Raw genomic sequence first — 114,034 nt, forward strand, 5'->3', positions numbered from 1 at the left:
CCGCCGACTACGCCCTCGGGCACCTCGAGGCCGACCTGCGCTGGCTGCAGACCACGCTGGCGCGGGTGGCCGACCTGCAGAAGGAAGTGACCAGTTGAGCGCACTGCTGAGCGGCACCGGCCTGGTCCGCAACTACGGCGCCACCCCGGCGCTGCGCGGGATCGACCTCCAGGTCGGCGAAGGCGAGATCGTCGCGGTCACCGGCCCGAGCGGCTGCGGGAAGTCCACGCTGCTGCACTGCCTGGCCGGCATCATCCGGGTGGACGCGGGCACCGTCAGCTACCGCGAGCAGGACATCGGGCTGTGGTCCGAGGCGGCCCGGTCGAGGCTGCGCCGCACCGAGTACGGGGTGCTGTTCCAGTTCGGGCAGCTGGTCCCCGAGCTCACCGCGGTGGAGAACGTCGCGCTGCCGCTGCTTCTCGCCGGCACGGGGCGGCGGGAGGCGCGGCAGACGGCGCTCGACTGGCTCGAGCGGCTCGGCGTGGCCGAGTTCGCCGAGCAGCGGCCCGGCACGATGTCCGGCGGCCAGCAACAGCGCTGTGCCACCGCCCGGGCGCTGATCACCGAGCCGCGGGTGCTGTTCGCCGACGAGCCGACCGGCGCGCTCGACGTGCTCACCGGCGAGCAGGTGCTCGGCCAGATCGTCCGGGTGGCGCGCGAGCAGGGCACGGCGGTCGTGCTGGTCACCCACGAGGCGAGCGTCGCGGCGTACGCGGACCGCGAGGTCGCCCTGCGCGACGGCGCCGTCGACCCGACGGGGCTGGGCCTGGGTGTGGGCCGGTGACCGCCTCCACGCTGGCTCGCCTCGCGGTGGCCGGCAACCGTACCGACGTGCTGCGGACCGCGCTGACCGCGGTGAGCGCCCTGCTCGCCACGATCGCGATGCTCTGCGCGGCGACCGTCCTGTCCATCGACGGCTGGGCCGACCGGTACTCCGCCGAGCTGCTGGTCGAGCCCGGCCTGCGGCCCGGTGTGGCGGCGACGCTGATCCTGGTCTCGCTGCCGGTGCTGGCGCTGGCCGGGCAGTGCATCCGGCTCGGCGCGCCGGCTCGCGACCGGCGGCTGGCCGCGATCCGGCTGGCCGGCGCGACACCGGGGGAGGCGGTGCTGATCGCCACCGCGGAGACGGCCGTGGCCAGCCTGCTCGGCTCGCTCACCGGGCTGGTGGCGTACCTCGTCGCCCGGGCCGCGATCGGCGACCAGCGCACCCTGCCCACCGACGTCCTGCCGCCGGCGCCGGTCATCGGCGTGCTGGTGCTGCTGGTGCCGGTGCTGGCGGCGGCGATCGGCGCGCTGCTGATGCGCCGGGTCATCGTCACCCCGCTCGGGGTGGTGCGGCGGGTTCGTGAGCGCGGGCCGCGGCCGTGGCCGGGCCTGCTCATCGCGGCGGGGCTGGTGCTCTTCGCGATTCCGTTGCAGGACGACCTGCGGTTGCACCTCGGCAAGCACACGCTCGTCATGCCGGCCTCGAAGTACGCGGCCTACGTCTGCCTCGGCGGCGGGGTGGTGCTGACCATGGCGGGCGTGGTGCTCGGCGTGGGGTGGATCTCCTACACCGCCGGGCGGCTGCTGCGCCGGTACGGCCGAGGCCGGCCACCCTGCTCGCCGGCCAGCGACTGATCACCGACCCGTGGAACGGCAGCCGCACGATGGCCGCCCTGCTCGCGGCCGTGATCGCCGGGTCGGTGGCGCTCGGGTACAAGGCGCTGCTGGCCACGACCTTCCGCTTCTACGACCTTTCCAACCAGGTCCAAGGCTTCACGAACGGCGAAGGGATCGGGGCCGGGGCCGAGCCGAGCTTCTACTTCAACGCCATCCGGCTGGTCATGGTGGCGGTCGGGCTGAGCGCGGCGGTCGCGGCGGCCGGGCTGCTGATCGCGCTGGTCGAGAGCATCGTGGCGCGGCGGCGGGCGTACGCGTCGCTGACGGCCACGGGCGTGCCTCGGCGTACCCTCTCCGCGGCGATCCTCTGGCAGACGGTGACGCCGCTGATCCCCGCCCTGCTGCTGGCGCTGGCGGTGGGCGACGCGCTGGTCCGGCTGTTTCCCACGAACTTCGACCTCGGCAACGCGTACCAGGAGTGTCTCGCCGACCACAACCCGGAGGCGCATTGCACGACGCTCGCCGCGGTGCACGCGCCGGCGGTCCTCACGGTGCCGATTCCGTGGGGTGACCTGGGATGGCTCGGCGGCAGCACGCTGCTGGCGGTGCTGGTCGCGGTCGGCGCCGGGTTGCTGGTGTTGCGCTCCAGCACCGACCTCGACGAGCTGCGGGCCGGCTGATCCTTGCGGGCCGGGCCCACCCGGCGGCCGGACGCGGAGCTGTTGTTGCAGCTAGCGGCCCTGGCACGCCGGGGACTCAGCCAACGCTCGTACGGTAAAGGCGGCGGAAGGGGAACGCCCGGGTCTTGGGCGGCGGACGCGCTAGGCGGCGCCCATCACGTCCAAGGCCCAGGCAAGGACGAAGGCCTCTTCCTTCCAGGCGTCGTACCGGCCGCTCGGGCCGCTGTGGCCGGCCTCCATCTCGGTCTTCAGCAGGTATGTGCCCTCCGGCGCGGTGGCCCGCAGCCGGGCGATCCACTTGGCCGGCTCGTGGTAGAGCACGCGGGTGTCGTTGAAGCTGGTCACCGCGAGGATCTTGGGGTAGCTCAGCTTCGTGACGTTCTCGTAGGGGCTGTACGCCTTCATGTAGGCGTACACGTCGGCCGACTCGATCGGGTTGCCCCACTCCTCCCACTCGGTCACGGTGAGTGGCAGTGACGGGTCGAGGATCGAGGTCAGCGGGTCGACGAAGGGCACCTGCGCCACGATGCCGGCGAAGTCCTCCGGGGCGAGGTTGGCGATCGCGCCCATCAGCAGGCCGCCGGCCGAGCCGCCCCGGGCCACCAGCCGGGCCGCCGACGTCCAGCGCTGGCTGACCAGCGCCCGGGCGCAGGCCACGAAGTCGGTGAAGGTGTTCCTCTTGGTCAGCATCTTGCCGTCCTCGTACCACCGGCGGCCCATCTCGCCGCCGCCGCGCACGTGCGCGATGGCGAAGACGACGCCGCGGTCGAGCAGCGACAGGCGGGCGATCGAGAAGTACGGGTCGATGCTGACCTCGTACGAGCCGTAGCCGTAGAGCAGCGCCGGGGCCGAGCCGTCCCGTGCGACGTCCTTACGGGCCACGATCGAGATCGGCACCCGGGTGCCGTCGCCGGCCAGGGCCCACTCCCGGTACTGCTCGTAGTCGTCCGGGTCGTAGCCGCCGAGCACCGGCTTCCGCTTGCGCAGCACCATCTGCCGGGTCACCAGGTCGACGTCGTAGATCGACTCGGGGGTGACCATCGAGGTGTAGCTGATCCGGACCACGGCGGTGTCGTACTCCGGGTTTCCGGTCAGGCCCACGTGGTAGAGCGGCTCGGGGAACGGCATGTCGTACGAGTCGGTGCTGCCGTCGCCCATCACCCGCAGGCCGGTCAGGCCGTCCCGGCGCTGCGAGATCACGATGTGCCGGGCGAACGCGTCGACCGACTCCAGCCGGGTGCCCGGCTCGTGCGGGATCAGCTCCACCCAGTCGCCGGGGTTGTCTGCCGACGTATACGCCAGCGCGAAGTCTTCCGCGTTCTTGTTGTGCAGGATCAGGAAGCGGTGGCCGTGGTGCGCGATCGAGTACTCCACGCCCTGCTCACGCGGCGCGATCACGAACGGCTCGGCCGTCGGCGTCTCGGCCGGGATGACCCGGATCTCCGAGGTGAGCTTGCTCTGCGTGTCGATGACCACGAATTTCTCACTCCGGGTCAGCTCGACGCTGACCCAGAAGCGCTCGTCCGGCTCCTCGAAGACCACCACGTCGTCGCTCGCCGGCCGGCCGACGGTGTGCCGCCAGACCCGGAACGGCCGCCAGGCCTCGTCGACCGTGATGTAGAACAGCGCGCTGCCGTCGGCCGACCAGGCCGTCCCGTACGACGTGTCGGGCACCTCGTCGGCCAGCACCTCGCCGGTGCGCAGGTCTTTCACCCGCAGCGTGAAGCGCTCGTCGCCGTCGAAGTCGGTGGAGTAGGCCAGCCAGTTGCCGTCGGGGCTGGTGTCGAACGTGCCCAGGGCGAAGAACTCCTTGCCCTCGGCCAGCGCGTTGCCGTCGAGCAGCACCTCCTCGCCGGGCCGGTCGTCGGACATCGGCGGGTCGACCTCGCCCGGCCCGACCGCGACCCGGCAGTGGATGCCGTACTGCTTGCCCTCGACTGTCCGCGTGTAGTACCAGTACTTGCCCTTGCGGCTGGGCACCGAGAGATCGGTCTCCTGGGTGCGGTCCTTGATCTCCTGGAAGATGGTGCCGCGCAAGCCGGCCAGGTGCGCCGTCGCCGCGTCTGTCCACGAATTTTCGGCCGTCAGATAGGCGACGGTCTCCGGAAGCTCCTTGTCGGCGAGCCAGGAGAACTCATCCGTCACGGTGTCGCCGTGGAAGGTGCGCTCGGTCGGGACCGGGCGGGCGGTGGGCGGCGTCGCGGGCGTATCGGCTGTCACGGGAGCCACGTTACCGGGTGCTCCCGACGCTTTTTCGGCTTCCATTGACCGCGCGCGTTCGAACACCTGTACTATATGCCAGAGTGGACGGTCGATCTTGATGACGATCTTGTAACGAGCACGGGCAGGGACATGTCACGACTTCTCGATGCGCTTGTGGACATCTGCGGGCCCGACTACGCGCGGGTCGGTCGCTCGGTGGATGTCGTGGGTGGCCGCCGTGCCGAGTTCGTCGCGGTTCCCTCGACCACCCCGGCGGTCTCCGGCGTGCTGCGACTCGCGGCCGACGAGGGGCTCAGCGTGGTGCCGCGCGGCTCCGGCAGCAAAATCGATTGGGGTACGCCGTCGTCCGGCGCCGACCTGATCCTCGACACCGGACGGCTGAACGGCCTCTGGGACCACGACGTGAAAGCCGCGACGGTCGAGGTCGCCGCCGGCACACCCGTGCGCTCGGTGCAGGCCGCCCTGGCCCTGCGCGGCCAGCGCCTGCCGGTCGACCCGCCGTCCCGCACGGCCACGGTCGGCGGCATGCTCGTGGTCAACGAGTCCGGCCCGCTGCGCTATGGCTTCCGCACCCCCGCCGAGCACGTCGACCGAGTGCAGTACGTAGATCTCGCCGGCGTCGCGGCCGACTCCGACGGCGAGGGTGACAACCCCGGGCTCGCCGAGATCTCCGGCGTGATCACCTCGGCGGTCGTCCGCCTGGAGCCGCTGCCCCGGTCGCGGCGCTGGGTGGTGGCGCCCGCCCCGACCCCGCTCAAGGCCGCCCGGCTCGCCGCCGAGGCCGCCGAGCACGAGGTCAGCGCGATCGAGACCGACCTGCCCGGCGCCGCCGCGGGCGAGGTGGCGGCGCTCTTCGAAGACTCGGATCCCTATCCGCTGGCCACCGCATGGAAGGCGACGGTCTCGCCGACCGCGCCGCCGTGGTGGGGGGTGTATCCGTTCGGCCGCGACGACGTGGCGCTGCATCTCTCCGTCGCTCCCGCCGACCTGGCCGCCACGGTCTACGCGGTGGCCGACGCGGCCGGCGGCGCGGTGCCGGTGCGCGGCTCGGCCGGCCTGGGCGTGGTGCACGCGGTGCTGCCCGGCACGCTCGCGCCGGACAGGGTGGAGCGCATCGTCGAATCCACCCGGCACGTCCTGCTGGCTCGCCGCGGCCGGGTCGCCGTGATCGCGGCCCCGATCGCGCTGGCCACCCGGATCGAGATGGCCCCGCCGCACGAGCTGTTCTGACGGCGGTCGAGGGCGGCTCCTGCCGGTGAGCGGTGACGGCAGCTGACTCCTGGCGGCGCGCGGCGGTAGACGGCGTCGCGCCCGCCGCGATGCTCGGTCGTCTGCCCGGACGCTGGATGCGTGCGCTGCGGCTACCGGCCTTCCACGTGCCGGTGACCTACATCATCAAGTTGGAAATGTTTCAACGATCACGCCATGACAGCGGTGAGAGCGTGATGGCCGCTTCGGCGATCCGGCGGCTTGTTTCGAGGTACAGGTCCTTGCGTGCCGAGTCGATCCAGCCGCCGGTACGCGTGACGCCGGCATCGCGGTACTCGACGGCTTGGAGGAGCATGTCCAGCTTGTCCGCGTCCTTGGCGCATCGAGCTTCGAGGGTCTCGCGCGTCTCGTATTCGTCCACGGCCTCGCGGATCAGCTCTCGCGATCGTTCGGGAAGCTTCTTCGTCTGGTCGGCAGTGATCTGGCGTGGATCGGGCTTGGTCAGGTAGGCGGTGGCGGTGTGCGGGAGGTCGCCGGTGCGCGTCTCCTGGCTGTCGTGCCACAGCGCAAGGAAGGCGGCTCGGGCCGGATCAGCCCCTTCTTCGGCCGCGATAAGCGCGGCTAGCTGCGCCGCGCGCATCGTGTGCTCGGCGACCGACTCCGGGTTCTGCACACCCGCGTGCCACCAGCCGGAGCGCCGGACGCGCTTCAACAACCCCAGTTCGTATCCGAACCCGGCGAGCCCCTCTGCGTCCTCTGGCACGGTCGATCCCCTCTACCGGTCGGCGATGCGGATTGCGTACTGGAGCCCCGCGAGTTGCTCGCGCTCGGTCCGGACCAGGGCGCCGCTGGAGCCGAGCCTATCGAGCACCTCGGCCGAGGCAGTACGAGTAGCGGGCCGGCCGCTGAGCAGCGATGGGCGTGAGGGCACGAGTGCATGCGTGCGGCGGGCAGGGGCGCGCGGCCGCGGTCAGCGGCGGGGCGGCTGTTGGCGGCTCGTGGCGGCGGTCAGCGGCGGGCGGGCTCGTGGCGGCGGATGGTGGCGGCCGGGTGGCGCTCGGGGAGTGGGGTGGTGCCCACGGCGTACGTCAGGTAGGCGAACCGGCCCACCTGGGCGGCGCCGGTCAGGATCAGCTCGCGGGCGCTCAGATGCCGCGGGAGCAGCGGCGCGCCCTGGCCGAGCACGACCGGCGCGATGCCCAGGATGATCTCGTCGAGCAGGCCGCGGTCGACGAACTGGCCGACCAGGTCGCCGCCGCCCACCAGCCAGACGTTGCGGTCCTTCGCCGCCACCAGCATGGCCTCGTGCACGCGCTGCACGTCGCCGCTGACCATCAGGATGTTGGCGTCGGGCACCAGCGGCAGCTCGCGGTTCGCGAAGACCCAGCAGGGCGCGTCGCCGTACATGTCGTGCCAGTTCTGCGGCTGGTCCAGCATGTTGTCGTTGGCGAGCACCCACTCGTACGTGTTGGCGCCCATGGCGAAGGCGCCGATCCCGGCGAAGAAGCCGCCGAACGGGTTGTCGGCCCCGCCGTCGACGTCGAACAGCCAGTCGAGCGAGTTGTTCTCGTCGGCGATGTAGCCGTCGATGCTCGTCGCCGTGTAGTACTGGGTTTTCGCCATGAGACCCACCATGCCACGACCAAGCAGGCGAAATGGGCGAAACGGATGGGCTCTGAGGAGCACCGGTTCCCGGGCCGGAAAGCGCCCTTATGCGTCATTTCGGAGGACGAGGATCGCGATGTCGTCGCGGGGCTCCTCGACCGAGAAGTTGATCGTGATCGAGCGCAGCCGGGCGGCCATCACGTCGGCCGGGTAGCCGGCGAGCGGAGCGGCCGCCTCACGCAGGCGCCCGGTGCCGAACAACTCCCGGCCGCGGCGCCGCTCGGTGACCCCGTCCGTGTAGAAGATCAGCGAGTCGCCGGGGGTAAGCCGCACCTCGGCGTCCGGAGAGGAGATCGTCTCCAGCAAACCGAGCGCCGTGCCGCCCTCGCCGACGAACGAGGTCTTGCCGTCACCGCGGACCAGCACGGCCCGGTCGTGCCCGGCCAGGTGCAGGCAGACCGCCAGGGTCCCGTCCCGCTCGCGGTGCACCGACGCCATCGCCAGCGTGCAGTACCGGCCGCCGCCGCGCTGCACCAGCGTCCGGTTCACCCGGCAGAGGATCTCGGTCATCGGCTTGCCCTCGTCGACCAGGATCCGGATCACGTCGCGGACCAGGCCGGTCACCGTGGCCGCCTGGACGCCCTTGCCGGAGACGTCGCCGACCACGACCAGCCACCGGTCGTCGCCGGACGGCACCACGTCGTAGAAGTCGCCGCCCACCTCGGAGCCGGTCGGCACGTACTCGGCGGCGAAGCCCACCCCTTCCACGTGCGGCAGGGCCGGCGGGAGCAGCGACTCCTGCAGGGTGCGGGCCACCTTGCGGCGCTCGTCGTGGATGCGGGCGTTGTCGATGGCCAGCGCCGCCCGGCGCGCCACGTCCTCGAGCACCGCCACCTCGTCGGCGTCGTGCCGATGCTTGGCGTGCTTGCCGACCGCGAGCGTCCCGAGCCGGGCGCCGCGGGCCACCAGCGGGACGGCGAAACCCTCGTTCGGGGTGCCGAACATGACCTGGGTGCCCAGCCGGGACGCCTCCTCGAGCCGGGCGAGGATCGAGTCGGGGCCGGTCTCGGCGAGCGCCTCGTGCAGGTCGGCCACGGCGACCTCGTCGGCGTGCGTGGCCGCGGCGAGCTGCAACCGGCCCCACGCGTCGGTGGTGTGCACCGCGCACCACTGGCCGAGCCGGGGCACCACCAGCTGCGGGATCAGGGCCATGGTGAGGTTCACGTCGAGCGACTGGGCGAGCAGCTCGCTGGCCTCGGCCAGGAACGTCAGCCAGGTCTGCCGGCGCAGGTCGGCGCGGCGGAGACGGTCGTTCTCCAGGTGCAGCGAGAATCGCTCGGCGACGATCGTGGCCAGCGGCTGGGCGTACCCGGTGGGCGCGGCGTCCAGCTCCAGCTCGCCGGAGTACGGCCGGTGCACGGACAGCGGCACCCGGATGGTGTCGGCGTCGTCGCGCGGTTGCCGGCCGTGCCGGGCCAGCAGCTGCCGCCCGGTGCCGTCGCCGCGGTCGAGCCGCACCACCCCGCCGGCCGCGCCGGTCAGCCGGGACAGCCGGGACAGCAGGTCGGCGGCGAAATCGGCGAGCGCCTCGTCGGTCTGCCGCTCCGGGTTGATCTGCAGCAGCGCGGTCAGGGCGCCGACGCTCGGGGTGCCCGCCTCCAGCACGTTCGCCGCCGGCACCAGCCCGCCGGTGGAATCAGCCACCAGTGCGCGTTCCAGGCGGAACCACACGCCCTTGCCGGTGCCCTCGTGCACCGTGCCCCAGCGGCTCGCGAAGTGGTCGACCAGCAGCAGGCCGCGGCCGCGCTCGGCGACCTCGCCGATGTCCACGCTCTCGTTGCGGGGGCCGACCGCGAGCTGCTCGACCGGGCCGGGCGCGAAGTCGGTGACCGTCACGGTCAGCCCGGCCTGGTCGGCGCTGACCTCGATGTCCAGCTCGGTGTTGGCGTGCACCACCGCGTTCGTGGACAGCTCGGTGGTCAGCAGCAGCGCCTCGTTGAGCAGTGCGTCGAGCCCGGCCTCCTCGAGCACCGAGCGAACGAGCGCCCGCGCCGCCGCCGGCGTACGCCGATCGTTGGGCAGCCGGACCCGCCGGACGAGCCCGTCCGCCGGGATATCCGAAGCCGACACGCAAGCATCCTCTCCTGTCGGGTGGGGGATGTACAAAGTCCTCTCTCGCACTGACCCGGTCGGGCGAGAGAGGATAAGGAGCCCACCGGCCGTCTGTAGGAAAGTCTTCAGTCCGGTTATGGGTGGTGGCGGGGCGGTTGGATGGGAAATGAGGAACGCCATGACTGCGGCAAAAGAAGTCCACGACGAGACCGCCGTTCTGGGCGAGCTCGCCGAGGCGCTGCGCCGGGTGCGCCGGGGCGATCTCAAGGTCCGGCTCCCGCGCCGCGGTGGCGCCGCCGGCGAGGTGGCCGACGCGTTCAACGAGGTCGTCTCCCTGCAGGAACGGCAGAACCTCGATCTGCGGCGGATCAGCCGGATCGTCGGCCGCGACGGCCGGCTTACCGAGCGGCTGGACGACGAGGGCCTGGACGGCTCGTGGGCGGACAGCGTCCGCTCGGTCAACTCGTTGATCGACGACCTGGGCCGGCCGACCACCGAGATCTCCCGGGTCATCGTGGCGGTCGCGGAGGGCGATCTGTCCCAGCACATGGCGCTGGAGATGGACGGCCGACCTCTGCGGGGTGAATTCCTGCGCATCGGCCGCACGGTGAACACGATGGTGGATCAGCTGTCGTCGTTCGCCGACGAGGTGACCCGGGTGGCTCGCGAGGTGGGCACGGAGGGCGAGCTGGGTGGTCAGGCCGACGTGCGCGGCGTGGCCGGCACCTGGAAGGACCTGACCGACTCGGTGAACCTGATGGCGTCGAACCTGACCCACCAGGTGCGCTCGATCTCGCAGGTCGCGACGGCGGTGGCCCGCGGCGACCTGTCGCAGAAGATCACCGTGTCGGCCCGCGGCGAGGTGGCGGAACTGGCCGACACGATGAACGGCCTCACCGACACCCTGCGCCTGTTCGCCGAGCAGGTGACCCGGGTGGCCCGCGAGGTGGGCACCGAGGGCAAGCTGGGCGGCCAGGCCGACGTGCCGAACGTGGCCGGCACCTGGAAGGACCTCACCGACTCGGTGAACTCGATGGCGTCCAACCTGACGAGCCAGGTGCGGAACATCGCCCAGGTCTCCACCGCGGTGGCCAAGGGCGACCTGTCGCAGAAGATCACGGTGGCCGCGCAGGGCGAGATCCTCGAGCTCAAGGACACCGTGAACACGATGGTGGATCAGCTGTCGTCGTTCGCCGACGAGGTGACCCGGGTGGCCCGCGAGGTGGGCACCGAGGGCAAGCTCGGCGGCCAGGCGCAGGTCCGCGGCGTCTCCGGCACGTGGCGGGACCTCACCGAGAACGTGAACCAGCTCGCGAACAACCTCACCGACCAGGTCCGCAACATCGCCCAGGTCTCCACCGCGGTGGCGAAGGGCGACCTGTCGCAGAAGATCACGGTCGATGCCCGCGGCGAGATCCTGGAGCTGAAGAACACCGTGAACACGATGGTGGATCAGCTGTCGTCGTTCGCCGACGAGGTGACCCGGGTGGCCCGCGAGGTGGGCTCGGAGGGCAAGCTCGGCGGTCAGGCCCAGGTGAAGGGCGTGCTGGGCACGTGGCGCGACCTGACCGACAACGTGAACTACATGGCCTCCAACCTGACCAGCCAGGTGCGGAACATCTCCTCGGTCACCACCGCGGTGGCGAAGGGCGACCTGTCGCAGAAGATCACGGTCGATGCCCGCGGCGAGATCCTGGAGCTGAAGACCACGGTCAACACGATGGTGGATCAGCTGTCGTCGTTCGCCGACGAGGTGACCCGGGTGGCCCGCGAGGTGGGCACCGAGGGCAAGCTCGGCGGTCAGGCGCAGGTGCGTGGCGTGGCCGGCACCTGGCGCGACCTGACCGACAACGTCAACTCGATGGCGTCCAACCTGACCGCCCAGGTGCGGAACATCGCCCAGGTCTCTACCGCGGTGGCCAAGGGTGACCTGTCGCAGAAGATCACGGTGGCCGCGCAGGGCGAGATCCTGGAGCTGAAGAACACCGTGAACACGATGGTGGATCAGCTGTCGTCATTCGCCGACGAGGTCACGCGGGTGGCCCGCGAGGTGGGTTCCGAGGGCAAGCTCGGCGGTCAGGCGCAGGTGCGTGGGGTGGCCGGCACCTGGCGCGACCTGACCGACAACGTGAACTACATGGCGTCCAACCTGACCGCCCAGGTGCGGAACATCGCCTCGGTCACCACGGCGGTGGCGAAGGGCGACCTGTCGCAGAAGATCACGGTCGACGCCCGCGGCGAGATCCTGGAGCTCAAGGACACCGTGAACACGATGGTGGATCAGCTGTCGTCGTTCGCCACCGAGGTCACCCGGGTCGGCCGGGAGGTCGGCGTGGAGGGCAAGCTCGGCGGTCAGGCGCAGGTCAAGGGCGTTTCCGGTACGTGGCAGGACCTCACCGACAACGTGAACCAGCTCGCCTCGACGCTCACCATCCAGCTCCGCGCGATCGCCGAGGTCTCCACCGCCGTGACCCGCGGCGATCTGACCCAGAGCATCGCGGTCGAGGCGCAGGGCGAGGTGGCCGAGCTCAAGGACAACATCAACCAGATGATCGTGACCCTGCGCGAGACCACCAAGGCGAACGCCGAGCAGGGCTGGCTGGACTCCAACCTGGCCCGGATCGGCGGCCTGCTGCAGGGCCAGCGCGACCTCGGCGAGGTCTGCCGCATGATCATGACCGAGGTGACGCCGCTGGTGGACGCGCAGCTGGGCGCGTTCTTCCTGGTCGACAACGAGCAGGCGGTCATGCGCCTGCGGCTGGCCGCCTCGTACGGCTATGTGGCCCGCAACCACGAGGTGACCTTCGGGCCCGGCGAGGGGCTGGTCGGGCAGGCCGCGGTGTCCCGCCGGACGATCCGGGTGCGGGCCACCCACGACGGCATCCTCACCATGCGCTCCGGTCTCATGTCGATGCCGCCGAACGACCTGGTCGTGCTGCCGGTGCTGTTCGAGGGCGAGATGCTCGGCGTGATCGAGTTCGCGTCCGTCGCCGCCTTCTCCGGGCTGCATCTGACCTTCCTCGAGCGGCTGGTGGCGACGATCGGCGTCGCGCTCAACACCATCCAGGCCAACCGGCGTACGGAGGAGCTGCTGTCCCAGTCGCAGCGGCTGGCCCGGGAGATGCAGGACCAGTCGGCCGAACTGCAGCGCACCAACGCCGAGCTGGAGGACAAGGCCAAGCTGCTGAGCGAGCAGAAGGCGAACATCGAGACCAAGAACCGGGAGATCGAGCAGGCCCGGCGCGGTCTCGAGGAGAAGGCGCAGCAGCTGTCCCGGGCGAGCGCGTACAAGTCGGAGTTCCTGGCCAACATGAGCCACGAGCTGCGTACGCCGCTCAACTCCCTGCTGCTGCTGGCCCGCCTGCTCGCCGACAACACCGAGCTGAACCTCACCGAGAAGCAGATCGAGTTCGCCCGCACCATCCACAGTGCCGGCTCCGACCTGCTCTCGCTGATCGACGACATCCTCGACCTCTCCAAGATCGAGGCGGGCCGGATGGACGTCGAGGTCGACCAGATCGACTTCGACGGCGTCCGGGCGTACGTCGAACAGGCGTTCCTCCCGCAGGCCGACGTCAAGAACCTCGACTTCCGGGTCGAGGTGGCGCCCGATCTGCCCGCCTCGATCGTCACCGACGGTCAGCGGCTCCAGCAGATCCTGCGCAACCTGCTCTCCAACGCGGTCAAGTTCACCGACTCCGGCTCGGTGACCCTGAGCATCTTCGCGGCGCCGCCGAGCACCGACTTCGACATCCCGGCGCTGACCGCGGCCCGGCAGGTGGTGGCGTTCGCCGTCTCGGACACCGGCATCGGCATCTCGGACGAGAAACTGGCGATCATCTTCGAGCCGTTCCAGCAGGCCGACGGCACCACCACCCGCAAGTACGGCGGCACCGGCCTGGGCCTGTCGATCAGCCGTGAGTTCGCGGCGCTGCTCGGCGGCACGATCGTGGTGTCGTCGATGCCCGGCGAGGGCTCGACCTTCACGCTGTACGTGCCGGACGCGCTGACCCCCGAGTCGGCGCCGGTCCTCGCACTGCCGTCCGAGCCGTCGACGACCGTGGTGGTGCGCCCGGCCCAGTCGGTCGACATCCCGCTGCTCGACCTCCCGGTGATCAGCCACCGGGAGGCCGACGGGCACATCAGCGCGGCCGGCCGGCAACTCGACGGCGCGACCGTGCTGATCGTCGACGACGACGTCCGGAACGTGTTCGCCCTGACCAGCGCCCTCGAGATGCACGGGCTGAACGTGCTCTACTCGGACAACGGGGTGGACGGCGTCCGCCTGCTGGCCGAGCACCCCGAGGTGGACATCGTGTTGATGGACGCGATGATGCCCGATCAGGACGGCTACGAGACCACCCGCGGCATCCGGCGCAACCAGCGTTTCCGCGATCTCCCGGTAGTCTTCCTTACCGCGAAGGCGATGCCCGGCGACCGGGAATCGGCCCTCGCGGCCGGCGCGAGCGACTACATCACCAAGCCGGTCGACCTGGACGAGCTGATCGAGCTGATGGCCCGCTGGGTGAACGCCGATGCGAGCACCGAGCCGGAGCGCGGCTGACAGAGCTGGAAGGGATGAGGTAGTGGGCGAGCGCGCCAAAGCCCTGCTGGTCGACGACCGGAAAGACAACCTGCTCGCGCTGGAGGCCATCCTCCAGGGTCTGCCGGTGACCCCGGTGGCCGTGGAGAGCGGCGAGGCGGCCCTGAAACAGTTGCTCACCGACGATTTCGCGGTCATCCTGCTGGACGCGCAGATGCCCAACATGGACGGTTTCGAGACGGCGAGCCACATCAAGCGCCGCGAGCGCACCCGGCACGTGCCGATCCTGTTCCTGACCGCGGCCGACCGCGACGCGCAGTTGGCGCTGCGGGGGTACGCGGTCGGCGCGGTCGACTACCTCACGAAGCCGTTCGACCCGTGGGTGCTGCGTGCCAAGGTGAGCATCTTCGTCGACCTGTGGACGAAGACTCAGCAGCTCAAGGCCAATGCGGAGGCGGCACGCGAGCGGGATGCGCAGTGGCAGCGGCTGACCGAGACGGTCGACGAGGCGGCCCGGGTGCTGCGGGCCAACGGCGACGAGGCGGCGTCCGAGGCGCTGGCCCTGCTGGAGAAGGCCCGCTGGGGAACGCCTAACGATTGACGTACGGCTGGAGGGCGCCGGCCAGCGCCGACCGTAGGACCGACTTGGGCCGGAAGCCCACCAGCGACGTCGTCACCACCCCGCCGGTGAAGAACAGCAGCGTGGGCATCGCCATGACCCGGTAGGCGCGGGTCGTTTCCGGGTTCTCGTCGGCGTTGAGCTTGCGAGGTTCCGAGCCTGGCGGCTCGGATCCAACACATGGTTGCGCTAGACCTGCGCCATCGGGCGGCAGGGCGGGCACCACTCGGCCCAGAAATCGAGGACGAACGGAAGCTCGGCCTTCAACACGAGCGAGTCGAGGGTGGCGTCGGTGACGGTGACGAGCATGGGGTCTCCCGATGGGCGAGGGCCTGGGTCAGCTGGGTGTGCAGGCGTAGCCGAACGTCGGCGAGCTCCGCGAGCAGGCCGTCCACCTCGGCCAGCTTGCGGCGCAGCACCGCGACCGAGTCGGGGCAGACGTGACCGGAACCGGTGGCGCGCAGGCATTCGACGAACGGCTTGATGTCGTCCATGCCGAAGCCGACCGCGAGCAGCGACCGGATCTCGTGGACGACCTTCAGCTCCGCCTCGTCGTACTGCCGGTAACCGTGGGTGTCCCGTTGCGGGCGGACCAGGCCCTGCTCCTCGTAGTAGCGCAGGGTCCGGGCGCTCGTCCCGGCCAGTTCGGCCAGCTCACCGATCAGCATGACCTCGACGCTAGGCCTTCACACCGGCGTCAAGGCAACACCATCCAACCACCCCGCCCACCACCCAAAAGCGGACTGAAGGCAATCCCTTCTACGTCACCGAGCTGATCATCAGGGCGCTGCGCAGGCCGGTGATGTCGAGAACGCGCATGAGGAAGTCACCGACGTTGGTCAGGGCGAGCACCGTGCGCGCATGCTGGGCCTTGCGGCTGAGGACGACCAGGGTGCCGAGCCCCTGCGAGTCGCAGAATGTGACACCGGCCATGTCCAGCACGATTCGGGCGGGCGGATCGGTCAGCGTGTCATTGACGATGGTCGAAAGGTTGGTGACCGTGAGCACGTCGATCTCCCCGGCGAGGCGGAGGACAACCTCGTCGGGAGTGCGCTCAACCGCGATGTTCAGCTCCGGTCGCTCCACAGCCAGAGCCTATCGTCCAGGGTGTGGATCTGCCCGCTGGGCACGTTGGCAACCGGGCGTACCGGACATGCTGGTGTGACCCACGAGCGACGTGAAGAACCCTCTTGGGACGGCACGACGGGGCCGCTGACAGAATGGGAGCCGCTGTGACCACCTCATACCCTGCCGAGGGCCTCCCGTACCCGGAGGACGCCCCGGTCTCTCAGGCCCTGTTCGACCGCGCCTCGGCCATCGTGCCCGGCGGGGTCAATTCACCCGTGCGTGCGTTCCGAGCGGTCGGCGGCACGCCCCGATTCATGTCGCAGGGCAACGGTCCGTGGCTCACCGACGCGGACGGCCGGCGCTACGTCGACCTGGTCTGCTCGTGGGGACCGCTGATCCACGGTCACGCGCACCCGGAGATCGTCGCCGCGGTGCAGGCGGCGGCCGCCCTCGGCACCAGCTTCGGCACCCCAACGGCCGGCGAGGTCGACCTGGCCGAGGAGATCGTCCGGCGGACCGCGGTGGACGAGGTCCGCCTGGTCAACTCGGGCACCGAGGCCACGATGACGGCGATCCGGCTGGCCCGTGGATTCACCGGCCGGTCGAAGGTCGTCAAGTTCGCCGGCTGCTACCACGGGCACGTGGACGCGCTGCTCGCCGCGGCCGGCTCGGGCGTGGCCACCCTCGGCCTGCCCGACTCGCCCGGCGTGACCGGCGCCGCGACCGCCGAGACGATCGTGCTGCCGTACAACGACGCCGCCGCGGTCGAGGCCGCGTTCGCGGCGGAGGGCGACGAGATCGCCGCGGTCATCACCGAGGCGGCGGCCGGAAACATGGGCGTGGTCGCCCCCCGCGACGGCTTCAACCAGCGGCTGGCCGAGATCGCCCACCGGCACGGCGCGCTGCTGATCGTCGACGAGGTGATGACCGGCTTCCGGGTCTCGGCCGGGGGCTGGGCCGGGCTCGAGCCGGTCGACGCCGACCTGTTCACGTTCGGCAAGGTGATGGGCGGGGGACTGCCCGCGGCCGCGTTCGGCGGGCGGCGCGAGATCATGTCGCGGCTCGCCCCGGCCGGCCCGGTCTACCAGGCCGGCACGCTCTCCGGTAACCCGCTGGCCTGCGCGGCCGGGCTCGCCTCGCTGCGGCTCGCCGACGACGCGGTCTACAAGCGGCTCGACGAGCTCTCCGCCACCGTCGGCGCGCTGGCCTCCGAGGCGCTGACCGCGGCCGGGGTGGCGCACCGCCTCTCGTACGCCGGAAACATGTTCTCGATCTTTTTCACCGAGACCGACGTGGTCGACTACGACACCGCGAAGACGCAGAACGCCGCCCAGTTCAAGGCCTTCTTCCACACCATGCTCAGCCGCGGCGTCTACCTGCCGCCCAGCGCGTTCGAGTCGTGGTTCGTGTCGACGGCGCTGGACGACGCGGCGCTGGAGCAGATCGCCGCGGCGCTGCCGCACGCGGCCGGCGCGGCGGGGAGGGCCTCTTGAGCAACCTGACCAGGACCACGGTGCACGTGCTGCGGCACGGCGAGGTCTTCAACCCCAACAAGATCCTGTACGGGCGGCTGCCCGACTTCCACCTGTCCGAGCTGGGCGTCCAGATGGCGAAGGCGGCCGCCGAGGCGCTGGCCGCGCGGGACATCACGTACGTGGTGGCCAGTCCGCTCGACCGCGCGCAGGAGACGGCCGCCCCGATCGCCGCCGCGTTCAAGCTGGAGGTCGCCGCCGACATCCGGCTGATCGAGAGCGCGAACTACTTCGAGGGCAAGCGGGTCTCGGTCGGCGACGGCGCGCTCAGCAACCCCCGGCACTGGTGGGTGCTGCGCGACCCGATCACCCCGTCCTGGGGCGAGCCGTACCTGCAGATCGCGCAGCGGATGTTCGCCGCCGTCCAGGCCGCCCGGGTCGCCGCCGAGGGCCACGAGGCCGTCTGCGTCTCGCACCAGCTGCCGATCTGGACGCTGCGCCGGTACGTGGAGAAGAAGCGGCTGTGGCACGACCCGCGCCGCCGCGAGTGCGGCCTGGCCAGCCTCACCTCGTTCCGCTTCGAGGGCTCGAAGGTCGTCGGCATCGACTACTCCGAGCCGGCCGCCCACCTGGTCGCCCTCTCCGCCTCCGCCAAGACCGCCAAGGGAGCCTGACCATGCGCCGCATCGCCGGAGTCCTGGCCGTCGCCGCCGCGGCGGCGGTCGTCCTGACCGGCTGCGGCGGGGAGAACTGGGCCAAGAAGTGCACCACCACCGGCAGCGTGGTGGAGTGCGCGCCGGACCAGCGTCCGCAGATCAAGGACGTGACCGGCGAGCTGCTCGACGGCGGCAGCTACGACGTCAGCCAGGACCGCGGCAAGGTCGTGGTGGTCAACTTCTGGGGCTCGTGGTGCTCGCCGTGCCGGGCCGAGGCGGACGACCTCGAGCAGACCTACCAGGCCACCAAGGCCGAGGGGGTCAGTTTCGTCGGGGTCAACTCGCGCGACGACCGGGACTCGGCGAAGGCGTTCGAGCGCGGCCGGGTCACGTACCCGAGCATCTATGACTTCGAGGGCAAGGTGGCGTTGAAGTTCGACGTCACCCAGACCAGCACCCCGCAGACGCTGATCCTCGACCGGCAGGGCCGGATCGCGGTGGCGCTGCGGTCGGCCACCACGCACAGCCAGCTGCAACCGTTGGTGGAGAAGATCGCCGCCGAGGGTAGCGGCTGATGGGTGACCACTTCGCCTCGATCGCCGGCACCGGCCCGCTGCTGCTGGCCGTCGTCGTCGCGGCGCTCGCGGGCCTGGTCAGCATCCTCTCGCCGTGCGTGCTTCCGCTGGTGCCGGGCTATCTCTCGTACGTGACCGGGCTGGCCGGCTCCGACCTGGACGCCGCCGAGGGCACGGTGAAGACCCGGGTCCACGGCCGGGTGCTGGCCGGCACCAGCCTGTTCGTGCTCGGCTTCTCGGTCGTCTTCACGCTCCTGCTGACCCTGGTCGCCAACATCGGTTTCGCCCTCAAAGCACACCAGGACATGCTCGACGTGATCCTGGGCGTCCTGGTGATCCTGCTCGGCCTCGGCTACCTCGGCTGGATCCCGGGCCTGCAGCGAGAGGCGCGGATCAGCAAGCTGCCGATGGCGGGGCTGGTCGGCGCGCCGGTCTTCGGGGCGATCTTCGCGCTGTCCTGGCTGCCCTGCACGGGCCCCACGCTGGCCATGGTCGCGTCGCTGGCGACGACCAGCGGACAGACCGACCGGGCGGTGACCCTCGCTCTCGCGTACAGCCTGGGGTTGGGTATTCCGTTCGTGCTCTTCGGTCTGTTCTTCCGCCGGATGCTCGGGGTCTTCCGGGCGGTCCGGCGCAACAGCCGGTGGGTGACCCGGGTCGGCGGGGTGCTGCTGATCCTGGTCGGGGTCGCGCTGGTCACCGGCGGCTGGAACCACTTCCTGGTCTGGCTGCTGACCACCTTCAACTTCGGTGGGGGGACCCTGCTGTGACCGTGGTCGAGGAACGTCCGGCGCCGTCGGCCGCACCGCCGCCGCGACCGGCCCATCGGCTGTGGGCGCTGCTGCGCAACTCGTGGCGGCAGCTGACCAGCATGCGTACGGCATTGGTGCTGTTGTTCCTGCTGGCCGTTGCCGCGATCCCGGGCTCGATCTTCCCGCAGCGCGCGGTCGACGCGCAGAAGGTCACCCAGTACTACCAGGCCCACCCCGCGCTGGCGCCGTGGCTCGAACGACTCGGCGGCTTCGAGGTCTACGGCTCGCCCTGGTTCGCCTCGATCTACCTGCTGCTGTTCGTCTCGTTGATCGGGTGTGTGCTGCCCCGGCTGCGTGATCACGCGAGGGCCCTGCGTCAGGCGCCGCCGGATGCGCCCCGGCGCCTCGATCGGCTGCCGGAAAATTCCGACCTCGCGGTAAAAGCCGCTCCAAAAGACGCGGCGCAGGACGTCGCGCGGCTTCTGCGCCGTCGCCGCTTCCGGACAAAAGTGCGCGAGCAGGAAGACGGCGGCTGGACCGTCTCCGCCGAGAAGGGCTACCTCAAGGAGACCGGCAACCTGCTCTTCCACCTTTCGCTGCTGGCGGTGCTGATCGGGGTGGGCTTCGGGCACTGGTACGGCTGGCACGGCGACCGCGTCCTGGTGGCCGGCGCCGACCAGGGCTTCTGCGACTCGCTCGCGCAGTACGACGACTCCACGCTCGGCCCCCGGGTCGACGCCGCCGACCTGCCGGACTTCTGCCTCCGGCTGACCGACTTCCACGCCGCGTACCTGACCACCGGCCAGCCGAAGAACTTCTCGGCCACGGTCGCGGTGACCGAGGGCGACGGGCCGGCCAGGAGCCGCACGTTCACGGTGAACGACCCGCTGCGCCTGCACGGGGCGAACGTGCACCTGATCGGCCACGGCTACGCGGTCAGCCTGCGCTACACCGACCGGTACGGCGTCTCGCAGACCAAGGTCGTGCCGTTCCTGCCGGTCGACGGCATGTTCACCAGCGAGGGCGTGGCCCAGTTCCCGGACGTGAACATCGACCCGAAGACCAACAAGCGGGACTCCACCCTGCAGGTCGGCTTCGAGGGCCGGTACCTGCCGACGGTCGGCAGCGACGGCGGCGCCACCTCGTCGTTCCCGGCCGAGAACGCGCCCGCGCTGTTCCTCACCGCGTACCGCGGCGACCTAGGGCTCGACGTCGGCACGCCCGGCTCGGTATACGCGCTCGACCAGGGCCAGATCGCCAGCGGCGACCTCAAGAACGTCAGCGGCGCCCGCCCGCACAAGCTCGCGATCGGCGACAGCTGGACCCTGGACGACGGCACCAGGCTGGAGTTCCTCGGCACCCGGCCGTACGCGACGCTGGCCATCCGCTACGACCCGACGCAGACGCTGGTGCTGGCCGGCGCGGCGCTCGGCCTGCTCGGGCTGATGCTCTCCCTGGGCGGGCACCGGCGCCGGGTGTGGTTCCGAGCCCTGCCCGCCTCGCCGGACGGCGACGGCGGTACGTTGTTGACGGCCGGTGGCCTCCCGCGCACCGACTATCCCGGTTTCGCCGACGAGTTCGCGCAGTTGGTGAAGGCCGCCGAGGAAGGGACACCCTGATGGCGGAGTTGTCGAATCAGCTGATGGCGGTCGCGGTCCTGACCTACCTGGCCGCGATGGTCTGCTACGCGGCCGAGTACGCCTTCGGGTCCTCCAGCCGGGTCGGCCGGGCGGCCGTGCGTCCCGCCCGCGAGCTGGTCGGAGCGGGTGCGCCGGTCTCCGATGTCCCCGACGACCAGCCGGTCGCCGAGGCTGCGAAACCGGGCAAATCGGGCGAGATCGTGGGGCGGATCGCGGTCGGCCTCAACATCGTGGCGCTGCTGCTGCACCTGGGCGCGCTGATCACCCGAGGCATCGCGGCCGACCGCATGCCCTGGGGCAACATGTACGAGTACATCCTCTCCGCGACCTTCGTCGGGTCGGCGGTCTGGGTGGTCGTGCTGCTGCGGCGCCCCGCCATCCGGCACATCGGCCTGTTCGTGACGCTCGCGCTGGTGCTGCTCCTCGGCGCGGACGGCATGATCGCGTACACCCCGGTGGGTCCGCTGGTGCCGGCCCTGCACTCGTACTGGTTCGTCATCCACGTCTCGACGATCATCCTGGCCACCGGCATCTTCCTGATCGGCGCGGTGCCGGCCACGATGTTCCTGATCCGCGACGGCTACGACAGGGGCAAGCGCCGCTTCCCGTACTCGCTCGGCCGCAACATCCCCGACGCGGCCGTCCTCGAGCGGCTCACCTTCCGGCTGCACGCCTTCGCGTTCCCGCTGTTCACCTTCGGCGCGCTGATCGCCGGGCCGATCTGGGCCGAGGCGTCCTGGGGACGCTACTGGGGCTGGGACCCCAAGGAGGTCTGGGCGTTCATCTCCTGGATCGTCTACGCGGGCTACCTGCACGCCCGGGCCACGCCGAGCGTCAAGCGGACGGTCGCCACGTGGATCGCGCTGCTGGGTTTCGCGACGATGCTGATGAACCTCTTCGGCGTCAATCTGTTCTTCGGCGGCTTCCACTCCTACGCCAACGCCGGCGGGATGTAGCTCCCGGTCAAGGGCTTGGGGCGAGCGGGGTGATCGCCGGGTCGGGGTCGCAGTCGCCGGCCGTCCACGTGTCGTAGCGGTTCACCCAGTTCAGGCAGAAGCCGCCGGTGCGCTGCGCCTGCCCCGGCCCGTACCCGGTCAGCGTCGGCACGTCGTCCCGCCAGTAGCGGGACGCGCTTCCGTCCGGCGGGCGCAACTGGACGTTGTCCACGGTCACCGATGGCACCTCGATCCGGGCCGGGCGGCCGTCGGCGACGTGCACCTCGACATACTGCTCGACGTACGCGCTCTGGCCGATCGGCAGGCGCTGCGCGGTCAGCAGGTTCCACCGGTTGTTCCACCACAGCCACGCGCCCCACACCCCGTTCGCGTCGCTGTGCAGGTCGACCCAGACCCGGTCGCCCGGCTTCAGCGCGTACTGGTCGTAGAACTGCCAGGTGCGCGTGTTGGTGTTGAAGGTGTAGATGTGCTGCCGCAGCGGCCCGGCCCAGCCGGTCTGCGCCCAGCCCGCCTCCAGCCAGGCGATGTTGCCGGCGCCCATGTCCCGCTTGACCATGAACCGCGCGGCCACGAAGTCGTAGCTCCCGGGCCGGATCGAACCGTCCACCACGGAGATTCGCCCGGAGACGCCGCTCCACGCGCCGGCCGAGTTGGCGCCCAGGTGGTGATAGCCGGTCGGGGTGAAGCCGGTCTCCTCGGGCCGGGTCAGCCGGACGGCCGACTCGACGATCCGCCCCGCCGCGCGGCACGCGCCGGGGGAGTCTCGCCCGGCCGGCGTGCTGGGCGGGCGGGTCGAGGCCGGCCCGGGCGGGCAAGCGGGCAGTCCGCGGGCCGCCGACACGGCCGGGGCCCCCAGGGCCAGCAGCGCGGTGACCGCACCGAACGCACACCATCGCGCGATGTTCCGAACGTTCACTGTCACCTCGCCGCGTCCGAGCCGATGGGAACAATTGCCCAGTTCAACGCGAACCGGACATCCCGAGTGACGATGATCGCCCCGGTGCGGATCTGTCGCCGGGGTGGTGAACACTGGGTTGCATGGCGCCTCGTGGGTTTCCGTATGACGATCTGCAGAGCTTCCTGTCGGCTCTCGAGGGCGCCGGTGAACTGCACCGGGTCACCGTCCCGGTGGATCCGACGCTGGAGATCAGCGAGGTGGTCACGCGCACCGTCCGGGCCGGCGGGCCGGCCCTGCTCTTCGAACGCCCGACCCGCGGCGAGATGCCGGTGGCGATCAACCTGTTCGCCACCGAGAAGCGGATGGCCATGGCCCTCGGCGTCGACTCGCTCGACGAGGTCGGCGACCGGATCGGCGCGCTGATCAAACCGGAGCTCCCGGTCGGCTGGTCCGGCATCCGCGAGGGCATCGGCAAGGCGCTGCAGCTCAAGTCGCTCCCGCCGAAGAAGGTGAAGACCGCGCCCTGCCAAGAGGTGGTGCTCAAGGGCGACGAGGTCGACCTCGGCCTGCTTCCCGGCCTGCAGGTCTGGCCCGGCGACGGCGGCATCTTCCACAACTTCGGGCTGACCCACACCAAGCACCCCGAGACCGGCAAGCGCAACCTGGGCCTCTACCGCCTCCAGCAGCACTCGAGGAACACGCTGGGCATGCACTGGCAGATCCACAAGGACTCGACGGCGCACCACGCCGTCGCCGAGCGCCGCGGCGAGCGTCTGCCGGTGGCCGTGGCGATCGGCTGCGACCCGGTGGTCTGCTACGCCGCGAGCGCCCCGCTGCCGTCCGACATCGACGAATACCTCTTCGCCGGGTTCCTGCGCGGCGAGCGGGTCGAGATGGTCGACTGCCTGTCCGTCCCGCTGCAGGTTCCGGCGCACGCCCAGGTGGTGCTCGAGGGCTATCTCGAGCCCGGCGAGCGGCAGCCCGAGGGCCCGTTCGGCGACCACACCGGCTTCTACACCCCGGTCGAACCGTTCCCGGTGCTGCACATCGAGACGATGACCATGCGAAAGAAGCCGATCTATCACTCGATCATCACGTCCAAGCCGCCGCAGGAGGACCACGGCCTCGGCAAGGCGACCGAGCGCATCTTCCTGCCGCTGCTGCGCATGCTGATCCCGGACATCGTCGACTACGACATGCCGGCCGCCGGCGTCTTCCACAACTGCGTGATCGTCTCGATCCGGAAGCGCTATCCGAAGCACGCACAGAAGATCATGAACGCGATCTGGGGCGCCCACCTGATGTCGCTGACCAAGCTGATCGTGGTCGTCGACGAGGACTGCGACGTGCACGACTACGCCGAGGTCGCGTTCCGCGCGTTCGGCAACGTCGACTACGACCGCGACCTGCTGCTCGTCCAGGGTCCGGTCGATCACCTCGACCACGCGTCGTACCAGCAGTTCTGGGGCGGAAAGGCGGGCATCGACGCCACCCGTAAGCTGCCGTCCGAGGGCTACACCCGAGGCTGGCCGGCAGAGATGCTCATGTCGAGCGAGGTGGTCGCGCTCGTGGACAAGCGCTGGAAGGAATACGGCATATGACGGCGGTGGCCGCGGTACCGGAGAAGCCGGGCAAGATCAAATCCTTCCTCCAGCTGGTCAAGATCGAGCACTCGATCTTCGCGCTGCCGTTCGCCTATCTCTCCGCGCTGGTTGCGCTCGACCGGCTGGACACCGGCGTCCACTGGCTCGACCTGCTGCTGATCACGATCGCGATGGTCGCGGGCCGCACCTTCGCGATGGCCGCCAACCGCATCCTCGACCGCAAGATCGATGCGCTCAACCCGCGTACCCAGAACCGGGAGCTGGTCACCGGTGCGGTCAGCCTGCGGACCGCCTGGTCCGGCGCGATCGTCTCGCTGGTCGTCATGGCGGTCGCGGCCGGACTGCTGAACCGGCTGTGCCTGGTGCTGTTCCCGCTGGCGGTCATCCCGCTGGTGATCTACCCGTACGCGAAGAGGTTCACGAACTACCCGCACTACGTCCTGGCGCTGGCCCAGGCGGTCGCCCCGGTCGGCGCCTGGCTGGGCATCACCGGCACGTTCGCGGGCTCGGGACCGGCGTGGCTGCTGGGCGTCGCGGTCGGGCTCTGGATCGGCGGGTTCGACATCATCTACGCCTGCCAGGACGTCGAGATCGACCGGCAGATCGGCGTGCACTCGACGCCGGCGCGCTGGGGCGTGCGCACCGCCCTGCACATCTCGACCGTCACGCATGTGGTGACCTTCGCGCTGTTCGTCTGGTTCGGCCAGGTGGTCGGGCTGTCCTGGCTGTGGTGGATCGGCCTGGCGCTGACCGCGGTGGCGTTCGCCTACCAGCACATCGTGGTCACCCCGAACGACCTGTCCAAGGTCAACCGTGCCTTCTTCACCGCGAACGGCTTCGTCGGCATCGCCCTGTTCCTGTTCGCCGTCCTCGACCTCGCGTTCCTCTGAGGCCCGGGCGGTGGTAACCCCGCGGCCATCGTCGTCCGTCCAACTCGGGTGAGCGATAGATCGGGCGGTGGTAACCCCGCGGCCATCGTCGTCCGTCTAACTCGCGTGAGCGATAGAGAGGCCGAGTACCGCGAGTTCGTCGCCGCGCGGATGGAGTCGCTGCGGGGACTGGCGTACCTCACCTGCGGCGACTGGCAGGTGGCCGAGGACGCCGTCTTGGGCGCGCTGGCGAAGATGTACGTGCGGTGGCAGCGGGTCGACAACCCGGATGCCTACGCCCGGACCGCCGTGGTGCGCGCCGCCATCGACGAGACCCGGCGTCCGTGGTGGCGGCGCGAGCAGTCGCACAGCCACGCCGCCATGCCCGATCGCATCGCCCCCGACGAGACGACCGGCGTGGACGAGCGGCTTCGCCTGCGCGCGGCGCTCGGCCGGCTGCCGGTGAAGCAGCGGGCCGTGGTCGTGCTGCGCTTCCTCGAAGGGCTGGGCGTGGAGCAGACCGCCGCCGCGCTGAGCATGCCCGAAGGCACCGTCAAGGCGTACACGGCGCGTGGCCTCACCGCGCTCCGACTGATCCTGGATGAGCGAGCGGAGGGCCGTCATGCGAACCGAACTGTCTGACCTGCTGCACGAGGCGGCCCAGGATCCGCCGCCGCCGCGCTACGGCGTGGACGACGCGGTGCGGGCCGGCAAGCGCCGCCTGCGCCGCCGCCGGGCGGGCTGGATGGCCGGCGCCGCGCTGGCCGTGGCCGTCGCGGTGACCGTGCCACAGCTCGTGACCCGGCCGGCACGGCACGCGCCCACGCCCGCCGCGTCCACCCCGTCGCCCAGCAAGACAGCCGAGATCAACTTTACGTTCAGTGGCTACCCAGCGGGCAGGTTCACCGTCTCCGGCCCGTTCCGCTGGACGCTGGCCGGGATGTCCGCGCCGGTTTGGAAGAACGGCGGCGACCCTGCCTCGCCCGAGGGCATTCTGACCGTCTACCACCCCGGGGTCGCCGATCCGCTCGTCGCCGCGAAGGGCGTCAAACGCACCGCCACCGCCGCGATCGGCGGCCGGCCCGCCTACCTCGCCACCGATCCGGACGCCCCGATGCTGGTCTGGCAGTACGCCGACGACGCGTACGCGATCGTCGCCGCCGCCGCGACCGACTCCGGCGGCTACGCGATGACCAAGGCCGAGATGCGCCAGGTCGCCGTGGCCTTCCAGCTCGGCTCGGTGAGCCCGGTGCGCGTGCCGTTCCGCACCGCGGTCGCGCCGGCGGGCTATCGGCTGGTCGAAACCCAGTGGGACTACGCCAACGACGGTCCGTCCGCCATGGTCCGCCTGCTGCCGGCGAGCGTCGCCACCCCGCAGATCTCCGACGTCGACCACGGCCCGGAGCCGGACCCGCGGAGCCCGTACGCCGATCAACTCCGGATCGAGGTGGTCACTCCGACCGCGGGGGAGTTCGGCGGCAAATCCTCGGGCGGCACCCACTGCCCCGACGACGGCCGGTGCTACCGCTGGCTGCCCGGCGGCAAGTACGTGGTGGAGGCCATCTGCCGGGCCGTCGGCAAGGACTACCTGACCCGGCTGGTCGACGACCTCGAGATCGCCGATCCCGGCGACCGGGCGACGTGGTTCACGGCGAACCGGGCCTTCCCCGCGTCGGCTCTGGTCCGCGGGGAGTAACACTGGGAGGCATGCGTGAACCGTGGGTCGTCGGCGTCTCGGGAGCATCCGGAACGCCGTACGCGAAAGCCGTGCTGACCGCCCTGCTGGACGCCAGTGAATCGGTCGACCTGGTCATCTCCCGCGCCGCCCGGCTCACCCTGCTCGACGAGACCGGCGCCACGGTCCGCGACGGGCACTGGAAGGACGACGTGGCCGCCTGGCTCGGCCGTGACCTGGGCGATCTGGCCTACTGGCCGGCGGGCGACCTGGCGGCCGGGCCGAGCAGCGGCTCCTACCCGGCGAAGGGGATGGTGGTCGTGCCGGCCAGCACCGCCGCGTGCGCGGGCATCGCCATCGGGCTCTCCAAGGACCTGCTGCAACGGGCCGCCGAGGTCAACCTCAAGGAGCGCCGGCGCACGGTGATCGTGCCACGGGAGACCCCGGTCACCCGCAGCCACCTGGAGCACCTGATCGCGTTGCACGACGCCGGGGCGGTGGTGCTGCCGGCCAGCCCCGGCTTCTACGGCTCGGGGGCCGAGGCGACCGCCCAGCAACTCGTCGACTTCGTGGCGGGCAAGGCGCTGGACGCGCTCGGCGTACCGCACACGTTGCTGGCCCGATGGACGGGCCGGCTGAAGGCTCAGCGCAACCCGTTGGGCGGGCCGTAACCCATGCCGGGGTTCGCCGGCCCGGCATTGCGGGGGCGGTTCGCGGCATCGTCCTCGCGCATTTCCTCGACGACGCCGTCGCCCTCGAGCAGGGCGCGCACCTCCGACTCGCGGAACCGGCGGTGGCCACCCGGAGTCCTTATGCTGCCGATACGCCCGGCGGCGGCCCATCGCGTGACCGTCTTGGGGTCGACGCGGAACAGCGCGGCCACCTCGCCCGGTGTCAGCAGACGATCTCCAGTGTCCACAACCCCCTCCTCGCGTCGGTCTTCTGGAGCGGCCGTGATCACGGTGAGTGTCGGCGTGCTCGATCGGGACGTAAAGCCATTAGAGCATTGCCCCGGAACCGAGTCCCTGGAATGCGGAAAAAGCCCTAATTGCGACAGTGATCGTTATCCTGCCGCCGATTCGTCGCTACCGGGCGTGAGTAGCTATCCGGCACCCGATTAGGGTCTGACTCATGGACTCCATCGACCTCCGGCTGATCGACCTGCTACGGGAGAATGCGCGCTCGTCGTACGCCGAGCTGGCCCGTAAGGTCGGACTCTCCGCGCCGGCCGTGCACGAGCGGGTCGGCAAGCTCGAAGCGGCGGGCACCATCCGCGGCTACCGCGCCGACGTCGACCACGAGGCGCTCGGGCTGGGCGTCACCGCGCTCATCGGCATCATCGAGGACTCCGGGGCCGACACCGACGACGTCCTCGCCGCGGTGCGGGCCATGCCCGAGGTGGAGAGCTGCTACTTCATGGCCGGCGTGGAGTCCTACCAGCTGATCGTCCGGGTCGGCACGATCGCCGAGCTCGAGCAGCTGATCGTCCGGATCAACCGCACGCCGGGGGTGGCATCGACGCGTACGGCGATCGCCCTCTCCACGAAATGGGAGAACCGGCCGCAACCCGGCCTGGGGTGAGATTTACTGGATCAGATGGGCCAGCCCCGGATAGTCGACCACGAAACCCTCGTCGTCGACCGTCAGGTCGGCACTGAACGTCTCGCTGGCGTACCGGATTCGGTTGTCGCCGAGCGGGGTGTAGATCTGATCCGCCTGGATCACCTCCAGGCTGGGCACCAGCACCCAGGCGGTGCTGATCCGATGCGCCACGCCCGGCTCCGCCTTGAGCAGGCCGAGCCGCCGGATCGGGAGCGTGTTGGTCAGCGGTGAGCCGCCGAGGTCGACGTCGAACGCCCCGTACAGCAGATCGGGGTCCTCGATGCCGGGGAAACCGGCCCGCGCATGCCCGGCGGCCGCCAGCACCGCGTCGAGGTCGCCCTGCTCGGCGGTCGTGGCGCGCCAGCGCCCGGCGGCCAGCTCGAGTCGCACGCTGCGCCGCCAGCCGGCCCCCTCGGCACTGACGTCCAGGTGGGCCGTCGTCCAGCCGGGCTCGGTCTGCAACTCGTACCGACAGGTGAAGGCGATCGGGTCGACGGCGAGGACGGTACCGCGGGCGTGGAGGCCGGTGCGGGCGTCGACGAGGGCGTGCTCGGCCCCGGTGGTGTCGCGTCGTTCCCAGAACAGCGATGCTGGCGTCGTCGGCGGCATGGCTCTAGCTGTACCCGCAACGAGGCCCCAGCACCAGGTGCTGGGGCCTCGTTTTGCGGTACTTCGTGGCTTCGGGGGAAAGACGATCAGAAGGTACGGGCGGGGCGGGCCCCGAACCGGCCCGACGAGCCGTCGCGGCGGTCGCTCCGCTGGTTGTCCCGGCGGAAACCACCGGTGCGCTCGCCGTTGCGGCCCGAGAAGCCCCGGTCGCTGCGCTGCGGCCGGTCCTCGAACGGGCGCTGCGGCCGGTCACCGAAGGAACGGTCACCGAACGAGCGGTCACCGTCGGTGCGCTCCCCGCGAGGCCGGTCGCCGTAGCCGCTGCGCTGCGGCCGGTCGCCGTAGCTGCTGCGCTGCGGCCGGTCGCCGTAGCTGCTGCGCTGCGGCCGGTCCCCGTACGAACGCTGCGGCCGGTCGCCGAAACGACCCCGCGGCCGCTCGCGACGCGGCTCCGGCTCGTCCACCACCGGGACGCCGGACGGCTCGCGCGCGCCGGTGATCTCGGTCAGCTTCGGGTCGCCCAGGCGCACCCGCACCTCGGCGGGAGCCACCCCGGCCTTGCCCATCATGGCCTGGGTGCTGCGCCGCTGCTTGGGCAGCACCAGCGTCACCACCGCGCCGGACTCGCCGGCCCGCGCCGTACGACCGGCCCGGTGGAGGTAGTCCTTCGGGTCCTTCGGCGGGTCCACATGCACGACCAGCGAGATGCCGTCGACGTGGATGCCGCGGGCCGCGACGTCGGTCGCCACCAGAACGTTGGTGCGACCCTCCTTGAACTCGGCCAGCGTGCGCGTGCGCACCCGCTGGGTCTTGCCGCCGTGCAGCGCGCCGGCCCGGACACCGACCTGGCGAAGCTGCTCGACCAGCCGGTCCACGCCCATCTGCGTACGGGCGAAGACGATCGTCTTGCCGTCGCGGTTGGCGATCGCCGCGGTGATCGGGAACTTCTCCTGCGGCGGGATCAGCAGCGTGTGGTGGTCCATCGTGGACACGCTCGCCTCGGCGGGCGCGGTCGAGTGGGTCACCGGGTCGTGCATGAAGCGCTTGACCAGGGTGTCGACGTCACCGTCGAGAGTGGCGGAGAACAGCAGGCGCTGCGCCTTCTCCGGCGTCTTCGCCAGCAGTTCGGTGACCTCGGGCAGGAAGCCCATGTCGGCCATCTGGTCGGCCTCGTCGAGCACGGTGATCTCGACGTCGGCCAGGTTGCAGGCGCCGCGCTCGATCAGGTCGCCGAGCCGGCCGGGCGTGGCCACGATCACCTCGACGCCGCGCCGCAGCGCGTCCATCTGCCGGTCGTACGGAACGCCGCCGACGGCGGTCTTCAGGAAGACGCCGACCGCGCGGCCGAGCGGCTGCAGCGCGTCGGCCACCTGCATGGCCAGCTCGCGAGTCGGCACCAGGATCAGCGCCTTGGGGTGGTGCGGCCGGGCCCGGCCGCCCTCCGCCACCCGGGCGAGCAGCGGCAGGCCGAAGGCCAGCGTCTTGCCCGAGCCGGTCTGGCCACGGCCGAGAACGTCCCGGCCGGCCAGTGCGTCGGGCATGGTCGCGGCCTGGATCTCGAACGGCGTGGTGATGCCCTCGCGGGTCAGCACGCGCACGATCTCGGACGGCAGACCGAGGTCGGCGAAGCTCTTGGTCGCGACCTCGACGACCTGCTCAGTCTCGGTTTGCTCAGTCGCGGTGGTCTGCTCAGTCGCGGTGGTCTGCTCAGTAGCGGGAGTTTGCTCAGTAGCGGGGGTTTCGAAAACGGACGGGAACGTGCTGGGGTCAGCGAAAGTGGTCAAGAGAACCTCTCTACGGGGGCGCACGCTCGCGAATGGCCCGCCGCGGCTATCGAGAACCCGCCGCTGTAATGCCCGCAAGAACGCCCGTGGCGTGCTCCGTGAAGGCACGCCGCGTGAACAACTGTCATAAGTGTACGGCTCAACGTTTGGGACGCCGACCGCATTCCGCACCCGCAGTGGGCAGGCTCACCCCCCGGCGCAAACCTCGCAAGGATAGGCGGCGCCGGGCAGCTGCGACAACTCAGCCAAAGAACTTCGAAATCGTGTCCGTAAACGCGCTACCGGCCGTGAGCAGGAACACCACACACACCGTCACCAGGAGCCCCAACACCACCGCCATGGCGATAATCACCTTGAGGTTGCTGCGGCGCCGGTCGACGATCTCGTCACGCCAGCCCTGAGCCAGGATGTGGCCGGTCAGCGACCCGGAGTTCTCGACCGGGTTGATCGAGACCGGCATCGTCGCGTCGATCGACGGATAGTCATCGGCGCCGTAAACCGTGCCGCCCAGACCGCGCTGCTGCGGCACGGCCGAGGTGGCCGCCGGATCGAACCCCGGCGGGTAGGCGGGCGGCTGGCTGACCTGGGTCGCCGGCAGCGAAGTCGCACCGAACGGCTGGGTCGCCGAAGCCGGTCCGCCGACCCCGAACGGGTTCGGCGGCGGGCTTGCCGCCGGGTGGGTGGGTGTCGAGGGCGGCATCGTGTACGCCGGGAAGCCGCTCCCGGCCTGCCCAGTGCCGGCCGACGACGGCGCCGCCGGTCCGCCCGCGCCAGTTCCGGGTGCGCTCGGCCCGCCGGTCGGCCATCCGCCGCCACCCGGTCCGCTCGCGCCTGCCGGGTTGCGTGGGCCGGTCGGGCTGCCGGCGCTTGCTCCGCCGGGTGCCGACCCGCCAGGCGTCCAGCCGCCCGCGGTCGATCCACCGGCGTTTGGTCCGGCGGCGCTCGTTCCGGCCGTGCTCGTTCCGGCCGTGCTCGTTCCGGCCGTGCTCGTTCCGGCCGTGCTCGTTCCGGCCGTGCTCGGTCCGGCCGTGCTCGGTCCGGCCGTGCTTGGTTTGCTGAACGCCCATCCGCCGGCGTCCGGTCGGTCGGCGGTCGGTCGTCCGCTGCCCCCGATGCTGGGCGGCGGGAAGATCGGCTGCGGCGGGCCGGGCACGGGGCTCGGGCCGGGGCCGGGCGGCACCGGGCTCGGACCCGGGCCTGGGGGCACCGGGCTGGGACCCGGGCCGGGCGGCACCGGGCTCGGACCGGGCCCGGGCGGCACCGGCGACGGGCCGGGGGGCGTCGGGCTCGGCGCGGGCGACGGCCCTGGCGTCGGGAACGGCCCGGGCTGCGGCGACGGGAACGGCGCCGGCGGCTCGAACGGCTTTGTCGGGTCGGGCCTCGACGGCTCGGGCCGCACCGGTGGAACCGGCACCGGGCGCGGCGGCTCCGGATGCGGGGCAGGCTCCGGCTCGCCCGGCTTGGGCTCACCGGGCTTGGGCTCGCTCGGGCGCGGGTCGCTGGGTTTCGGGTCGCTGGGACGCGGTTCGCCTGGCTTCGAGGGCTCGGGCTCGCCGGGCTCGGGCCGGGCTGGGTCGGGCTCGCCGGGCTTCGGGTCGCTGGGCTTCGGGTCGCTGGGACCCGGGTCGCTCGGCTTTGGGTCGGTGGGGTTGGGGTCGCTCGGCTTTGGGTCGGTGGGGTTGGGGTCGCTCGGCTCGGGACTGTTCGTCGCCGGGCGGGGCGGGACCGTGGCGGAGCCGATCGAGGTCGAGGAGACGACCGGCCGGTCACTCGCGGGCGACTCGGCGGGGCGGGCACCGTAGACGCCGCTCGGCCAGGTGCTGGCCCGGACCGCGCCGGGGTCGGGGTTGATCGAGCCGGGCACGGTTGCCCGGGCAGCGCCGGCGCCCGGTTTGACCGGGATCTCCCGGGAGGAGCCGTCGACCAGCTCGGGGACCAGGCTCTCGGCGGACGGGCTGACCGGCCGCGCGGACCCGGTCACCCGGCCTGGGCCGGAGACGGGTGCGGAGGCGCTGACCGAGCCCGTGGTGCGACCGAGGCCAGAAACCGGGAAGGAGGCGCTGACCGAGCCCGGCGCGCGGCCGGAGGCGCTGGCCGATCCGGGGGTGCTGTCCGGGTTGGAGGTGGGCACGGAGGCGCTGGCCGAGCCCGGCGTGCGGCCGGAGACGCTGGCCGATCCGGGGGTGCGGTCCGGGTTGGAGGTGGGCACGGAGGCGCTGGCCGAGCCCGGCGTGCGGCCGGAGACGCTGGCCGATCCGGGGGTGCGGCCGGGGCCGGAGACGGGGGCGGAGCCGCTGACCGAGCCGGGAGCGCGAGCGGTGCCGGAGGCGGGCACGGATCTGCTCACCGAGCCGGGGCTGCGGTCGGAACCGGGGGCCGGCACCGAGGCCCGGCCACTGACTCCGCTCACCGGAGCGTTGGCGGGCCGGTCGGCCCAGAGCGCGCCGGGGGCGGGCGGTGGCGGCGGAGCGTAGGCCTCGTGGTCGTCACCGGCGGCCGGCTTGGTGCCGTCGTCGTCCGGTGTCGCCTGCCGCTCGTCCATGAATCCTCCCGACCGCGTTCCGACTGTCCGGGACGTCGGGCGCTCCCTTTAACCGTGCCATATCTGCGCGCGTCAGCGCACCCGGCACCAACCCGGCCACTCGCATAGCCGGTGCGTTACCACCGGAAAGGCGATCTTTTACCGCCCTCGCGGACGATAGCCGGGCGGATCAACCCGCGCTGGATGACGACGAAGCGCTGGACGTCGATGCCCTGGACGCCGATGAGCTGGACGTCGATGCGTTCGACGACGATGCGCTGGACGTCGATGCTTTGGACGCCGATGAGCTGGACGCCGATGAGCTGGACGCCGACGAGCTGGCGTGCTCGGTGGCGGTCGCCGAGCTGGTCGACGCGGTCGACGGCGCGGCCGCGCTGGACGTCGTGTCGCCGGCCGGCGCGGCGGCGCTCGTGGTCGTGGTGGGGTCGCTGGCCGGCGCCGATGAGGTCGGCTGGGAGGAGGAGGGCGTGCTGGCCGGCGCCGACGAGGTGGGCGGGGTGGTGGTCGGCTTGCTCGTCGGCGGCGTGGTCGGCTTGCTGGTCGGCTTGCTCGTTGCCGGCGTGGTCGGCTTCGTCGTCGGCTTGGTGGTCGGGGTCGTCGTCGGGCTCGTCGTCGGGTCGGGGTCGGGCGAGCCGAGATCGGGGCCCTCGGTGATGCCGGGGACCGAGCCGAAGACCCGGGTGGCCTGGAACAGCTGCGACCAGCGGACCGGGGTGAGCCGGACGTTGAGGCCGGTGCGCGGGGCCTCGACCATCATGCCGTCGCCGGCGTACATCGCGACGTGATGGATGCCGCGCCAGCTGTTGGAGTAGCTGAAGAAGAGCAGGTCGCCGGGGAGCAGCGAATAGCGGTCGACCACCTTGAGGTGGGTCTGCCAGTACTGGTCGCGGGAGACCCGCTCGAGCGGGAAGCCGACCGAGTGGTACGCCGCGTACATCAGGCCGGAGCAGTCGTACTTGTCGGGGCCCTCCTCGGACCACTCGTACGGGTCGCCGCGCTGCGCCAGCGCGAACTCCAGGGCCTGCACCGCGCGCGAGTCGGCGCCGCGACCCGCCTCGGCGCCCGCCAGGTATTGCTGGCCGAGCGCGTTGTCGACCGCGCTCTCGCTGGCCTCGGCCGCGTTCAGCTCGGCGCGATGCTTGTTTTCGAAGGCCCCCTGCGTGGCCTCCTTCTTGTGGAGCTTGGTGTTCAGCGCGTTGTACTGCTTGGTCAGGTCGTCGACCTTCTGCTTGGCCAGCGCGTTCGCGTCCAGGGCCAGCTGGACGGCGGTCTCCGCGTTATCCAGCTGGACGGCGGCGACCTGGGAGCTGTCGGCGTCGCCGCGCTGCAGGCGGGCGAAGTTGTCGAGGTCGGTGAGGTTGGGGTCGTAGGCACCCGGCGGCATGGCGGCGGCCTGGATCATCGCGCGGGCCGCGGCGGCCGCGGCGTCGGAACGCGCCTGCAGCATCTCGTCGACGGACTTCTGGTACTGCTGCTCGGCGGTGGTCTGCTGGGTGGTGGCCAGGGTGCGGTCGTCGTTGATCTTGATCAGCTGATCGCCCATCGTGGCGATCTCTTCGCGGCCCTTTTCGATCTGCTGCAGGACCGGGCTGGACGCGGCACCCGGGATCGTGTGCCGGACGACCGACTGCGTGTTGGTCTGGCCGGGGAGTTGGAGGGTGCCGAGCGCCATCGGCCGGGAGCCGGGGTCGGGCACCGCGACCGGCGCGACGGGCGCCTGGGCCTGCGCCGCCGTGCCGGGATCGGCCAACGCCGGAACCGGCGTGAACAGGGCTGCGATCGCGGCCGTCGCGGCAGCCGAGAAGCCCGCGGGGCGCCAGGGGTGCGCCATGCGGGTCCGTCGGTCTGCGTGTCGCGATGTGGCCATGAAGCTCCCAGTCCGTGGCCGTGGGTCCGATTTGGTGATCCACTGCCGCTTGGTGTTCCCCTAATTGCTTACCGCATGGCTCACGGGCCTGTCGATTGATCGAAGGTGAAAGAAGGCTGGGAATCACGAGAACGCCGGCCCGACCCGGCCCCGACAGGTGGTGTCACAGGCAAGCCGTAGGCTCATCGCCAGGATCAGGAAAGGGGCCGTACATGGACGCCGGGTTGAAGCGTGAGCTCGAGGCGAAGGTGTATGCAGGCGAGCGGCTGACCCGCGAGGACGGCATCGCGCTGTACGAGTCCGACGACCTCGCCTGGCTCGGCCGCCTCGCCCACCACAGGCGCACCGAGCTGAACGGTGACCGGGTGATGTTCAACGTCAACCGGCACCTCAACCTCACCAACGTTTGCTCGGCAAGCTGCGCCTATTGTTCCTTTCAGCGCAAACCTGGCGAAAAAGATGCATACACCATGCGCATCGACGAGGCGGTGCGCAAGGCCAAGGAGATGGAGGACGAGCAGCTGACCGAGCTGCACATCGTCAACGGCCTGCATCCGACCCTGCCCTGGCGCTACTACCCCAACGTGCTGCGCGAGCTGAAGGCGGCACTGCCCGACGTCAAGCTCAAGTGCTTCACCGCCACCGAGGTCCAGTGGTTCGAGAAGATCAGCGGACTGCCCGCCTCGGAGATCCTCGACGAGCTGATGGCGGCCGGGCTCGAGTCGCTGACCGGCGGCGGCGCCGAGATCTTCGATTGGGAGGTCCGGCAGCACATCGTCGACCACGAGTGCCACTGGGAGGACTGGTCGCGCATCCACCGGCTCGCCCATGAGAAGGGGATGAAGACCCCGGCGACCATGCTCTACGGGCACATCGAGGAGCCGCGGCATCGCGTCGATCACGTGCTGCGGCTGCGCGAGCTGCAGGACGAGACCGGCGGCTTCGCCGTCTTCATCCCGCTGCGCTACCAGCACGACTTCGTCGACTCGCAAGACGGCAAGATCCGTAATCGCCTTCAGTCGCGGACCACGATGGCCGCACCGGCCGAGTCGTTGAAGACGTTCGCGGTCTCCCGCCTGCTGTTCGACAACGTGCCGCACGTGAAGTGCTTCTGGGTCATGCACGGGCTCTCGGTGGCGCAGCTCTCGCTGAACTTCGGCGCCGACGACCTCGACGGCTCGGTGGTCGAGTACAAGATCACACACGACGCCGACGCGTACGGCACGCCGCACACCCTGCACCGCGAGGACCTGCTCGAACTCATCTGGGACGCCGGTTTCCAGCCGGTCGAACGCAACACGCGCTACGAAGTGGTCCGTGAATATGACGAGGCCCCGAGCCTGGCCGATCGACGGAGCGAACCTCAACAGGTCTGGGCGTAAGAGGACACTTCGGCACGGCGTACCCTCGGTTTGTCATGACCGAGACAAAGAGTGAGCGGCGCCCTCGCCGCGACCCCAGCGGACGCCTGGCCACCATCGGCGATCTGCTGGGCACCGCGCTGGCCGGGCTTGTGATCGGTGCTGTTCTGCTGCTGGCCTTCGAGGCGATCCTGGCGCTGACCAGGGTCGCCGACTTCGGCCACACCAGCGGCTGGCTGGCCCTGATCCTCCCGCTGTGGCTGTTCACCGAGGAGTTCCGCGCCGCCCACGAGGCCGGGCCGTACCGTGTCGTGGTGGCCGTGCTGGCCGGTGGCTTCGGCGTGGCCGCCGGCCTCAGTCTCGCGAGCCTCACCGCGCCGGTCTTCCCGGCACTGGCCAGCGGCCTGGCCGCGGCGGGCACGTGCACGGTCGTCTATTGCCTGGTCTGGTTCTACGGCCTCCGGTGGCTGAGCCACCGCGTGGGTTAGGGAGAGAAGAATGAGTCCCGCCGTCAAGTACACGCTCGGCCGTCTGGGCCTGTTCGTGCTGATTTTCGTGCTGCTCCTGCCGCTCCCGCTCAACATCCTGGTCAAGGCGATGATTGCCCTGGCCGTCTCCGCGGTCGCTTCCTACTTCCTGCTCGCCGACTGGCGCAACAAGATGGGCGAGCAGCTGGCCGGCGCCGCCTCCCGCCGCACCGCGGAAAAGCAGCGCCTGCGCGCCGCCCTGGCCGGCGACGAGGAGGCCGCCGCGGCCGGTGACCGGGTGGCCCTGGCCGGCGACGACGAGGCTGTCGCGGATGGTGACCGGGTGGCCCTGGCCGGCGACGAGGATGGCGGCTCCAAGGCTCCGCGCGCCAGCTGACGAAAGGCCGAGCCCTCGGGGCAGGTGACGACGAGCGCGCTCGACTCGGCTCCATCGGCGGCGCGCGCAGCGTCCGGCAGAGATGCAGGTCGCGATGATCGAGGTCGAGCGGAAACCGCCGGTGGGGTGGGGTAGCGTGCCGGGGACCGCGTCGCAGCGAAGCCGGTGAGAAACCGGCGCTGTCCCGCAACTGTGATGCCTCTTTGAGGTCTAGCCAGGTCGCCTGGGCGTCGGTCGCGAAGTAGCGCTCTCGGGGAGGGGCGCCTCGCGGGCGGGCCGGGCGATCCGGGTTCCTGTCGGCGAAGCAGCACCGCTTGCCCGGCCGACCGGAGGACCTTATGAAACGTGTACTCACCGCCGTCGTGACGACGGCCGCCCTGCTCCTGGTGGGCGGCTGCGGCTCGGGCGACGACAAGTCGGCGACGACCGGAGGATCGTCGGCGCCCAGCGCCGCCGCGTCGTACCCGGTCACCGTCGGCAGCCTGACGCTGGACGCGCAGCCGAAGCGGATCGTCTCGCTCAGCCCGACCGCCACCGAGATGCTGTTCGCGATCGGGGCCGGGCCGCAGGTGGTGGCCGTCGACGACCAGTCCGACTACCCGGCCGGCGTGCCGAAGACCGATCTGTCCAGCTTCAAGCCGAACGCCGAGGCGATCGCCGCCAAGAACCCCGACCTCGTCGTGCTCTCCAACGACATCGACAAGATCGTCGACCAGCTGGGCAAACTCAAGATCCCCGTCTTCCTCGCCCCCGCCGCGACCAGCATGGATGACACGTACCGGGAAATCGGGGAACTTGGCGGTCTGACCGGTCACCAGGCCGAGGCCGAGGCGCTGCACCAGCAGATGACCAGCCAGATCGACAAGATCGTGAAGGGCGTGCCGGCCCGCAGCAAGCCGCTCAGCTACTACTACGAGCTCGACCCGTCGCTCTACTCGGTCACGTCGAAGACCTTCATCGGGTCGATCTTCACGATGTTCGGCATGACCAACGTCGCCGACCCCGCCGACCCGACCGGCGCGAAGGGCGGATATCCGCAGCTCGCCGCGGAGGCGCTGATCAAGTCCAATCCGGACACGATCTTCCTGGCCGACAGCAAGTGCTGCAAACAGTCGGCGCAGACCGTGGCGGCGCGCCCGGGCTGGAACACGGTCACCGCGGTCAAAGCCGGTCAGATCTTCCCGCTCGACGACGACATCGCGTCGCGCTGGGGCCCGCGTACGGTCGATCTGGTCCAGTCCGTCGCCGACGCGGTGGCCAAGGTCCCGGCATGACCGCCTGCACCGAGCGGCACCCGGCCGGGCCGGCGCGGCACTCGGCCGGGCCGGCGCGGCACCCAGCCGGGCCGGAGCGGCACCCAGTCCCACCTGCGAATGGCGTCGCGGGCGAGGGCCGGAAGGGCGTGCCTGAGGTGGGCGCAGCATGACCTCCGGCCTGCGCGAAGCGCGGCCGAGCCCGCGCGTGGTGCGGCCCGCCGGCCTTCGTCCGGCCTGGTTGGTGGGCGGCATTATCGCGGTGCTGGTCGCGCTGATCGCGGGCCTCTCCTTCGGCTCGGTCTCGCTGCCTCCGGCGGGCGTCGCGCTGGAGTTGCTCGATCTCGTTCCGGGCGTACACCTGCACAGCGGCCTCTCGGATCGCGAGGTGGCGATCCTGCTCGAGCTGCGCCTGCCGCGTGTGGTGCTAGGCCTGCTGGTCGGCGGCATGCTGGCCCTGGCCGGCGCGGCGTATCAGGGCGTCTTTCGCAACCCGCTGGCCGACCCGCACCTGCTCGGCGTGGCCGCGGGCGCCGGGCTCGGCGTGACCGCGGTGATCGCCTTTCGCTCGACCAGCGGCGAGGTCGCGGCCGAGCTGCCGATCGGCGTGCCGATGGTGGCGTTCGTCGGCGCGCTGATCGCGGTCGCGCTCACCTGGGTGCTCGGCGCGGCCGGTGGCCGCGACCGGTCGCCGGCCACCCTGATCCTGGCGGGGGTCGCGGTCTCGGCGTTTCTCGCGGCGTGCCAGACGTACGTGTTGCAGCACCACGTGGAGACGCTGCGTGAGGTGTACACGTGGCTCTTGGGCCGGCTGTCCACCGCCGGCTGGCACGATGTGCTGCTCGTCCTGCCCTACGCGGCGGTGACCGGCGCGATCGTCCTCAGCCAGCGCCGCGAGCTCGACGTTCTTTCCGTCGGCGACGAGGAGGCGACCGGCCTCGGCCTGCACCCGCAGCGCAGCCGCTACCTGCTGATCATCGCGGCCTCGCTGGGCACCGCGGCGGCGGTCTCGGTCTCCGGCCTGATCGGCTTCGTCGGCATCATCGTCCCGCACACGATGCGCCTGCTGGCCGGCCCGAGTTACCGCTCGATCCTGCCGCTGTCGGTGCTCTTCGGCGGCGCGTTCCTGACCCTGGCCGACCTGCTGGCCCGCACCGCCGGCGGCCAGGCGGAGATCCCGATCGGGGTGGTGACCGCCTTCTTCGGGGCGCCGTTCTTCATCGTGGTGCTGCGCACGAGTAGGACGGCCGCGCCATGACCGACCGCGCCGCCGACGATCGTGGCGCCGTGCCAGGCGCGGCGCAGCCGCGCGACGTGCCCGGTGGGGTGCGGCCGGGCGCGGTGCCGGGTGCCGCGGGCGGCGTGCCGGGCGCGGCGCGGCCGGGCGACGTGCCGGGTGCCGCGGGCGGCGTGCCGGGCGCGGCGCGGGCGGGCGACGTGCCGGGTGCCGCGTCGGCGATCGTCGTGGCCGGGCTGCGGGTGCGGCTCGAGAAGGCACTCATCGTCGACGGGGTCGATCTCGAGGTCGGCGCCGGCGAATGGGTGACGATCATCGGGCCGAACGGGGCCGGCAAGTCGACGGCGCTGCGAGCCATCGGCGGGCTGCTGCCGTTCGAGGGCAGGGTCGAACTCAACGGCGGTCCCGTCGACCAGCTGCATCGGCGGGAGCGGGCCAAGACGATCGCCACCGTCGCGCAGTCGCCGGTCGTGCCGCCGGCCATGCGGGTCTTCGATTACGTGCTGCTCGGGCGTACCCCCTATGTCCCGCCGCTCGGCCGGGAGTCCGCCGCCGACCTCGCCATGGTCGACGAGGTGCTGGGCGAGCTCGACCTCGGCCGGTTCGCCGCGCGGCGGCTCGACACCCTCAGCGGGGGCGAGCGCCAGCGGGTGTTCCTGGCGCGGGCGCTCGCCCAGGGGGCCCGCATCCTGTTGCTCGACGAGCCGACCAGCGCGCTCGACATCGGCCACCAGCAGGAGGTGCTGGAACTGGTCGACCGGCTGCGGGCGGAGCGCGACCTGACCGTGCTGGCGACCATGCACGACCTGACGACGGCGGGGGAGTACGCCGACCGGATCGTGCTGCTCGCGGGCGGGCGGGTGGTGGCGGCCGGCCCGCCGCGCGAGGTGCTGACCGAGGCCAACCTGGCAAAGCACTACCGGGTGCGGGTCCGGGTCATCGAGGGCGAGCACGGCCCGCTGGTGGTGCCGGTCCGGGTTACTTGACTACTTGAGATAGGCGGCCAGCGGGATGTTCTGGCTGCGGAGGGCCCCCGCCACCAGACCGGCGATCTGCTGCGCCCCGTACGTCTCGAAGTGGGTGTGGTCGTTGCAGAAGAACGCGCCCAGCGCGCCGGTCGTGTAGTCGCCGTTGTTCGGGCAGAAGTGCAGGCTGTTGTAGCGGTTCACGCTCAGCGTCTGCAGGTCGATCACCGGCGAGCCGGTCGCCGACCCGGCCGCGGTCGTCTGCGTGACGAAGCCCCGGTTCTTCACCGCCGTGCTGCCCGAGCAGGTGATCGCGGCGACCGCGGTGAGCAGGATCGGGTGCGCGCCGCGGGCCAGGGCCGCCTGCGCCATCATGGTCATCAGCTGCTGGTATCGGGCGGTCCCGACGTGCCGCGGGCAGTTGGTGTCGCCGTCGTTGATGCCGAACTGCACGACCAGGTAGTCACCCGATTTCATCCCGCTGAGCATCTCCTGCCAGCGCGTCGAGTACGTGGTGGAGCTGAGCACGCACTCGCCGTTGGAGCCCTTGGTGCTGGTCACGTTGCCCTCGTAGAGCCACGTCTGGATGCTGCGCCCGGCCACGGCCCGGTTGTTGACCGTCACCCCGGACTGGAACAGCGCCCCGAACTGGCTGCCCCACCCGACCGGGCAGGTGGCGCTCGGATTGGCCATCGTCGAGTCACCGGCAAGCCAGACGGTCGGCCCGGCGGCCGCCACGGCCCCGGTCGAGCCGGCGGTGCCAGACGCAGCGCACGCCGGGTCGGCGGCGGCGGCCGATGCCCCCACCAGCAACGGAACCAGAAGCATGGTCGCAGCGAGCCACCGAATCATGATCGTCTCCCCAAGAGGCCGAGCAGCCGCGGGGAGACGACATGGATAGTCGTCAATGTACCCGGAAAGCGCTTACCGAGTCGAGGCGAGCAGCGCGAACATCCCACCCCGCGGGTCGGACACCACCGCGTACCGTCCGATCGGCAGGTCCGCCGGCGGGAACAGCACCTGGCCGCCCAGCGCCACCACATGCCCCGCCGCCCGATCGCAATCCTGGACGGCGAAGTACACCATCCAATGTGGCGAGATGTCGGCCGGCCACTGCGACGCGCTCATCGGTTGGATCCCGCAGATGGCCGTGTCCTGCAGCTTGGCCACCAGGTACGGCGCCTCACCGAGCGTGCTGTGCCGAAACTGCCACCCGAACACCGCACCGTAGAAGGCGTGCGCCCCCTCGAGATCGCGCGTGTTCAGCTCGTTCCAGGTCAGCGCGCCCGGCACGTCGAAGACGGCCGCGCCGGGCACCGTCCCCGCCTGCCACACGCTGAACGGCGCGCCGCCCGGGTCCAGGAACGCCGCCATCCGCCCCTGGTCGTGCACGTCGAACGGCGGAACCAGCACCTTGCCCCCGTTGGCGGTGACCCGTGCCGCCACCCCGTCGGCGTCGTTCGTGGCGAGGTACGTGCTCCAGGCCGTCGGCTGCCCTTCGCCGAGCAGTGGGCCGGCGCCGGCCACCGGCTGCCCGTTCAGCAGGAACGTCGTGTACGACCCGTCGTCGGAGAAGCTCCAGCCGAACAACTCTGAGTAAAAGTGCCTTGCCTCGTCGAGGTCGGCCGTTCCCAGGTCCACCCAGGTAGGAAAGCCAGGCGTCGATGCGGTCATGGCGGGCATCGTCGCACTGCGTGCCTTTGGTTGGGGTTAAGTGTCGACTTCTAGCGGTACCTGCGACCTTCGTCACGTCGATATGCCCACAGCGCCACCCCGCCGAGCCCGACAATCCACACGATCAACGACAACACCGACCCGACGTGCAGGGGATAGTCGCCGACCGCGGCCCACATCAGGCGTACCGAGGCGCCGGTCGGCAGGTACGGCGCGAGCTGCTCGACGAAGCCGGGCGCACTGCCCGGCGCCGTCATCAGGCCGCCGCCGAACGCGAGCGGGAAGAACAGCACCTGCGCGACCACGACCGCGGCCTTCGGCGGCATCGAGTAGCCGATCGCGAGTCCCATCAGGATGAACGGCACCGCGATCACCGCGGTCGCCCCGGCGGCGGTCAGGAAGGCGAGCGGGGTCAGCGTCGCGGCGGTCAGGAACGTGGCGATCAGCACGACCGGGAGCAGCGAGAACGCCATCAGCGCCAAACCGGAGAGCAGCCGGCCGGCGAAGCGGGGAGGTGCGCCGGCCGGGAGGGTACGCACGTACGGCTCCCAGGGCTGCACCCGATCGTCGGCGACGCCCACGCCGTACTGGAAAAGGTTGGTGCTCATCACGGCGAACGTCACCATCGACGCGGTCGCGTAGGTCGCCGCCGCCGGATCGTCGCCGACGAACGGCACCACGAAGGCGAGCATCGACGCCGCCGGCCAGAACGCGCTGCCGATCACCGCGATCGGCGTGCGTGCCGTCTCGATCAGCTGGAAGCGGGCGTGGGTCAGGACGAGAGCAGCCATGAGTTCTCAGTCCGTTCAAGGGTGGTGGCGGGGTGGTTGGACGGGGGTTTCTCCCCGGTGAGGGTCAGGAAGGCCTCTTCCAGCGACGTCGGGCGTACTTCCAGGTCGGTGAACGGCACCTCGGCCGCGACCAGGTCGCGAACCAGCCGATCCGAGTCGGGCGTGAGCAGGTGCCATCGGTCGCCCTCCCGGTCGGTTGCGCTCAGACCAGGCAAAACCGGCAGCGGTACGGGTGAGCTCAGGCTGACCCGGCGCACCGCGACCAGGCCGCGCACCGCCGCGACGGTGTCGTCGGCGAGCACCCGGCCACCCCCGATGACCACGACCCGCCGGGCCAGCGCCTCCACCTCCTCGAGGTAGTGGCTGGTCAGCACGACCGCGCCGCCCTCGGCGTGGAACTGCCGGATGCCCTCCCAGAGCGACCGGCGGGCCTCGACGTCGAGCCCGGTGGTCGGCTCGTCGAGGAAGACGATCCGCGGTCGGCCGGCGAAGGCCAGCGCCACGGCGACCCGCCGCTTCTCACCGCCGGACAGGCCACCGGTCTGCCGGCGTACGAGATGGGTCAGGCCGAACCGCGCCAGCACCTCGTCGCGCGGAAGCGGGTCGGGGTAGTGCCGGCGGACGAAGTCGACGACCTCGCCGACGCGGAGCGAGTCGGGCAGGCCGGTCTCCTGCGGGGTGACCCCGAGGTGCCGCCGGCTGGCCGGCCGGCGCGGATCGCCGCCGAGCAGCTCGACCCGGCCCGAGGTGACGGACCGGATGCCGGTGAGCAGGGCGAGGAGCGTGCTCTTGCCGGCGCCGTTGGGACCGAGCAGGCCGACGAGCTCGCCGGCCGCGATGTCGAGCGAGACGTTGTCGAGCGCGAGGGTCTCGCCGTACCGGCGGCTGACCTCGATGGCGCGGGCGAGCATCACGGCGTTTCCTCCAAAGTGGAGCTCGGCCTGAGGAGTGCCTGCAACGTCTCCTGGTACTGCTCGAAGGCCAGCCGGCCGCGGCGGGTGAGCCGGACGAAGGTGGCCGGGGTGCGGCCCTGGTGGGTCTTGGTGACCTCGACGTATCCGGCGTCCTCGAGCTTGCGCAGATGGACCGAGAGGTTGCCGGCGGTCATCCGCAGCGAGTCCTGCAGCCGGGGAAAGGTGACCCGGTCGTCCTCGCGCAGCACGGAGAGGGCGGAGACCACCCGCAGCCGGGCCTGGGCGTGGATCACCGGATCGAGCTCGGTGCCGTCGGTCATCGGAACCTCAGCCAACCGAGGAAGCCGAAGATCAGCATGCCGCCGCCCCCGGCGATCGCCACGATCAGCGAGTGCCAGCCGGGGCCGGCCAGGATGCCGACCACGTTGATCACGCTGGTCCAGGCGCCGAGGATGAAGAGCTGGCGGTCGTTCCAGATCGCGCCGCCGGCCATGTGCAACGCGCCGGTGAGCGCGACCAGCCCGCCGGCCCAGAGCAGGCCGAGCTTCTCGTCCGGCAGCGCGTCGCCGTACTGGGCGAACAGCAGGGACATGCCGCTGAAGGCGATGCCCCAGGTCCAGCCGTACATCACACCCTGGCTCGAGGACGGCCCCCGGGTCTGTGCGGCGACGCGGCCGCCGGTCACACCGGTGATCACGCCGGCCGCGATGAACGACAGCGACAGCACGGTCAGCGGCAGCCAGTCGGGCAGGTCGACGAAGACCCGGCCGTCCGGCCCGAAGCGCAGGAACATCAGGCCGAAGCCGATTAGCCAGGCGATGCCCCACGGCCAGTACATCAACCGCGGGTCGGGCGTGAGGTCACGGGAGAGATTCGTGCGCTCCCGCTGGATCAGCGCGAGCGAGTCGGCCGGGTTGCCGAGCGGTTCGTCGTCATCGATGGGTTCCATGCAAAGAACTTTACAACACAAAGTCAAAGAGGTTTGTGCCATAAAGTTGACTAGTCTTTGGGTTGTGATGATCCGCCCCGCCCTCGCCGGCGAACTCGGCGACGTCCTCGCCTTCTGGCAGGCCGCCGCCGAGAACGACAACCGGCCCGCCGACAGCCACGCCGCCCTCGCCGCGCTGCACCTGCGCGACCCCGACGCGCTGCTGGTCGCGGTCGACATCGACGAGATCGTCGGCACGGTCATCGCCGGCTGGGACGGCTGGCGCTGCCACCTCTACCGGCTCGCGGTCGCGCCGCACCGCCGCCGCGAGGGGATCGGCCGGCGGCTGATCGCGACCGCCGAGGAGCGTTTCCGGGCCCTCGGCGGCACCCGCGCCGACGCGATGGTGCTCGACGACAACACCGACGCGCACGGCGCGTGGTCCGCGGGCGGCTACCGTCGCCAGGCGGACTGGTCCCGGTGGGTCAAGCCGCTGACGGGGTGAGCGCCTGCGGTAGCGGCCTCGCGTGGACGACCGACAAGCGCGAGACCGCTCGGGTGAGCACCACGTAGAGCCGGTTCAGCCCGCGGCTCTCGGCGTCGACTATGTCGGCCGGCTCGTGGACGATCACGTGGTCGTACTCGAGGCCCTTCGCCACCGTGGCGGGCACGACCGTGACCCGCGCCTCGGAGTCGACATCGTCGGGGGTCGCGTTCTCGATCCCCGCGGCGGCGAGGTGCGCGCGGAGACGACCGACCGCGGCGTCGGCGGCGATGACCGCGACCGAGCCCTCGTGCTCGAGCGCGGCGGTGACCTCGACCAGCGTTTCGGCGTCCACCTGGGCGGCGTCGGCGACCGGAATGATCGACAGATCGCCGTCGCGGCGCAGCGACACCGCCTCGGGAACGTTGACCGCGAGGGCCGGGAGCAGGCGGTTGGCCAGGGCGACGACCGCGGCGGGGACCCGGAAGCCGACCGTCAGCGGGACCACCTTCGCCTCCGGTTTGCCGAGGTGGCCGAGGGTGTCGCGCCACTCGGCGGCGGCCCACGGCGCGGTGCCCTGGGCCAGGTCGCCCAGCAGGGTGATCGAGCCGTGCTCGCTGCGCCGGGCGATCGCCCGGGCCTGCATGGGGGAGAGGTCCTGGGCCTCGTCGACCACCACGTGGCCGAAGCTGCTCTCCCGCTCCATCAGCCCGGCCGCTTCGTCGATCAGCAGGAGGTCGGCGGCGGAGAACTTCGCCGACTTGACCGTCTTGGGCGGCTTGGCCCAGCGAATGGCGTCCTGTTCGTCGGCACGGAGCATCTCACCCGACTTCTCCGGATTTACCAGGATCTCCACCACCAGCGCCTCGGGCGAGACGGCCGGCCAGGCGCTCTCCAGGAACGCCGTGACCGGCGCGACCTTGCTCATCTTGCGCAGCCAGGTCTCGCCCGGCGAGTTCCCGGTGCGGTACTCCGACTGCCGCTGGAGCAGCCCGACCACCCGGGCCCGCACCCGCTCGCGCCCCACCGAGTAGGGCAGCCCCTCGCGCCGGGCCTCGTCGACGATCCGGCGCAGCGGCTCGGGATCGATCCGCCAGCGGTACGACCCGTCCGACACCATGATCGGCTCGGTCGGCTTGGCCAGCCGCGACCAGAGCACCTTCCGCAGCACCTCGGCCATCCGCACGTCGTGCTTGACCAGCGTCGCCGCCTCGCTGTCGACCGCGCGCACCGGCTGCCGTGAGATCAGGCCGTCCACTGTCGCCTGCTGCACCTCGATCTCGCCGAGAGCGGGCAGGACGGCCGAGATGTACGAGAGGAACGCCGTGTTCGGCCCGACTATCAGCACCCCCGACCGGCGCAGTCGTTCCCGGTGCAGGTAGAGCAGGTAGGCGGCCCGGTGCAGGCCGACCGCAGTCTTACCGGTGCCGGGTGCGCCCTGCACGCAGATCGAGTCGGCCAGCTCGGCGCGTACCAGCTCGTCCTGCTCGGGCTGGATGGTCGCCACGATGTCGCGCATCGGCCCGACGCGTGGCCGCTCGATCTCGGCGGTCAGAATGCGGCTCTTGGTGCCCAGCTCCTCGCCGCGGTCCAGGTGCTCGTCCTCGAAGCTGGTCAGCTCCCCCTTGACGAACCCGAACCGGCGCCGGGTCGCCACCCCCTGCGGGTCGCGCACGCTGGCCCGGTAGAACGAGCGGGACAGCGGCGCCCGCCAGTCGAGCACCATCGGCTCGCCGGCGTCGTCGGTGACGTGCCGCCGCCCGACGTAGTAGTTGGCGTCCTCGATGTCGAGCCGGCCGAAGAACAGCGGCGTCGTGGGGTCGTCGGCGAGCTCGGCGACCCGGCGGGAGAGCGTCCGGCCGAGCGCCTCCGCGCCGTACGGGTCACCGGCGACCTCGGCACCGGCGGAGAAGAGGGCCTCGGCGCGCCCCCGCATCCGGGCCAGCGCGGCCCGCGACTCGGCGAGATGACGGCGTTCGGCGGAGAGTTCGGTGTCCAGGTCAAACGTCGACACGGTCCATCCTCGGGACTGGCTTGCGGGCTGCTCGCGTATCCGAGACCGACCACCGGCCTGCGGCGCGGAGGACGTCCGCTGCGGTGCATGCTCACCACGGCCGTCAAGCGGCCCTCAACCCTACGCCCGCCCCACTCCCCGTCCACCGATTTTCCAGTTGAAGAATGGGGGCATGGCTGAGGGGCGTACCGAGCGCGACGGAATGCGGATCGCCGATCCGCGGGTCATGCGGGCCTTGGCGCATCCCGCGCGCATCGAGATCGTGGAGTATCTGAACGACACCGGGGCCGCGGTGAGCGCCACCGAGGTGGCCGGGATGGTCGGGCTGTCGCCCAGCGCGACCAGCTACCACCTGCGCGAGCTTGCCAAGTACGACCTGGTCGAGCAGGCGCCCAGCCGCGGCGACGGGCGGGAACGCCTCTGGCGCGGCAAGTCCCACTCGGTACGCATCGACCCCGACCTCGATGAGCCGGGGGCGCGGGCCGCCAGCGAGGCGCTGGTCGACCTCTACCTGCATCGGGACCAGGCGCGGGCGGTGGCCTGGCTGGCCCGGGTGACCGAGGAGCCGCCGGAGTGGCGGGACCTCGGGGCGATCATGGGGCAGCGGGTGCTGGTCACCGCGGACGAGCTGCGAGAACTCAATGAAAAGGTGCGTGACCTGGTCGAACCGTACGCGATTCGGAAGCGGCAGGCGGACCCGCCGGCTGGCGTGCGGCGGGTGACGATCACCTACTCGTCGATCCCCGAGGTGTAGCTGGGGGCTTGCGCGAACCAGATGTGAAGGAATACTTTCGAAGTATGTCCTTCACATCTGGCGATTCTCGTTGGTCGGACGTCTACCTCGTCGCCGGCAGCCGCGGCGTCTCGGTCTGCGGTGACTTCCTCGCGGCCACCACCCTCGCTCTCGTCCTGCAGCAGACCGGCCACGGCGGCCTCGCGGTCTCCGGCCTGCTGATCGCGGCGAGCCTTCCGCTGGCCCTGCTCGCGCCGATCGCCGGCCGGATCGCCGATCGGGCGGACAGCCGAACCGTCCTCGTCCTGGCCGGCCTTGCCCAGTGCCTGGTCTGCGCGGTCCTCGCGTTCGTGCGCAACCCGATCGCGATCATCGGACTGGTCGCGCTGCTCGCCTGCGGCCTGGCGATCACCCAGCCGACCCTCTCCGCGCTGATCCCGCGCATGGTCCGCCCGGAGGACCTAGCCAGGGCGAGCGGCCTCACCCAGACCGCCGGGATCGTGGGCGCGCTGATCGCCCCCGCGCTCGCCGGCATCCTGGTCGGGCAGAGCGGCAGCCGCCTCCCGCTGCTGCTCGACGCGATGAGCTACCTGGCGCTGATCGTCGCCGGTCTGGCCGTGCGCACCCGCCGCCACCCCGCCAGGACCGACCAAGAACAAACCCAGGACCAGGCTTTCCGCGTACGGGATGATCGGGTCCTCGCCGTCATGATCGGTTCGTTGGCGGCGGTCATCGCCGGCGTCAACGCGATCAACGTCTTCGATGTCTTCTTCATCCGGGGCACGCTGCACGCGTCGACCACGGTCTACGGCATCGTGGGCGCCTCCTGGGCGGCCGGCATGCTCCTCGGCAGTGCCGCCTTCGGCCGCTTCCCGCCGCGGAAGATCACCGTTCCCGCCCTGCTGGCCCTGGTTGCCGGCTCGTGCGCCCCGATCCTGGCCGGCGCCGCGGTCGGCAGCGCCGGCTGGCTGATCCCGCTCTGGCTGCTCGGCGGCGTCTGCAACGGCGGCATCAACGTCTTCGTCTTCGTGATCGTCGCCGATCGGGCGCCGGCCGCCGCCCACGGCCGGGCCTTCGCGGTGATGACCGCCGCCGTCCAGACCGCGTCCCTGCTGGGCCTGCTGGTGGCCGGCCCGCTGGTCGACCACTTCGACCCCCGCCTGCTGGTCGCCGCGGCCGGCGCCCTGGGACTCGGCACGGCCCTGGCCGCCATCCCGATCGTGACCAGAGCCGACAAATCGACCGCAGGCAGCGTTCAACCGGGGTTCGAGAGCAGCACACCGGTGTCGGCGCCGCGGTGCGATGCGAGCCACCCCGATCAACTCCCGATGCCGGTAGCCGTGGCGGAGGGGATAGCGTCCAGGTCATGAGCGACGTCGCCGACCGGCCCCGGGTAGGGCACATCCAGTTCCTCAACTGCCTGCCGATCTACTGGGGCCTGATGCGCTCCGGCGCCCTGCTCGACGTCGACCTGCGCAAGGACACTCCGGACAAGCTCAGCCAAGACCTGGTCGACGGCCGGCTCGACATCGGCCCGATCACCCTGGTCGAGTACCTACGGCACGCCGACGAGCTGCTCCTGCTGCCCAACCTCGCGGTCGGCAGCGACGGCCCGGTGCTCTCGGTCAACCTGATCTCCACCCGGCCGCTGGCCGAGCTCGACGGGCGGCCGGTGGCGCTCGGCTCGACCTCGCGCACCGGGGTGATGCTGGCCCAGATGCTGCTGTCCGAGAAGTACGGCGCCGAGCCGGAGTATTTCCGCTGTCCGCCCGAGCTGACCCAGATGCTGATGGAGGCGGACGCGGGCGTGCTGATCGGCGACCCGGCGCTGCGCGCGATGTACGAGGCGCCCCGCCTCGGCCTCACCGTGACCGACCTGGGCCAGGCCTGGCGCGACTGGACCGGGCTGCCGATGGTCTTCGCGGTCTGGGCGGTCCGCAAGGAGTACGCCGCGGTCAACCCCGGGGCGGTCAAGGACGTGCACGAGGCGTTCCAGCGCTCCCGCGACCTGTGCCTGGGCGAGCTCGACCAGGCCGCCGAGGCCGCCGCGCGGTGGGAGCCGTTCGACGCGCAGACCCTGGCCACGTACTTCCGGACGCTCGACTTCTCGCTCGGTGAGCGGCAGATCGCCGGCCTGCGCGAGTTCGCCCGCCGGGCCGCCCTGCGCGGCGAGGTGCCCGAGCTCCCCGCCGACGGCCCGCACCTCGCCGAGGTCTGAAACCCGCTCACCCCTCCAGGATCGCGTCCAGGGCCGCCAGGTCGTCGGCGTCGAGCTGCCAGCTCCCGGCCGCGGCGTTGGCCTGCACCTGCTCGGCGCTGGTCGCCCCGGCGATGACACTCGTCACTGCGGGCCGCGCGGCGAGACCGGCGATCGCCACCTCGAGCAGGCTGTGCCCGCGCTCGGCGCCGAACGCGGTGAGCGCCTCGATCGTGTCCCAGTCGGCGGCGTCCAGGAACTGCTGGTATCGATCCAGGGACAGGCGGGTGCCGGCGGCGGGCGTCTCGTTGCGCCGGTACTTGCCGCTGAGCAGGCCGGAGTCGAGCGGGAAGAACGGCAGCAGGCCGAGCCCGAATTGCTCGCAGGCCGGCACCACCTCGGCCTCGACCTGGCGCTGGAGCAGGCTGTACCGGTTTTGCGCGCTGATGAACGGGGTCAGGTTGCCGGCCCGGGCGGTCCAGTCGGCGTCCGCGATCTGCCAGCCGGCGAAATTGGAGTTGCCCAGGTAGCGCACCTTGCCGGAGCGGACCAGGTCGTCGAGGGCGGCCAGCGTCTCCTCGATCGGGGTGGCCGGGTCGGGCTCATGCAGCTGGTAGAGGTCGAGGTAGTCGGTCTCGAGCCGGCGCAGCGAGGCCTCGACCGCGCGCACGACGTACCGCCGGGAGCCGCGGGCGCCGAAGTCGTTGCCGTTGAGCCCCTCCATGTTCATGCCGAACTTGGTGGCCAGCACGACGTCGTCGCGGCGGCCCTTGAGAGCGGCGCCGAGCAACTGCTCGGAGGTGCCGTGCGGGGTGCCGTAGATGTCCGCGGTGTCGAACAGCGTGATCCCGGCGTCGATCGCCGCTTCGACGACCTCCCGGGTGCCGTCCGCGTCGAGCTTGCGGCCGAAATTGTTGCAGCCTATGCCGACCACGGACACGACCAGGCCCGACGTGCCCAGTCGGCGGTAGCTCATCTCTGTCACCGGCCCACCCTATGCCCGTTCGGTACAAGGTTTGCCCGGGGACGAAGTACATCTGTACCTATCTATTGACACATGTTGTTAACAAAGCTGAGCCTGTGGTGAGAGCGCTCTCCGCCCCCATCCCCCTAGCAGCGGAAAGAGGTGTCTCCCCGTGCGTAAAGTCCTCCGCGCCCTCGCCGCCCTGGCGGTGGCCGTGCCACTGGCGGCCGCCATCGAACCGTCGGCGGCCCAGGCCGTCGGCCCCAACCTCCTGCCGGTCACCGTCACCAACAGCACCGGTCGCGGCGATGCCGTCTACCTGTACGTCCTCGGCGTCCAGTTGTCCTCGGGCAAGCTCGGATACGTCAACCAGGGCGGCGCCTTCACCGCGTGGAGCGGCGGGCAGATCCCGCCGTCGCCCGCGCCGGACGTCTCGATCGGCGGCCCCGGCAACGGCGGCAGCACCACGATCAACTTCCCGCGCGGGTTCTCCGGCCGGGTCTACTTCTCGCTCGGCGAGAAGCTGAAGTTCTACCTGACCCCGGACGGGCTGGTGCAGCCCGCGCCGTGGGCGGCCGGCGACGCCAACCAGAACATCCTGTTCGACTGGAGCGAGTTCACCTACAACGACTCCGGCCTGTGGTTGAACAGCTCTCAGGTCGACATGTTCGCGGTGCCGCACGCCGTGACCGTCACGAACAGCGCCGGCGTCACCAAACGCACCGGCGATCTGGTCGCGAACGGCCGGGACAGCGTGATCAACACGATTCGCGGCACCTCGGGCTGGGCGAACACCGTCTACACCCGGTCGGACGGGACCGTGCTGCGGGTCCTCTCGCCCGGCAAGGCGGCCGGCGCCGGGCTGTTGAGCAGTACGTATCTCGACTCGTACATCTCCTCGGCGTGGAATGCGTACACCGGGAAGACACTGACCGTGGTGCCCTTCGCCGACCAGCCGAACACCAAGTACTTCGGCCGGACCTCGGGCAACGTCATGAACTTCACCAACTCCTCGGGCGCCCAGGTCGCCTCGTTCAACAAGCCGTCCTCGGCCAGCGTGTGGGGCTGCGCGGGCGATCTCCCGGCGCCGAACGACCAGGTCGTCGGGCCCATTTCCCGTACGCTCTGCGCCGCCCTCAACCGCGGCACGCTCGGCACGATCGACACCCAGCCGAGCACCAACGCCGCGCAGTTCTACCAGAACAACCCCACCAACGTGTACGCCAAGGTGATCCACGCGAACATGGCCGACGGCAAGGCCTACGCGTTCCCCTTCGACGACGTCGGCAACTTCGAGTCCCTGGTCAACGACGGTGACCCGCGGTCGGCCGGCATCGTGCTCTCGCCGTTCAGCGGTGGCGGTGGCGGCGGCACCACCCCGACCGCGGTCTCCGTGATCAGCTCGCTCAACGACAAGTGCATCGACGTGCCGAGCTCGAACTTCGTCGACGGTGCCCGGCTGCAGATGTGGCCGTGCAACGGCACCAACGCGCAGAAATGGACCTTCACGAACGGCACGCTGGCCAGCCAGAACGGCAAGTGCATGGACGTGTCGGGCGGCTCCACGGCGAACGGCGCCGCGGTCCAGCTCTGGACCTGTAACGGCACCGGCGCGCAACAGTTCGTGCTCAGCAGCGCCGGCGACCTGGTCAACCCGCAGGCGAACAAGTGCGTCGACATCGTCGACGTGAACTCGGCCGACGGCGCGAAGCTCCAGCTCTGGGACTGCGCCGGCTCGGCAAACCAGAAATGGCGGAAGGGCTGACCTAGTCGAGGGAGTCGTCGTCCTCGGTGGACGGCGACTCCGCGAGCCCGCGGTACGCCGAGCGCAGCAGGTCGGTCAGCGGGATGTGCCGCACCTTCACCTGCGGCGCGTCCAGGGCCCGCAGCAGCAGCTCGGGCGGCGTGGCGACCCGGGACGGCCGCTCGCGCAGCCGGCTCAGGCTCATGCCGGGGGCGTAGAAGTCGGCCAGGTGGTCCTCGAGCGGCGTCTCGTCGACCGCGAGCGGGTCGACCGCCTCGACCGGCTCGGGCGTGCCGCGCAGCGCGGCGAGCAGCGTCTCCCGGTCGCGCCCGCGCCAGGCCAGCACCAGGAACGGGTCGTCGTCGAACGCCTCGGCCAGCACGTACAGCACCGCGGAGCCATGTTTGCAGGGCACGCCCCAATCCGGGCAGCTGCACCGGATGTCCAGCCGATCGGGGAAGAGCGGCAGGCCGTGCTCGGCGAACACGTCGAGAATCTCCCGGGGCATGTCGCCGGCCAGCAGCGCGGCCCGGTAGAGCGCTCGACCGCCGAGCGACTCCGTCACGTCCGCCCACTGTGTGGCGTCGAAGGCGGCGATGCCGATGCTCACCTCGTACGGCTGCGGTCGGGAACCCTGCACCCGAGCCGTCACCTTGCCCGCGGCGAGCTGGAAGTCCATGACCTGGCCCTTGCGGGCGTAAGCCCGCCCGCGGGCGAGCCGCCCGCCGTCGCAGACGCGTTCCAGGACGTCGACGAAGCGCCGCGACCACCACTGCTCGCCGATCTTGCCGCGCTTGGCGCGCACCGCGATGCCGCCGTCGACGGCGATCGGCTTGGCGCCCTCGAAGAATCGGCCCTCGGGATCGATCGGCATCTCAGCGCACCGCCCCACTGTCCAAAGAGAACAGCTCGCGCAGCTGGTCGGTGTTCAGGTCGGTGATCCAGTCCTCGCCGGTGCCGACCACCGACGAGGCGAGCGCCTTCTTCCGTTCGATCATCGCGTCGATCTTCTCTTCCAGCGTGCCGGTGCAGATGAACTTCCGGACCTGTACGTCCCGCGACTGCCCGATCCGGAACGCACGGTCGGTCGCCTGGTCCTCGACCGCGGGATTCCACCACCGGTCGAAGTGGACGACGTGGTTCGCGGCGGTCAGGTTCAGCCCGGTTCCGGCCGCCTTGAGGGAGAGAAGGAAAAGCATCGGCTCGTCGTCGGTCTGGAACCGCTCGACCATCTCGTCCCGCCGGGCCTTGGGCAGTCCACCGTGGAGCCACAGCACCGGCCGGTCGAGAAGGGCGGTGAGGTACGGCTGAAGCAGCGACCCCCACTCCGAGTACTGCGTGAAGACGAGCGCCTTGTCCCCGTCCTCGATGATCTCCTCGGCCAGTTCCTCGAGCCGGGCCAGCTTGCCCGAGCGCGACGGCAGCCGGGAACCGTCCTTGAGCAGGTGCGCCGGGTGGTTGCAGACCTGCTTGAGCTTGGTCATCGCGGCGAGCACGTTGCCGCGGCGCTCGATCCCCTCGGTGCTCTCGATCGTGGCCATCATGTCCTCGACCACGGCCTGGTAGAGCGTCGCCTGCTCGGGGGTGAGCGTGCACCAGACCTTCATCTCGTTCTTCTCCGGCAGGTCCGAGATGATCGTCTTGTCGGTCTTGAGCCGGCGCAGCACGAACGGGCCGGTCGCGCGTTTGAGGGCGGCCGCGGCGTCCTCGTCCTGGCGTACCTCGATCGGCTCCTGGAAGCGGCGGCGGAACCGTTTCGCCGGGCCGAGCAGCCCGGGGTTGCAGAAGTCCATGATGGACCAGAGCTCGGCCAGGTGGTTTTCCACCGGGGTGCCGGTGAGGGCGATCCTGGTACGCGCCTTGATCGTGCGCACTGCCTGGGCCTGCCGGGTGCCGCTGTTCTTGATCGCCTGGGCCTCGTCGCAGACGACCCGTTCCCACGATATTTGGCTTAAAGTGGACAAATCGCGCACGGCGGTGCCGTAGGTCGTGATGGTCAGATCGGCCTCGTCCAGGCTCGCGCGGCTGCGGGATGCACCATGGTGGACATACACCCGGATTGACGGGGCAAATCTGGCGGCTTCCTTCTGCCAGTTGCTGACCAGGGACATCGGACAGATCAGCAGAGTCGGGCCTTTCCGATCGGTCAGCAGGAGGGACAGCGTCTGGGCGGTCTTGCCCAGGCCCATGTCGTCCGCCAAGATCCCGCCCAACCCCAGGCGCGAGAGGAAGTGCAGCCAGGAAAGACCGCGTTCCTGGTACGGGCGGAGCGTCCCCTGGAACCCCGGCGGCGTCGGCAGCGGCGCGATCCGCTCGGCCGCCTGCCCGGACAGCAGGTCACCGAGCTCCCCGTCGGCGTCCACCTCGACCAGCGGCAGGTCCTCCTCGCCGCCGTCGATCACCTGCTGGAGCACCTCACCCGCGGTCAGCTCGCCCGCGCGTCGCTGGTCCACCGCCCGCAGCGCGGCCTTGAGCTGCCGATCGTCCAGCTCCACCCACTGCCCGCGGACGCGGACCAGCGGCACCTTCAGCCGGGCCAGCTCGGCCAGCTCCTCGGCGCTCACCACGTGCTCGCCGATGACCAGATCGACCCGGAAGTCGACCAGCTGCTCCAGCCCGAAGCCCGATGCGGCCACCGCCCGGCTCTTCGACGAACTCTTCGACCGGGTGGTCAGCTTGAGGCCGACCGCCTTGCGCCCGGCCCAGGTCGGCAGCTGCACCCCGAAGCCGGCGGCCTGCAGCAGCGGCGCGGCCTGCCGGAGGAAGTCGTGCGCCTCGCCGGTGGCCAGCTCCATCTCGGCCGGCCGCTGGTCGGCCAGCGCGACGTGCAGCAGCGGGAAGAGCCGGACCGCCCGGCCCAGCCCGGCGAGCAGCATCTCGTCCGGCCGCGGCGGCATGCCGGGGAAGCGGGCGCCGTCCCAGACGTCGGCGGCCGGAAGCCAGAGGCTCGGGTCCTCGGCCGACTGCAGGGCGAACGACAGCCGCCACGCATCCGACCCGGGGACCGGCTCGGCCAGCCGGAAGCTCACCCGGACCGGCCCGTTCGCCTCGTTGGCGGCACGCAGCCAGTCGCCGAGCGCCGTGCCGAGCTCGCGTACCTCCTCCGGGCGACTCTCCGGCAGCCTCGGGTCGTCGGCGGTGAGCGCGGCGATCCAGCGGTCGGGCAGCGGCGCCTTGCGGCCGGCCCGGTGACCGAGCAGCAGCCGCTCCGGCAGCATCGTGCGGGCGGCGGAGTCGACCAGGGCGTCGAGCGCGTCGCGCAGGGTGCGGCCCACCCCGGTGTCCGCGGCCCGGACCACCGGCGGCATGGCGGCGGCGAAGTCGCGATAGACGGCCGCGTCCCCGCCGGTGATCACCGGGCGCCAGCGGGCGGTCGGCACACCGGCCTCGAGGACCAGCTGGGGGAGCATCCGGCCGCGGCGCGCGAGATCGCAGGCGAACCCGGCCAGCAGTTGCAGGTAGCGCAGCGACGCCGCGGGCAGCCAGTCCCCGTTCGGCTCGACCGCGGCCAGCGCGGCCAGCGCCGCCGGGCCGGGCGCGACCTGCGCCGGGATCTGGTACGACCGCAGGCTCACCCGCTTGGGCGCTTCGACCCCGGTCTCCGGCGAGGGCGCGGGACCCTTCGCGGTGCCCGGCAGCCGAAGCGTGACCGTTTCGAGTGACATTTCAGAAAAGTCAGGCAGCGTGGTGCCGCCCTCGGCCCAGAGCGCGAGCCGGCCGGGCAGCCAGCATCCCTGAACGACGAGCACACCCACCCCCAGAAGCGACGGCATCGAGGGTACGACGGTGACCCGCGCCGCTGTCGTAGGCCGAACCGGGGACGTAATCTTCGAGACGTGACCGGGAACCGTGAGATCGACAGCATTCTGCAGCGCGCGGCCGACGGTGGGCGCATCACCCCGGAGGAGGCGCTGCTTCTCTACACCGAGGCGCCCTTCCACGCGCTGGGCGAGGCAGCCGACACGGTGCGCCGCCGGCGGTACCCGGACGGCATCGTGACGTACCTGATCGACCGGAACATCAACTACACGAACGTGTGCGTCACGGCCTGCAAGTTCTGCGCCTTCTTCCGGGCACCCAAGCACCGCGAGGGCTGGGCCCACCCGATGGAGGAGATCCTGCACCGCTGCGCCGAGGCGGTCGACCTGGGCGCCACCCAGGTGATGTTGCAGGGCGGCCACCACCCCGAGTTCGGCGTCGAGTATTACGAGCAGCTCTTCTCCAGCGTCAAGGCGGCGTACCCGCAACTCGCGATCCACTCGATCGGGCCCAGCGAGATCCTGCACATGGCCAAGGTCTCCGGCGTCTCGATCGAGGAAGCGGTGCTTCGGATCAAGGCGGCCGGGCTCGACTCGATCGCCGGGGCCGGCGCCGAGATGCTGCCCGACCGGCCGCGCAAGGCGATCGCCCCGCTCAAGGAGAGCGGCGCCCGCTGGATCGAGGTGATGACCACCGCGCACCGCAACGGGCTGTCCTCGACCGCGACGATGATGATGGGCACCGGCGAGACCAACGCCGAGCGCATCGAGCACATCCGCATGATCCGCGACTGCCAGGACCTGGCCGTGGCGAACGGCTACCGGGACGACGCCGTCGAGACCTCCCACCAGGTGGGGGGATTCCGGGCTTTCATCCCCTGGACGTACCAGCCGGAGAACAACCACCTCAAGGGCCGCACCCAGGCCACGACGATGGAATACCTGCGGTTCATCGCGGTGTCCCGGCTGTTCTTCGACAACGTCGCGCACCTGCAGGCGTCCTGGCTGACCACCGGCAAGGACGTCGGCCAGCTGTCGCTGCACATCGGCGTCGACGACCTCGGCTCGATCATGCTGGAGGAGAACGTGATCTCCTCGGCCGGCGCCCGGCACCGGTCGAACCTGCACGAGCTGATCTGGATGATCCGCAGCGCCGGCCGCGTTCCGGCGCAGCGTGACACCCTCTACCGCCACCTCGCGGTCCACCGGACCGAGGCCGACGACCCGACCGACGACCGAGTGGTGTCGCACTTCTCCTCGATCGCGATGCCGGAGGGCGGCCGGAAAAACCTTCCCTTGGTCGACGTCAAGTAGACACGCCATATCTGGGGGTCGTCGTTGTCCGTTCGGACAGGTGGGGGTCGGTAAAGCGGCGTGGGGCTGATTGCTCCTTCGTAACGAGCCGCCTAAACCCCTTCACCACCCTGTTCACGCTGGTTACGTTCCTCGCGTAAGACCTGAGAACTTCCTTGGAACGTCAGGCGCGAGCTTGACTCCGCGGACCCGACCCGCTGCGGTCGTATATATAACGCACAAGGAGTGGGCGGGATGGGCAACCATCCCGCCCACTCTATTTTCGTGCGACCTGGCAGAGTTGCCCTCGTGACGCGCGCAGATCTGGACAAGCAGCCGCACGAGGTCGCCGAGATGTTCGACGGCGTGGCCAAGCGATACGACCTCACCAATACCGTGCTCTCCTTCGGCCAGGACCGGGGCTGGCGCCGGGCGACCCGGACCGCCCTCGGCCTGCGCCCCGGCGAACGGGTTCTGGACGTGGGCGCCGGCACCGGCGTCTCGACCGAGGAACTGGCCCGGTCGGGCGCCTTCGCGGTCGGCGCCGACCTGTCGATCGGCATGCTGCGGGCCGGTCGCGCCGTGCGGCCGCAGGTTCCGCTGCTGGCCGGGGACGCGCTGCGACTGCCGTTCGCCGACGGGACCTTCGACGCCGTCACCATCTCCTTCGCCCTGCGCAACGTGGTGGACACCGAGGCGGCGCTGCACGAGCTGGCCCGGGTGACCCGGCCCGGCGGCCGGCTGGTGGTCTGCGAGTTCAGCCACCCGGTGCAGCCGGCGTTCCGCACCGTCTACCTGCAATACCTGATGCGGTCGCTGCCCGCGGTGGCGCGCGGTGTGTCGAGCAATCCCGAGGCGTACGTCTATCTCGCGGAGTCGATTCGCGCCTGGCCGGACCAGGCCGGCCTGGCCGCCCGGATCGGCGCCGCCGGGCCGTGGAGCCGGGTGGGATGGCGGAACCTGAGTGGCGGAATCGTCGCCCTCCACCGCGCCACACGGGTATAAAACGGGTCATATTGCGCACCAAAGCCCACGATTAGTGTTTTGCTACGTGTATGACCAACTTCGGGCATCTGGAAGACACCGATATAGATATCGCCATCGATGACGCCGAAGCCGGCGAGCGTCGGGGGATGGAACTGGCCGCCCGGATTCGCATGGTGGCCGCCGAGGACCCGGAGCTCGCGCAGGATTTAGTAGATGAGCTGATCGCGGGTCTCGAGCGGGCGATGGGCGGTAGTTTTCGGGAGTACCTGCACCAAGAGTCGCGCAATGAAACAGAGCGGGCCTTGAGCGATAGCGGATCGGGCATTTCACCAGCGCGAAACAGTTAGGGTTGCCTAACCCGAACGGGCTTCGATGGCCGTCTTAGACTCCGATCTGGGTGGGCTTGTGAACTGTTTCACTAGCCCGCACGAGACGGAGGTGTGCCGTGCACAACCCAGTGTCGTCGGGGCCGGCTGAGTCGTCGGAGCTTGGGGACGAGGCCGACGTGATCGTGGTCGGAGCCGGGCCGGGGGGCTCAGCGGCGGCCTACCACATGGCCCGGCACGGCCTGCGGGTTCTGCTGCTCGAAAAGACGGAGTTCCCGCGCGAGAAGGTGTGTGGTGACGGCCTGACCCCACGGGCCGTGCGACAGCTCGTGCGGATGGGCATCGACACCTCGGAGAAGGCCGGCTGGCTGCAGAACAAGGGGCTGCGGGTGATCGGCGGTGGGATCCGCCTCGAGCTCGACTGGCCCGACCTGGCCAGCTTCCCGAACTACGGCCTGGTCCGCACCCGGCTCGACTTCGACGACATGCTGGCCAAGCGCGCGGTCGAGGCCGGCGCGCTGCTGCGCACAAGGGTGAACGTGACCGGCCCGATCCTCGACGGCGAGGGCCGGGCGATCGGCGTCACCGCGAAGATCGGCGAGGGCAAGGAGCCGGTCGAGTTCCGTGCCCCGCTGGTGATCGCCGCGGACGGCGTCTCCGGCAAGCTGCCGCTCGCCATGGGCCTGGCCAAGCGCGACGACCGGCCGCTCGGCGTCGCGGTCCGGCGCTACTACCACTCCCCGGTCCGCGCCGACGACGACTACCTGGAGTCCTGGCTGGAGCTGCGCAGCGCGAGCGACCGCGACCGCCTGCTCCCCGGCTACGGCTGGATCTTCGGGCTGGGTGACGGCCGGGTCAACGTGGGCCTCGGCATCCTCAACTCGTCCAGCGCCTTCGGCAAGACCAACTACAAGGCCATGCTCACCGACTGGCTGGCCGGCACCCCCGAGGACTGGGGGATGCGGGACGAGACCAATGCGGACGGCCCGATCCTCGGCGCCGCGCTGCCGATGGGCTTCAACCGGGTGCCGCACTACACCCGGGGCCTGATGCTGGTCGGCGACTCCGGCGGCATGGTCAACCCGATGAACGGCGAGGGCATCGCGTACGCGATGGAGTCCGGCGAGTTGGCCGCGGAGGTCGCCGTGCAGGCGCTCGCCCGGCCCGCCGGCGCCGACCGTGAACGCGCTCTCCGGGCCTACCCGGCCGAGTTGAGCCTGCGCTTCGGCGGCTACTACCGGCTCGGCGGGGTATTCGTGAAGCTGATCGGAAACCCCCAGATCATGCGGATCGCCACCAAGCACGGCATGCCACACCCGACCCTGATGCGGTTCGTGCTCAAGCTCCTGGCCAACCTGACGGACCCGCGCGACGGCGACGCCATGGACCGGATCATCAATGGCCTGACCAAGGTGGCGCCTGCCGTATGAGCAGCGAGGAGACCCCGGTCGACGCCACGCCGAATCGGATTAATAGTGTGAAGCGGCTAACGTTCGAGCAGGAGAGATCATGACGATCAACCCGTACGTCCCGATCGTCGCGTTGATGATCCTGGGCGCGGCCTTCGCGTTGTTCTCGGTGGGTATCGCGCCGATCGTCGGCCCGAAGCGCTACAACAGGGCAAAACTCGACGCGTACGAGTGCGGGATCGAACCGGCGCCGCAGCCGATCGGCGGCGGCCGGTTCCCGGTGAAGTTCTACCTGACCGCGATGCTCTTCATCATCTTCGACATCGAGACCATCTTCCTGTACCCGTGGGCCGTGTCCTTCCGGATGCTCGGCGTGTTCGGCTTCGTGGAGATGGTCCTGTTCATCGTCACCGTCTTCATCGCCTACACCTACGTGTGGCGACGCGGCGGACTCAACTGGGACTGATCTGACATGGGAATCGAAGAGAAACTCCCCGCCGGAATCCTCCTGACGTCGGTCGAGAAGCTCTCCAACTGGGCCCGCAAGTCGTCGTTCTGGGGTGCGACGTTCGGTCTCGCCTGCTGCGCCATCGAGATGATGGCGGCCGGCGGCCCGCACTACGACCTCGGCCGCTGGGGCATGGAGGTCTTCCGGGCCTCGCCCCGCCAGGCCGACCTGATGATCGTCGCCGGCCGGGTGAGCCAGAAGATGGCCCCGGTCGTCCGGCAGATCTACGACCAGATGCCCGAACCGCGCTCCGTCATTTCGATGGGTGTTTGCGCGTCGTCCGGCGGCATGTTCAACAACTACGCAATCGTCCAGGGTGTGGACCACATCGTCCCGGTCGACATCTACCTGCCCGGCTGCCCGCCGCGTCCGGAGATGCTGATCGACGCCATCCTCAAGATGCGCGAGAAGGTGCTGCACCAGCCGCTCGGCCCGAACGGCCGCAAGATGCTGGAGGCCCGTAAGGCCGCCGGCAACATGCCGATCGTCGCGCCCGGCGCCATGCCCTCGTCGTACCGGGTGGACAAGACCCGGCGTGCGGAGTGGACCCAGGCCGTCAAGGAAGGCCGCGAGGAACAGCTGCGGATCGAGAACTGGATGAAGCTGCAGCCGCACCTGCGGGAGGATGGGAAGTGAGCATCGAATCGACCGGGGGAGTCCCGGTCAACGCCGAGCCGGTGGGCGCCGACATCGACGCCCCGGCACAGGTACCGCCCAACCCGCAGAAGGGCATGTTCGGCATCACCGGCACCGGTGACGTCTCCGGCTTCGGCGGCCTGGTCCGCCGGCGGCCCGAGGTGACCGGCAGCCCGAAGCCGTACGGCGGGTACTTCGACGACGTCACCGACGCGCTGGAGGAGGCGTACCCGCACTTCGCCGACGCGATCGAGAAGGTCGTCGTCGACCGGGGCGAGCTGACCCTGCACGTAAAGCCGGAGCGGATCGCCGAGGTCGCGCAGATCATGCGGGACGACGAGTCGCTGCGGTTCGAGCTCTGCTCCTCGGTGTCCGGCGTGGACTACCTCAACAGCGACGCCCGCCGGCTGCACGTCACGTACCACCTGACCTCGATGACCTACCGTCGCCGCGTGCGGCTCGAGGTCGCCGTCGCCGTCGACGAACCCGTCCCGAGCGTCACGGGCGTCTACCCCACCGCCGACTGGCAGGAGCGGGAGACGTACGACATGTTCGGGGTCATCTTCACCGGCCACCCCAACCTGACCCGGATCCTCATGCCGGACGACTGGGAGGGCCACCCGCAGCGCAAGGACTACCCGCTCGGCGGCGTGCCCGTCGAATACAAAGGCGCCGAGATTCCGCCTCCTGATCAGCGGAGGGTCTACCAGTGACATCGGGCTCTGTTTCCTCAGGCTATGCAACCGAACGCGAGACCACCGAGGGCCGCGTCTTCACGGTCACCGGCGGCGACTGGGACACGATCACCGGCAGCGTCGACCCGCTGTCGAACGAGAAGATCGTCGTCAACATGGGCCCCCAGCACCCGTCCACGCACGGCGTACTCCGGCTGGTCCTGGAGCTGGAGGGCGAGACGGTCACCGAGGTCCGTCCCGTCGTCGGCTACCTGCACACCGGCATCGAGAAGAACCTCGAATACCGCAACTGGACCCAGGGCACCACGTTCGTGACCCGGGCCGACTACCTCGCGCCGCTGTTCAACGAGGCCGGTTACTGCCTCGCGGTGGAGAAGCTGCTCGGCATCACCGACCAGATCACCGAGCGGGCCAACACGATCCGGGTGCTCTTCATGGAGCTCAACCGGATCTCCTCGCACCTGGTCTGGATCGCCACCACGGGCATGGAGCTCGGCGCGATCTCGATGATGCTGTACGGCTTCCGCGAGCGCGAGTACATCCTGGACATCTTCGAGGAGACCTCCGGGCTGCGGATGAACCACGCGTACTTCCGCCCCGGCGGCGTCGCGCAGGACATCCCCGAGTCGGCGATCAAGAAGATCCGCGACTTCCTCGTCTACATGCCGAAGAAGCTCAAGGAGTACGAGGCACTGCTCTCCGGCCAGATCGTCTGGCAGCAGCGGACCCAGGGCGTGGCCGTCCTGGACGTCACCGGCTGCCTCGCGCTCGGCACCACCGGCCCGGTGCTGCGCGCCGCCGGCCTGGCCTGGGACCTGCGCAAGACCATGCCGTACTGCGGCTACGAGGACTACGAGTTCGACGTGCCGACCGCGACCACCGGCGACGTGTGGGGCCGCTACCTGGTGCGGATCGCCGAAATCAGGGAGTCGCTCAAGATCGTGGAGCAGGCGCTCGACCGGCTGAAGCCCGGCCCGATCTTCATCGCGGACAAGAAGATCGCCTGGCCGGCGCAGCTCGCGGTCGGCATCGACGGCATGGGCAACTCGCTCGAGCACGTCGCCAAGATCATGGGTCAGTCGATGGAGTCCCTGATCCACCACTTCAAGCTCGTGACCGAGGGCTTCCGGGTTCCGCCCGGCCAGGTCTACGTCGGCATCGAGCACCCGCGCGGCGAACTCGGCGTGCACGCGGTCTCGGACGGCGGCACCCATCCGTACCGGGTGCACATGCGCGACCCGAGCTTCGTGAACCTGCAGGCCATCCCCGCGATGGCCGAAGGCGCGCTGCTGGCCGACGTGATCGCCGGCGGCGCGTCCCTGGACCCGGTGATGGGTGGGTGTGACCGCTAAATGTCCGATTCGACCATCGAGTTCTCCCCCGCGGCGGCGCCGCTGGCGGAGAAGCTGCTCCCCGCCGCGCTCGAGATCATCGCGCGGTACCCGGAAGGCCGCAGCCGCTCGGCGCTGCTCCCGCTGCTGCACCTGGTGCAGACCGAGGAGGGGTACGTCAGCCCCAACGGCGTCGCCTTCTGCGCCGAGGTCCTGGGCATCAACAAGGCTCAGGTCGGCGCGGTCGCCACGTTCTACACCATGTACAAGCGGCGCCCCACCGGCGATTACCTGGTCAGCGTCTGCACCAACACGCTGTGCAACATGATGGGCGGCCAGGACGTCTACGACCGGCTCAACGACCATCTGGGCGTGGGCCACGACGAGACCACCGCCGACGGCCGGATCACGCTGGAGCACGCCGAGTGCCTGGCGGCCTGCGACTACGCGCCGGTGGTGACGGTCAACTACGACTTCGCCATCGACGAGGCCACCCCGGACAGTGCGGTCGAGCTGGTGGAGAGCCTGCGCAAGGGCGAGCTCCCGACGCCGAGCCGCGGCGCCCGGATCTGCTCGCTCAAACAGATGCAGCACCAGCTGGCCGGCTTCGCCGACGAGCGGGAGGGCGCGGTCGGCGACGGGCCGGCCGGCGCGTCCACGCTGCGCGGCGTGAGCCTGGCCCAGCAGCACGGGGTCGCGGTGCCGAACTTCCGCCTCGACGCCCCGATCGCCAAGACCAAGCCGGCTCGCGAGGAGAAAAAGTGACGCAGCCACGGCGTGAGGTTCTCGAGAAGCTGACTCCCGTCCTCACCAAGCGCTGGCTCTCGCCGGACGCCTGGAAGATCGACGTCTACGAGCGGCTGGACGGCTACGCGGCCCTCAAGAAGGCGCTCGATGTGCACCCCGACGACCTGATCCAGCTGATCAAGGACTCGGGTCTGCGCGGCCGTGGCGGTGCGGGCTTCCCGACCGGTCTCAAGTGGTCGTTCATCCCGCAGGGCGACGGAAAGCCGCACTACCTGGTCATCAACGCGGACGAGGGCGAGCCGGGCACCTGCAAGGACCTGCCCCTGATGACGTACGACCCGCACGCGCTGATCGAGGGCGCGATCATCGCCTCGTACGCGATCCGGGCCAACCGCGCGTTCATCTACATCCGCGGTGAGGCCGTGCACGCGGCCCGCCGGCTGCGGCACGCGGTCAAGCAGGCGTACGCGAAGGGTTACCTCGGCACCAACATCCTGGGCTCGGGCTTCGACCTGGACCTGGTCGTGCACAGTGGCGCCGGCGCGTACATCTGCGGCGAGGAGACCGCGCTGCTGGACTCGCTGGAGGGCTTCCGCGGCCAGCCCCGGCTGCGCCCGCCCTTCCCGGCCATCGCCGGCCTGTACGCGAGTCCGACGGTGGTCAACAACGTCGGCACCATCGCGAGCGTGCCGTACATCGTGCTCGGCGGCGCCGACTGGTGGAAGAGCATGGGCACCGAGAAGTCGTCGGGCCCGATGATCTATTCGCTCTCCGGCCGGATCGCCAACCCCGGCCAGTACGAGTGCGGCCTCGGCATCACCCTCCGCGAGCTGATCGAGCTGGCGGGCGGCATGAAGCCGGGCCACGAGCTCAAGTTCTGGACGCCGGGTGGCTCGTCGACCCCGCTGCTGACCGCCGAGCACATCGACACCCCGATGGACTTCGAGGGCGTCGCCGCCGCGGGCTCGATCCTCGGCACCACGGCCATGCAGATCTTCAGCGACAAGGACTGCCCGGTCTACGCGACCTGGCGGTGGCTGGAGTTCTACCACCACGAGTCGTGCGGCAAGTGCACCCCGTGCCGGGAGGGCAACTACTGGATGGTCCGCACGTACCGGCGGATCCTCTCCGGCGAGGGCACTCACAGCGACCTCGACACCCTGCAGGACACCGCCGACAACATCTTCGGCCGGTCGTTCTGCGGTCTCGGTGACGGCGCCGCGACGCCGGTCATCTCGACGTTGAAGTTCTTCCGCCAGGACTACCTGGACTACATCGAGGGCCGGACCGCGCCGCGCTTGTCGGCCAAGGCTCTGGTTGGAGCGCACTAATGACCGACGTAGCCAAGAAGACGGATACCGTCACGCTCACCGTCGACGGCATCGAGGTCACCGCCGCGAAGGGCGAGCTGGTCATCCGGGTCGCCGAGCGGATGGGCATCGCGATTCCGCGGTTCTGCGACCACCCGCTGCTCGCCCCGGCCGGCGCCTGCCGCCAGTGCCTGGTCGAGATCGAGGGGCAGCGCAAGCCGGTCGCCTCCTGCACCCAGGCGGTCGCCGAGGGCATGGTGGTCAAGACCCAGCTCACCTCCGAGGTGGCCGACAAGGCCCAGCACGGCGTGATGGAGCTGCTCCTGGCCAACCACCCGCTGGACTGCCCGACCTGCGACAAGGGCGGCGAGTGCCCGTTGCAGAACCAGGCGATGTCCAACGGGCGCGCCGACTCGCGCTTCCACGAACACAAGCGTGAGTACGAGAAGCCGATCCACATCTCCAGCCAGGTGCTGCTCGACCGCGAGCGCTGCATCCTCTGCCAGCGCTGCACCCGGTTCTCCGAGGAGATCGCGGGCGACAAGTTCATCGACCTGATGGACCGCTCCTCCGGCGAGCAGATCAATGTGTACCGGGACGACTTCTTCGGCGGCCGGGGCACCGGCGACGGGCAGGTCGGCGAGGGCGAGGGCGACGTTCCCTTCAACTCGTACTTCTCCGGCAACACCATCCAGATCTGCCCGGTAGGTGCGCTCACCGGCGAGCAGTACCGCTTCCGGGCCCGCCCGTTCGACCTGGTCTCCACGCCGACCGCGTGCGAGCACTGCTCGGCCGGCTGCTCGATGCGCGCCGACCACCGCCGCGGCAAGGTGCTGCGCCGGCTGGCCGGCGACGACGCGGCGGTGAACGAGGAGTGGAACTGCGACAAGGGCCGGTGGGGTTTCCGGTACGCCACCGCCAACGACCGGATCATGACGCCGCGGATCCGCGACGCGAGCACCGGAGAGGTGCGCGAGGCCTCCTGGAGTGAGGCGCTGCTCGCGGCGGCCGAGGGTCTGAAGGCGGCCAAGGCCGCCGGCGGCGTCGGCGTGCTGACGGGTGGTCGGCTGACCGTCGAGGACGCGTACGCGTACGCCAAGTTCGCCCGGGTCGCCCTCGGCACCAACGACATCGACTTCCGGGCCCGCCCGATCGGCACCGCGGCCAACCGGGGCGAGGAGGCGGACTTCCTCGCCGCCTCGGTGGCCGGCGGGATCTCCGACGTGACCTACGAGGACATCGAGAACGCCCCGGTCGTGGTCATCGCCGGCCTCGAGCCGGAGGAGGAGTGCCCCATCCTCTTCCTGCGGCTGCGCAAGGCCGCCACCAAGCGCAGGCTGCGGGTCACCGCGGTCGCGCCGTACCTGACCCGGGGTTTCTCGAAGATCGGCGCAACGCTGGTCGCGGCCGCCCCCGGCGAGGAGGCCAAGCTGCTGGCCGGCGACGCGGCGGTGGCCGCGGCGCTCGGCACGCCCGGCGCCCTGCTGATCGTCGGCGAGCGCCTGGTCGAGGCGCCGGGCGGGCTCTCCGCCGCGGCGGCCGCCGCCGAGCGCACCGGCGCCCGCCTCGCGTGGGTGCCGCGCCGGGCCGGTGACCGCGGCGCGGTCGACGCCGGCTGCCTGCCCAACCTGCTGCCCGGCGGCCGGCCGGTCGCCGACCCGGCGGCCCGCGCCGAGCTCTCCGCGGCCTGGAACGTCGAGTCGGGCGACTTGCCCGGCACGGTGGGCCGGGACACCGACGGGATCATCGCGGCGGCGGCGAGCGGCGAGCTCGGCGGCCTTCTGGTCGCCGGCGTCGACCCGGGCGACCTGGCCGACCCGCGGCTGGCCCTGCAGGCGCTGGACCGGGCCGGCTTCGTGGTCAGCCTGGAGATCCGCGGCAGCGCGGTGACCGAGCGCGCCGACGTGGTCCTGCCGGTCGCCCCCGACCAGGAGAAGTCCGGCACGTTCATGGACTGGGAGGGCCGGCTCCGCTCGTTCGGGACGGTCCTGCCGACCACCGCGATGACCGACGGCCGGGTCCTCGAGGCGATCGCCGCGCTCCTGGAAGTAACGCTGGGCACCGGCGACGTGATGGCGATCCGGCGCGAGCTGGGCGCCATGCCGCCGAGCCGGGCCGCCCGCCCGTCGCTGCCGACCGTCGCCGCGGCCGCGGCCCCGAAGCCCGGCAAGAACGAGGCCGTGCTCGCCACCTGGCACCACCTGATCGACATGGGCTCGCTGCTGGACGGCGACGACGTGCTCAAGGGCACCGCCCGGCCGCCGCTGGTGCGGATCGGCAAGGACCTCGCCGAGTCGCTCGGCGTGGCCGAGGGCGACCTGCTCACGGCCGCCACCGACCGGGGCAGCGTCTCGCTGCCGGCCGCGATCACCGACCTGCCCCCGCAGGTGGTGTGGCTTCCCACCAACTCGCCGGGCTCGACGGTGCGTCGCAGCCTCGGCGTCACCTCGGGCGCGATCGTCCGGCTCACCGCCGGCGTGCCGGGCCCGATCCTCGCTGAGGGGGCACAAGCATGAGCACCATGACTGTGGCGGCAACCGCCCAGGACCCGACGCTGCCGTTCCACGACGTCTGGTGGATCTCGCTGATCAAGCTGGTCGGCGTCTTCGTGGTCCTGCTGCTGCTGACCCTCTTCACGATCAACTACGAGCGCAAGGTCGTGGCCCGGATGGCGGTCCGGCCGGGCCCCAACCAGGTCGGGCCGAAGGGCTGGCTGCAGAGCCTCACCGACGGCCTGAAGCTGCCGTTCAAAGAGGAGATCATCCCGAAGACCGCCGACAAGGTGGTCTACTTCATCGCCCCGGTGATCTCCTGCACGACGGCCTTCACCGCGTTCTCGGTCATTCCGTTCGCCGGCGTGGTCAACATGTTCGGCCACCAGACCGCGCTCCAGCTCACCGACGTGCCGGTCTCGGTGCTGGTGCTGCTGGCCTGCTCCTCGATGAGCGTCTACGGCGTGGTGCTCTCCGGCTGGGCGTCCGGCTCGACCTATCCGCTGCTGGGTGGTCTGCGGTCGAGCGCGCAGATGATCTCGTACGAGGTCGCGATGGGTCTCTCGATCGTCGCGGTCTTCATGACCGCCGGCACGATGAGCACCTCGGAGATCGTGAAGGCGCAGGGCCAGGGCAACCCGGTGCACATCTTCGGGATGGATCTGACCGCACCGGGCTGGTACGCGGTGCTGCTCCTGCCGAGCTTCGTGATCTACATGATCGCGGCGGTCGGCGAGACGAACCGGGCGCCGTTCGACCTCCCCGAGGCCGAGTCCGAACTGGTCGGCGGCTTCCACACGGAGTACTCGTCGTTCAAGTTCGCGATGTTCTTCCTGGCCGAGTACATCAACATGATCACCGTCTCGGCGTTCTGCACCACGCTGTTCCTCGGCGGGTGGCGCGCCCCGTGGCCGATCACCGCGTTCTGGCACGGCGCCAGCGCCGGCTACTTCGGGGTGATCTGGTTCCTCCTCAAGGTCCTGATCTTCCTGTTCGGCTTCATCTGGCTGCGCGCCACGCTGCCCCGGATGCGCTACGACCAGTTCATGCGCTTCGGATGGAAGGTCCTCATCCCGGTCAACCTGGTGTGGATCCTCTTCCTCTCGTACGTGAAGGTCGCGAACGACAACATCGCCTCGACCACCAAGTGGCTGACGATCGCCGGTCTCGTGATCGTCGTCCTGCTGATCGCGCTGTTCTGGCCGGCCAGCCGCAAGCCGAGGCAGGTCTCGATCGAGGAGCAACTGGCCGCCCGCCCGCCGGGCAGTTTCCCGGTGCCCCCGCTGGATCTGCAGGTACCCCCGAGCCCGCGGGCCCGCCGCGCGGTGGCCGAACGCACACCCGCCGCGGTCGGCGGCGATTCCGAAACCAAGGAGGTGTGACGTGGGGACGTTCACGGGCTCGTTCAAGGGCTTCGGAGTGACCTTCGCGCACATGTTCCGCAAGGTCATCACGACCGACTACCCGTTCTCCCCGCCGACGCCGGCGCCGCGCTACCACGGCCGGCACATCCTCAACCGGCACCCGGACGGCCTGGAGAAGTGCATCGGCTGCGAGCTGTGCGCCTGGGCCTGCCCGGCCGACGCGATCTACGTCGAGGGCGGCGACAACACCGACGAGCAGCGGTTCTCGCCCGGTGAGCGGTACGCGAAGATCTACCAGATCAACTACGCGCGCTGCATCTTCTGCGGCCTGTGCATCGAGGCCTGCCCGACCCGTTCGCTGACCATGAGCAACGAGTACGAGCTGGCCCGGGACAGCCGGCAGGACCTGATCTTCACGAAGAAGGAGTTGCTGGCGCCGCTGCTGCCGGGCATGGAGCAGCCGCCGCACCCGATGCGCCTGGGCGACACCGACAAGGACTACTACGTCGGCGCGCTCACCAACCCGGGCACCTCGGCCGGCGCCGAGCGCGCGCCGTGGGCGACCAACGAGGCCGCCGACGGCACCGGGGAAGCGGCGAAGGAGGCCGTTCGATGAGCCACGTATCGACCGGCGAGGCCTGGGCCTTCTGGATCATCGGCTCGATCGCGGTGATCGGCGCGCTCGGGATGGTGATCGCCCGCAACGCGGTGCACTCCGCGCTCTGGCTGGTGCTGACCATGCTCTGCCTGGGCTTCCTGTACGTGGTCAACGCGGCGCCGTTCCTCGGGGCCGTGCAGATCATCGTCTACACCGGCGCGATCATGATGCTGTTCCTGTTCGTGCTGATGCTGGTCGGCCGGGACGCCTCCGACTCGTTGATCGAAACGCTACGCGGCCAGCGGGTCGCCGCGATCGTCCTCGGCGTCGGCTTCGCGGTCCTGGTCGGCACCGGGCTGGCCCGGGCGCTCCGGCACACCACCGCGGTCGGCCTCGACGGCGTGGGCCAGGCCAATCACGTACGCGGTGGCAACGTGCAGGGGCTGGCCGCCCTGCTGTTCACCAACTACGTCTTCGCCTTCGAAGTCACCTCGGCCCTGCTGATCACGGCGGCGGTCGGCGCGATGGTGCTCGCGCACCTCGAGCGCGCCAAGTCGGACATTGCCGACCAGCTCACCCGGATGACCCGCCGGTTCCGGCCCGGCAGCTACCCGGGCCCGAAGCCGGGTCCCGGTGTCTACGCGAACACCATGTCGGTGGCCGCGCCGGCCCGCTTGCCGGACGGCAACGGCTCCGAGCGGAGCATCTCCCCGATCCTGCCGGTGCGTGAGTTGAGCGCTTCCGAGGCAGCCCCGAAGGGAACCGAGAAGTGAACGTCCACTACTACCTCATCCTCGCGGCGATCCTGTTCACCATCGGCGCCACCGGGGTGCTCATCCGCCGCAACGCGATCGTGCTGTTCATGTGCATCGAGCTCATGCTCAACGCCGCGAACCTGGCGCTGGTCACCTTCAGCCGGATCAACGGCACCCTGGACGGCCAGATCATCTCGTTCTTCGTGATGGTCGTCGCGGCGGCCGAGGTCGTGGTGGGCCTCGCCATCATCATGTCGATCTTCCGTACGAGGCGCTCGGCGAGCGTCGACGACGCGAACCTCCTCAAGTATTAAAGGGGCCTTCACGTGGAACAGACAGTGGAGTATGCCCACGCGACGGGGGCGTTGAGCGGAATCTGGCTGTTGGTGGCCATTCCGCTCGCCAGCGCCGCGGTCCTGCTGCTCCTCGGCAAGCGGGCCGACAAGTGGGGACACTGGCTCGGCGTCCTCGCGGTGGCGGTCCCCTTCGTGCTCGGGCTGGTCTTCTTCATCAGTCTCGCCGGGCTCGACGCCGACAAGCGCTCGGCCGAGCTGAGCATGTGGGACTTCATCACCGTCGGTGGGTTGCATGTCGACTTCGGCATGCTCTTCGACCCGCTGTCCGGCGTCTTCGTCCTGCTGATCACGGGCGTCGGCTCGCTGATCCACCTCTATGCGGTCGGCTACATGGAGCACGACCCGGGGCGCCGCAAGTTCTTCGGCTACTTCAACCTCTTCGTCGCGGCGATGTTGCTGCTGGTTCTCGGCAACAACTACGTGATGCTGTACTTCGGCTGGGAGGGCGTCGGTCTCGCCTCGTACCTGCTGATCTCGTTCTGGTACACCCGGCCGTCGGCGGCCACGGCCGGCAAGAAGGCCTTCCTGATGAACCGGGTCGGCGATGCCGGCCTGGCCATCGGCATCTTCCTGATGTTCAAGACGCTGGGCAGCACCCAGTACTCGGACGTCTTCAACGGGGTCGGCCGTCTCTCCGCCTCGACCGTTCTGATCCTGGGCATCCTGCTGCTGCTCGGCGCGGCCGGTAAGTCCGGCCAGTTCCCGCTGCAGGCCTGGTTGCCGGACGCGATGGAGGGCCCGACCCCGGTCTCCGCCCTGATCCACGCCGCGACCATGGTGACCGCGGGTGTCTACCTGATCGCCCGCTCCAGCCACATCTTCTCGGCAAACAGCACGCTGCAGATCATCGTGCTCAGCGTCGGCGCGGTCACCCTGCTGATGGGCTGCATCATCGGCGCCGCCAAGGACGACATCAAGCGGGTCCTGGCCTGGTCGACGGTCAGCCAGATCGGCTACATGTTCCTCGGCGTCGGGCTCGGCGGCGGGGCGTACGCGCTGGCGATCATCCACCTGCTCGCGCATGGCTTCTTCAAGGCCAATATGTTCCTCGGGGCGGGCTCGGTCATGCACGGCATGCACGACCAGGTCGACATCCGGCGCTTCGGCGGCCTGCGCAAGTACATGAGGTGGACGTGGATCACCTTCATGATGGGCTGGCTCGCGATCATCGGCATGTTCCCGTGGTCGGGCTTCTTCTCGAAGGACCCGATCATCGAGGCGGCCTACTCGCGCGATGACTGGACGGCCTGGCTGTACGGCACGGCCGGGCTGATCGGCGCCGCGCTCACCGCGTTCTACATGACCCGGCTCTTCTGGTTGACCTTCCACGGCCCGGAGCGCTACACCGAGGACAACAAGCACCCGCACGAGTCGCCGTTCATCATGACGATCCCGCTGGTGTTCCTCGCGATCGGCTCGGTCGTCGCCGGTTACCTGCTCTCCACCAGCGTGCCGGACTGGCTCGACCCGGTCACCGGTTCCGGTGAGGGCGAGCCGGTCATGCCCAAGGCGGTGATCACCGGGCTCACGCTGGCCGTCAGCATCGCCGGCGCGCTGGTCGCCTGGGCGCTGTTCCGCCGCGGCACCGCGCTGCAGGAGCAGCCGGCCGGCGTGGTGGTGACCGCGGCCCGGCGCAACCTCTACACCGACGCGTTCAACGAGGCGGTGTTCGAGCGCCCCGGCATCTACCTGACCCGGGCGCTGGTCTACCTCGACAACAAGGGCATCGACGGTCTGGTCAACGGCATCGCGGCCGGCATCGGCGGCAGCTCCGGCCGACTACGCCGACTGCAGACCGGCTTCGTCCGCTCGTACGCCCTCTCCATGCTCACCGGCGCCGTGCTCGTGGTCGGCGCCTTCCTCGCGATCCAGCTGGGATGGTTGGCGTGAACAACTTCCACTTCCTGGGAATCCTGACCCTGCTACCCCTCGTGGGTGCGGTGGTCGTGGGCCTGATTCCGCGGGCCAAGGCCGAGCTGGCGAAGCGGATCGCGTTGATCTGGTCGCTGGCGGTGCTGGTGCTCAGCATCGTCATGTGGATCGCCTTCAAGGTCGGCGGCGACCGGTTCCAGTTCCACGAGTCGTACCCGTGGATTCCGTCCTGGAACGCCCGGTTCACCTTCGCGGCCGACGGCATCGCGCTGGTCATGCTGATGCTGATCGCGGTGCTCACGCCCATCGTGATCCTCGCCTCCTGGCACGACGTCGACCAGGGCGAGCGGTCCGCGCCGGTCTATTTCGGTCTGCTGCTGGCCTTCGAGTTCACGATGATCGGGGTCTTCGCGGCCGCCGACGTCTTCCTGTTCTACGTGTTCTTCGAGGTCATGCTGATCCCGATGTACTTCATCATCGGGTCGTTCGGCGGCGCCCGGCGGCAGTACGCGGCGGTGAAGTTCTTCCTCTACAGCCTGGTCGGCGGCCTGTTCATGCTGGCCTCCGTGATCGGCCTCTGGGCGCTCGGCGGCCAGACCTTCGACTTCGCCCATCTGGCGCAGTCGGCCCAGGCGATCGACCCGAACGTGGCCCGGTGGCTGTTCCTCGGCTTCTTCGTGGCCTTCGCGATCAAGGCGCCGTTCTTCCCGTTCCACACCTGGCTGCCGGACGCCGGTGGCGCCGCCCCGGCGGGCGCGGCCGCACTGCTGGTCGGCGTGATGGACAAGGTCGGCACGTTCGGCATCCTGCGGTACTGCCTCCCGCTGTTCCCGGAGGCGTCCCGCTGGTTCGCGCCGGCCGCGCTGGTGCTGGCGGTCATCGGCATCATCTACGCGGCGCTGCTGGCGGTCGGCCAGAACGACCTCAAGCGGCTCGTCTCGTACACCTCGATCGCGCACTTCGGCTTCATCGGCATCGGCATCTTCGCCTTCACCACCCAGGCCGGCACCGGCGCGGTGCTCTACATGGTCAACCACGGCCTGGCCACCGGCCTGCTGTTCATCGTGGTCGGCATGTACGTGGCCCGGCGCAACTCCAACCTGGTGAGCGACTTCGGCGGCGCCGGCAAGCTGACCCCGGTGCTGGCCGGCGTCCTGCTCTTCGCCGGTCTGGCCTCGCTCGCGCTGCCCGGCACGGCGCCGTTCGTCAGCGAGTTCCTGGTGCTGATCGGGACGTTCACGGTGCACCAGGCGTACGCGGTGATCGCGACCGCCGGCATCATCCTGGCCGCGGCGTACGTCCTGTGGATGGTGCAGCGCACCACCCAGGGCACGCTAAACCCGGCGCTCGAGGAGATGCCGGCCATGCGCAAGGACATCACCCTGCGGGAGAAGGCGGTCGTCGCGCCGCTGATCCTCCTGCTCCTGCTGCTCGGCTTCTACCCGAAGCCGGTCACCGATGTGATCAACCCGGCGGTCCAGGCGACCATGCAGGACGTCGGGACCAAAGATCCAGGCCCGACGGCGGTCACCGCCAATGGAGGGGCGCACTAGCCATGGAGCCCGTCAAACTTCCCGCCATCGACTACGCCGCTCTGGCGCCGATGCTGATCCTGTTCGGCGTCGCCTGCGTCGGCGTCGTCGTCGAGGCGCTCGTCCCGCGGCGGTCCCGGCACGGCGTCCAGCTCGGGCTGTCGTTCCTGGCGATCCTGGCATCGTTCGTCGCGGTGATCGTCGTGCACGGCAAGCACACGATCACCATCGGCGGCGCGGTCGCCGTCGACGGGCCCACGCTGTTCCTGCAGGGCGCCATCCTGGTGCTCGGCGCGGTCTCGCTGATGCTGATCGGCGATCGGTCGACCGAGCGGGGCGGCCCGTTCGTCGCCCAGGCGGCGATCACCGTCGGTTCGCAGAAGGACCTGCAGCAGGCCGGTGACCAGCCCGGCGCGACCGAGGTCTACCCGCTGACGATCTTCGCGCTCGGCGGCATGCTGCTGTTCGTCTCGGCGAACGACCTGCTGACCATGTTCGTCGCGCTCGAGGTGTTCTCGCTGCCGCTCTACCTGCTGTGCGCGCTGGCCCGCCGCCGCCGTCTGCTCAGCCAGGAGGCCGCGCTCAAGTACTTCCTGCTCGGCTCGTACGCGTCGGCGTTCTTCCTGTTCGGCATCGCGCTGATCTACGGCTTCTCCGGCGGCATCAAGCTCAGCGTCGTGCACGCCGGCGTGACCAACCCGAAGCAGAGCGAGGTGCTGCTCTTCGCCGGGCTGGCGCTGCTCGCGATCGGCCTGCTGTTCAAGGCCGCGCTGGCGCCGTTCCACGTGTGGACGCCGGACGTCTACCAGGGCGCGCCGACGCCGATCACCGCGCTGATGGCGGCCTGCACCAAGGTCGCCGCGTTCGGGGCGCTGCTGCGGATCCTGTACGTGGCGTTCGAGGGCGTCCGGTGGGACTTCCAGCCGATTCTCGGCGTGATCGCGGTGCTCACCATGCTGGTCGGCGCGGTCCTGGCGGTCACACAGACCGACATGAAGCGGCTGCTCGCGTACTCGTCGATCGCGAACGCGGGGTACATCCTGGTGGGCGTCCTGGCGCTCAACCAGGCCGGGCTGAGCAGCACGATGTTCTACCTGGTCGCGTACGGGTTCTCGGTGCTCGCCGCGTTCGGCATCGTCACCCTGGTGCGCGACGCGGACGGCGAGGCCACCCACCTGTCCCGCTGGGCCGGTCTCGGCCGGAAGAGCCCGCTGTTCGCCGTGACGTTCTCGTTCATCCTGCTCGCCTTCGCCGGTATCCCGCTGACCAGCGGCTTCACCAGCAAGTTCGCCGTGTTCGGTGCGGCCGTGCAGGGCGGCCAGACCTGGCTGGTTATCTTCGGCGTGATCACCAGCATGCTGATCGCCTTCCCGTACCTGCGGGTGGTCGTGATGCTCTGGTTCAGCGAGCCCAGCGAGTCGACGCCGACGGTGTCGATCCCCGGCTTCCTGACGTCGGCGGCCCTGGCCATCGGCGTGATCGTCACCTTGGTACTGGGCGTCATCCCGGGCCCGCTGATCGAACTGACACACAACGCGGCAGAGTTCGTCCGCTAGTCGTCGGCTTCCGCTCCGGGCCCTGGGCATTTGCCCGGGGCCCGGTGCCGTGCGGGCGTCCGAAAATGATTGCGCTGGTCCTCCCCGCGTCGGTCGAGCCTCGGCCCGGCTTGTCCGAGCGCCTTTGGTCCATCGGCAGAGTAGGAGATGCGCGCGGCACAGCGCCGTTACGGCGCCCGCGCAGTCCCTGGCTGGGCGTACGCATCATCGAGCCCGAGGGCCGCTGTCGACTTAGGCGCGACCTGCCGTGGCCGGATTTGATCGGCGCGCCGAGAACGTGCACCCTCCAAAATGTGGCCGGGGCGCCTGCCTTCCAAGATCACGGGTGGGGTGGAGCGGGAAGCGTCGGACCCATATGGCATCGTGAAAGCGTGGTGAGCACCGGTGACATGACCTTGTCGTCGCTTGGCCTGGATGTCGATCCCGCGATCGATGCGTCGGTCACGGCGACCTTGGCGGCTGTCGAGGAGGCGCTTCGGGTCAACGTGGCCAGCGCCGATCCGCTGGTGGCCGAGGCCGCGCGGCACCTCGCCGACGCCGGAGGCAAGCGATTCCGGCCGCTGCTGGTGGCGCTCGGCGCGCAGTTCGGCGATCCGGCCGCGCCCGACGTCATCGCGGCGGCGAATGTGGTCGAGCTGACCCACCTGGCGACGCTGTACCACGACGACGTGATGGATGAGGCGCCCGTGCGCCGCGGCGCGCCCAGCGCGAACGCGCGCTGGGGCAACTCGGTGGCGATCCTGGTGGGCGACTATCTGTTCGCCCGCGCCGCCGACATCGCCGCCTCGCTCGGGCCCGAGGCCGTTCATCTGCAGGCCCGCACCTTCGCGCGGCTGGTGCACGGGCAGATCGCCGAGACGGTCGGCCACCGCGACGCGGATCCGATCGAGCACTACCTGCACGTCATCACGGAGAAGACCGCCTCGCTGATCGCCACCTCGGCGCGGTTCGGCGGCCTGTTCTCGGGTGCGCGGGCCGAGTTCGTCGAGGCCCTCGCGGGTTACGGCGAGACCATCGGCATCGCCTTCCAGCTCTCCGACGACCTGCTCGACATCGCCTCCGAGTCCGACCAGTCGGGCAAGACGCCCGGCACCGATCTGCGCGAGGGCGTGCCCACGCTGCCGGTGCTCTACGCGCTGGCGAGCGACGACACCGACGCCTCCGCGGTGCGGCTGCGCGAGATTCTCGCGACCGGGCCGATCACCGACGACGCGTTGCACGCCGAGGCGCTCACGCTGCTGCGCGAGTCGGTCGCGATGAAAAAGGCGCGGGAGACCGTCCGCACGTACGCAGAGGAGGCGCGGGCCCGGCTGGCGCCGCTGCCCGAGGGAGACGCCAGGCGCGCGATGGAGGCGCTCTGCGACTTCATCGCCGACCGGACGAGCTGAGCGTCCGCCCCGGCCCGACGGCGACCGGGGCGTCGCCGGCTTTCCTGTCGCGCGGCTGACGGGAGCGTCGGCCTCCTGCCGCCGCCGGCCTTCCTGCCGGCCCCTGAACTCCGTGTCGCCGGCTTTCCTGTCGCCCGGCTGATTGCTGCGGCCGGCGTCCCTGCCGCCCCCCGGCTAACGGAGGGCCCTGGCAGTCCGGCGCAGCGCCCTCTCCGCCCCGCCGACGGGGGGCGCCGGTGGCCTCCCCGCCGACCGGCGCAATGCACTCCTCGCCCGGCCGTCCAGGGCGCCGGTGGCTGCCTCTCCGGCTGGCGTAGCGCCGATTCCACCTGGTGAGGCGACCGCGACCGCCGTGCTGAGGCGCCCGCGGTGGCTCGCCGAGACTCCCTTATGTTTACACTGGTCGATGCGTTGCGAGCCGGCGAAGCCATCTCCGGGTGCCCGGGCGTGCAGAATGCATCCGTGCGCGTTGAGTGCAAATCACGGCACAGCTCGTGCAAATCGATCGTGATCCACATGCCTTTTGGCATTCCCCCGGGGGAAGATTATTCATATGGTGTAAGTCCCTGGCGTCGGAGGTAGCTGTGCGCGACCCCCTGGCGGAGCCGTCCGATCTGATTCGGAGCGTGTCACGCGCGTTGCGCGTCCTCGAGTCGGTCGGCCGGGCCCCGCGCGGACTCACCGTGAAGCAGATCGCGCGACGGTGCGAGCTGACCGTCGCGACGACGTACCACCTCGTGCGCACCCTGGCCTACGAGGGCTACGTGATCCGTCGTGAGGACGGCACGTACATCGTCGGGCTGGAGATCGCCGATCGGTATCGTGAGCTCGTCTCGGCCTTCCGCGGCCCACCGGCGGTCGGCGAGGCGCTGCGCCGCGCCGCCGTGGATACCGGGTACACCCACTATCTCGGCCGCTTCGTCGGCGGCCGGATCGCGGTGACCGCCTCGGCCGAGGGCGCGCGCTCGCCGTTCGTCGACGACACGGTCCCCGGTTTCGACGAGGGCGGCCATGCCACCGCGCTCGGCAAGGCCCTGCTGGCCACGCTCACCCCCGACCAGCGCGCGCGGTACCTGCGCGACTACGGCATGCGCCAGTTCACCCCGGCCACCCTGGTCACCGCCGAGGCGCTGGAGGCCGACCTGGCCGCCGGTGAGCGGCGGGGCATGCAGATCGAGATGGGCCAGTTCCGGCAGGGGCTCGCCTGCGCCGCCGTCCTGGTGGTGCCCGACCGCGACATCGAGCGCCGGCTGGTGCTGGCCTGCTCGCTGCCGGCCGCCGAGATGCTCACTTCGGCGCGGGTGGTGCGGGCCAAACTGACCGCGGCCGCGCGCAATGTGGCCGAGGCCCTCTCCGCGGGGGAGTCCGCCACCGCCTGACGAGGGTGCCTAAGACTCCGTTGAACCTCACGCAGCCCGGCCACGTAAGACAGGGTGCACGCGCGAGGTCAGCGGAGGGTGGTGACGGGGTGCACTGTGAGCACGAGCATGATGACGGGGCGTACGTGCTGGGCGCCCTCTCACCGGCCGAGCGGGCCGCCTACGAGCGGCACCTGGCGACGTGTTCCTTCTGCCGCGAGGCGGTCCGGGACATCTCGGCGCTGCCCGACCTGCTGTCCCGGCTGGACGCCAAGGAGTTCGCGAAGCTGCTCGACCCGACGCTGACCGCGGACCATCCCGGGGCGTCGCTGCGGGACATGGCGCATCCGTCGGCGGGGCGGGGAAAAAGGCGAAAGACTTTCGGCGTACGCGTCCTGAGCTCGATCGCCGCGGCCATCCTCGTCGGTCTCGTCGGCATCGGCGTGCTCGCCTGGACCCGGGACACCACGTCGCCGGGTGATGCGCCGAGTGGCCCGGCGGTCGCCATGACCCGGGTGGACCCCGCCTCGCCGGTCTCCGCCACGCTACGGCTGACCAGCGCGGCGGGCGGCACCAAGGCCGAGCTGACCTGCACCTACAGCGCGTCGGCGTCGGGGGCCTCCACGTTCCGGCTGGTCGCCTACGGCCGTGGGGAGGAGCAGGAGCAGATCGGCTCGTGGGAGGCCGAGCCGGGCTCGGTGTTTCGCATGCCGGGCTTCACCCACTTCGGCCACGGCGTCATCAGTCGGATCGAGCTGCTGCGCTTCGACGACGTGATGCTCGCCTACGACGTCTCCTGATCCCTTGATTCCGGATCAGCGGGGCGGGATGGCGACGACCGGCTCGGCGGTGGCGGCCGCCGGACCGGGCGTCGTCCGCTGACGCAGCGCGTCGACGGTGAAGATGATCAGCGCGATCCAGACCAGAGCGAACCCGGCGAGCCGCGCCGGCGGCATCGGCTCGTGGAAGATGAGCAGGCCGCAGGCGAGCTGCAGGATCGGCGCCACGTACTGCAGGATGCCGATGCCGACCATCGGCACCCGGTTGGCCGCGGCCGCGAACAGCAGCAGCGGCACCGCGGTGGCCACCCCTGCGAAGATCATCAGTGCCGAGTGCCACGCCGAGACGTGCCCGAACCGGGCGTCGCCGCTCGCGGTCAGCCAGCCCACGTAGATCAGCGCCGGGACGGCCAGCACCGCCGACTCGACGAACAGGCCCTCGGCCGGCGGCAGCGACAGGCGCTTCTTGACCAGGCTGTAGGTGCCGAAGCTGCAGGCCAGGAGCAGCGCGATGTACGGCAGTCGGCCGTAGTCGACGGTCAGCACCACCACCGCGATGCCGCCGACCCCGACCGCGGCCCACTGCCAGGCGCGCAGCCGCTCCCGCTGGACGGTGACGCCGAGCAGCACCAGCACGAGCGGGGTGATGAAGTAGCCGAGCGCCGTCTCGACCACCCGGGACGAATTGACGCCGTAGATGTAGGTGCCCCAGTTGATGGCGATCAGCACGGCCGCCGCGGTGATTCCGCCGAACAGGCGGGGCGAGCGCAGCACCCGGCCCACGAACCGCCAGTTGCGGGCGGCGGCGAGCACCAGGCTGACGAAGACCACCGACCAGATCACCCGGTGGGCGAGGATCTCGAGGGCGCCGGCCGGCCGCAGCAGCTTGAAGTAGATCGGGAAGAAACCCCAGATCACGTACGCCGTCAGGCCGTAGAGGTAACCGCGCCGCTCCTCGCTCATGCCCCAACCGTAAGGGCTCGACTGACGCACACCCCTTGCATATGGCTCAGCTCACGACCCGCAGGTCGCACTCCATCCACCGTCCCGGCGCCACCTCGGCGAAGCCGTGCGGCGTATAGACGGTGTGCGCGTCCAGGGTGACCAGCAGCAGCCGGTTCAGGCCCCGGCTCGCGTAGTGGTCGCGGATGTGCCGCACCAGCCAGCTGCCCAGCCCGCGCCCGCGGTGGGCGGGATCGACGTAGACGTCGCAGAGATATCCGAACAGGGCGCCATCGGTGATCACCCGGGCGATCGCGACCTGGCGGCCGTCGCGATAGATGCCGAAGGGCTCGGAACCGGCAACGGCCGCCCGCATCGTGTCGAGCGGGCGGCCGAGGGCCCAGTACGCGTCCGTGGCGAGCCAGCGGTGTACCAGTGGCAGATCGATCCGGTCCGGGTCGTCGCTCAGCTCGTAGCCGTCTCGTTCAAGCATGCCGGGCAGTCAAGCCTCTCCGGCCCGGCGACGCCAGCGAAATCCCGCGGACTACTTGTCCCGGCCGTCCGGGACCAGCATGTTCAGCAGCCAGCTCACGACGCCGACCAGCAGGGCGCCGAGCACCGCGCTGGGCCAGAAGTTGTCCACGTGGAACGGCAGGCTCAGCTCGCCCGCGATCCAGCTGGTCAGCAGGAACAGCAGGGCGTTGACCACGATCGAGATCAGGCCGAGCGTGAGGACGTAGAGCCCGCAGCCGATCACCTTGATGATCGGCCGGAGCACCGCGTTGACGATGCCGAAGATGGCCGCGACGGCCAGGAGCGTCCCGATCTTCTTCGGGACGGAGTCGGCGGTCAGATGGATCCCGTCGATCACGAGGGTCGCGATCCACAGGGATACCGCGCTGACCACCAGCCGGATGAGGATTCCCATGGCACCGGATGGTGTCACGATCATGCCAGTCGGCGGTAGCCGTTCAGCGGCTCGGCGTGCCGATCAGCTGGTTCGCTCAGCGGCTCGGCGTGCCGATCAGCTGGTTCGCTCAGCGGCTCGGCGTGCCGATCAGCTGGTTTTCGATCGGCGTCTCGGCCAGCGCCGCCCAGCGCACCGCCCGGCGGTTGACCACGCCCACCATGTCGGGACGAATCCGGGTCATCCACTGGGCGACGTCGCCGAGGCCGAGCGCGCCGCCGAGCAGCGTCGCCTCCTCGGTGCGCAGCTGCTGCACCACCAGCAGGTCGGCGCGGGACGCCACGTCGATGTCGGCGGGGTTGAAGTCGTCGCGCACCACCAGGGTGGCCTGCCAGCCGGCGCCGGGCCGGTTGTCGGCGCCGACCGGGCCCACGTCGACCACGATCAGCAGCGGGTGCAGGGCCGAGCCCGGGGCGATCTCGACGGCCCGGCCGGGCGGCACCACGGCGATCGACTCGCCGGGCACGGCCGCCCCCCGAACGAACGGCTCCCACGCCTGCGGGCGGGCGGTCTGCACCACGACCCGGGCGCCGAGCGCCATCGCCCGCAGCGAGACCAGCTGGGCGCAGCGCACCCCGCCGACCAGCAGCATGCGGGTCTGCTCGGGGCGGAACAGCCGGGCCACCACCGGGTTGCCGTGCCGGTTGCGGCCCAGCATCAGCCCCGACGTGCCGACCGGCAGCAGCAGACCGTCGGAGCGGTCGGCCGGCTGCACGTCGGCGGGCAGGCCGGGCACGGTGTCGGGCACAACGGCCAGCGGCAGCGTGGCGGCCAGGCCCGGCAACTGCTCGCCGTCGAGCCGGCGGAGGTGCGCGTGCTCGGCCGCGGCGACCTTGCGCAGCGCCTGGGCGGCGACGCCGAGCGAGGCCGGGTCGGGCGCGGCGAGCCGCACGGTGAGGTCGATCGGGGTGGGCCCGTGGCCCGGCCGCGGGCCGGCGGTCAGCGACACGGTGGTCGCCGCGGCCGGCAGGGTGAGCAGGCGGGGAACCAGCCGGCGGGACGTCTCGACCCGGGTGTCCGGCCAGCGGTCCATCCGGAAGGTGGTCTGGGCCAGGCCGCCGACCCGCAGCGCGGCCCACGACTCCTGGGCGCCGGCGACGCCGGCGTCGTCGTGGGCGAGCTCGGCAAGCACCCGGACGGCCGCCGCCTCGCCCAGCGGGCGGGCCGGCACCGAGGAGAGCCGGCGGGTCATCTTGCGGACCAGGCCGGAAAGGGTGCGCAGCAGCTCGTCGTCGGCCCAGCCCTCGGCGCGCAGCACCCGGACCGCCAGCACCGCCCGGCTGTGCCCGAGCAGGCGGCCCTCGGTGAGCTGGCGGTAGGAGTTGGCCGGGGTGCCCGCCCCGGCCCGGATCGAGGGCGCCGGGGTGCCGCTGAACAGCAGCTGGATCAGCACCGGCGGCTGGTCGGGGCCGCCCGGCGGCAGCAGCGAGGCGGGCGCGGGCAGCGCGGCCGCCTCCTCGGCGAGCAGGCCGGTCGGGTCGCCGAGCTCGAGCACGGCGGTGAGGCCGAGACCATCGACGATCACGGCGGCCGGGTCGCCGCCGAGGTCGGTCTGCTCGACCCGGCTGCCCGGCGCCACGAACTCGAGCAGCGCGCCGGGGGCGCCGGGCGGCGCGTGGTGCCGCCGGCGCCCGAAGCGCAGGCGCACGCCGATCCACTCGAAGACCCACCGGCCACGCACGCGCAGCCAGGTCAGCGCCAGCACGAGGAAGGCCACGACGGTCGCGGCGCCGAGCGCGACCGGCCCGTTGACCGCGCCGATCAACAGCCCCGCGGCGGCGACCTGGGTGCCGACCAGCTGACTGGCCCGGATGCCGAACAGCCGGCCCCGGCGCAGCGACCGCGTGTTGACCTTCGGTGACCGGGTGGCACCCCCGGCGAGGTCGCGGTAGTCTCGGCCGCCCGCCACGCCCACCGTCACTGCATACCGCCCTTCCGATCGCATTCGCGCTCGTCGGGGCTCATCGTAAAGGGCCGCGGCCGGGGATAGGGGGTGTCACGTTATCCACAGGGTGCGGTCCCGGGGTACCGCTGATTGACCCGGGTCGCTACCGTCAGCGACAGAAGAGAACAGGCGTGGCCAGCTCACGGCCGACCCCCCGCTTTGCGGGCACGGGTTAACGTGAAGGCCTCCGTCGATTCGCCGAGGGTCACGCGACCCGTCCATGAGGGATTCCGGCGCTTCGGCGAAACACGATCGAGGAAGCGGGGTGACGACCGGGGTGGCCAGCACACAGGCTCAATCTTCGGTGATGGCGAGTACCGCCAACAAGTTCGACGAGGTCAACCATCAGCTGCAGACGATGCTCAAGCAGCTGATGAGCGAGCTCTCGACGCTCGAGAGCACCTGGAAGGGCCTTGGCGCCCAGGCGTTCGAGCAGGTCAAGCAGCAGTACGCCGCTGACCTCAACAAGCTCAACCACGCCCTGTCCGAGACTGCCGCGTCGATTCGCGCGTCCGGGCACCACTACGACAGCACCGACACCGAGGCCGCGAGCAAGGTCGCCAACAGCGGTGGCGGCTTCAGCCTGCCGCTCTGAAACCGGACGAGGAGGGTTAGAACGATGGGTAACGACGGGCTGCTTCTCGTCAACTTCGGTGCTCTGCAGCAGGCGAGCGCCGACATTCAGAAGGCCGTGAGCACGATGCAGCACCAGCTCGAGGACCTCGAGCGCATGGCCAAGCCCCTGGTGGAGACCTGGCAGGGCGAGGCGCAGCAGGCGTACGCCGCTCGCCAGGCCAAGTGGCGTGCCTCGTCGCACGACCTGGCCCAGATCCTGCAGAACATCAAGGGTGCCGTCGACCAGTCGACGCAGGACTACATCAGCACCGAGAAGCAGGCGACGCAGCGCTTCCAGTGAGCGCGTCGCCGGCGGGCGAAACGGTCGGCCCAGCCGTCAAGGCTGACGCCGACCGTTTCGGTTTTGTCCGTTCTTGCACGTTTGATGTCCCCCAATCGCGTAGTGGCCACATTGCCGTTTCGGCTACGATCAGTTATTGACTGATCGCGTCCAGCGACCAAAATAGGTCCGTCGGTGATAAACCTGGGTCGCCCAGGACATGACTTGTCGGTCTGCCCAAGCCGCCCATTGTCATCGCCGCCTTACCTTGTAGGTTGTACGCGTTGAGATGGCCTCGTCGCTGGGTGGGGAGAGGTGGACGTGTCCGAGTGGGAACCGGCTACGGACGCCGAGGTCGCGATGCGGGATGCGTTGCGCACGGACGACCAGGAATCGTACTTCCGCATTCTCTCCGGTGTTGACCTGCTCTTGCCGGTGTCGGCCGATGCCCTGCAGGGGCTCGCGCCGCTCGGCTGGGGCACGTGGAGCACCGGGGGGCGCACCCACGTCCTGGCCTTCACGTCCACGGCGGCGTTGCAGGCATGCCTGGCCGACTACACCGGCTCGGCGCGCCGCGTGCCGTACGCGGAGTTGGCCAACACCTGGCCCAACCTCGAGTGGTGGCTGGCGGTCAACCCCGGCCTGCCGATCGAGGGCTATCTGCCGGCCTGGTTCGTCGCCCAGCTCTCCCGCGGCGATCTGCGGCTGCCCACCCGCGGCCCCGGCCGCGACAAGACGGCCACCCCCGGTCGCATTCAGGATCTGCACTCCGCAGCCGTCGCCGCCAACGAGGCCGCCGTCCAGCAGGAAGCGTCCGCCCAGCGGCCGGTGAGCGGGCCCCCGCCGGGCTCGGGTCAGCCTCAGCCGATGAGCGCGCCTCCGCCGAACGCACTCCCGCCGAGCGCGCCGCCGGCCGGCTACCCGCAGCACCCGATGGCGGTCCCCGCCGCGGCCGCCGCTGGCTATCCGCAGCCGATCAGCGCGCCGCCGGTGGGCGCGCCCTCGCCCGCGGCGCTCTCGTCGCCGATGGCCGGCCCGCCCGGGTATGCCCAGGCCGCCGCCGCAACCCGCATGCCGCAGTTCCCGGCCGCCGACGAGAAGCCCGAGGCGGCACAGCCCCTGGGCGCCCGCCCGCAAGCAGCCCAGACCGGCGTCCAAACCCCGCCGGCCGCGGCGCCCGCCGCCGCGCCGGCCGAGAAGCCGCAGATCGGCCCCGGCGGCCTGCCCATCCGGTCCCCGGGCGGCGTGCTGCCCAGCGGCCTGCCGTCCCGTGCGCCGGCGTCCGGGCCCGCCTCCGCCGAGCCCGCTTCCGCGCCGGCGCCTGTGCCGTCCGCGTACCGGCCGCCGACCGTGCCTCCGGGGTCGGCCCCCGGCGGCTGGTCCGGCGACGACCCGCGCGGCCCGCTGCAGGACCCGAATGGCCCGCTGCCGGTGCGCACCCCGATGGCGAACACTCCGCCGGTTCCCGAGCATCTCGCCGACCAGCCGGCCGTCGAGCCGCCGATGGACCCGCGCTGGAACGCGCCGGTGCCGTCCTCGGCCCGGCCCGAGCTGCCCCACAGCCCCGCCGGCCCGTCGGCCGACGACCCGGCTCGCGGCGGCTTCCCGCAGGGCCCGGGCTCGCCGCAGGCCGCCGCGGCCACACAGCGCTCGACGCCCCCGCCGGCACCCGGGTTCGGCACGCCGCCGCCGGCCGGGCCGGCGCCGGCACCCGGGTTCGGCACGCCGCTGCCGCGCCGGCAGGCCGCTTCGACGACCGAGCCGGCACCGATGACCTCGTTCCCGGCCTTCAAGACCCCGGCCGAGCGGGCCGCCACCGCCGCGGCGCAGGCCGCCTCGCCCCGCCCGGGCCTCGCCCCGCCGGTCATCCCCGGCGCACCCGGCAGCGACCGCCCGGCCCGGCTGGGCGCCCCGCAGCCGCCTCCGCTCGAGGTGCGCGGCGGTGCCGCGATGCCGCCGTCGCACCCGGTCGGCCCGCCGCCACCGCACCCGGCGGCCTCGACGCCCGCGGGCGAGCAGTTCGTCCCGGCCAACGAGGTCGAGAACGAGCTGTACCTAGCCGCCGAAGGCCACAACACCGACCAGTTCCTCTCCACGCTGCTGCTGGCCAACGTGCTGGTGCCGGTCGCGCACCACTCCCGCCCCGGCAGCGCTCCCGGCGAGTCCGGCTTCGCGTTCCGCACCGAGGAGATGGACGGCGAGACCTTCCTGGTCGTCTTCACCAGCAAGGATCGCCTGGCCGAGCACTACGCCGAGCCGACCCGTACGGTGAGCGTCCGGTTCTACGAGCTGATCCGGAACTGGCCCGACCCGGCCTGGTCGTTCGCGGTCAACCCGGGCGGACCGATCGGCGCCAAGTACCCCGGCCCGCAGGTCATCGCGCTGGCCAGTTGGGCCGCCGACGCCGGTCTCGGCGCCGACTCGGCCGAGCAGGACGAGCCGCGGGAGCCGGTGCCCGCGCCCGCCCCGGCCAACGACGACGCCCAGCACGCCACGGTGATGCAGAAGACCGTGCCGCCCGAGCACGTCGACTTCTACCTCGAGCGCGGCTACGACCGGGTGGCCGGTTTCGTGCACCGGGCCACCGAGGTGGAGCACCTGCGCACCCCGGCCGAGCTCTTTGCCGCGCTGGGCCTCACCTACGGCGCGGAGGCCAAGGAGGCGTACGTGCTGCGCTGGCCGGCCTACCGCCCCAGCCTGTACCGCATTCCCTACGGCGGGCAGAACGAGCAGGCGCTCAAGGCGATGGACGGCTGGGTGATCGAGCGGGCACCGTTCCGCGGCAACGGCTTCGCCCCGGGCGAGGGCCGCGACGTGATCGCCGAGTTCAAGGTGGACAGCGTCCGGCTGCCGCACGGTGCACAGTTGTGGCGGATCGACGCCGACGGCGCCGAGCACATGATCGCGATCTTCGACAACGATGTTCCGCAGTGGCGCCGGGTGGGTGAGCAGTGATTCGCGACGGCTACGTGGTGACCTGGCAGGGACACGAGTTCGAGGCGGTTCCCGACGGGGACGACGTGCGGATCTACACGACCCAGCCGGCCGACGGCTTCGAGGAGGTCAAGCCCGGCCGCTACGTGCGGGTGCTGACCCCCGAGGAGTACGACGAACTGGTCTACATCCGCACCGCGTGCACCTGGCGAGGCGCACCGTTCCTCGTGCTGGGCGAGGCGGACAACTGGCTACGGGTCGAGTACACCGGCGGCCGCGCCCCGGTCGCCCGCCAGCTGGGGCTCGAGGAGTTCGACTTCGGCGTCTACCAGGCGTGGGCCCCGGCGTACGAGGTCCGCGACCTGCACGAGCAGCGGATCTGACCGCGCACCGGAAGCACCGCGTCGAGCAGCGGCGCCAGCTCCTCGAGGGCGGGCGAGCCGTGTCGTCGTCCGCAGTTACGAGGTCTTGAGCCAGCGCAGCACCTCGCCGGTCACGAAGTCCGGCGCCTCCTGGTGCAGGAAGTGGCCGGCATCGGGCACAAGGCGCCACTCGTAGGGGGCGATGACGTACCGGCCGGAGCCCTGTGCCGTTCGCGGCAGGGTGGCGGTGTCGAGCGCCCCGTGCAGTTGCAGCGTCGGCGTGATCAGCGGGTGCTGCATCAGCTTGACGAACCGGTAGCCCTGCAAGCGAAGCGCGCTGCGCGCCACCCAGCGGTACGCCTCCAGCGCGCAGAAGGCCGCCTGCGGGATCTGCATCGCCTCCCGGCAGCGGGCCACGTAGTCGTCGAACTGCGGCGTCTTCGTCCACTGCGGGCCGGACCAGCGGGCCATGAACTCGCCGACCAGCGCCGCGTCGTCCCGGGTGAGCACGTGCTCGTAGCGCGGAACCTGGAAGCGCAGCACGTTCGACGAGGCGGCCAACTGGCCGCGCGGGTCGGCGAAGAGCGCGGCGCGCAGCCGGAGCGGGTGAGCGGCGCCCAGCACCACCAGGCGGCTGACCAGCTTGGGGTGGAAGGCGGCGGCGGCCCAGCCGATCATGCCGCCGGCACCGGCCCCGACAATCATCGCGGAGCGCTCGCCGAGTGCCCGGATCAGGCCGGTCACGTCGGCGGCCATCGTGTAGCCGTCGTAGCCGCGCGGCGGCTTGTCGCTGGCGCCGTAGCCCCGCAGGTCGATCGCGACGGCCCGGAAACCGGCGTCGGCCACCCGGGTCATGATGTCGTGCCAAGCCCACCAGAACTCGGGAAAGCCGTGCAGGAACAGCACGAGCGGGCCGGCGCCGGCCTCGACGACGTGGAACCGGCTGCCGTTCGCGCCGACGAAACGGTGCGTCCAGGGGCCCTCCACCAGGACACACGACTCGTCAACCATGCATCCAGCCTATGCGGTTCGATCGAACGGGACCGGGCCGCCGGTCATCTCCGGCTCGGCGGCGGTCAGCGTAGCGGCTCGGCGGCGGTCAGCGTAGCGGCTCGGCGGCGGTCACTTCGAGGAGCCGGCCGGGGCCGCAGTTGATGCGGATCTTGGCAGGCGTGCCCTTGATCCGGACTCGGGTGCCCTTGTCCAGCCGGATGCCGGCGGTGGAGTGCAGCGCATACGCGACGCCCTCGTCGGTGACCAGGCCGTAGCAGGGGCCGGTGCCGCCGGCCGTGATCGTGCCGACGATCCAGCCGGCGGTCTTGTCGTTGTCGGTGGGCTCGCTGGGTGGCCCGCTCGGGCGGCGGCTCGTGGGAAGCGACTCAGGCGTCCGCGAAGCGGAAGGCGAGGGTGACGTCACGTCGGCGGGGGACGAGGCCGTGGGGGCGGACACGACACCGTCAGCGGGGCTGACGTGTTGCGGGCCGCCACACCCCGCCACGAGGACGACCAGCATCGCGGCGAGGGCGGCCGGCGCGGCGTACCTCATGGTGGTTTTGTCCTTCCGAGCGAAGCGAGTCGTGCCGAGTATGACGCGGCGCGAGCCCCGCAGGTTCCGGAAACGACGGCGCCCGGGGAGTGAACTCCCCGGGCGCCGTGAAGGTGTGGGTCAGGAGACCGCGACCGTCATCGAGGTGCCGTTCTGGCTCAGCACTCCGATCTTGACACCGACCGCGGGCAGCTTGACGCCCTGGTTCGGCAGTTCGTCGTAGTAGTACTTGCTCTTGTCGTTGAACAGCGGGCTCGGGAACTGCGGCCACACCGGCGAGGCCTTGCCGTCGACGTGCAGCAGCATGCCGTCGGTCGGGTACAGGCTGAACGGAGCGTCGTACACCTGGATCCGGGACCGGAACGGAACGCCGTTGACGTTGTTGAACGGCTTCGGGTGGGAGTCGACGTAGAGGTTGCGGCCCGCACCCGGGTGCTCGTTGGTGTTGTTGTCGGCCTGCGAGGTGTCCCAGTACGAGATCAGCAGACCGGTCTGGTAGTTGTAATGCTCCACCCAGTCGGGCTTCGTGGAGACCCAGCCGAAGTTGTACGGGCCGGTCGCCAGGTACTTGTCGTACGACGTGTAGCTGCGGTTGCCGGCGATGTAGTAGCCCGGGAACTCGTTGGTGACGCTCGAGCCGACGATGGACCAGCCGTCGAGCGCCCACGTCGTGCTGCCCTCGGCCCCGTCGGCCAGCACCGTGGCGCCGTCCGCCGTGATCGTGAGCTCGTCACCGAAGAAGCCGCCCGCGGAGACGCCACCGTCGGTGATGTAGTGCAGCCGGAACTTGACCGCCTTACCGGCGAACGCGTTCAGCGGGATCGAGATGTCCGCCCAGGCCCCGGCCGAGCTGCCGGTCAGCGCCGGCACGTTGCTCGAGTCTACCGGCAGCGGGCTGCCGTTGACGGTGCCGTTCTGCGGCGCCCAGGTCGCCCCGCCGTCGGCGGAGACCTCGAAGTACAGGTAGTCGTAGTCCTGCTCGATGTTGTACCGGCCCTTGAGCGTGACGCTGCCGCTGGTCTTGCCGGTCAGGTCAACGTCGTGGGTCAGTGCGGTGTTCAGGCCGTCGGCGTTGCCCGAGAAGAACTGCTTCGTGCCGGCGAACGGCTGACCGAGGTCCGTCGTGACCGCCTTGTCGGGCAGCGTCACCACCACCGCCTGCGGCTTCTTGGTGTTGTACTCCTCGGGGCCGAGCTGGACGACCTTCTTCTCGCCGGCCTTGACCGAGGCGTAGTTGAGCCAGCCGAGCTGGAGCTTGTTCCAGGCGCCGAGGTCACCGGGGTGGGTGCCGATCGCCTGGTCACCGGCCGCGCCGAGGCGGCTCTGCGCCATCAGCGTCCAATACTCGTTGTTGTTGTCGCCCCCGCCGCTGGTGTCGTAGTCGTCCGGCAGGCCGAGGTCGTGGGTGTACTCGTGCACGAAGACGCTCAGGCCGCCGTTCTCGGGCTGGATGGTGTAGTCGCCGATCCAGACGCCGGTGTTGCCGACCTGCGTGCCGCCGAGCAGGTTGCCCGCCGGGCCCGTGGTGCCCTGACCGGTCGAGTACGCGTACCACCGGTGGCTCCAGATCGCGTCCTCGCCCTGCTGCGGGTCACCGTCGGCCTGGTCGCCGCCGGCGTGCACGATCTGGAAGTGGTCGATGTAGCCGTCCGGCTCGTTGAAGTTGCCGTCGCCGTCGTAGTCGTACCGGTCGTACTGGTCGAACGTCTTGAGGTCGGCGGTCACCTCGGCGAGGGTCTTGCCGGCCGCCAGCTGGTCGGCGACCCACTGGTTGGCGGCGTCCCGCACGAGCGCCCAGACGTTGGTGCAGACGTGGCTGCCGCAGACGTCCCGGCCGTAGCGGGCCTCGTTGTACTGCACCTTGACCCAGTCGGTGACCTCACCGTCGACGCTGTACCGACCGGACGACTGGGACTCGAAGTACTTCTTGACGGACTCGGTGTTCTTGCCGACCCCGAAGTACAGGTTCCGGTAGTAGTCGGCCGAGTAGTCCGACTGCCAGATCGTCGAGTTGTCCTTGGTGCGGTCCGGCGCCGGGATCGAGTTGTTGAGTGGTCCCTCGAACGTCGTCGGGCCGGGCGTGTTCGGGTCGGAGTCGACGTCCGGGTAGCTGGGGTGCCGGTCGTTGCCGAACTCGGCCAGGATCACGAAGATCCGGTCGGTGCGCTGGTTCGCCAGCTCGACGTACTGGTCCTTGCCTTTCCTGCCCGGCCCGCCCTTGGTGTGCCCGACCTTGACGACCTGGCTGCCGTTGCGAGTGACCGCCTTGGCCTTGCCGCTGACCACCTGCGACACGGCCTGCTCGCGCAGCGCGCGGCGCTTGTCCTCGAGTGGGCTGGGCAGATCGTCAACCTGGGTCTCGCCTCGGGAAACCGCCGAGGGGGCCGGGTCGACGGGTGGTGCCGCCTGGGCCACCGTCGGGAGCATGGCCCCGACGCTGGTGACCATTGCGGCGCCGAGCAGTCCTACGACTACCTTGCGCACCACGCTTTACCTCCGCTTATGCGACCGGGCGCTAGGGGTGCGGCCCGGCTGAAAAACGGCCCCGGGGTCCGGGGCTAAAGGTAAACGTATGTAAAAACAGCGATGCGCTGGGAAACTGATATGGACCAGTTACGTGCTATGGAACAACCATAACGTCGGGGGCCGGCGATGCCGGCCCCCGACCACCTAGTCTTCCGATTTCGCCGTCTTCATTCCGGACGAGATCAGATCCATCACCGCGGAGTCCTGCAGGGTGGTCACGTCGCCGAGCGAGCGGTGCTCGGCCACGTCCTTGAGCAGGCGCCGCATGATCTTGCCGGACCGGGTCTTCGGCAACTCGGGGACCAGCATGATCTGCCGCGGCTTGGCGATCGGGCCGAGCGTCTTGGCCACGTGGTTGCGCAGGTCGACGTTGAGCTGTTCGCCCTTGTCGCCGGACGTGTCCACATTGCCGCGCGGAATCACGAACGCCACGATCGCCTGGCCGGTGGTCGGGTCGGTCGCGCCCACCACCGCCGACTCGGCCACCGCCGGGTGCGAGACCAGCGCCGACTCCACCTCGGTGGTGGAGATGTTGTGACCGGAGATCAGCATGACGTCGTCGACCCGGCCGAGCAGCCAGATCGCGCCGTCCTCGTCCTTCTTCGCGCCGTCACCGGCGAAGTAGACCCACTTGTCGCCCTGCCCGGCGCCCGCGCCGAACCGCGACCAGTACGTGTCGATGAACCGCTTGTCGTCGCCCCAGATCGTGCGCAGCATCGACGGCCACGGGTCGCGCAGCACCAGGAAGCCGCCGCCGCCGTTCGGGACCGACTCGGCCATGTCGTCCACCACGTCGGCGGTGATGCCCGGCAGCGGGGTCATCGCCGAGCCCGGCTTGGCCACCGTCACGCCGGGCAGCGGCGAGATCATCACCGCGCCGGTCTCGGTCTGCCACCAGGTGTCGACCACCGGCGTACGGTCGCGGCCGATGTTCTTCCGGTACCAGATCCAGGCCTCCGGGTTGATCGGTTCGCCGACGCTGCCCAGGATGCGCAGCGACGACAGGTCGTAACCGGCCGGGATGTCGTCGCCCCACTTCATCATCGTGCGGATCAGGGTGGGCGCGGTGTACAGGATGGACACCCCGTACTTGTCGACGATCTGCCAGAAGCGGTCGCGTCCGGGGGTGTCCGGCGTGCCCTCGTACATGACCTGGGTGGCGCCGTTGGAGAGCGGGCCGTAGACGATGTACGAGTGGCCGGTCACCCAGCCGATGTCCGCCGTGCACCAGTAGACGTCGGTCTCCGGCTTGAGGTCGAAGACGGCGTTGTGGGTGAACGAGGTCTGCGTCAGGTAGCCGCCCGTGGTGTGCAGGATGCCCTTCGGCTTACCGGTCGTGCCCGAGGTGTAGAGGATGAACAGCGGGTGCTCGCTGTCGAACGGCTGCGCCTGGTGCTCCGGGCTGGCCTGCTCGACGGTCTCGTGCCACCAGTGGTCCTTCTCGCCCCAGGCGACCTCCTGCCCGGTGCGGCGGACCACCAGCACGTTCTCGATGCTCGGGCACTGCGCGACGGCCTCGTCGACGGTCGGCTTGAGCGCCGACGGCTTGCCCCGCCGGTAGCCGCCGTCCGCGGTGATCACCAGCTTCGCGTCGGCGTCCTTGATCCGGGTGGAGAGCGCGTCCACCGAGAAGCCGCCGAAGACCACGCTGTGCGTCGCGCCGATCCGGGCGCAGGCCAGCATCGCGACCGCGGCTTCCGGGATCATCGGCAGGTAGATGGCCACCCGGTCGCCGGCACCCACGCCCAGGGCGGTCAGCGTGTTGGCGGCCTGGCTGACGCTCTTGTGGAGATCCGCGTACGTGATCGTGCGGGTGTCGCCGGGCTCGCCCTCCCAGTGGATGGCGACCTTGTCGCCGCGGCCGGCCTCGACGTGCCGGTCGACGCAGTTGTACGCCACGTTCAGCTCGCCGCCGATGAACCACTTCGCGAACGGCGGGTTCGACCAGTCCAGAACCTGGTCCCACTTCTTCGCCCAGGAGAGGCGCTCGGCCTGTTCGGCCCAGTAGGCGAGGCGGTCGGCGGCGGCCACCTCGTAGGCGTCGGCCTTGACGTTGGCGTCCGCCGCGATCTGCTCCGGCGGCGGGAACTGACGTGTCTCCGATGACAGGTTCGCCAAAGTCTCGCTCATGAGGGCGGCTCCTCTTCGCTGCTCGCGCTGGGTTCTTCGTTGCACACTAGTTCCGCCGGTATGGCCCGGCGACAGTTGCCAGTCGGATCGCGCCCGATGGCGCGATGGGCGCGCTGGATGACCGGTTGCTGATTGGTACTGCGCGAATCTTGCCAGTTGCGAGCCGCTTTGCGCATCCCATGTTTCGTGATTCTCACCGGATACGGTGTGCTGGTGGATCCTCTCGCCCCGCTCCTCGAGCTTGCCGACGTCGCGCCCGCCCTGGCCGAGGCCCGCGACCATGTCGACGCCGCCATGCGGCACCGGGCGCTGCGCCGGCACGGCGGCCAGGTCGCGGCCGAGGCCGGCCTGCGCGCGGCGGTGGCCAGCGCCGCCCTCGAGGGCCATGCCTACGACGTCGAGGAGGTGCGCGGCGGCACCGTCACCGACCCGGTCGTGCAGGGCGCGCTCCGGGTCGCCGAGGGCCTGGGCGGGCTAGTCGACCTTTGGCCGCGCGCCCCGCGCCAGGTGCTCGCCAAGTTGCACATGCTCGCGGCCCGCGGCGTCGTCCCCGCCGACGACCTGGGCCGGCTCACCGGCGGCGCCGACCGCATCGACGCCCTCGCCGGCTTGGTCAGCAACGACCAGGGCACGTCGTCTCCGATACTTCTGGCCGCGATCGTCCACGCCGAGCTGCTCACCCTGCGCCCGTTCGCCGGCCCGTCCGGCGTCGTGGCCCGCGCCGCCGCCCGCCTCACCCTGATCAACCGCGGCCTCGACCCACGCGGCCTCATCGCGGTCGAGCTCGGCCACCTGGCCCGCGAGCCCGAATACGTCGGCTCGTCCGGTGCCTACGCCACCGGCACCCCCGACGGCGTCCGCTCCTGGCTCCGGCACTACACAAATGCGGTGACGGCGGCCGCCGACGAGCTGACCACCATCGGCGACGGGGTACTGGCCGCGGTCTGATCGGCCATTCTTTTATCGGCGCCGGTCTCGCTGAGGCGAACGCTGGGATACTCGCTGCTGTGGACGAAACCTGGACCCGTCCGTACCCGCCCGGCCCCGGCCGCTGGCTGGTCATCGCCTGGGAGGCCGCGGCGCTGGCCTTCCTGGCGTGGGTGACGGTCCGCCAGTTCGACCTCACCGGCCACGACGTCAAGCTGGTCGCCTGCTCGCTGGCCGCCATCTGGGTGATCGGCGCACACCGAATCCTCCGGATGGGCGCCTACGTGGGCGCCACCGGCCTGCGCATCCACGGCTTGTTGCGCTCCCGCACGATGTCCTGGCGCGAGGTCGCCCACGTCCGCCTGCACCGGGCCACCCAGCGCGTGGGCCCGTGGGAGATCGAGACCGGCATGACCGTCCTGATCGAACGCCGCGACGGCTCCCTGGTCAATACGGAGCTGTGGGCCAAGGGCATCGACTTCCACGCCCGGCCGTCCCTCTTCCGCGCCGTCTACCAGGAGCTGCGGGCGCGCCACCTGGCCTCCCAAAACCGATGAGCCAAAGGCCTTTCCCGTACGAGGCAGGCCCAGTCCCCGCCTGCCCAGCCCGGCTGAGTGCAACTCCGGCCCGTCGCGCGGCCGCCGGGCTGTCCCGGCGGGCCGGCATAGCCGACCGCTCCCGATCGGGACAGGCGCAAAGAGGAGCCGGGCGTCCGGCCTGGGCGCCAGAAGCGCTGAGCGTCCTGCTGGCGCGCGGGAGTGCTGGGGCGTCCTGCCGGCGGGCGGGAGTGCTGGGGCGTCCTGCTGGCGCGCGGGAGTGCTGGGCGTCCAGCGTGGGCGTCAGACGAGCCGGGCATCCCCATAGGGCCGCAAGGAAGAGCGGGCGTCCTGCTAGCGCGCAAAAAAGAGCCGGCGTCCCGCTAGGGGCGCCGGCTTTAGCGCGTCCGGACCGGGTTATCAAGCGTGCACCTGGGTCGTTGTCGACAGTCCTGAAGCCTCTCGGCTGAGGTCCCGCCGCAACGTGCCTGCCGTGGCTGATCGCGCGTGGGTTCCCGGTGGCCGTGCGCGAGCTTTGCTACTGGCCCCTCACACTCCCGGACGCTCCAAAGATCGGGTATCCCGACCCCCAGAAATCCCCGGTTTCTTTGGGCCCTCCGCAACATTGCTCGCCAGTTCTTTCTACGCCGCTCGCCCCTTGATCGCCAGGGCTTCAGGGCGGCAAACCTGGCGTTTCAGATTAGTCAGACCAAAGCCATTCGCCCAGCTCACTGGCCATGTGTTGACCATGCCGAGCACGCTAAGCATGGATAACCGCACGTTCCGCGCACGCCGCGAGCGACCCGGCGGCCGGGCGCGCGACGCCGATTCGGGGCCGCCGCCGGGCGAAAGGCCGGGCCGATCGGGGTGCCCATCGGGCGCGCAAGACCGGCCCGATCGCGGTGGCCGTCGGGCGCGCAAGACCGGCCCGATCGCGGTGGCCATCGGGCGCGCAAGGCCGGCCCGATCGGGGTGACCATCGGGCGCAAGACCGGGCCGATTTGGGCAGCTGTCGGCGATGCCGGCCCGCCGGGACAGCCCGGCGGCCGCGCGAGGGGCCGGAGTTGCACTCAGCCGGGCTGGAAAGGCGGGGACTGGGGCTCGCCTCGTACCGGAAAGTGCTTGGAATCTAGGAAGCCTCGATCTCGGCTCGCGAGCGGCGGTGGCGCGCGTAGATCGAGAGGGCGATGGCGGCGCCCACGCCGACGCCGAGGGCCGCGGCCACCGGGACCGCTGGGCCGCCGCGAAGGCGCTTGCCGAGCGGGATGGGGTTGCGGAACTCGAGGATCGGCCAGGCGTTTTCCAGCGCGGCCCGGCGGAGGGCTCGGTCGGGGTTGACGGCGCTGGGGCGGCCGACCGATTCCAGCAGCGGCAGATCGCTCGCCGAGTCGGAGTAGGCGTAGCAGTCGGCCAGGTCGTAGCCGCGCTGGTCGGCGAGCTCGCGGACGCCGACGACCTTGTTGGGCCCGGCGGCGTAGAACTCGATCTCGCCGCTGTACCGACCGTCGACGATGCTCATCCGGGTGGCGATCACGTCGGTGATGCCGAGCAGCGCGCCGATCGGGCGGACCATCTCCTCGCCGGACGCCGACACCAGGACCACGTCGCGGCCGGCCGCCCGATGCTCGCTGATCAGGGTGGCGGCCTCGGCGTAGACGTACGGGTTGATCAGCTCGTTCAGGGTCTCGGCGATGATCTGCTGGACCTGCTCGACGCGCCAGCCCTTGGTCAGCGTGGCCAGGTAGTCGCGGGTGCGGGCCATCGCCTGCTCGTCGCCGCCACCGCCGAGGCGAAACATCAGCTGTGCGTAAGCAGACTTGACCACGTCCCGTCGGCTGATCAGGCCGTCACGATAGAACGGCCGTCCGAAGGCCAGGGCGCTGGACTTGGCGATGACGGTCTTGTCGAGGTCGAAAAACGCGGCGCTGCGGCCCACGGGCCGAAAGTGTAGCCGCAACTGGGCGACGGCCGCCGTCCCCGGCGCGCCGAAGGGGTGGCAGTGACTGGCTGTGAAAACCGTCAGACGGGAAGCACCTTCGCACCGTGCCACAATCGGTACTCGACGCGTGCGCCTTTCGTGAGGCATGCTAGTGCTGTTGCGATCGTGATTCATGTTGTGTGGTCGCACGATTCACGATCGGCTTCCATCACCTGACCCTCGGTGGTTGCGCCCCCCGCGATCACCGAGCCGATTCGGCTCGACCCCCCCGGAGCCGAATCCTCGGACGACCCCCGTCTCCCCCGACGGGGGTCGTTCCCTATCTGTCGGGTTTACGACTGCGAATGGCAATGCCTTAGCAGATCCATTTGCGGCACGGCCTTTATCCACAGTGCGCAGAGTTATCCACAGCTCGGCGAATGGGCGTTGTACGGCACGACCGACCTCCGCGACGGTGGGCGCCTCACCCGCCCGATGCCGTGTTGGAGAGCCGATGTCCGCTCCGCGCCTGCCCCTTGTCGTGACCGCCGACCAGGACCTGCTCGACGACCTGCTGCGCCTCGCCGCGGCCGGCGGCACCGAGGTCGAGGTGGCGCCCGATCCGGCCGCCGCCCGCGCCCGACTGCCCGACGCGCCGTTCCTCGTGCTCGGCGCCGACCAGGTCGGGGCCTGCCTGCGGGCGCGGTTGCCGCGCCACCCGCGCACCCTGATCGTCGGCCGGCACACCTGGCCGCCGGGCGTTGAGGAGGTGGTGGCGCGCCTCGGCCCGGTGCACGTCTGCCTGCTGCCGTCGAGCGAGGCCTGGCTGGTCGACCGCTTCGCCGAGCGGTCCGCCGAGCCGCCGCCGGCCACCGGCCGCACGCTGGCCGTGATCGGTGGCTGCGGCGGTGCGGGCGCGAGCACGCTGGCCGGCGGGCTCGCGGTCACCGCCGTGCGCACCGGGCGCCGCACCCTCCTGGTCGACGCCGACCCGCTCGGCGGCGGGCTCGACCTGCTGCTCGGCTGGGAGGGGCTGGACGGTCTGCGCTGGCCGGCGCTGGCCCGGGCCGGCGGCCGGGTCGATGCGCCGGCTCTGCTGCGTGCCCTGCCGCGGCGCGGCGATCTCGTGTTGCTGTCGTTCGCCCGCCAGGACGCGACGCACGTGCCCAGCGAGGCGATGGCGGTGGCGCTCGATGCCGGCCGCAGCGGCCGCGACGTGATCATTGCGGACCTGCCCCGGCATCTCGACGACGCGGCGGTGCTCGCGCTGCAGGCCGCCGACCGGGCCGTGCTGGTCGTCCCGGCCGAGTTGCGGGCCACCGCGGGCGCGTCCCGGATGGCGCGGCTGGTCCGGGTCCATCGGGACGACCTCGCGCTGGTGGTTCGCGGGCCGGCGCCCGGCCGGCTGCGGCCCGCGGAAATATCCCGCGCGCTCGGGCTGCCGCTGGCCGGCCTGCTGCAGCCCGATCCGGAGATGTGCCGGCAGGTGGAGTACGGGCGGCCACCCGCCGCCACCGGGAAGGGGCAGTTCGCGAAGCTGTGCCGCCATTTGATCGAGGAGCTTGCGGCATGACCGGGTACGGGGGACTCGCCAGCTCGGTGCGGCAACAGCTCGCGGTCGGCGGGGTGGAGGCGACGCCGGCCACGGTCCGGCACGCGGTGCGACGAGAGGCCGGCGCGCTCGGCGACACGGCCGTGCTGCGGCTTGCCGACCGGGTGCACGACGAACTGGTCGGCGCGGGCCCGCTCGCGCCGCTGATCGCCGCGCCGGAGGTGACCGATGTCCTGGTGAACGGCGTTCAGGTGTGGGTGGACCGGGGCAACGGGCTCGAGCGCGCGGCGGTCGGCTTCCGTGACCGCGAGGAGGTGCGCCGTCTCGCCCAGCGGCTGGCGGCGGCGTGCGGGCGGCGGCTCGACGACGGCCAGCCGTACGCGGATGCCCGCCTGCCCGACGGCACCCGGCTGCACGCGGTGCTGCCGCCGGTCGGGACCGATGGGCCGTACCTGTCGCTGCGGACCTTCCGGCAGCGGCCGTTCACGCTCGGGGATCTGATCGAGCACGGGACGGTGGCGAGCACGGTGGCGCCGGTGCTGGTAGCGATCGTGCGGGCCCGACTGGCGTACCTGGTGACCGGGGGCACGGGCAGCGGCAAGACGACGCTGCTGTCCACACTGCTCGGGCTCGTGCCGCCGACCGAGCGGATCGTGCTGGTCGAGGACGCGGCCGAACTGCGGCCGACGCACCCGCACGTGGTCGCGCTGCAGGCCCGGACCGCCAACGTCGAGGGCGCGGGGGCGATCGGGCTGACCGATCTCGTCCGGCAGGCGCTGCGGATGCGACCCGACCGACTGGTGATCGGGGAGTGTCGCGGTGCGGAGATCGTCGATCTCCTGGGCGCGCTGAACACCGGGCACGACGGCGGCGCGGGGACGCTGCACGCCAACACGGCGGCCGACGTGCCGGCCCGGCTGGAGGCGCTCGGGCTGCTCGGCGGTCTGCCCCGGGCGGCGCTGCACGCCCAGGTCGTGGCGGCGCTGCAGGTCGTGTTGCAGGTGCGGCGGACGGCGCGGGGCCGGCAGCTGGAATCGGTGAGCGTGCTGCTGCCATCCGGGGCGCAGCGGCTGGCGACGGTGGTGCCGGCCTGGCGGCGTACGCGCGGGGCCGGGCCGGGCGCCACGGCCTTGGCCCGGCTCCTGGCCGGTCGGGGCGTGTCGGTGCCGGCCGTGCTCGAGCCGCCGGTGGGGGCGGGCTCGTGAGGGTGGCGCTGATGTGTCTGGCGGAAATGATCGGTCGGTCGGCGCGGCGGGTCCTGATGCTCGGCGTTAGCACGGCCGCGGTGCTCGCGCTGGTGGTCGGCGGGCCGGTGCTCGCCGTGGTGGTGGCCGTCTACGCGGGGCTCGCTGGGCGGGCGCTGCTGCGGCGCTCGGCGCGGCGACGGGCCCGGGCCGAGCGGCAGGTGGCGATCGCCAAGCTGGCCGGGCTCGCGGCCGATCTGCGGGCCGGGCTGCCGCCATCGGGGGAGGAGTTCGCGCCGGGCCGGATCGGGCGCCTGACCGCCTCGGTGTGGCGTCTGGCCGAGCGCACCGGGGCGCCCGCGGCCGATCTGGTGGAGCGGATCGAGGCGGACGCGCGGGCCGCGGATCGGTCGGCCGCGTCGGCTTCGGCGCAGGCGGCGGGGGCACAGGCGACGGCGCTGCTGCTGGCCGGGCTGCCGGTGGGCGGGATCGGGCTGGGGCTGGCGATCGGGGCCGATCCGGCGGCGGTGCTGCTGCATACGCCGCTGGGTGGGGCGTGCGCGATCGGGGCGGTGCTGCTGCAGGGCGGCGGGCTGATCTGGTCGGAACGGCTCATCGCGGATGCGGAGCAGGAACCGCGGACGGTGGCACCGGCCGTGCTGACCGCTGAGCCACGGAGGGCGGGTGCGGATCGGCTCACTGTGGAGCGGGAACGGCTCGCCGCGGGTGCGTCCCGCTCAGCCTCGGGGAGTTCGCGGTGATCGAGCGGTGTGCGCTGGATGCGCTGCTGAGCCCGGGTGGGCCGGTGCGGGTCGCGGTGCGGCCGTGCTGCCTGGCCGCCCTGGTGGGTCGCCGGCCGCCGGATCCGCCGGTGGCGGGTGGAGCTTCGTTCGCGGAGCTGGTCTGCGCGGCGGCCGCGGCCGAGTCCGACTCCGAGTCCGTGTCCGAATTGCAGGCGGCGCCATGACCGGTGGCGCTGTTGCACGTGAGGCCCTGACCGGCGGCGGTGTTGCCGATGACGCCATGACCGTGGTGGCGCTGGCCGTGGCGGTGTTGCTGATCGTGCCGATCGTGTGGCGGCGTGGTGCGCGGCGGCGACTCGATCGGCTGCGCCGGATCGGCCTGCCCGCTCGCGAGCAGGCCGGTGCCAAGGCGCCGGGGGTGGGCCGGTGGGGGATCGGGCTGGCCGCGGGAACGGCCGTCGCCGGGCTGATCTGGGCCTGGTGGGGTGTGCCGGTGGGGCTCGCCGCCGGGGTGGCGGTCGAGCGATACCTGGCGCGGCAGGAGCCCGCGGCGCAGCGGCGGGAACGGCTCGCGGTCCTCGCCGATCTGCCGCTCGGGGCCGACCTGCTCGCGGCGGCACTCCGCGCGGGTGCGCCGATCGACCGGGCCGCCGCGGCGGTGGCCGACGCGCTGGGCGGGCCGCTCGGCGAGCGGCTGCTGCGGACCGCCCGCTCGCTGCGACTCGGCGCCGAACCGGCCGAGGCCTGGCAACACCTGGCCGGGATCGAGGGCGCGGACCGGCTGATCACGGCGGCCGTCCGGTCCAGCGCGAGCGGGGGTGCGCTGGCCGCGGCACTTGGCCGGCTCGCCGACGACCTGCGCGCCGACCGGGCCGTCGCGGTCGAGGCGGCCGCGCAGCGGGCCGGCGTGCTGATCGTGCTGCCGCTGGGCCTGTGCTTTCTGCCGGCGTTCCTGCTGGTCGGCGTGGTCCCGGTGCTGATCGGCCTGCTGGGCGATGTGTTCTGACCGCGCCCGCTCCCCGAGTCAGTGACCCCTGACCCCGTGACCCGGGAAGTCACGGAACCCGACAGCGGCCCACCGTCCGGCCGCTGGCAACCACAACGAAGGAGAACCAACGTGCGCAAACTGATCGCGAACTTCGCCCGTCTGCGAACCGAGGCCGGCGACGACGGGATGAGCACCGTCGAGTACGCCGTGGGCACGCTTGCCGCGGCCATACTCGCCGGCGTCCTCATCAAGATCGTCGGTGGTGATCACGTGAACGCGGCCCTCACGGCGCTCATCGACCGAGCGCTGAAGTGATCAGGCGCCGGCAGCCCGGTCGGGACCGGGGAGCCTTCACCGCCGAGTTCGCGGCCGGGCTGCCGGCGCTCATCCTGCTGCTCCTCGCCGGGCTAACCGCGGTCGCGGCGGTGACCGCGAAGGGGCAGTGCGTGGACGCCGCGCGGGAAGGAGCGTTGGCCGGCGCTCGGGGCGAGGCGGCATCCGCGGCGGCACTCCGGGTCGCGCCGCCCGGAGCGCAGGTCGATGTTGCCGGGGGCGCGGAGACGGTCACGGTCGTCGTGCGGGCTCCGGTGCGGTTGCTGGGCAGCCATCTCCCGGCGATCACCGTCGAGGGGCGGGCGGTCGCGGCCCGCGAGCCCGAGGTGGCCGGGTGATGGCCGGAGCAGGCGATGGCCGGAGTTGGGTGATGGCGGGATCTCGCAGTGACTGGGAAAGGCGCGACGGGCCGGATCGGGGTGCGGCGTCGATTCTGTTGCTGGCGGTTGGCCTGGTTCTGGTGATGGCGGGGCTCGGCGGTGCGGCGATCGGTACCGCCCGGGTGGCCCGGCACCAGGCTCGGAACGCTGCCGACCTGGCCGCGCTGGCCGGTGCGACGGATGCGGTCTACGGCGAGGCGGTTGCCTGCCCGCGGGCTGCCCGCTTCGCGACGGCCAACGGTGCCGAACTGACCTCGTGCACGGTCGACGGCCTGGAGATCGTCGTGCGGGCAGAGGTGGCGGTCCGGCCACTGCCCGGCTTGGTGCGCCACGCGACCGCGACCGCCCGGGCCGGCCCGATCAGCGGCCCGGCGGGGTAGCGGTAGGTCGGCAGCGCTGAGTGGCCCGGTGAGGTGAGTCGTGGGCGGGCGGCGCTGAGTGGTCCGACCGGGTGTGGCGGGAGGTTGACCGACGTTGCTCAGTGGGTGGGTGCGGTTGTCGGCTGGGTGGCGGGGGCGGTGGGGAGAGCGGCCAGCACCGCGTCGAGGACGGCGACGGCGCCCGGTTTGTGCAGGGGGTTGTTGCCGTTGCCGCACTTCGGGGACTGGACGCAGGAGGGGCATCCGGACTCGCACCCGCACGCCGCGATCGCGGCTCGGGTTGCGCGCAGCCACTCGGCCGCCGTCTCGTAGGCCCGTTCGGCGAAGCCCGCGCCGCCGGGGTGGCCGTCGTAGACGAAGACCGTGGGTGCCTCGGTGTCCGTGTGGTTGGCCGTGGACAGGCCGCCGACGTCCCATCGGTCGCAGGTGGCGATCAGCGGCAGCAACCCGATCGCCGCGTGCTCGGCCGCGTGCAGGGCGCCCGGGAGGTCCGGCGGCTCCACCCCGGCCGCCTCCAGGGCTCGTGGCGACACGGTGAACCACACCGCCACCGTGCGCAGCTCGCGCGGTGGCAGGTCGAGCGGCCGGGTGTCGATCACCTCGCCCGAGCCGATCCGCCGGCGCTGGTAGGAGACCACCTGGTTGGTCACGTCGACCTCGCCGAGGAACAGCCCGACCGGGCCGGCGTTCACGTACGAGCGGACGCTGACGACGGACAGGTCGGTCACGTCCCGGGCGTGCGTCGACCAGTCCGGCTCCTCCTGGTGGACCAGCGCCACCGCGTCGTCTAGGTCGAGGTCGTCGACCACGAACGAGACGCCCTGATGCAGGTGGACCGCCCCGGTGTGCAGCATCGCGTGCGACGACGCGGCGTCGACCGTGCCGAGCAGCCGGCCGGTGGCCGACTCGACCACCGAGACCGGCGCGCCGCCGGTGCCGCGCAGGTCGACGTCCGGCCGCCCGGTGTGCGTCCAGTACCAGCCGGAAGGTCGCTTGCGCAGCACACCGGCCTCGACGAGCCCGTGCACCGCGGCGCGGGCCGGGTCGCCGCCGAACAGGTCGAGGTCGGCCGCGGTGAGCGGGGCCTCGGACGCCGCGCAGCAGAGTTGCGGGCCGAGCACGTACGGGTTGCCCGGGTCGAGCACCGTCGCCTCGACCGGCCGGCCGAACAGCGCCGACGGGTGGTGCACCAGGTAGGTGTCGAGCGGATCGTCCCGGGCGACCAGCACCGCCAGGGCCGGCTCGCCCGCCCGGCCGGCCCGACCGGCCTGCTGCCACAGCGACGCCCGGGTGCCGGGATAGCCGCAGATCAGCACGGCGTCCAGGCCGACCAGGTCGACGCCCAGCTCGAGGGCGTTCGTCGAGGCCAGTCCGAGCAGCTCGCCGGCGAGTAGCTGCCGCTCGATCTCCCGGCGGTCCTCCTTGAGATAGCCGGCCCGGTACGCCGCGACCCGGTCGCCCAGCCCGGGCACCGCCTCGTCGAGCTGTCGCCGGGTCACCGCGGCCACCACCTCGGCTCCGCGCCGGGACCGGATGAACGCCAGCGTCCGGGTGCCGACCACGATCGCGTCGGTGAGCAGGTCGGCCGTCTCCCGCAGCGCAGACCGCCGTTCCCGCGAGACGACGGGCAGGTCGTCGGCGGCCGGTGGGAGCAGCGGCGGCTCCCAGAGGGCGAAGGTCAGCGCCCCGCGCGGTGACGCGTCCTCGGTCACCGCGGTCACCGGCACCCCGGCCAGCCGGGACGCGGTCTCGGCCGGATCACCCGAGGTGGCCGAGGCGAGGATGAACGTGGGGGCGCCGCCGTACCGGGCCGCGAGCCGGCGGAGTCGACGCAGCACATGGGCCACGTGGGAGCCGAACACGCCGCGGTAGGCGTGGCACTCGTCGATCACCACGTACGCAAGCCGGCGAAGGAACGACGCCCAGCGTTCGTGTCCCGGAAGCATCCCATGATGCAACATGTCTGGATTTGTCAGAACGAACCGGGAGTGCTGGCGGATCCAGTCGCGCTCCTCCCGGGCGGTGTCACCGTCGTATGTGGCCGGGCGTACGTCCGGAAGTCCGAGACCCGCGACGGCGCGCAACTGATCGGCCGCCAGCGCCTTGGCCGGGGCGAGGTAGAGCGCCGTCGCCCGGGGGTCGGCGAGCAGCCGGCTGAGCACCGGCAGCTGGTAGCCGAGCGACTTGCCCGATCCGGTGCCGGTCGCCAGCACGACGTGCGTACCGTCGAAGGCCAACGATGCGGCGGTGACCTGATGGGCCCACGGGGCGGCGATCCCGCGCTGCCGGAAGGCCGCCACGACGGACGAATCGGCCCATGAAGGCCAATCCACGGTCGTCCCCGGCCGGGCCGGCAACCGCTCTATATGGGTCACCGAGGGGGAGTCGAGCTGCGGTCGATGGGCCGTGGAGGTCACGCGATGCACTTTGGCACCGGTATGGTCCGAACCTCAAACGGGTACCCGGAGTGGGTGCCGTGCATCGCGGCATCCCGGGCGGTGGTTAGATTCGCAGGGAGAGATCCGCAGGGAGGAGGAGCGATGGAGCTGTCCCTTGCGACTCGGACCGTCGCCGAGCACACGGTGCTGGAGGTGGGCGGTGAGGTCGACGTCTACACGGCTCCGAGGCTGCGCGAGCGCCTCGTCGAGCTGGTCGACGCGGGCGCCCGCAACGTGGTCGTGGACCTCGGTGGCGTCGAGTTTCTGGACTCCACCGGCCTGGGTGTGCTGGTCGGCGCGATGAAGCGGCTGCGCGTGGCGAACGGGAGGTTCGGCCTGGTGTGCGCCAAGGAGCCGCTGCTGAAGATCTTCCGGATCACCGCGCTGGACCAGGTTTTCCCGATCTACCCGACGATCGATGCGGCGACCGCGGACGGCGACGGCAGCGGTCCAGCTTCGTGATGGCGACGGTTCGACTGTCCTTCTCGCCTGCGCCGGTGCATGTCCGGACGGCACGGCTGGTCGGCGTCGCCGTGGCTCGGCGGGCGGGGGTCGCCGAGGAACTGCTCGACGAGGTCCGGCTGGCGATCGGCGAGGCGTGCACGCGAGCGGTCGCGCTGCACAAGCAGTATGGGCTACCCGACCTGGTGACGGTCGAAATGTCTGATTCGGACTCATATGCTGTACGAGTCATCGATCACGCCCCGATCGAGGCGAGTGTCGGGCTGGCCAAGTTGCCGCCGGACGAACTCGCCGACGAGTCGTTGACCGACGATGCGCTCACCACCGGAGTAGGCTTCGCCTTGCTCGCCGGATTTGTCGATGACCTGCAGGTTCGCCCGGTCGAGGACGGCCCGGGGACCGAGGTCCGGATGGTGTGGCCGGTCCAGCGCCGGTGAGCCGATAAAGATCCCAAAAAGTTTGAGTACCCCTCTTCCGCCGCGCTGACACAGCGGCGAACATCACCACGACGCGGCCGAGCCGGGTGTGACCATCACCACGGGCGGCCGATACAGTACGCGAGTTATCAGCTACTGCTCCTGGTCCCGCGTCCGCGGGGCCCAGTTGTCGTCTCCCCGGCAGCGGGGATGCGCCCGGGTGGTCTCGTCCGCCGGTTCGGGCGCGGTCGGTGTACAGGAGGACATTGATGTCCGGGACCTTGATAACTTCTGCCGCGGGCGGAGTGTCCCTGAACAGTTCGAACGTCATATTCGTCATCGTCGCGCTGGTCTTCGCGCTGATCGCGTTGGGCTTCGCGGCGATGTTCGTGCAGTCCGTGCTGAAGACCGGCCGCGGCACCAAGAACATGCAGGAGATCGCCGGCGCCGTGCAGGAAGGCGCGACGGCGTACCTGTTCCGCCAGTTCCGCACGCTGGCGATCTTCGTGGTGCTCGCGGTCGTCCTGCTCTACCTGCTGCCGGTGCACGACACCGACAACGAGGTATGGGTCAAGATCGGCCGGTCGCTGTTCTTCGTGGTCGGCGCGATCTTCTCGTCGTTCATCGGCGGCGCGGGCATGGCGCTCGCGACCCGCGCCAACCTGCGGGTGGCCGCGGCCGCCGGTGAGGAGGGCGGTCGCGAGACCGCGATGGGCATCGCCTTCCGCACCGGTGGTGTGGTCGGCTTCCTGACCGTGGGCCTCGGCCTCTTCGGTGGCGCGCTGGTCGTGCTGATCTTCAAGAACGACGCACCGACCGTGCTCGAGGGCTTCGGCTTCGGCGCCGCCCTGCTCGCGATGTTCATGCGGGTCGGCGGCGGCATCTTCACCAAGGCCGCGGACGTCGGCGCCGACCTGGTCGGCAAGGTGGAGCAGGGCATCCCCGAGGACGACCCGCGGAACGCCGCGACCATCGCGGACAACGTCGGCGACAACGTCGGCGACTGCGCCGGCATGGCGGCCGACCTGTTCGAGTCGTACGCGGTGACCCTGGTCGCCGCCCTGATCCTGGGTCAGGCCGCGTTCGGCCAGGACGGCCTGATCTTCCCGCTGATCGTCTCGACCATCGGCGTCGTGATCGCCATCGTCGGCGTCTTCATCACCCGGTTGCGTCCGTCCGACAAGAACGGCCTCACCGCGATCAACCGGGCGTTCTACATCTCGGCCGTGCTCTCCGCGATCGTCGTCGCCGTGGTCAGCTTCATCTACCTGCCGGACTCCTTCGCCGGCTTCAAGGACACCGGGATCGCGGCGGGCATCGTCGACAGCGGTCGCAACCCGCGGTTCGTGGCGATCGGCGCGGTCGTGATCGGCATCGTGCTGGCCGCCGCCATTCAGGCGCTGACCGGGTACTTCACCGAGACCAACCGGCGCCCGGTGCAGGACATCGGCAAGTCGTCGCAGACCGGCCCGGCCACCGTGGTGCTCGCCGGCATCAGCGTCGGCCTCGAGTCGGCGGTCTACTCGGCGCTGCTGATCGGCGCCGGCGTGTACGGCGCGTTCCTGCTCGGCGGCTCGTCGCTGACCCTGTCGCTGTTCGCCGTGGCGCTGGCCGGCACCGGCCTGCTCACCACGGTCGGCGTCATCGTGGCCATGGACACCTTCGGCCCGATCTCGGACAACGCGCAGGGCATCGCCGAGATGTCCGGCGACATCGACGAGAAGGGCGCCCAGATCCTCACCGAGCTGGACGCCGTCGGCAACACCACCAAGGCGATCACCAAGGGCATCGCGATCGCCACCGCCGTGCTCGCCGCCACCGCGCTGTTCGGGTCGTACACGAACACCATGGCCACCTCGCTGACCGACGCCGGCATCAAGGACGTCGCGGGCGAGATCCTCGGCCTGCTGAACATCGCGAACCCGCGCAGCCTGGTCGGCCTGCTGGTCGGCGCGGCGGTCGTGTTCCTGTTCTCCGGCCTGGCGATCAACGCGGTGTCCCGCTCGGCCGGCGCGGTCGTGATGGAGGTCCGCCGCCAGTTCCGCGAGCACCCCGGGATCATGGACCGCACCGAGCGGCCCGAGTACGGCCGGGTCGTCGACATCTGCACCCGGGACGCGCAGCGCGAGCTGCTCACCCCCGGCCTGCTGGCGATCATGGCCCCGATCGCGGTCGGCTTCGGCCTCGGCCCCGGCGCGCTCGCGTCCTACCTGGCCGGTGCGATCGGCGCCGGCACGCTGATGGCGGTCTTCCTGGCCAACTCGGGTGGCGCCTGGGACAACGCCAAGAAGCTGGTCGAGGACGGCTCGTACGGCGGCAAGGGCTCCGACGCGCACGCCGCGACGGTCATCGGCGACACCGTGGGTGACCCGTTCAAGGACACCGCGGGCCCGGCGATCAACCCGCTGCTGAAGGTGATGAACCTGGTCTCGCTGCTGATCGCGCCGGCCGTCGTGAGCTGGAGCATCGGCAAGGACGCCAACACCCCGCTGCGGGTGACCATCGCCGTGGTGGCGGCTGCCATCGTGGTGGCGGCCGTCTTCATCAGCAAGCGCAAGCCGATCTCGATGGGCGACGACGCTCCGGCCTCGACCGACGAGAAGCCGACCGAGCGCGTCAGCGCCTGACGAGGGTGCGGGGGTGCCCGTTCACGGGCACCCCCAAGCACCATGGAAGGTTGTCACACCCGGGCCGTACGCTGCTTCCCATGCGTCCGGCCCGTCCCCTCTCGGTGATGCTCCTGTTCGCGCTCGTGCTGAGCGCCGCGGCCTGCTCCGGAGCGCCCGGCCCGCGTGCCTGGGCCGCCTCGGTCTGCACCGCGCTGACACCCTGGCGCACCGAGATCGGCTCGTTGACCAGCCGCGCCCAGCAACAGATCACGGTCAACACGACCCCCGGCCAGGCCAAGGAGAATTTGGGCCGGCTCTTCGCCGGCGCGCAGGACGCGAGCGAGAAAGCGCGGGCCGGCGTGGTCAAGGCGGGCGTCCCCGACGTGCAGAACGGCAAGCAGATCGCCGACGGCTTCACCGGCGCGCTCGCGGGCCTGCGCGACGCCTACGGCCGCGCCGCCACCGGCATCGAGGCCCTGGCCACCGCACCCGCCAAGGCCTTCTACGCCCAGGTGGCAAAGGTCGTCGACCAGCTCAACACCGACTACAAGGCGAGCAGCCTGGACACCACCAAGCTCAATTCGCCGGAGCTCAAACAGGCCTTCGACGAAGTGCCCGAGTGCCGCTGAGGTGACCGACGCGCGATGACCGAGACGGGGTGGCCGCTGATCCCGCGCGAGGTGCTGCCCGCGCCGATTCCCCCTGTCAAGCGCCGTCCGTCGCCCCGCTCGCATCCGCCCGATCCGGGCCGTCAGCTGCCCTTCTTCGGCGCCGAGACCACCGAGCCGGCGCCGGCCGATCTCGCCGGTCTGCTCGCCGGCCCCGGCGTGCTGGGCCGGATGGGCGGCACCGCCCGGGTGTCGGTGGAGGTCGATGCCGCCTGGCGGGTGCACGTCCTGGTCGCCGAGTTGGTCGCCCGCGGGCTGACCGCGCACTGGCGGCCGCTGCAAGACCGGGAACAACATCAAGATCAAGTTCCCGGCCCGGAGGTACGGGTAACCGCCGGCGACCCTTTTGACGAGGTTTATCCGGAGCCCGACGCTTGGCCCGACTCCTTCGTGGCGGATGATCCGACGGCTGACGATCTTCCGGAAGATGGCCGGAGAGATCCGCAACGCTCGGACGCCGGCCGGCGCCTTCCTGTCCCAGGGGAGCTCTCTCTCACATCCGGCCGGCGTTCGGCTCAGACCGTGGAGGAGGAGTCCGAAATCTCGGATTCGCCCGCCGGGTTGACACCCCCGGGCGGGCTCGGCCCGGAGGAGGCCCTTCACAAAGAGGCAGAAGCGAATAAAGCCGACGAAGACGGCATGGACCCGCCGATCCTCGAGCCGCGACCGCGGTTCGAGGTGCTCACGGCGTATTCGAGCCGGCTGAACGGCCTGGCTCGCGGCTGGCCCACGGCCGCCGCGCAGCTGTTCCTCTCCGGACCCCGGCTGCGCCTGTGGGTCGCGGCGGCCGGTGAGCCCGTCCCGGGCGGGTACGCTTTGGGTCTGGACCCCGTCAAGGATCTGGCGGCTGTCGACGCTGCCCTGGTCCGGGTCGGTCTGGCCGGTCGGCCCTCGGACGACCGACGGCACTACGTGATCGCCGGGAAACGCCGGTTGCGACGCCTCGCCGAGCTCGTCGGTGAGCGCCCCGACGCGGCCCCCGAGCTTGTGTGGCCGCTCGCGGCGACCGCATGATCTTCCTGGATCGGGTGCGACACGACTCACCTTTTGCGGTGTACGGTGTCGCCGTCGGACGCATGCGGTGGCCGGACCGTTACCATCCGACTCCTGGGTTACCCGGGAATGCGGGTTCATCCGGCGCGTTACGTTGAAAGTCTGTGCGCCGCCGGCGGAGATGGCGGAACACTGAGTGCGAAGTTTGGGAGTGCCGTGCCGAGTGACACCAGGACGACCCGTTTGGTCATCGTCGAGTCCCCGTCGAAGGCCAAGACGATCGCCGGTTATCTGGGGCCCGACTATTTTGTCGAGGCCTCCTTCGGCCATGTCCGCGATCTGCCGCGTAATGCCGCCGACGTGCCCGCCAAGTACAAGGGCGAGTCGTGGGCGCGGCTCGGCGTCGACGTCGACAACGGCTTCCATGCGCTCTACGTCGTCTCGCAAGACCGCAAGGCGCAGATAGCCAAGCTGCAGAAGCTGGCGAAGGAGGTCGACGAGATCTTCCTCGCCACCGATGAGGACCGCGAGGGCGAGGCGATCGCCTGGCACCTGATCGAGACGATCAAGCCCAAGGTCCCGGTCAAGCGGATGGTCTTCCACGAGATCACCAAGCCGGCCATCCAGGCCGCGGTGGCCAACCCGCGCGACATCGACCGCGACCTGGTCGACGCGCAGGAGGCCCGCCGCATCCTCGACCGGCTGTACGGCTACGAGGTGAGCCCGGTCCTGTGGAAGAAGGTGATGCCCCGCCTCTCCGCAGGGCGGGTTCAGTCCGTGGCGACGCGCATCGTGGTCGAGCGCGAGCGGCAGCGGATGGCCTTCCGTTCCGCCGAGTACTGGGACATCCTCGCCACCCTGGCCGTCCAGAACAGGGTCGAGGGACCTCGCAACTTCTCGGCCACCCTGATCGCTCTCGACGGCGACCGGATCGCCACCGGCAAGGACTTCGAGCCCACCACCGGCCGGGTCAAGCCCGGCGCCGGCGTGGTGCACCTGGACGAGTCCGGGGCCCGCGGCCTGGCCGCCCGCCTCGAGGATCGGCCGTTCACGGTCACCCGGGTCGAGGAGAAGCCGTACCGCCGCCGGCCGTACGCGCCGTTCATCACCTCGACGCTGCAGCAGGAAGCGGCCCGCAAGCTGCGCTTCTCCGCCTCGCAGACGATGCGCACCGCGCAGCGGCTGTACGAGAACGGTTACATCACCTATATGCGTACCGACTCGGTGAACCTGTCCGAGACGGCGCTCACCGCCGCCCGCCGGCAGATCGGCGAGCTCTACGGGGCCAACAACGTGCCGCCGCAGCCGCGCCGCTACACCGGCAAGGTGAAGAACGCGCAGGAGGCGCACGAGGCGATCCGCCCGGCCGGTGACAACTTCCGGACCCCCGGCGAGGTGGCCAACGAGCTGTCCGCCGACGAGTTCAAGCTGTACGAGCTGATCTGGCGCCGGACGATCGCGTCGCAGATGACCGACGCCGTCGGTAACTCGGTGAGCGTCCGGATCCGGGCGATCTCCACGACCGGCGAGGAGGTCGACTTCGCCGCCTCCGGCAAGACGATCACCGACCCCGGCTTCCTGCGGGCCTACGTCGAGTCGTCGGACGACGAGAACGCCGAGGCCGAGGACGCCGAGCACCGGCTGCCGACCCTGGTCAAGGACCAGCCGCTGACCGCCGAGGAGCTGGCCGCGACCGGCCACCACACCACCCCGCCGGCCCGCTACACCGAGGCGTCGCTGGTCAAGGCGCTGGAGGAGCTGGGCATCGGCCGCCCGTCGACGTACGAGTCGATCATGCGGACGATCCAGGACCGCGGCTACGTGGAGAAGCGTGGCCAGGCCCTGATCCCGTCGTTCCTGGCGTTCGCGGTGATCGGCCTGCTCGAGGGCCACTACCCCCGGCTGGTCGACTACAACTTCACCGCGGCCATGGAGACCCAGCTCGACGACATCGCCGGCGGCGACCACGCGGCGCTGGACTTCCTCACCTCCTTTTACTTCGGCAGCCAGACGGCAGGGGACGACACGATCGCCGCGGCCGGCGGCCTGAAGAAGATGGTGACCGAGAACCTCAGCGCCATCGACGCGCGCTCGGTCAACTCGATCCCGCTGTTCAGCGACGAGGCCGGCCGCAACGTCGTGGTCCGGGTCGGCCGGTACGGGCCGTACCTGCAGCGTCAACTGCCCGGCGCGACCGAGGAGTCGCCGGACGACCGGGTGTCGATCCCCGAGGGCGTGGCGCCCGACGAGCTCACCCCGGAGAAGGTCAACGAGCTGTTCCTGGGCGGCGGCGGCGAGCGGTCGCTCGGCGACGACCCGGCCACCGGCGAGTCGGTGCAGCTGAAATCCGGCCGCTTCGGCCCATACGTGCAGGCCGGCGAGCGCAAGTCCTCGCTGTTCCGCAGCCAGTCGCCGGAGACGCTGACCCTCGACCAGGCGTTGCGGCTGCTCAGCCTGCCGCGCGCCCTCGGCAAGGACCCCGAGGGCGCCGAGGTCCTCGCCGCGAACGGCCGGTACGGGCCGTACGTGAAGCGCGGCGACGACTTCCGCTCGCTGGAGAACGAGGACCGTCTCTTCACCGTCACGCTGGACGAGGCGCTCGCCCTGCTGGCCCAGCCGAAGACGCGGCAGCGCCGGGAGGCCAAGCCGCCGCTGCGCGAGATGGGCCCCGACCCGGTCACCGAGAAGCCAATGGTGATCAAGGAGGGCCGGTTCGGGCCGTACGTGACCGACGGCGAGTACAACGCGTCGCTGCGCCGCGGTCAGACGCCGGAGGAGCTCACCGTCGAGCAGGCCTCGGAGATGCTGGCCGAGAAGCGGGCGAAGGGCCCGGCGCCGAAGAAGAAGGCGGCCGCCAAGAAGGCGCCGGCCAAGAAGGCCGCCGACGAGAAGGCGCCCGCCAAGAAGGCCGCCGCGAAGAAGGCC

The 114,034-nt window shown here is 70.9% G+C and carries 106 protein-coding genes, 2 pseudogenes and 1 riboswitch (2 of these 109 only partly in view); of the genes and pseudogenes, 74 read left to right on the forward strand and 34 right to left on the reverse strand.

The genetic code is table 11. From position 1 onward, the window contains the following. The 4 genes in view from ODJ79_RS10055 to ODJ79_RS46990 are tightly spaced (each overlapping or abutting the next) and all read left to right on the forward strand, a layout consistent with a single transcriptional unit that may run on beyond the window. Positions 1-98 carry the 3' portion of a PadR family transcriptional regulator gene (locus ODJ79_RS10055; RefSeq protein ID WP_263023081.1) on the forward strand. Its footprint begins 439 nt before the window's first position, so the window shows 98 of its 537 coding nt (coding positions 440-537); its start codon lies off the left edge, out of view; the stop codon is at positions 96-98. Continuing rightward, a complete protein-coding gene (locus tag ODJ79_RS10060) occupies positions 95-784 on the forward strand; it encodes an ABC transporter ATP-binding protein (protein ID WP_263023082.1) in 690 nt (229 codons plus the stop codon). The genes ODJ79_RS10055 and ODJ79_RS10060 overlap by 4 nt, the downstream gene beginning before the upstream one ends. Further along, on the forward strand, positions 781-1,620 hold the full coding sequence (locus ODJ79_RS46985; protein ID WP_317620648.1) for a hypothetical protein: 840 nt from the start codon (positions 781-783) through the stop codon (positions 1,618-1,620). The genes ODJ79_RS10060 and ODJ79_RS46985 overlap by 4 nt, the downstream gene beginning before the upstream one ends. Beyond that, on the forward strand, positions 1,542-2,282 hold the full coding sequence (locus ODJ79_RS46990; protein WP_317620649.1) for an FtsX-like permease family protein: 741 nt from the start codon (positions 1,542-1,544) through the stop codon (positions 2,280-2,282). The genes ODJ79_RS46985 and ODJ79_RS46990 overlap by 79 nt, the downstream gene beginning before the upstream one ends. A 141-nt stretch (positions 2,283-2,423) precedes the next feature. Here the strand turns inward: ODJ79_RS46990 and ODJ79_RS10070 are convergent, their stop codons facing one another. Continuing rightward, positions 2,424-4,502 carry a S9 family peptidase gene (locus tag ODJ79_RS10070; RefSeq protein ID WP_263023083.1) on the reverse strand — a complete coding sequence of 693 codons (2,079 nt, stop codon included), beginning with the start codon at positions 4,500-4,502 and terminating at the stop codon, positions 2,424-2,426. 132 nt (positions 4,503-4,634) lie between these two features. Here ODJ79_RS10070 and ODJ79_RS10075 point away from each other — a divergent pair, with 132 nt between their 5' ends. Continuing rightward, positions 4,635-5,735 (forward strand): FAD-binding oxidoreductase, encoded by a 1,101-nt coding sequence (locus ODJ79_RS10075; RefSeq protein ID WP_263023084.1) that lies wholly within the window; start codon positions 4,635-4,637, stop codon positions 5,733-5,735. Positions 5,736-5,916: 181 nt separating this feature from the next. Here ODJ79_RS10075 and ODJ79_RS10080 read toward each other — a convergent pair whose 3' ends face one another. The 3 genes from ODJ79_RS10080 to ODJ79_RS10090 all read right to left on the reverse strand — a co-directional run bounded on the left by ODJ79_RS10080 (position 5,917) and on the right by ODJ79_RS10090 (position 9,449). Further along, on the reverse strand, positions 5,917-6,477 hold the full coding sequence (locus ODJ79_RS10080; protein ID WP_263023085.1) for an HD domain-containing protein: 561 nt from the start codon (positions 6,475-6,477) through the stop codon (positions 5,917-5,919). 245 nt (positions 6,478-6,722) lie between these two features. Further along, a complete protein-coding gene (locus tag ODJ79_RS10085; RefSeq protein ID WP_263023086.1) occupies positions 6,723-7,337 on the reverse strand; it encodes a dihydrofolate reductase family protein in 615 nt (204 codons plus the stop codon). A gap of 87 nt (positions 7,338-7,424) precedes the next feature. Continuing rightward, positions 7,425-9,449 carry a SpoIIE family protein phosphatase gene (locus ODJ79_RS10090; protein WP_263023087.1) on the reverse strand — a complete coding sequence of 675 codons (2,025 nt, stop codon included), beginning with the start codon at positions 9,447-9,449 and terminating at the stop codon, positions 7,425-7,427. Positions 9,450-9,609: 160 nt separating this feature from the next. Between ODJ79_RS10090 and ODJ79_RS10095 the strand changes: the two genes are divergently transcribed. Further along, positions 9,610-13,995, forward strand: a complete 4,386-nt coding sequence (locus ODJ79_RS10095) for a HAMP domain-containing protein (protein ID WP_263023088.1) — start codon at positions 9,610-9,612, stop codon at positions 13,993-13,995. Between the two features lie 22 nt (positions 13,996-14,017). Then, positions 14,018-14,575, forward strand: coding sequence for a two-component system response regulator (locus tag ODJ79_RS10100; RefSeq protein WP_263023089.1), 558 nt, complete (start codon positions 14,018-14,020; stop codon positions 14,573-14,575). On the opposite strand, the gene ODJ79_RS10105 is transcribed toward ODJ79_RS10100, so the two are convergent. The 4 genes from ODJ79_RS10105 to ODJ79_RS10115 form a co-directional block, all read right to left on the reverse strand. Continuing rightward, positions 14,565-14,690, reverse strand: a complete 126-nt coding sequence (locus ODJ79_RS10105; RefSeq protein WP_263023090.1) for a hypothetical protein — start codon at positions 14,688-14,690, stop codon at positions 14,565-14,567. The genes ODJ79_RS10100 and ODJ79_RS10105 overlap by 11 nt on opposite strands. Before the next feature lie 92 nt (positions 14,691-14,782). Beyond that, on the reverse strand, positions 14,783-14,902 hold the full coding sequence (locus ODJ79_RS47110; RefSeq protein WP_411267290.1) for a thioredoxin family protein: 120 nt from the start codon (positions 14,900-14,902) through the stop codon (positions 14,783-14,785). Continuing rightward, entirely contained in the window at positions 14,857-15,261 is a 405-nt protein-coding gene (locus ODJ79_RS10110; RefSeq protein WP_263023091.1) for a MerR family transcriptional regulator, read from the reverse strand. Before ODJ79_RS10110 ends, ODJ79_RS47110 begins: the two co-directional genes overlap by 46 nt. Before the next feature lie 91 nt (positions 15,262-15,352). Further along, positions 15,353-15,679 (reverse strand): STAS domain-containing protein, encoded by a 327-nt coding sequence (locus tag ODJ79_RS10115; RefSeq protein ID WP_263023092.1) that lies wholly within the window; start codon positions 15,677-15,679, stop codon positions 15,353-15,355. Between the two features lie 134 nt (positions 15,680-15,813). On the opposite strand from ODJ79_RS10115, the gene hemL reads away from it, so the two are divergent. The 6 genes from hemL to ccsB are packed head-to-tail and all read left to right on the forward strand — an operon-like array spanning position 15,814 to position 21,712. Continuing rightward, on the forward strand, positions 15,814-17,154 hold the full coding sequence (hemL, locus tag ODJ79_RS10120) for a glutamate-1-semialdehyde 2,1-aminomutase (protein ID WP_263023093.1): 1,341 nt from the start codon (positions 15,814-15,816) through the stop codon (positions 17,152-17,154). A 5-nt stretch (positions 17,155-17,159) separates the two neighbouring features. Then, positions 17,160-17,807, forward strand: a complete 648-nt coding sequence (locus ODJ79_RS10125) for a histidine phosphatase family protein (RefSeq protein WP_411267292.1) — start codon at positions 17,160-17,162, stop codon at positions 17,805-17,807. 2 nt (positions 17,808-17,809) lie between these two features. Next, the gene (locus ODJ79_RS10130) at positions 17,810-18,364 is read left to right on the forward strand and encodes a TlpA family protein disulfide reductase (RefSeq protein WP_263023095.1); all 555 of its coding nucleotides are present in this window, start codon (positions 17,810-17,812) and stop codon (positions 18,362-18,364) included. Further along, positions 18,364-19,134 (forward strand): cytochrome c biogenesis CcdA family protein, encoded by a 771-nt coding sequence (locus ODJ79_RS10135; protein WP_263023096.1) that lies wholly within the window; start codon positions 18,364-18,366, stop codon positions 19,132-19,134. Before ODJ79_RS10130 ends, ODJ79_RS10135 begins: the two co-directional genes overlap by 1 nt. Then, positions 19,131-20,735 (forward strand): cytochrome c biogenesis protein ResB, encoded by a 1,605-nt coding sequence (locus tag ODJ79_RS10140; RefSeq protein ID WP_263023097.1) that lies wholly within the window; start codon positions 19,131-19,133, stop codon positions 20,733-20,735. Before ODJ79_RS10135 ends, ODJ79_RS10140 begins: the two co-directional genes overlap by 4 nt. Next, positions 20,735-21,712, forward strand: a complete 978-nt coding sequence (ccsB, locus tag ODJ79_RS10145; protein WP_263023098.1) for a c-type cytochrome biogenesis protein CcsB — start codon at positions 20,735-20,737, stop codon at positions 21,710-21,712. Before ODJ79_RS10140 ends, ccsB begins: the two co-directional genes overlap by 1 nt. A 7-nt stretch (positions 21,713-21,719) precedes the next feature. Here ccsB and ODJ79_RS10150 read toward each other — a convergent pair whose 3' ends face one another. Beyond that, positions 21,720-22,628, reverse strand: coding sequence for a hypothetical protein (locus ODJ79_RS10150; RefSeq protein ID WP_263023099.1), 909 nt, complete (start codon positions 22,626-22,628; stop codon positions 21,720-21,722). Between the two features lie 122 nt (positions 22,629-22,750). On the opposite strand from ODJ79_RS10150, the gene ODJ79_RS10155 reads away from it, so the two are divergent. The 5 genes from ODJ79_RS10155 (at position 22,751) to ODJ79_RS10175 (ending at position 27,429) form a co-directional block, all read left to right on the forward strand. Then, positions 22,751-24,211, forward strand: coding sequence for a menaquinone biosynthesis decarboxylase (locus tag ODJ79_RS10155; RefSeq protein ID WP_263023100.1), 1,461 nt, complete (start codon positions 22,751-22,753; stop codon positions 24,209-24,211). Then, positions 24,208-25,104: a menaquinone biosynthesis prenyltransferase MqnP gene (gene mqnP, locus ODJ79_RS10160; RefSeq protein ID WP_263023101.1), complete on the forward strand. Its 897-nt coding sequence runs from the start codon at positions 24,208-24,210 to the stop codon at positions 25,102-25,104. The genes ODJ79_RS10155 and mqnP overlap by 4 nt, the downstream gene beginning before the upstream one ends. Before the next feature lie 105 nt (positions 25,105-25,209). After that, a complete protein-coding gene (locus ODJ79_RS10165; RefSeq protein ID WP_263023102.1) occupies positions 25,210-25,725 on the forward strand; it encodes a SigE family RNA polymerase sigma factor in 516 nt (171 codons plus the stop codon). Continuing rightward, positions 25,706-26,779 (forward strand): hypothetical protein, encoded by a 1,074-nt coding sequence (locus tag ODJ79_RS10170; RefSeq protein WP_263023103.1) that lies wholly within the window; start codon positions 25,706-25,708, stop codon positions 26,777-26,779. The genes ODJ79_RS10165 and ODJ79_RS10170 overlap by 20 nt, the downstream gene beginning before the upstream one ends. 11 nt (positions 26,780-26,790) lie before the next feature. Beyond that, complete coding sequence (locus ODJ79_RS10175; RefSeq protein ID WP_263023104.1) at positions 26,791-27,429, forward strand: UbiX family flavin prenyltransferase; 639 nt, start codon at positions 26,791-26,793, stop codon at positions 27,427-27,429. Here the strand turns inward: ODJ79_RS10175 and ODJ79_RS10180 are convergent. Further along, a complete protein-coding gene (locus ODJ79_RS10180; protein ID WP_263023105.1) occupies positions 27,402-27,677 on the reverse strand; it encodes a BldC family transcriptional regulator in 276 nt (91 codons plus the stop codon). The two genes, ODJ79_RS10175 and ODJ79_RS10180, sit on opposite strands and share 28 nt — an antisense overlap. Before the next feature lie 212 nt (positions 27,678-27,889). Between ODJ79_RS10180 and ODJ79_RS10185 the strand changes: the two genes are divergently transcribed. Beyond that, complete coding sequence (locus ODJ79_RS10185; RefSeq protein ID WP_020515111.1) at positions 27,890-28,339, forward strand: Lrp/AsnC family transcriptional regulator; 450 nt, start codon at positions 27,890-27,892, stop codon at positions 28,337-28,339. Between the two features lie 3 nt (positions 28,340-28,342). Here ODJ79_RS10185 and ODJ79_RS10190 read toward each other — a convergent pair whose 3' ends face one another. The 3 genes from ODJ79_RS10190 to ODJ79_RS10200 form a co-directional block, all read right to left on the reverse strand. Next, positions 28,343-28,969 (reverse strand): putative glycolipid-binding domain-containing protein, encoded by a 627-nt coding sequence (locus ODJ79_RS10190; RefSeq protein WP_263023106.1) that lies wholly within the window; start codon positions 28,967-28,969, stop codon positions 28,343-28,345. An 86-nt stretch (positions 28,970-29,055) separates the two neighbouring features. Continuing rightward, complete coding sequence (locus ODJ79_RS10195) at positions 29,056-30,753, reverse strand: DEAD/DEAH box helicase (RefSeq protein WP_263023107.1); 1,698 nt, start codon at positions 30,751-30,753, stop codon at positions 29,056-29,058. Between the two features lie 241 nt (positions 30,754-30,994). Continuing rightward, positions 30,995-31,453, reverse strand: a complete 459-nt coding sequence (locus tag ODJ79_RS10200; RefSeq protein ID WP_263023108.1) for a hypothetical protein — start codon at positions 31,451-31,453, stop codon at positions 30,995-30,997. A gap of 253 nt (positions 31,454-31,706) precedes the next feature. On the opposite strand from ODJ79_RS10200, the gene ODJ79_RS10205 reads away from it, so the two are divergent. After that, positions 31,707-32,555: a hypothetical protein gene (locus tag ODJ79_RS10205; protein ID WP_263023109.1), complete on the forward strand. Its 849-nt coding sequence runs from the start codon at positions 31,707-31,709 to the stop codon at positions 32,553-32,555. 15 nt (positions 32,556-32,570) lie between these two features. Continuing rightward, positions 32,571-33,227, forward strand: a complete 657-nt coding sequence (locus ODJ79_RS10210) for a hypothetical protein (RefSeq protein ID WP_263023110.1) — start codon at positions 32,571-32,573, stop codon at positions 33,225-33,227. Between the two features lie 237 nt (positions 33,228-33,464). Here ODJ79_RS10210 and ODJ79_RS10215 read toward each other — a convergent pair whose 3' ends face one another. After that, the gene (locus ODJ79_RS10215; RefSeq protein WP_263023111.1) at positions 33,465-35,126 is read right to left on the reverse strand and encodes a C40 family peptidase; all 1,662 of its coding nucleotides are present in this window, start codon (positions 35,124-35,126) and stop codon (positions 33,465-33,467) included. Between the two features lie 248 nt (positions 35,127-35,374). On the opposite strand from ODJ79_RS10215, the gene mqnE reads away from it, so the two are divergent. The 6 genes from mqnE to ODJ79_RS10245 all read left to right on the forward strand — a co-directional run bounded on the left by mqnE (position 35,375) and on the right by ODJ79_RS10245 (position 40,863). After that, positions 35,375-36,544: an aminofutalosine synthase MqnE gene (mqnE, locus tag ODJ79_RS10220; RefSeq protein ID WP_263023112.1), complete on the forward strand. Its 1,170-nt coding sequence runs from the start codon at positions 35,375-35,377 to the stop codon at positions 36,542-36,544. Between the two features lie 35 nt (positions 36,545-36,579). After that, the gene (locus tag ODJ79_RS10225) at positions 36,580-37,011 is read left to right on the forward strand and encodes a hypothetical protein (RefSeq protein WP_263023113.1); all 432 of its coding nucleotides are present in this window, start codon (positions 36,580-36,582) and stop codon (positions 37,009-37,011) included. Positions 37,012-37,021: 10 nt separating this feature from the next. Next, positions 37,022-37,387 carry a DUF4229 domain-containing protein gene (locus ODJ79_RS10230; RefSeq protein WP_263023114.1) on the forward strand — a complete coding sequence of 122 codons (366 nt, stop codon included), beginning with the start codon at positions 37,022-37,024 and terminating at the stop codon, positions 37,385-37,387. A 161-nt stretch (positions 37,388-37,548) separates the two neighbouring features. After that, positions 37,549-37,606: riboswitch (cobalamin riboswitch) on the forward strand. Positions 37,607-37,725: 119 nt separating this feature from the next. Further along, a complete protein-coding gene (locus tag ODJ79_RS10235) occupies positions 37,726-38,661 on the forward strand; it encodes an ABC transporter substrate-binding protein (RefSeq protein WP_263023115.1) in 936 nt (311 codons plus the stop codon). 148 nt (positions 38,662-38,809) lie between these two features. Further along, the gene (locus tag ODJ79_RS10240) at positions 38,810-39,898 is read left to right on the forward strand and encodes a FecCD family ABC transporter permease (protein WP_263023116.1); all 1,089 of its coding nucleotides are present in this window, start codon (positions 38,810-38,812) and stop codon (positions 39,896-39,898) included. Beyond that, the gene (locus ODJ79_RS10245) at positions 39,895-40,863 is read left to right on the forward strand and encodes an ABC transporter ATP-binding protein (protein ID WP_263023117.1); all 969 of its coding nucleotides are present in this window, start codon (positions 39,895-39,897) and stop codon (positions 40,861-40,863) included. The genes ODJ79_RS10240 and ODJ79_RS10245 overlap by 4 nt, the downstream gene beginning before the upstream one ends. Here the strand turns inward: ODJ79_RS10245 and ODJ79_RS10250 are convergent, their stop codons facing one another. The 6 genes from ODJ79_RS10250 to ODJ79_RS10275 form a co-directional block, all read right to left on the reverse strand. After that, positions 40,864-41,694 carry a GDSL-type esterase/lipase family protein gene (locus ODJ79_RS10250; protein ID WP_263023118.1) on the reverse strand — a complete coding sequence of 277 codons (831 nt, stop codon included), beginning with the start codon at positions 41,692-41,694 and terminating at the stop codon, positions 40,864-40,866. A 72-nt stretch (positions 41,695-41,766) separates the two neighbouring features. Continuing rightward, complete coding sequence (locus tag ODJ79_RS10255; RefSeq protein ID WP_317620650.1) at positions 41,767-42,483, reverse strand: VOC family protein; 717 nt, start codon at positions 42,481-42,483, stop codon at positions 41,767-41,769. An 83-nt stretch (positions 42,484-42,566) separates the two neighbouring features. Further along, positions 42,567-43,307, reverse strand: a complete 741-nt coding sequence (locus ODJ79_RS10260) for an ABC transporter permease (protein WP_263023120.1) — start codon at positions 43,305-43,307, stop codon at positions 42,567-42,569. Beyond that, positions 43,289-44,218, reverse strand: a complete 930-nt coding sequence (locus ODJ79_RS10265) for an ABC transporter ATP-binding protein (protein WP_263023245.1) — start codon at positions 44,216-44,218, stop codon at positions 43,289-43,291. The genes ODJ79_RS10260 and ODJ79_RS10265 overlap by 19 nt, the downstream gene beginning before the upstream one ends. Next, the gene (locus tag ODJ79_RS10270) at positions 44,218-44,541 is read right to left on the reverse strand and encodes a winged helix-turn-helix domain-containing protein (protein WP_263023121.1); all 324 of its coding nucleotides are present in this window, start codon (positions 44,539-44,541) and stop codon (positions 44,218-44,220) included. Before ODJ79_RS10270 ends, ODJ79_RS10265 begins: the two co-directional genes overlap by 1 nt. Next, on the reverse strand, positions 44,538-45,170 hold the full coding sequence (locus ODJ79_RS10275; protein ID WP_263023122.1) for a transporter: 633 nt from the start codon (positions 45,168-45,170) through the stop codon (positions 44,538-44,540). The genes ODJ79_RS10270 and ODJ79_RS10275 overlap by 4 nt, the downstream gene beginning before the upstream one ends. Positions 45,171-45,237: 67 nt before the next feature. On the opposite strand from ODJ79_RS10275, the gene ODJ79_RS10280 reads away from it, so the two are divergent. Next, positions 45,238-45,654, forward strand: coding sequence for a GNAT family N-acetyltransferase (locus ODJ79_RS10280; RefSeq protein ID WP_263023246.1), 417 nt, complete (start codon positions 45,238-45,240; stop codon positions 45,652-45,654). On the opposite strand, the gene ODJ79_RS10285 is transcribed toward ODJ79_RS10280, so the two are convergent. Further along, entirely contained in the window at positions 45,635-47,647 is a 2,013-nt protein-coding gene (locus tag ODJ79_RS10285) for a HelD family protein (protein WP_263023123.1), read from the reverse strand. The two genes, ODJ79_RS10280 and ODJ79_RS10285, sit on opposite strands and share 20 nt — an antisense overlap. Before the next feature lie 172 nt (positions 47,648-47,819). Between ODJ79_RS10285 and ODJ79_RS10290 the strand changes: the two genes are divergently transcribed. From ODJ79_RS10290 to ODJ79_RS10300, 3 genes are read left to right on the forward strand one after another with little or no spacing between them, the layout of a single operon-like run. Next, the gene (locus ODJ79_RS10290; RefSeq protein ID WP_263023124.1) at positions 47,820-48,401 is read left to right on the forward strand and encodes an ArsR/SmtB family transcription factor; all 582 of its coding nucleotides are present in this window, start codon (positions 47,820-47,822) and stop codon (positions 48,399-48,401) included. A gap of 44 nt (positions 48,402-48,445) precedes the next feature. Continuing rightward, positions 48,446-49,750, forward strand: coding sequence for an MFS transporter (locus tag ODJ79_RS10295; protein ID WP_263023125.1), 1,305 nt, complete (start codon positions 48,446-48,448; stop codon positions 49,748-49,750). Then, positions 49,747-50,598, forward strand: a complete 852-nt coding sequence (locus ODJ79_RS10300; RefSeq protein WP_263023126.1) for a menaquinone biosynthetic enzyme MqnA/MqnD family protein — start codon at positions 49,747-49,749, stop codon at positions 50,596-50,598. The genes ODJ79_RS10295 and ODJ79_RS10300 overlap by 4 nt, the downstream gene beginning before the upstream one ends. Before the next feature lie 7 nt (positions 50,599-50,605). Here the strand turns inward: ODJ79_RS10300 and ODJ79_RS10305 are convergent, their stop codons facing one another. After that, positions 50,606-51,553, reverse strand: a complete 948-nt coding sequence (locus tag ODJ79_RS10305; RefSeq protein WP_263023247.1) for an aldo/keto reductase — start codon at positions 51,551-51,553, stop codon at positions 50,606-50,608. Positions 51,554-51,713: 160 nt separating this feature from the next. Between ODJ79_RS10305 and ODJ79_RS10310 the strand changes: the two genes are divergently transcribed. Next, on the forward strand, positions 51,714-53,306 hold the full coding sequence (locus tag ODJ79_RS10310; RefSeq protein WP_263023127.1) for a beta-1,3-glucanase family protein: 1,593 nt from the start codon (positions 51,714-51,716) through the stop codon (positions 53,304-53,306). A gap of 1 nt (position 53,307) precedes the next feature. On the opposite strand, the gene ODJ79_RS10315 is transcribed toward ODJ79_RS10310, so the two are convergent. Both ODJ79_RS10315 and ODJ79_RS10320 read right to left on the reverse strand, forming a co-directional pair. Then, a complete protein-coding gene (locus ODJ79_RS10315) occupies positions 53,308-54,159 on the reverse strand; it encodes an SWIM zinc finger family protein (RefSeq protein ID WP_263023128.1) in 852 nt (283 codons plus the stop codon). A gap of 1 nt (position 54,160) precedes the next feature. Next, positions 54,161-56,950: a DEAD/DEAH box helicase gene (locus ODJ79_RS10320; protein ID WP_411267293.1), complete on the reverse strand. Its 2,790-nt coding sequence runs from the start codon at positions 56,948-56,950 to the stop codon at positions 54,161-54,163. A 171-nt stretch (positions 56,951-57,121) separates the two neighbouring features. Here ODJ79_RS10320 and mqnC point away from each other — a divergent pair, with 171 nt between their 5' ends. The 21 genes and pseudogenes from mqnC to ODJ79_RS10425 all read left to right on the forward strand — a co-directional run bounded on the left by mqnC (position 57,122) and on the right by ODJ79_RS10425 (position 80,356). Further along, positions 57,122-58,357, forward strand: a complete 1,236-nt coding sequence (gene mqnC, locus ODJ79_RS10325) for a cyclic dehypoxanthinyl futalosine synthase (RefSeq protein WP_263023129.1) — start codon at positions 57,122-57,124, stop codon at positions 58,355-58,357. Positions 58,358-58,591: 234 nt separating this feature from the next. After that, on the forward strand, positions 58,592-59,341 hold the full coding sequence (locus ODJ79_RS10330; RefSeq protein WP_263023130.1) for a demethylmenaquinone methyltransferase: 750 nt from the start codon (positions 58,592-58,594) through the stop codon (positions 59,339-59,341). Between the two features lie 50 nt (positions 59,342-59,391). Next, positions 59,392-59,670, forward strand: a complete 279-nt coding sequence (locus ODJ79_RS10335) for a hypothetical protein (RefSeq protein ID WP_263023131.1) — start codon at positions 59,392-59,394, stop codon at positions 59,668-59,670. A 158-nt stretch (positions 59,671-59,828) separates the two neighbouring features. Continuing rightward, positions 59,829-61,079, forward strand: coding sequence for a geranylgeranyl reductase family protein (locus tag ODJ79_RS10340; RefSeq protein WP_263023132.1), 1,251 nt, complete (start codon positions 59,829-59,831; stop codon positions 61,077-61,079). Between the two features lie 85 nt (positions 61,080-61,164). After that, positions 61,165-61,524, forward strand: a complete 360-nt coding sequence (locus ODJ79_RS10345) for an NADH-quinone oxidoreductase subunit A (RefSeq protein WP_411267294.1) — start codon at positions 61,165-61,167, stop codon at positions 61,522-61,524. Between the two features lie 6 nt (positions 61,525-61,530). After that, entirely contained in the window at positions 61,531-62,202 is a 672-nt protein-coding gene (locus ODJ79_RS10350) for a NuoB/complex I 20 kDa subunit family protein (protein ID WP_263023134.1), read from the forward strand. Continuing rightward, positions 62,199-62,915, forward strand: coding sequence for an NADH-quinone oxidoreductase subunit C (locus ODJ79_RS10355; protein WP_263023135.1), 717 nt, complete (start codon positions 62,199-62,201; stop codon positions 62,913-62,915). The genes ODJ79_RS10350 and ODJ79_RS10355 overlap by 4 nt, the downstream gene beginning before the upstream one ends. Continuing rightward, positions 62,912-64,249 (forward strand): NADH-quinone oxidoreductase subunit D, encoded by a 1,338-nt coding sequence (locus ODJ79_RS10360; protein WP_263023136.1) that lies wholly within the window; start codon positions 62,912-62,914, stop codon positions 64,247-64,249. The genes ODJ79_RS10355 and ODJ79_RS10360 overlap by 4 nt, the downstream gene beginning before the upstream one ends. Continuing rightward, positions 64,250-64,957 (forward strand): annotated as a pseudogene (gene nuoE / locus ODJ79_RS10365) (NADH-quinone oxidoreductase subunit NuoE); the annotation flags it as partial. It lies immediately after the preceding gene. Between the two features lie 32 nt (positions 64,958-64,989). After that, complete coding sequence (nuoF, locus tag ODJ79_RS10370) at positions 64,990-66,306, forward strand: NADH-quinone oxidoreductase subunit NuoF (protein ID WP_263023137.1); 1,317 nt, start codon at positions 64,990-64,992, stop codon at positions 66,304-66,306. Then, positions 66,306-68,801 (forward strand): NADH-quinone oxidoreductase subunit G, encoded by a 2,496-nt coding sequence (locus tag ODJ79_RS10375; RefSeq protein WP_263023138.1) that lies wholly within the window; start codon positions 66,306-66,308, stop codon positions 68,799-68,801. The genes nuoF and ODJ79_RS10375 overlap by 1 nt, the downstream gene beginning before the upstream one ends. A 5-nt stretch (positions 68,802-68,806) precedes the next feature. Next, entirely contained in the window at positions 68,807-70,159 is a 1,353-nt protein-coding gene (nuoH, locus tag ODJ79_RS10380; RefSeq protein ID WP_263023249.1) for an NADH-quinone oxidoreductase subunit NuoH, read from the forward strand. Position 70,160: 1 nt separating this feature from the next. Then, a complete protein-coding gene (gene nuoI, locus ODJ79_RS10385) occupies positions 70,161-70,757 on the forward strand; it encodes an NADH-quinone oxidoreductase subunit NuoI (RefSeq protein WP_263023139.1) in 597 nt (198 codons plus the stop codon). Next, a complete protein-coding gene (locus ODJ79_RS10390) occupies positions 70,754-71,512 on the forward strand; it encodes an NADH-quinone oxidoreductase subunit J (RefSeq protein ID WP_263023140.1) in 759 nt (252 codons plus the stop codon). Before nuoI ends, ODJ79_RS10390 begins: the two co-directional genes overlap by 4 nt. Further along, positions 71,509-71,808, forward strand: a complete 300-nt coding sequence (nuoK, locus tag ODJ79_RS10395) for an NADH-quinone oxidoreductase subunit NuoK (RefSeq protein ID WP_263023141.1) — start codon at positions 71,509-71,511, stop codon at positions 71,806-71,808. The genes ODJ79_RS10390 and nuoK overlap by 4 nt, the downstream gene beginning before the upstream one ends. Before the next feature lie 12 nt (positions 71,809-71,820). After that, entirely contained in the window at positions 71,821-73,740 is a 1,920-nt protein-coding gene (nuoL, locus tag ODJ79_RS10400) for an NADH-quinone oxidoreductase subunit L (RefSeq protein WP_263023142.1), read from the forward strand. Continuing rightward, on the forward strand, positions 73,737-75,275 hold the full coding sequence (locus ODJ79_RS10405; protein ID WP_263023143.1) for an NADH-quinone oxidoreductase subunit M: 1,539 nt from the start codon (positions 73,737-73,739) through the stop codon (positions 75,273-75,275). The genes nuoL and ODJ79_RS10405 overlap by 4 nt, the downstream gene beginning before the upstream one ends. A gap of 2 nt (positions 75,276-75,277) precedes the next feature. Further along, on the forward strand, positions 75,278-76,810 hold the full coding sequence (nuoN, locus tag ODJ79_RS10410; protein WP_263023144.1) for an NADH-quinone oxidoreductase subunit NuoN: 1,533 nt from the start codon (positions 75,278-75,280) through the stop codon (positions 76,808-76,810). Between the two features lie 389 nt (positions 76,811-77,199). Next, entirely contained in the window at positions 77,200-78,198 is a 999-nt protein-coding gene (locus ODJ79_RS10415; RefSeq protein WP_263023250.1) for a polyprenyl synthetase family protein, read from the forward strand. 584 nt (positions 78,199-78,782) lie between these two features. Continuing rightward, complete coding sequence (locus tag ODJ79_RS10420) at positions 78,783-79,577, forward strand: IclR family transcriptional regulator (protein ID WP_263023145.1); 795 nt, start codon at positions 78,783-78,785, stop codon at positions 79,575-79,577. Positions 79,578-79,666: 89 nt separating this feature from the next. Beyond that, the gene (locus ODJ79_RS10425; RefSeq protein ID WP_263023146.1) at positions 79,667-80,356 is read left to right on the forward strand and encodes a zf-HC2 domain-containing protein; all 690 of its coding nucleotides are present in this window, start codon (positions 79,667-79,669) and stop codon (positions 80,354-80,356) included. A 15-nt stretch (positions 80,357-80,371) separates the two neighbouring features. On the opposite strand, the gene rarD is transcribed toward ODJ79_RS10425, so the two are convergent. From rarD to eccE, 4 genes are all read right to left on the reverse strand, one after another. Beyond that, the gene (gene rarD / locus ODJ79_RS10430) at positions 80,372-81,298 is read right to left on the reverse strand and encodes an EamA family transporter RarD (protein WP_263023147.1); all 927 of its coding nucleotides are present in this window, start codon (positions 81,296-81,298) and stop codon (positions 80,372-80,374) included. 46 nt (positions 81,299-81,344) lie between these two features. Beyond that, positions 81,345-81,770 (reverse strand): GNAT family N-acetyltransferase, encoded by a 426-nt coding sequence (locus tag ODJ79_RS10435; RefSeq protein WP_263023148.1) that lies wholly within the window; start codon positions 81,768-81,770, stop codon positions 81,345-81,347. A gap of 51 nt (positions 81,771-81,821) precedes the next feature. Next, a complete protein-coding gene (locus tag ODJ79_RS10440; RefSeq protein ID WP_263023149.1) occupies positions 81,822-82,205 on the reverse strand; it encodes a phage holin family protein in 384 nt (127 codons plus the stop codon). Positions 82,206-82,314: 109 nt separating this feature from the next. After that, the gene (gene eccE / locus ODJ79_RS10445) at positions 82,315-84,153 is read right to left on the reverse strand and encodes a type VII secretion protein EccE (RefSeq protein ID WP_263023150.1); all 1,839 of its coding nucleotides are present in this window, start codon (positions 84,151-84,153) and stop codon (positions 82,315-82,317) included. Positions 84,154-84,409: 256 nt separating this feature from the next. Between eccE and ODJ79_RS10450 the strand changes: the two genes are divergently transcribed. From ODJ79_RS10450 to ODJ79_RS10465, 4 genes are all read left to right on the forward strand, one after another. Next, a complete protein-coding gene (locus ODJ79_RS10450) occupies positions 84,410-84,784 on the forward strand; it encodes a WXG100 family type VII secretion target (protein WP_317620651.1) in 375 nt (124 codons plus the stop codon). A gap of 24 nt (positions 84,785-84,808) precedes the next feature. Then, positions 84,809-85,105: a WXG100 family type VII secretion target gene (locus tag ODJ79_RS10455; protein WP_263023151.1), complete on the forward strand. Its 297-nt coding sequence runs from the start codon at positions 84,809-84,811 to the stop codon at positions 85,103-85,105. Positions 85,106-85,405: 300 nt separating this feature from the next. Then, entirely contained in the window at positions 85,406-88,039 is a 2,634-nt protein-coding gene (locus ODJ79_RS10460) for an SseB family protein (protein ID WP_263023152.1), read from the forward strand. Continuing rightward, complete coding sequence (locus ODJ79_RS10465) at positions 88,036-88,401, forward strand: hypothetical protein (protein WP_263023153.1); 366 nt, start codon at positions 88,036-88,038, stop codon at positions 88,399-88,401. The genes ODJ79_RS10460 and ODJ79_RS10465 overlap by 4 nt, the downstream gene beginning before the upstream one ends. 75 nt (positions 88,402-88,476) lie before the next feature. Here the strand turns inward: ODJ79_RS10465 and ODJ79_RS10470 are convergent, their stop codons facing one another. From ODJ79_RS10470 to acs, 4 genes are all read right to left on the reverse strand, one after another. Next, positions 88,477-89,391: an alpha/beta fold hydrolase gene (locus ODJ79_RS10470; RefSeq protein ID WP_263023154.1), complete on the reverse strand. Its 915-nt coding sequence runs from the start codon at positions 89,389-89,391 to the stop codon at positions 88,477-88,479. Between the two features lie 88 nt (positions 89,392-89,479). Then, on the reverse strand, positions 89,480-89,926 hold the full coding sequence (locus ODJ79_RS10475; protein WP_263023155.1) for a hypothetical protein: 447 nt from the start codon (positions 89,924-89,926) through the stop codon (positions 89,480-89,482). Positions 89,927-90,046: 120 nt separating this feature from the next. Beyond that, entirely contained in the window at positions 90,047-92,374 is a 2,328-nt protein-coding gene (locus ODJ79_RS10480; protein WP_263023252.1) for an immune inhibitor A, read from the reverse strand. Positions 92,375-92,596: 222 nt separating this feature from the next. Continuing rightward, positions 92,597-94,582, reverse strand: coding sequence for an acetate--CoA ligase (gene acs, locus ODJ79_RS10485; RefSeq protein WP_263023156.1), 1,986 nt, complete (start codon positions 94,580-94,582; stop codon positions 92,597-92,599). Positions 94,583-94,789: 207 nt separating this feature from the next. Between acs and ODJ79_RS10490 the strand changes: the two genes are divergently transcribed. Beyond that, positions 94,790-95,530: an oxidoreductase gene (locus tag ODJ79_RS10490; RefSeq protein WP_263023253.1), complete on the forward strand. Its 741-nt coding sequence runs from the start codon at positions 94,790-94,792 to the stop codon at positions 95,528-95,530. A 59-nt stretch (positions 95,531-95,589) separates the two neighbouring features. Next, a complete protein-coding gene (locus tag ODJ79_RS10495) occupies positions 95,590-96,066 on the forward strand; it encodes a PH domain-containing protein (protein ID WP_263023157.1) in 477 nt (158 codons plus the stop codon). Positions 96,067-97,174: 1,108 nt separating this feature from the next. On the opposite strand, the gene ODJ79_RS10500 is transcribed toward ODJ79_RS10495, so the two are convergent. After that, a complete protein-coding gene (locus ODJ79_RS10500; protein ID WP_263023158.1) occupies positions 97,175-97,981 on the reverse strand; it encodes an HAD family hydrolase in 807 nt (268 codons plus the stop codon). A 496-nt stretch (positions 97,982-98,477) separates the two neighbouring features. Here ODJ79_RS10500 and ssd point away from each other — a divergent pair, with 496 nt between their 5' ends. The 8 genes from ssd (at position 98,478) to ODJ79_RS10540 (ending at position 103,523) form a co-directional block, all read left to right on the forward strand. Continuing rightward, a complete protein-coding gene (gene ssd / locus ODJ79_RS10505) occupies positions 98,478-99,536 on the forward strand; it encodes a septum site-determining protein Ssd (protein ID WP_263023159.1) in 1,059 nt (352 codons plus the stop codon). After that, on the forward strand, positions 99,533-100,720 hold the full coding sequence (locus tag ODJ79_RS10510; protein WP_263023160.1) for a TadA family conjugal transfer-associated ATPase: 1,188 nt from the start codon (positions 99,533-99,535) through the stop codon (positions 100,718-100,720). Before ssd ends, ODJ79_RS10510 begins: the two co-directional genes overlap by 4 nt. An 11-nt stretch (positions 100,721-100,731) precedes the next feature. Continuing rightward, complete coding sequence (locus ODJ79_RS10515; RefSeq protein ID WP_263023161.1) at positions 100,732-101,460, forward strand: hypothetical protein; 729 nt, start codon at positions 100,732-100,734, stop codon at positions 101,458-101,460. Further along, positions 101,457-101,666 carry a hypothetical protein gene (locus tag ODJ79_RS10520; protein ID WP_263023162.1) on the forward strand — a complete coding sequence of 70 codons (210 nt, stop codon included), beginning with the start codon at positions 101,457-101,459 and terminating at the stop codon, positions 101,664-101,666. The genes ODJ79_RS10515 and ODJ79_RS10520 overlap by 4 nt, the downstream gene beginning before the upstream one ends. Before the next feature lie 56 nt (positions 101,667-101,722). After that, entirely contained in the window at positions 101,723-102,448 is a 726-nt protein-coding gene (locus ODJ79_RS10525) for a type II secretion system F family protein (protein ID WP_263023163.1), read from the forward strand. Between the two features lie 168 nt (positions 102,449-102,616). Next, positions 102,617-102,745, forward strand: a complete 129-nt coding sequence (locus ODJ79_RS10530; RefSeq protein ID WP_411267295.1) for a DUF4244 domain-containing protein — start codon at positions 102,617-102,619, stop codon at positions 102,743-102,745. Beyond that, positions 102,745-103,101: a TadE family type IV pilus minor pilin gene (locus ODJ79_RS10535; RefSeq protein ID WP_411267296.1), complete on the forward strand. Its 357-nt coding sequence runs from the start codon at positions 102,745-102,747 to the stop codon at positions 103,099-103,101. Before ODJ79_RS10530 ends, ODJ79_RS10535 begins: the two co-directional genes overlap by 1 nt. Positions 103,102-103,133: 32 nt before the next feature. Continuing rightward, complete coding sequence (locus ODJ79_RS10540; RefSeq protein ID WP_263023166.1) at positions 103,134-103,523, forward strand: Rv3654c family TadE-like protein; 390 nt, start codon at positions 103,134-103,136, stop codon at positions 103,521-103,523. Positions 103,524-103,621: 98 nt separating this feature from the next. On the opposite strand, the gene ODJ79_RS10545 is transcribed toward ODJ79_RS10540, so the two are convergent. Further along, on the reverse strand, positions 103,622-105,940 hold the full coding sequence (locus ODJ79_RS10545; RefSeq protein WP_263023167.1) for a DEAD/DEAH box helicase: 2,319 nt from the start codon (positions 105,938-105,940) through the stop codon (positions 103,622-103,624). 123 nt (positions 105,941-106,063) lie between these two features. On the opposite strand from ODJ79_RS10545, the gene ODJ79_RS10550 reads away from it, so the two are divergent. From ODJ79_RS10550 to topA, 7 genes and pseudogenes are all read left to right on the forward strand, one after another. Then, positions 106,064-106,423, forward strand: coding sequence for an STAS domain-containing protein (locus ODJ79_RS10550; protein WP_263023168.1), 360 nt, complete (start codon positions 106,064-106,066; stop codon positions 106,421-106,423). Further along, positions 106,420-106,860, forward strand: coding sequence for an ATP-binding protein (locus tag ODJ79_RS10555; protein ID WP_263023169.1), 441 nt, complete (start codon positions 106,420-106,422; stop codon positions 106,858-106,860). The genes ODJ79_RS10550 and ODJ79_RS10555 overlap by 4 nt, the downstream gene beginning before the upstream one ends. Positions 106,861-107,108: 248 nt before the next feature. After that, complete coding sequence (locus ODJ79_RS10560) at positions 107,109-109,466, forward strand: sodium-translocating pyrophosphatase (RefSeq protein ID WP_263023170.1); 2,358 nt, start codon at positions 107,109-107,111, stop codon at positions 109,464-109,466. A gap of 80 nt (positions 109,467-109,546) precedes the next feature. Then, positions 109,547-110,077 carry a hypothetical protein gene (locus ODJ79_RS10565; protein ID WP_263023171.1) on the forward strand — a complete coding sequence of 177 codons (531 nt, stop codon included), beginning with the start codon at positions 109,547-109,549 and terminating at the stop codon, positions 110,075-110,077. Between the two features lie 15 nt (positions 110,078-110,092). Continuing rightward, positions 110,093-110,401: pseudogene (locus ODJ79_RS10570) on the forward strand (hypothetical protein); the annotation flags it as partial. Then, a complete protein-coding gene (locus ODJ79_RS10575) occupies positions 110,393-111,130 on the forward strand; it encodes a hypothetical protein (protein WP_263023254.1) in 738 nt (245 codons plus the stop codon). The pseudogene ODJ79_RS10570 and the gene ODJ79_RS10575, both read left to right, overlap by 9 nt. A gap of 195 nt (positions 111,131-111,325) precedes the next feature. Next, a protein-coding gene (topA, locus tag ODJ79_RS10580) for a type I DNA topoisomerase (RefSeq protein WP_263023172.1) crosses the window boundary here: on the forward strand, positions 111,326-114,034 show its 5' portion. 87 nt of this gene lie beyond the right edge of the window; 2,709 of the gene's 2,796 nt are visible here — the first part of the coding sequence; its start codon is at positions 111,326-111,328; its stop codon lies beyond the right edge, outside the window.

Origin of the sequence: Actinoplanes sp. KI2 (assembly GCF_025630775.1) — a bacterium.
Taxonomy (GTDB): domain Bacteria; phylum Actinomycetota; class Actinomycetes; order Mycobacteriales; family Micromonosporaceae; genus Actinoplanes.

What these genes read in the sequence shown, in the direction of transcription:
- ODJ79_RS10300 (WP_263023126.1), top strand. Translation starts at nt 49,747, where the DNA reads ATGAGCGACGTCGCCGACCGGCCCCGGGTAGGGCACATCCAGTTCCTC.
- nuoH (WP_263023249.1), top strand. Translation starts at nt 68,807, where the DNA reads ATGACTGTGGCGGCAACCGCCCAGGACCCGACGCTGCCGTTCCACGAC.
- ODJ79_RS10105 (WP_263023090.1), bottom strand. Translation starts at nt 14,690, where the DNA reads ATGGCGATGCCCACGCTGCTGTTCTTCACCGGCGGGGTGGTGACGACG.
- ODJ79_RS10235 (WP_263023115.1), top strand. Translation starts at nt 37,726, where the DNA reads ATGAAACGTGTACTCACCGCCGTCGTGACGACGGCCGCCCTGCTCCTG.
- ODJ79_RS10335 (WP_263023131.1), top strand. Translation starts at nt 59,392, where the DNA reads ATGACCAACTTCGGGCATCTGGAAGACACCGATATAGATATCGCCATC.
- ODJ79_RS10415 (WP_263023250.1), top strand. Translation starts at nt 77,200, where the DNA reads ATGACCTTGTCGTCGCTTGGCCTGGATGTCGATCCCGCGATCGATGCG.
- ODJ79_RS10305 (WP_263023247.1), bottom strand. Translation starts at nt 51,553, where the DNA reads ATGAGCTACCGCCGACTGGGCACGTCGGGCCTGGTCGTGTCCGTGGTC.
- ODJ79_RS10175 (WP_263023104.1), top strand. Translation starts at nt 26,791, where the DNA reads ATGCGTGAACCGTGGGTCGTCGGCGTCTCGGGAGCATCCGGAACGCCG.
- ODJ79_RS10260 (WP_263023120.1), bottom strand. Translation starts at nt 43,307, where the DNA reads ATGGCTGCTCTCGTCCTGACCCACGCCCGCTTCCAGCTGATCGAGACG.
- rarD (WP_263023147.1), bottom strand. Translation starts at nt 81,298, where the DNA reads ATGAGCGAGGAGCGGCGCGGTTACCTCTACGGCCTGACGGCGTACGTG.
- ccsB (WP_263023098.1), top strand. Translation starts at nt 20,735, where the DNA reads ATGGCGGAGTTGTCGAATCAGCTGATGGCGGTCGCGGTCCTGACCTAC.
- ODJ79_RS10270 (WP_263023121.1), bottom strand. Translation starts at nt 44,541, where the DNA reads ATGACCGACGGCACCGAGCTCGATCCGGTGATCCACGCCCAGGCCCGG.
- ODJ79_RS10095 (WP_263023088.1), top strand. Translation starts at nt 9,610, where the DNA reads ATGACTGCGGCAAAAGAAGTCCACGACGAGACCGCCGTTCTGGGCGAG.
- ODJ79_RS10155 (WP_263023100.1), top strand. Translation starts at nt 22,751, where the DNA reads ATGGCGCCTCGTGGGTTTCCGTATGACGATCTGCAGAGCTTCCTGTCG.
- hemL (WP_263023093.1), top strand. Translation starts at nt 15,814, where the DNA reads ATGGGAGCCGCTGTGACCACCTCATACCCTGCCGAGGGCCTCCCGTAC.
- ODJ79_RS10190 (WP_263023106.1), bottom strand. Translation starts at nt 28,969, where the DNA reads ATGCCGCCGACGACGCCAGCATCGCTGTTCTGGGAACGACGCGACACC.
- nuoN (WP_263023144.1), top strand. Translation starts at nt 75,278, where the DNA reads ATGGAGCCCGTCAAACTTCCCGCCATCGACTACGCCGCTCTGGCGCCG.
- ODJ79_RS10225 (WP_263023113.1), top strand. Translation starts at nt 36,580, where the DNA reads ATGACCGAGACAAAGAGTGAGCGGCGCCCTCGCCGCGACCCCAGCGGA.
- ODJ79_RS10375 (WP_263023138.1), top strand. Translation starts at nt 66,306, where the DNA reads ATGACCGACGTAGCCAAGAAGACGGATACCGTCACGCTCACCGTCGAC.
- ODJ79_RS10550 (WP_263023168.1), top strand. Translation starts at nt 106,064, where the DNA reads ATGGAGCTGTCCCTTGCGACTCGGACCGTCGCCGAGCACACGGTGCTG.
- ODJ79_RS10200 (WP_263023108.1), bottom strand. Translation starts at nt 31,453, where the DNA reads ATGCCGCCCTCGACACCCACCCACCCGGCGGCAAGCCCGCCGCCGAAC.
- ODJ79_RS10350 (WP_263023134.1), top strand. Translation starts at nt 61,531, where the DNA reads ATGGGAATCGAAGAGAAACTCCCCGCCGGAATCCTCCTGACGTCGGTC.
- ODJ79_RS10515 (WP_263023161.1), top strand. Translation starts at nt 100,732, where the DNA reads ATGTGTCTGGCGGAAATGATCGGTCGGTCGGCGCGGCGGGTCCTGATG.
- ODJ79_RS10230 (WP_263023114.1), top strand. Translation starts at nt 37,022, where the DNA reads ATGAGTCCCGCCGTCAAGTACACGCTCGGCCGTCTGGGCCTGTTCGTG.
- ODJ79_RS10470 (WP_263023154.1), bottom strand. Translation starts at nt 89,391, where the DNA reads ATGGTTGACGAGTCGTGTGTCCTGGTGGAGGGCCCCTGGACGCACCGT.
- ODJ79_RS10295 (WP_263023125.1), top strand. Translation starts at nt 48,446, where the DNA reads ATGTCCTTCACATCTGGCGATTCTCGTTGGTCGGACGTCTACCTCGTC.
- ODJ79_RS10185 (WP_020515111.1), top strand. Translation starts at nt 27,890, where the DNA reads ATGGACTCCATCGACCTCCGGCTGATCGACCTGCTACGGGAGAATGCG.
- ODJ79_RS10390 (WP_263023140.1), top strand. Translation starts at nt 70,754, where the DNA reads ATGAGCCACGTATCGACCGGCGAGGCCTGGGCCTTCTGGATCATCGGC.
- mqnE (WP_263023112.1), top strand. Translation starts at nt 35,375, where the DNA reads ATGGACGCCGGGTTGAAGCGTGAGCTCGAGGCGAAGGTGTATGCAGGC.
- ODJ79_RS10280 (WP_263023246.1), top strand. Translation starts at nt 45,238, where the DNA reads ATGATCCGCCCCGCCCTCGCCGGCGAACTCGGCGACGTCCTCGCCTTC.
- ODJ79_RS10075 (WP_263023084.1), top strand. Translation starts at nt 4,635, where the DNA reads ATGTCACGACTTCTCGATGCGCTTGTGGACATCTGCGGGCCCGACTAC.
- ODJ79_RS10135 (WP_263023096.1), top strand. Translation starts at nt 18,364, where the DNA reads ATGGGTGACCACTTCGCCTCGATCGCCGGCACCGGCCCGCTGCTGCTG.
- ODJ79_RS10560 (WP_263023170.1), top strand. Translation starts at nt 107,109, where the DNA reads ATGTCCGGGACCTTGATAACTTCTGCCGCGGGCGGAGTGTCCCTGAAC.
- ODJ79_RS10330 (WP_263023130.1), top strand. Translation starts at nt 58,592, where the DNA reads ATGGGCAACCATCCCGCCCACTCTATTTTCGTGCGACCTGGCAGAGTT.
- ODJ79_RS10475 (WP_263023155.1), bottom strand. Translation starts at nt 89,926, where the DNA reads ATGAGGTACGCCGCGCCGGCCGCCCTCGCCGCGATGCTGGTCGTCCTC.
- ODJ79_RS10530 (WP_411267295.1), top strand. Translation starts at nt 102,617, where the DNA reads ATGAGCACCGTCGAGTACGCCGTGGGCACGCTTGCCGCGGCCATACTC.
- ODJ79_RS10320 (WP_411267293.1), bottom strand. Translation starts at nt 56,950, where the DNA reads ATGTCACTCGAAACGGTCACGCTTCGGCTGCCGGGCACCGCGAAGGGT.
- ODJ79_RS10290 (WP_263023124.1), top strand. Translation starts at nt 47,820, where the DNA reads ATGGCTGAGGGGCGTACCGAGCGCGACGGAATGCGGATCGCCGATCCG.
- ODJ79_RS10565 (WP_263023171.1), top strand. Translation starts at nt 109,547, where the DNA reads ATGCGTCCGGCCCGTCCCCTCTCGGTGATGCTCCTGTTCGCGCTCGTG.
- ODJ79_RS10435 (WP_263023148.1), bottom strand. Translation starts at nt 81,770, where the DNA reads ATGCTTGAACGAGACGGCTACGAGCTGAGCGACGACCCGGACCGGATC.
- ODJ79_RS10525 (WP_263023163.1), top strand. Translation starts at nt 101,723, where the DNA reads ATGACCGTGGTGGCGCTGGCCGTGGCGGTGTTGCTGATCGTGCCGATC.
- ODJ79_RS10110 (WP_263023091.1), bottom strand. Translation starts at nt 15,261, where the DNA reads ATGCTGATCGGTGAGCTGGCCGAACTGGCCGGGACGAGCGCCCGGACC.
- ODJ79_RS10170 (WP_263023103.1), top strand. Translation starts at nt 25,706, where the DNA reads ATGCGAACCGAACTGTCTGACCTGCTGCACGAGGCGGCCCAGGATCCG.
- ODJ79_RS10215 (WP_263023111.1), bottom strand. Translation starts at nt 35,126, where the DNA reads ATGGCGCACCCCTGGCGCCCCGCGGGCTTCTCGGCTGCCGCGACGGCC.
- ODJ79_RS10455 (WP_263023151.1), top strand. Translation starts at nt 84,809, where the DNA reads ATGGGTAACGACGGGCTGCTTCTCGTCAACTTCGGTGCTCTGCAGCAG.
- ODJ79_RS10250 (WP_263023118.1), bottom strand. Translation starts at nt 41,694, where the DNA reads ATGATTCGGTGGCTCGCTGCGACCATGCTTCTGGTTCCGTTGCTGGTG.
- ODJ79_RS10315 (WP_263023128.1), bottom strand. Translation starts at nt 54,159, where the DNA reads ATGCCGATCGATCCCGAGGGCCGATTCTTCGAGGGCGCCAAGCCGATC.
- acs (WP_263023156.1), bottom strand. Translation starts at nt 94,582, where the DNA reads ATGAGCGAGACTTTGGCGAACCTGTCATCGGAGACACGTCAGTTCCCG.
- ODJ79_RS10450 (WP_317620651.1), top strand. Translation starts at nt 84,410, where the DNA reads ATGAGGGATTCCGGCGCTTCGGCGAAACACGATCGAGGAAGCGGGGTG.
- ODJ79_RS10085 (WP_263023086.1), bottom strand. Translation starts at nt 7,337, where the DNA reads ATGGCGAAAACCCAGTACTACACGGCGACGAGCATCGACGGCTACATC.
- ODJ79_RS10240 (WP_263023116.1), top strand. Translation starts at nt 38,810, where the DNA reads ATGACCTCCGGCCTGCGCGAAGCGCGGCCGAGCCCGCGCGTGGTGCGG.
- mqnP (WP_263023101.1), top strand. Translation starts at nt 24,208, where the DNA reads ATGACGGCGGTGGCCGCGGTACCGGAGAAGCCGGGCAAGATCAAATCC.
- ODJ79_RS10245 (WP_263023117.1), top strand. Translation starts at nt 39,895, where the DNA reads ATGACCGACCGCGCCGCCGACGATCGTGGCGCCGTGCCAGGCGCGGCG.
- ssd (WP_263023159.1), top strand. Translation starts at nt 98,478, where the DNA reads ATGTCCGCTCCGCGCCTGCCCCTTGTCGTGACCGCCGACCAGGACCTG.
- ODJ79_RS10130 (WP_263023095.1), top strand. Translation starts at nt 17,810, where the DNA reads ATGCGCCGCATCGCCGGAGTCCTGGCCGTCGCCGCCGCGGCGGCGGTC.
- ODJ79_RS10510 (WP_263023160.1), top strand. Translation starts at nt 99,533, where the DNA reads ATGACCGGGTACGGGGGACTCGCCAGCTCGGTGCGGCAACAGCTCGCG.
- ODJ79_RS10265 (WP_263023245.1), bottom strand. Translation starts at nt 44,218, where the DNA reads ATGCTCGCCCGCGCCATCGAGGTCAGCCGCCGGTACGGCGAGACCCTC.
- ODJ79_RS10480 (WP_263023252.1), bottom strand. Translation starts at nt 92,374, where the DNA reads ATGGTCACCAGCGTCGGGGCCATGCTCCCGACGGTGGCCCAGGCGGCA.
- ODJ79_RS10540 (WP_263023166.1), top strand. Translation starts at nt 103,134, where the DNA reads ATGGCGGGATCTCGCAGTGACTGGGAAAGGCGCGACGGGCCGGATCGG.
- ODJ79_RS10440 (WP_263023149.1), bottom strand. Translation starts at nt 82,205, where the DNA reads ATGGGAATCCTCATCCGGCTGGTGGTCAGCGCGGTATCCCTGTGGATC.
- ODJ79_RS47110 (WP_411267290.1), bottom strand. Translation starts at nt 14,902, where the DNA reads ATGCTCGTCACCGTCACCGACGCCACCCTCGACTCGCTCGTGTTGAAG.
- ODJ79_RS10275 (WP_263023122.1), bottom strand. Translation starts at nt 45,170, where the DNA reads ATGGAACCCATCGATGACGACGAACCGCTCGGCAACCCGGCCGACTCG.